Genomic DNA, 113,438 nt, shown 5'->3' on the forward strand with positions numbered 1-113,438 from the left:
AAGTTGTAGGATCCGGAACGTCTACTTCCGGTCGAAACCTGCCAGCCAACCCCTACCCCAGCACCCAGCTCCGCCGCGGATAGCCCTGCGCCCATAACAATGCCGTCAGGTCATGGTGCCGCACCACCGCCGCCGCGGCCTCGCCCGCCGCCGGGTGCGGATAATAGCCCACGCCCAGCCCGGCCGACGTGATCATCGGAATGTCGTTGGCGCCGTCGCCGACCGCCAGCGTCTCGGCCAGCGGCAGGCCGTGCTTCGCCGCCTCGGCCTTCAGCGTCTCCAGCTTCGCGGCGCTATCTACGATCGGCTCGATGACCCGCCCGGTCAACTTGCCGTCCTTAATCTCCAGCGCGTTCGCAACCACCTTGTCGAACCCGATCGCCTCGCCCACCGGCCCGGCAAAAGCGGTAAAGCCCCCCGAAACCAGCACCGAATACGCGCCATGCGCCTTCATCGTCTGCACCAATGTCCGCGCCCCGCGCGTCAGCTTCACCCGCTCCATCCGGCATTCGACCAAGGTGGCTTCGGGCATCCCGGCCAGCAACCCGACGCGCTCGATCAGCGCGGCGCGGAAATCGAGTTCGCCGCGCATCGCGCGCTCGGTAATCGCCGCGATCTGCGGCTTCAGCCCGGCATAATCGGCCAGTTCGTCGATGCACTCGACGGTGATCATCGTCGAATCCATATCGGCGATGATCAGCTTCTTCGTCCGGTCGCCCTGCGGCTGGACGATCGTGTCGAGCGCGCCATGGTCCATCAACGCCAGTTCGGCGCGCGCGCTGACCAGGCTGCCCTGAAAGACGATGTCGGCGGCATCACCGACATCCAGCCAGTGCGGCGCGCCGACATCGTGGCCTGTGGCGTCGAGCCGGTCGATCGCTTCGCGAACCACCTCGTCGGTCAGCTTCCCGGCTGCTATCAGCGTCGCGACGAACATGGCTACTCCTTTATCTTCTTTCGGCCCAAGGCCTCCTGTCGCACTTATCGCTGGCCCCACCGCCAGCGGCAAGAGTGCAATGGCAGTACATCTGGCAAAAGCCGTCGGGCGCGGCGTCGTGATCAATGCTGACGCCAGCCAGGTCTATGCCGACCTGCGGATCCTGTCGGCGCGCCCGAGCGACGAAGAAATGGCAGGCATCCCCCACCATCTGTTCGGTCATGTCAACGCCGCCGAGGCGCATAATGCCGCGCGCTGGGCGGATGACGCGCGCGTCGCGATCGCCGCCGCGCATGCCGCGAGCGAAATCCCGATCCTCGTCGGCGGCACCGGGCTGCATATCCGCACGCTGCTCGACGGCATTTCGCCGATACCCGACATCGACCCCGATGTTCGCGCCGCAGTCCGCGCGCTGCCTGTCGCCGAAGCCCACGCCGCGCTGACCCGCGAAGACCCCGCCACCGCCGCCCGCCTCAATTCCACCGACACCACCCGCATCGCCCGCGCGCTCGAAGTCGTCCGCTCGACCGGCCACCCGCTGGGTCATTGGCACGCCGCGCACACCGGCGGCATCGGCGACACGATCACACTCGCCCCGCTCATTCTCCTCCCGCCGCGCGAGTGGCTGCGCGATCGCTGCGACCAGCGGCTGGTCCAGATGTTCGACGGCGGCGCGGTTGCCGAAGTCGAAGCGCTGCTCGCCCGCAACCTCGACCCCGATCTTCCCGCCATGCGCGCGATCGGTGTCCCGCAGATTGCGCAATATCTGACCGGTACGATCGACCGCGACCAAGCGCTCACGCTGACGCAAGCCGCCACGCGCCAATATGCCAAACGCCAATATACCTGGTTCCGCAACCAGCCGCCCGCCGACTGGCCGCGCCACAGCGAGTCACTAAACAATGATTCTATTGATGAATTAGCAATTATATTACGTCAAAGCCTGTTGACAGGATAGAATCATATACCTATTGCCCGCAACCCTGTTGCAGCGCACAAGCGCGGCGATTTTGGTTCGGAAAGGAGTTTCGTCGTGACGGAAATGAGCGGTGCCGACATGGTGGTTCAGGCGCTGGTCGATCTTGGGGTCGATACAGTGTTCGGCTATCCGGGTGGCGCGGTGCTCCCGATTTACGACGCGCTGTTCAAGCACCCGACTATCAAACACATACTCGTCCGCCACGAACAGGCCGCGACCCACGCCGCCGAGGGCTATGCGCGCTCGACCGGCAAACCCGGCGTCGTGCTCGTAACCTCCGGTCCTGGCGCGACCAATGCCGTCACCGGAATCACCGACGCGCTGATGGACTCGATTCCGATGGTCGTCCTCACCGGCCAGGTGTCGACCGCCTTGATCGGCACCGACGCCTTTCAGGAATGTGACACCGTCGGCATCACCCGCCACTGCACCAAGCATAATTATCTGGTGATGGACCCCGAACGCCTCGGCCCGATCCTGCACGAGGCATTTTACATCGCGACTAACGGCCGCCCTGGCCCGGTGGTGATCGACATCCCCAAGAACGTGCAGGTCGCGACCGGAAATTATGTGATCCCCGAAAAGATCGCGCACAAAAGCTATCGCCCGCAGGCCGAACCCGACGCCGATGCGATTGCCCAGGCTGTCGCGATGATCGCCGCGGCGGAGCGCCCGATCTTCTACACTGGCGGCGGCGTCATCAACGCCGGACCCGACGCGAGCGCGGCGCTGCGCCAGCTTGTCGCGCTCACCGGCGCGCCGGTCACCTCGACCCTAATGGGCCTCGGCGCTTTCCCCGCCGACGATGACAAATGGCTCGGGATGCTCGGCATGCACGGCACGTTCGAGGCCAATATGGCGATGAACCGCGCCGACCTGATCATCGCCGTCGGGGCGCGCTTCGACGACCGCGTCACCGGCCGCCTCGACGCCTTCTCGCCCGATTCCAAAAAGATCCATATCGACATCGATCGCAGTTCGATCAACAAGATCGTTGCCGTCGATCTCGCCATCGTCGGCGATGCCGGGCGCGCGGTCGATGCGATCATCGCGGGCTGGCAGGACGCAGGACACCAAGCGCGCGACCTTGGCGAATGGTGGCGCCGCGTCGACGGCTGGCGCGCGACGCGCTGCCTCGACTTCCCCGAAAAGAAAGAAGACGGCGCCGAGATCATGCCGCAGCGCGCGGTCAAGGCGCTGTTCGACGCCACCCGCGGCATGGACCCGATCATCACCACCGAGGTCGGCCAGCACCAGATGTGGGCGGCGCAGCATTTCCATTTCGACAGCCCCAACCGCTGGCTGACCAGCGGCGGCCTCGGCACCATGGGTTACGGCTTCCCCGCCGCAGTCGGGGCCCAGATCGCGCACCCCGACCGCCTCGTCATCTGCATCGCGGGCGAAGCCAGCTTGCAGATGAACATCCAGGAGATGGGGACGGTCAGCCAGTACCGCCTGCCAGTGAAGATCTTCATCCTCAACAACCAGTGGATGGGCATGGTTCGCCAGTGGCAGGAACTGACCTATGAAAGCCGCTATTCGAACAGCTATTCGGACAGCCTGCCCGATTTCGTCAAACTCGCCGACGCCTATGACTGGACCGGCCTGCGCATCGACACCCTCGGCGAGCTTGCGGACGGCATCCAACAGATGATCGACACCCCCGGCCCGGTGATCGTCGACTGCCGGGTCGCCCAGCTCGCTAACTGCTTCCCGATGATCCCCTCGGGCGCGGCGCACACCGAAATGCTCCTCCAGCCAAGCGACGTCACCGGCACGATGGACGACGAAGCGAAAGCATTGGTCTAAAACCATGAAAATCAAAACCGAAGCGGGCGAGCGCCATGTGCTCGCCGTCACCGTCGATAACGAGGCGGGCATCCTGGCCAAGATCACCGGGCTGTTCTCCGCCCGCGGCTATAATATCGAAAGCCTGACCGTCGCCGACATCAGCGCCGATCATGCCCTGTCGCGGATCACCATCGTCACCAGCGGCCCGCCCGCGGTCATCGACCAGATCATCGCGCAGCTCGACCGGCTGGTTCCCGTCCACTCGGTCACCGACCTTGCCGACGGCGGCGCGCATGTCGAGCGCGAGATCGCGCTCGTGAAGGTCGCGGGCACCGGCGACAAACGGATTGAGGCGCTGCGTATGGCGGACGTGTTTCGCGCCAAGGTCGTCGACACGACGCTGACCAGCTTCATCTTCGAAATCACCGGGACGAGCGACAAGGTCGACCGCTTCATCGCGCTGATGCGCGAATGCGGGCTGGTCGAAGTCGGTCGCACCGGCGTCGTCGCCATCGGCCGCGGGGCGGAGGCGCTCTAGGGTTTACTACAGGAATTAGGGTCCAACCTTCGTCACCCCGGACTTGATCCGGGGTCCATGGATGCCGGATCAAGTCCGGCATGACGAAAAAACTACAGGGATAAAAATATGCAAGTCTATTACGATCGCGACGCCGACCAGGATCTGATCAAGGGCAAAAAGGTCGCCGTTGTCGGCTACGGCAGCCAAGGCCACGCCCACGCGCAGAACCTGCGCGACAGCGGCGTCACCGAGGTCGCAATCGCGCTGCGCGCCGGGTCGGCGACCGCCAAAAAGGCCGAAGCTGCGGGCTTCAAGGTGCTGTCGAACAAGGAAGCCGCGCAGTGGGCCGACGTCATCATGGTCGTCGCCCCTGACGAGCATCAGGCCAAAATCTACGCCGACGACCTGGCTGAAAACATGAAGCCCGGCGCCGCGCTCGCCTTCGCGCACGGCCTCAACATCCACTTCGGCCTGATCGAAGCCCGCCCCGACATCGACGTGTTCATGGTCGCCCCCAAAGGCCCGGGCCACACGGTGCGCAGCGAATATCAAAAGGGCGGCGGCGTTCCCTGCCTGATTGCGGTGGCGCAGGAAGCGAGCGGCAACAGCGGCAACGGCTATGCCAAAGCGCTCGCGCTCAGCTACGCCTCGGCCGTCGGCGGCGGCCGCAGCGGCGTCATCGAAACCACCTTTAAGGAAGAGTGCGAAACCGATCTGTTCGGCGAACAGGCGGTGCTGTGCGGCGGCATCACCCACTTAATCCAGGCCGGGTTCGAAACGCTGGTCGAGGCCGGCTATGCCCCCGAAATGGCCTATTTCGAATGCCTCCACGAAACCAAGCTGATCGTCGACCTGCTCTATGAAGGCGGCATCGCCAACATGCGCTATTCGATCAGCAACACCGCCGAATATGGCGACATCAAAACCGGCCCGCGCATCATCACCGACGAAACGAAGAAGGAAATGAAGCGTGTCCTCGCCGACATCCAGTCGGGCCGCTTCGTCAAGGACTTCGTGCTCGACAACCAGGCCGGCCAGCCCGAGCTGAAGGCCAGCCGCAAAGCCGCCGCCGCCCACCCGATCGAACAGGTCGGCGGCGAACTGCGCGCCATGATGCCGTGGATCGCCAAGAACCAGCTGGTGGATAAAGCCAAGAACTGAGCTACTGCTTGCGCCCCTCTTCAGCCGTTCGTGCTGAGGAGGGGCTGAGGTTGTCGAAGACTCGTCTCGAAGCACCGCAAGCCCAATCTCGCAAGTCCTTCGAGACGCCCCTTCGCCAGGCTCAGTGGCTCCTCAGGACGAACGGCTTTGAATAACCGCTCCCCCTTCGACACCCACCGCAGGGATCTGGATGCGCTCACCGCACAAAGCCGCCGCCGCGCCCTCGCGCCGCGCACCGGCCGCGATTTTGCTTCGAACGACTATCTTGGCCTCGCAAATTCCGACGCCCTGCGCGCCGCGCTGACCACGGGCATCGCACGCGGCCTGCCCGCCGGGTCAGGTGGTTCGCGCCTGCTCCGCGGTAATCACCCCGAACATGAAGCACTCGAAGCCCATGCGGCGCGCCATTATGGCAGCGAGGCCGCGCTGTTTTTCCCGACCGGCTTCGCCGCCAACACTGCGCTGTTCGCGACCCTGCCCCAGCGCGGTGACCTGATCGTCCATGACGAACTGATCCACGCCAGCGCCCATGACGGCATGAAGCTCGGCCGCGCCGGGGCGATCGCCGCCGCGCACAACGACGCTCAATCCTTCGACGACCTCATCACCCGCTGGCGCGCGGGGGGCGGCGGCGGGACACCGTGGATCGCGGTCGAAAGCCTCTACAGCATGGACGGCGACCGCGCGCCGCTCACCGCCCTCGCCGCGGTGGCGGACCGCCACGACGCCGTGCTGGTGGTCGACGAAGCGCACGCGACCGGCGTCTTCGGCCCGGGCGGCGCGGGCCTCGCGCACGCGCTGCCGCGCCGCGACAACCTGATCACCCTCCACACCTGCGGCAAGGCGCTCGGCTGCGAAGGCGCCCTGCTCTGCGCCCCCGCGATCGCCACCGACTTCATCGTCAACCGCGGCCGCCCCTTCATCTTCTCGACCGCCCCGTCGCCGCTCATGGCCTGGCTCGTCGGCCAGGCGATCGAGATCGTTGCTAACCAGCCCGAACGCCAGGCTCGCCTCCACGCGCTCGTCCGGCACGCCGCCGAACGCCTCGTCCCGCTCGGCATCCCGGCCAGCGGCACCCAGATCCTGCCGGTGATCATCGGCGACAACGACCGCACGATGCGGATCGCCGCGACGCTTCGCGATGCCGGTTTCGATGTCCGCGGCATCCGTCCGCCCACCGTGGCACAGGGCACCGCGCGGCTGCGTATCGCAATCACGCTCAATGTCGACGAGACCGACATCGACGCGCTGGCCGACACGCTGGCGCAGGCGATGGCCGCCGCATGACGCGCTTCGTCGTCACCGGCACCGATACTGGCATCGGCAAAACGGTCTTTTCGGCCGCGCTTGCGGGTGCGATCGGGGCGCCCTATTGGAAGCCGGTCCAGTCGGGGCTGGCGGACGAAACGGACAGCGAAGTCGTCGCGCGGCTCGCAGGTGTCCCGATCCTTCCCGAAGCCTACCGCCTGGAAACTCCCGCCTCACCCCATATCGCGGCCGAAATTGACGGCGTGACGATCGACCTCGACACCCTCAATCCGCCCCCCGGCGACCTGATCGTCGAAGGCGCGGGCGGCGCGCTCGTCCCGGTCACCCGCACCACCCTCTACGCCGACCTGTTCGCGCGCTGGCAGATCCCCGTCATTATCTGCGCGCGCACCACACTCGGCACGATCAACCACAGTCTGCTGACGATCGAGGCGCTGCGGTCGCGCGGGGTGCCGATCCACGGCCTCGCCTTTCTCGGCGATGCGGTGGCGGACAGCGAGGCGATCATCTGCGACATAGGCGGTGTGCGCCGCTTGGGACGGTTGCCGATCATCGAACCATTAACACGCGAAAATCTGGCCGCCGCGTTCGCGAAGCATTTCAGTCTTGCAGATTTTTCCCGTTCGTCCTGAGGAGGGACTGAGCCTCGGCGAAGGCCCGTCTCGAAGGATCCCGCGCGCTAAACTGTCTCTCGAGACGCCATTTCGACAAGCGCAATGGCTCCTCAGGACAAACGGTTGAAATTGACCATGCCTCAATCCCCGATCTGGCACCCCTTCACCCAGCACGGCCTTGGCGACCCGATCCCGCTGATCGCCCGCGGCGACGGCGCCCGCCTCTACGACGCGCAAAACAACCGCTGGATCGACGCGATCTCCAGCTGGTGGGTCACCACCCACGGCCACGCCCACCCGCGCATCATGGCCGCGATCCGCGCCCAGTCCGAACGGCTCGACCAGTTGATCTTCGCCGGCTGGACCCACGAACCCGCCGAGACGCTTGCCGCCGAGCTCATCCGCATCACCCCCGATCCGCTCACCCGCGTCTTTTTCTCGGACTCGGGCTCGACCAGCGTCGAGGTCGCGCTGAAAATGGCGCTCGGCTATTGGTATAACCTCGGCGAGCCGCGCCACCGCATCCTCGTCCTCGACCATAGCTATCACGGCGACACCATCGGCACGATGTCGGTCGGCGAACGCGGCGTCTATAACCGCGCCTGGCAGCCTTTGCTGTTCGACGTCGGCACCATCGCCTTCCCGCATGAAGGACTGGAGCAAGCCACGCTCGACGCGCTCGAAGCCGCCTGCGCCCAAAAGCCCGCCGCCTTCATCATCGAACCGCTCATCCTCGGCGCCGGCGGCATGCTGATCTACCCCGCGTGGGTGCTCGCCGAGATGCGCGCCATCTGCGCCCGCCACCATGTCCTGTTCATCGCCGATGAAGTGATGACCGGTTGGGGCCGCACCGGTACCCGCTTCGCCTGCGACCAGGCGGGGGTGATCCCCGACATCGTCTGTCTGTCGAAAGGCCTGACCGGCGGCGCGCTGCCGCTCGCGGTGACGCTCTGCATCGAACCGATCTTCGCGGCGCATCTCTCGACCGATCGCAGCAAGACCTTTTATCATTCGAGCAGCTACACCGCGAACCCGATCGCCTGCGCCGCGGCGGGCGCCAACCTCGCCATCTGGCGCGACGAGCCGGTGCAGCACCGCATCGATGCCCTCGCCGACGCCCAGGCCGCGCACCTCTCGCTGCTGTCTTACGACCCGCGGATCGCCAATCCTCGCCGCCTCGGCACCATCGCCGCGTTCGACATCATCGTTGCCGATCAGGGCTATCTCTCGAACCTCGCCCCGCGCTTGATCGCTTTTTACCGTGACCAGGGCGTGCTGCTACGCCCGCTCGGCAACACGGTGTATGTCATGCCGCCCTATTGCATCACCGCGGACGAGCTGGCGCAGGTGTGGGATACGATCGCGGCGTCGCTGGATATTGTCTAAAGCGACGTCAGCTAACGACCGATTGCGGACATTCGCCGTTTTTTCACTTCGTCATTCCCGCGAAAGCGGGAACCCAAGGCGTGCGTCCGCTGATCCCACCCTGGGTTCCCGCTTTCGCGGGAATGACGAGGGTCGCGAATATCCGCTCCCTACCCCAAATCCCACGCTCGCCATCACCCTCCGAATTTCGCATCCGCCGGCACCACCGCCCAATTCGTCTCCGCCGCCGCAATATATCCCGCGCGGTTCATATCCCACTTCGCCTTCACCTCCTGGTTGAAGTTCAGATACAGTTTCCCGTCGACAATCGCATAGGCCAGCGGGTCACCCGGCGCGAGGTAGCCGCGCGACATCGCCCACGCGCAATGGCCGCCATAGCGCGGCATAAATGCTTCGGGATTGGCCGCAAAACGCGCCGCATTGGCGCCGTTGGCGAAATGATAGACCGCATTGTCATGCGCGACCGCAAAATCGGCGTCGCCCTTCACCGGCACCCCGTCGCCGTCGAAATAACTCACCGCATCATAGCCGCTGACCGCGACATTGCCGCCTTCGACCCCGACATAAACCGGCGCGGCAGAGGCCTGCGGGGTCAAGGCTGCGAAGGGCAACGGCAGGGCCGCTGCCGCCAACAGGATGAACAGGACTTGGTTTTTCACGATCAATCTCCATCTGGACCGGATCGGCCCGTTGCCGATGCTCCATCCCCCCAATTCGGGGCCAGCGCGCAAAGGGTTACGCGGGCAGGTTCGGCTTAGGTTCATCTGGGCCCGCCATTCTGGCCGCGGGGACACGGGGTCTGGGAACGCGATCTGTAATGATGAAAAAAGCCATCCTCCTCCTCCCGCTGCTCGCCGCCTTCGCACTCGCCGCCCCTGCGACCGCGCAGGACGACAGCCTCGCCCAGTCGGGCCAGCCGCCGCAGCGCACGTCGGTCCTCTACACCTATGGCGACGAACCCTGCCCCGAACCGGTCGGCGACGAGATCATCGTCTGCGCCCAGCAACCCGAATCCGAACGCTACCGCGTCCCCAAGGAATTGCGCGAGGAACTCAAGGACGACGCCCCGGTCGGCGGCGGCAGCTGGGCGTCTACGGTCGAGGGCTATGACAATATCGCCCGCGCCACCCGCCCGAACAGCTGTTCGCCGGTCGGCAGTTACGGCTTCACCGGCTGCGCGTCGGCCGCGCTGCGCCAATGGTTCGAGGCGCGCCGCGCCCGCTGACGGAACCGCGGCGCGAAACATTGCGTTTCCTCTCGGTCGATTGACGCGCGCCCTTCCGCGCGCCTAGCCTGCACACCCCCAACAGGAGACCTTTTCATGCGCCGTATCGCTCCCCTCGCCGCTCTCGCCATCGCTGTCGTCGCCGTCCCCGTCGTCATCGCCCAGAACACGACGGGCACCCCCGGCGCCCCCGACAAGACGCGCGTCGCCGCGGGCACTTATGCCGCCGACGCTGGGCACACGATGGTGGTGTGGGAAGTCGATCATTTCGGCTTCAGCAAATATACCGGCATTTTCGGCGACGTCACCGGCACCCTCGTCATCGACCCAGCCAATCCCGCCGCGTCGAAAGTCGATGTCACGATCCCGGTCGCCAAGGTCACCACCGCCAGCAGCGGCCTGACCGGCCATCTGCTCCGCGCCGGCAAGGATGGCGGCAAGCCCGATTTCTTTGGCGCCGCGCCCGCCGACGCCAAATTCGTCTCGACAAGCGTCGTGCTCGACGACGACGGCGACGAGGCGACGGTCACCGGCAACCTGACCCTGAACGGCGTGACCAAGCCGGTCACACTCGACGTCGATTTCCACGGCGCCGGGACCAATCCCTATAACAAGAAAGCGACCGTCGGTTTCGAGGCCGAGGGCAAGATTCGCCGCAGCGATTTCGGCATCGCCTATGGCATCCCCGCGGTCAGCGACGAAGTCGAACTCGAAATCCACGCCGCTTTCGAAAAGCAATAGTCCCGCGCACCGCACCCCAATCTGTCACACGCGCCGCGTAAAAGCCGGGGCGGGGTCGTCATCGGCCCCGCCCCCTTTTGCGAGGAGTCCGGGTGATGAGCGAACTGGTACGCGAAATTGTCGATGTGAACGCCTTCATCGGCGGCGACGAGGACCATCCATTGCTGACCGTCGAGGTCGAGGGACTGACCCCCACCGCGGGCTGGGCCAATGTCCGGCTCGACCCGCACGTCTACATCACCCCGCCCGAGGACGGCATCCAGGACTTCGACCTCGTCGGGGACCGGGCCGCAGGCGGCGATACGGGCGACCTCACGATGGTCGAAGCTGCTTGGGAAGGCCCGCTCGCCGACGGGGTGAGCGCGGTGCGTGTCCACGCCATCGACAATATGATCGAGGACGAAATTTTCGAGCCGTGGGACGAGGACGACGCGGCGAGCGAAGCCGCCTGACCCGCTCGCGCAAACTCTACCGTCCCCTGCCTGCGCCGGATCGCGACCCCCTCGCGGTCCGGCGCCGTTTTGCGGTTCATCGCCGGTCCAGCAAGCCGCGCCTAGCCTCCCCTTAACCAAGGGAGGACCATCATGCGTATCCTGCTGCCCGTCGCCATGCTCACCGCCGCGCTCGCCGCCGCGCTCGCCGCCACCCCAACCTTCGCCCAAACCAACCCGCAAATCGACTATCCCGCCTTCGAGGCGCTGACCGCAAGCGTCGCGCCAGAGCGCGCCACCCGCCTGCTCGCCTTCGCCGCTTTCAAGGCCGAGGCGGCCAAGCCTGACGTGCTGCTGCTCGACGCGCGTTCAGCCAGCGCCTTCGCGCGCGGTCATATCAAGGGCGCGGTCAACCTGCCGCTCACCGATTTCACCGCCGACAGCCTCGCCGCGGTCATCGGCGCCAACCCCGACCGCCCCATCCTGATCTATTGCAACAATAATTTCCGCAACGACGCTGCCCCGGTGCGGATGAAGGCCGCGCCGCTCGCGCTCAATATCCAGACCTTCATCAATCTCGTCGGCTATGGCTATCCCAATGTCTACGAGCTCGCCGACGTCGTCGATTTCAACGATCCCAAGGTGGAGTGGGTAAAGGGAACGGGATAACGCAACAAAACTCGTCATTCCCGCGAAAGCGGGAACCCAGCCAGCCCATGTCAGCTCGCTGGGTTCCCGCTTTCGCGGGAATGACGAACGGCGGCACACGACGCAATTTTCCCACTCCCCCCTTGCCAAGCGCGACATTTTGCATCACTAGAGCCGCCATGCGCGGCAACGCCCTTCTTCTTCTGCGACTTACACGCCCTTGGGCGTGACACTGGCTGCGCGTTAGTCGCGGCCACCCGCTCAAGGGTCCGATCGACATATTCGCAACCGACCAGCAGAAGACCAAGATCATGACCATGCTCCGCGACCCTTCGGTCAAATACAGCGCCTTTCCGCAAGTTCCCTTGGCGAACCGCGAATGGCCCACCCGCGTCACCACCGCTGCCCCCATCTGGCTGTCCACCGACATGCGCGACGGCAATCAGGCGCTGATCGACCCGATGGATGCCGAGAAAAAGGCGCGCTTCTTCGACCTCCTCTGCCGCATCGGCCTCAAGGAAATCGAGGTCGGCTTCCCCAGCGCCGGCGCGACCGAGTTCGACTTCATCTCGGGCCTCGTCCGCGACGGCCGCATCCCCGACGACGTCACCCCGCAGGTGCTCACGCAAAGCCGCGCCGACCTCATCCGCACCAGCTTCGACAGCCTTGCCGGCGCCAAGACCGCGATCGTCCACGTCTATAACGCGGTCAGCCCCGCCTGGCGCCGCATCGTGTTCGGCATGGAAATGCCCGAAATCAAAGCGATCGCGATCGAGGGCGCGAAGCAGTTGCGCGACAACGCCGCGCGCCTCCCCGGCACCGACTGGCGCTTTCAGTACAGCCCCGAAACCTTCTCGACTGCCGAACTCGATTTCAGCATCGAATGCTGCGCCGCGGTGATGGACATTCTCCAGCCCACCACCGCCAAGCCGATCATCCTCAACCTGCCCGCCACGGTCGAGGCGTCGTCCGCGAACATCTACGCCGACCAGATCGAATATTTCTGCAAGAACCTCCCCGGCCGCGACCGCGCGATCATCTCGCTGCACACCCACAACGACCGCGGCACCGGCGTCGCCGCCGCCGAGCTCGGCCTGCTCGCAGGCGCCGACCGCGTCGAGGGCTGCCTGTTCGGCAATGGCGAGCGCACCGGCAACACCTGCCTCGTCACCATCGCGCTGAATATGTACACACAGGGCGTCGACCCTGGGCTCGACTTTTCGAACATCGACGAAGTCATCGCGACGGTCGAATATTGCAACCAGCTCCCCGTCCACCCGCGCCACCCTTATGGCGGCGAGCTGGTATACACTGCCTTCTCGGGCAGCCATCAGGACGCGATCAAGAAAGGCTTCGCTGCGCGCGAACGGCAGAATGACGAACGCTGGGAAGTCCCCTATCTGCCCATCGACCCTGCCGACCTCGGCCGCAGCTACGAAGCGGTGATCCGCGTCAACAGCCAGTCGGGCAAGGGCGGCGTCGCCTGGGTGCTCGAACAGGACAAGGGGCTGAAACTGCCCAAGAAAATGCAGGCCAGCTTCAGCCATGTCGTGCAGGCGCTGGCCGACGAATCCAGCCGCGAGCTGACCGCCGATGACATCTGGGGCGCGTTCGAAACCGCCTATCTCAAGGTCGAGGACAAGCGCTTCCAGCTCGTCGACTGGTCCGAAAGCCATGCCGGAACCGACCGCATCTTTGCCGGCAAGCTCACCATCGACGGCGCCCCGCGCAGCGTCAGCGGCCGCGGCAACGGCCTGATGAGCAGCGTCATCGCCGCGCTCGCCGAATCCGGCGGCCCGGTGATGGACATCGTCGATTACAGCGAGCACGCGATCGGCCAGGGCAGCACCGCGCAAGCCGCCGCCTATGTCGAATGCCGCACCCCGGACGGCAAAAGCGTCTTCGGCTGCGGCCTCGACACCGACGTCGCAACCGCCAGCGTGCGCGCGATCCTGAGCGCCGCCAACGGCGCCTGACCGCAAGTTGCCGCTAACCCACCGCCTCGCGCAGCCGTCGGATCTCGACGCGCTGCGCGCGGTGATGGCGCTCGCCATCGCCGAATTGCAAAAAGGCTTTCTCGACGACGCGCAGATCGCCGCCAGCGCTGCCGTCATGGGCCTCGACACCCAGCTGATTGCCGACGGCACCTATTTCGTCATCGCGGCGGAGGGTCAGATCGCGGGCTGCGGCGGCTGGTCGCACCGCGCAACGCTCTACGGCGGCGACCACGCCGCATTCCTGCGCGACCCCGCCCCGCTCAACCCCGCCACCGACGCCGCGCGCATCCGCGCGATGTACACCCACCCCGCCTTCGCCCGGCAGGGCGTCGGCCGCATGGTGATGGCCCTCTGCGAAGCCGCCGCGCAGCAAGCCGGCTTCGCCCGCACCGAGCTGATGGCCACCCTATCCGGCGAACCCCTCTACCGCGCCTGTGGCTACACCCCGATCGAGCACGTCGAAGCGCCGGGACCGAACGGCGCGAGCGTCCCCCTCATCCGCATGGGCAAACACCTGAGCCCCTAACAAATCCTCCCCGTGTCCGCAGGCCATGGGGCGCGGGACCGCTCGCGCAGCGAGGGGTGGAGCGGCCGCGACGTTTGTGCCATCGCCCCTCCGTCGGCGGTTACGCCGCTGCCACCTCCCCATCGCTGCGCGACAGCTAGGATCATTCGGCGGCAATTGCGGCGCGCTCGCGCCCGAGCCAGCCTTAATCGACTACCCAATAATCGGGGGCGCCGCCGGGTTCATGGCCGCGGCGGCACACCATGATGCCGTCGTGCAGCAATTCGGCCCACGCGCCGATCGGCTCGCGCGCCATCATCGCCAGCGCGGCGGCGATATCGGGTGCCTCGAACGCCACGCGCTTTTCCAGCCCGAACCAGGCATCTTGGTAACGCAGGACATAGGTGGTCAGCGGCGGACCGGCGGCGGCATCGGGTTCGACATCGGGTCTGGATTCGGGTTCGGCGCCCGGTTCGGACCGCGGCTCGCGATGACGGCCCGCATCATGGGCGCGATCGGGGCGGGGCGGCAGGCAATCGCAATCGCCGTCGGCGCGGTCATGCGGGGGTGGCAGGGAAATCGTCATGAATAAACCTTCGTTGGGGGGCGCGAAGGGGCAGTGCCGCTGGTCAGGTCGGCTCAGACCGCTGCCGGTGGGGGCGAAAAACTGGGGTCGGCGATGCGTCTCCTCACCACGCAAACGCCCGAACCGCGCCGGCCGTTGCAAAACGGGCCGCGGCGCCATCCGGGGGAGAATATGAAATTCACCGTCTTTTCATTGCCATAGACCCGCCGCGCGACGGGCCGCCATTCGACCAGCGCCCCCCGCCCCTCGACGAACGGCCCGCGCGGCGCGCCCCGGCGGCTGCGCGCCCGGCGGCCGACCGTCGTGGCGATGACGGTGGATTTACGCCACTTCGGCCAGCGATTGGGGGGTCGCGAACCGCTGGCGATATTCATGCGGCGACAGGCCGGTGATGCGGTGGAACAATTTGCGGAACGCCGCCGCATCCTCATATCCGACGCCCCAGGCGATCTGGTCGACAGTGCGGCGGGTAAATTCCAGCAGCTCGCGCGCCTTGCCGACGCGGACATGCTGGACATATTCGACCGGGGTCATCCCGGTGGCGGCCTTGAACCGCCGCTGGAACGTGCGTTCCTCCAGCCCCGCCTCGCTGGCCATGGCGGGGACCGCGACCGGCCCGGCTCCGCGCGCCTGCAACCAATGCTGGACCCGCAAGATCGCTTCATCGCCATGAGTCAGCTTTGGGGCAAAGCTCGCATAATTCTTCTGCTCCCGCCCGCTCGGGTCGATCAACAGGAAGCGCGCGGTCTCCATCATCACCGTCGGCCCCAGCAACCGCTCGACAATCCGCAGCCCCAGATCGGTCCACGCCATCAGCCCACCCGCGGTCACAATGTCGCCGTCGTCGATCACCATCCGGTCGGCCTCCAGCCGCACGTCGGGGAACCGCTCGCGAAACTGCTCGGCGAAAAACCAGTGCGTCGTCGCCGGTCGGCCCGCCAACAAGCCGGTCGCCGCCAGCGCAAACGACCCGCCGCAATTCGACGCCAGCACCGTGCCATGGGCATGGCGGTCGAGCAACCAGCGGGCATAGGGCTCAACCTCGCCGGGTTCGAGTAGCTTGTGCAAGCTGCCCGGTGCAATCAGCACCGCGGGCGAATTGGCGGCGGGTTGATTGGGGTGGCTATCGTAAATGCGGGCAAACCCCCCGCCATCCTGCAACCGCCAATGGCTGACGCGGATCGGCGCGCGGCCATGATCGACAGCAAAGCGCCCGGCGATGTCGAACAGGTCGGTGATGCCGTGCACCATCCCCATCTGGCAGTCGGGATAGATCATCATCCCGACCTCGATCAGCGGCACCGTCGCCACGTCGGGCACCTTCACCTTGGGCATATCGCCTCCTTTGTCGGATTTGAACCGCATAATGTCGTATCCGCCAATCGCGCGCAAGCCCGGATCGGCCTAAATCCATGTCATCGGGACGGACACCCCGCCCCCTCTACCGAAAGGAACCACGCCATGACCACGATCACCACCAAAGACAGCACCCACATCTTCTACAAGGACTGGGGTCCGAAAGACGGCCAGCCGATCATCTTCTCGCACGGCTGGCCGCTCAGCGCCGACGCCTGGGACGCCCAGCTGGTCTATTTCGCCAACCAGGGCTTCCGCACCATCGCCCACGACCGCCGCAGCCATGGCCGCTCGGATCAGGTGTGGGAAAACAACAATATGGATCAGTACGCCGACGACCTCGCCGAACTGATCGAACAGCTCGACCTGAAAGACATCATCCTTGTCGGCCACTCCACTGGCGGCGGCGAAGTCACCCGCTATATCGGCCGCCACGGCACGGCGCGGGTCGCCAAGATCGCACTGATCGGTGCGGTGCCGCCCCTGATGCTCAAGACCGAAGCCAACCCGGGCGGCCTGCCGATCGACGCCTTCGACGGCATCCGCAAAGGCACCTTCGACAACCGCCCGCAGTTCTTCAAGGATCTGACAATCCCCTTTTACGGCTATAACCGCGACGGTGCGGTGGTGTCCGAAGCACTACGCGACGATTTTGTCCGGCAGGGGATGATGGGCGGGCTCAAGGGCCAGCTCGACAGCATCCGCGCCTTTTCGGAAAGCGACTTCAATGACGATCTGAAGAAATTCGACGTCCCGACGCTCGTCCTCCACGGCGACGACGACCAGATCGTTCCCGTCGATGCCTCGGCGCGCGCCACGGTGAAGATCGTCAAACAGGCGGTGCTGAAAATCTATGAGGGCGCCGACCATGGCCTGACCGCCACCCACCAGGACCGGTTCAACGCCGATCTTCTGGATTTCATCAACAGCTGATAAGGTCGAGGCGTGGTCCCCTGAATCTCTAGGGACGGGACTGCGCCTCCTCCACTTAAAGGAGACGTCAGATGGCCAAACAAACTTTTCTCATCACCGGCGCATCGGACGGCATTGGCGCCGTCTATGCCGACCGCCTGGCCCACCGCGGCCACAATCTGATCCTCGTCGCGCGCCGCGCCGACAAACTCGTCGATCTTGCTGAACGGCTCCGCAGCGACACCGGCGTCACCGTCGATGTCATCGCCGCCGACCTGGCCAATCCCGATGATCTGGCCCGCGTCGAAGCGCGCCTGCGCGATGACGATGCCATCATCGGCCTGATCAACAACGCCGGGATCGCGGGCGAGACAAGTTTCGTCGAGGCGGACCCCGATTTTCTTGGCGGCATGATCGACCTGAACATCGTCGCGGTGACGCGGCTCTCGGCCGCCATAGCGCCGCGACTTGCCGCGAATGGCGCAGGTGCAATCGTCAACATCACCTCGGTTACCGCACTGATGCCCGACGGCTTCACCGCGGTCTATCCGGCCAGCAAAGCCTATGTTCTCGCCTTTACCGAAGCCCTGCAAGCCGAACTCGGCGCCAAGGGCGTGCGCATTCAGGCCGTTGTCCCCGGCATCACCCGCACCCCGATCTGGGACGAGGCGCAGCTGGCCAACATTCCCGCCGAAATGGTGATGGACGTGAACGACATGGTCGACGCCGCGCTTGCCGGTTTCGACCATGGCGAGACGGTCACCATCCCCGCCCTCCCCGACATGGCCGATTATGACGCCTATATCGCCGCCCGCGCGGCACTCCGCCCCAATCTCTCGCTGTCGCGGCCCGCGCCGCGCTATCTGTAAAGGAGACGTGCGATGATCCTCGGTCTGACCATTCCGCAATTTACCGCGCTCCATGTCGCGATCAGCCTGATCGCCATTGCCGCGGGCCTCATCGCCCTCCCCGCCTTTGCCCGCGGCGTCGTCCTGCCGCGTATCACCGGCATCTTCCTGTGGACGACGTTGCTGACCAGCCTGACGGGGTTTCTGTTCCCGATCGTCGCCTTCACCCCGGCGCTCGGCTTCGGCATCCTCTCGACGCTGATCCTCGTCGCCACCTTCTGGGCCTGGTACGCCCGCAAGCTCGCAGGGTGCGCCGCCACCATCTATGCGACCACTGCGACTCTCGCGCTCTACCTCAACCTGTTCGTGCTGGTGGTGCAGAGCTTCCTGAAAGTGCCCGCGCTCAACGCGCTGGCCCCGAATGGAACCGAACCGCCGTTCGCGGTCGTTCAAGGCGCGCTGTTGATCGCGATGACCGGTCTCGGCTACCTGACGTTCAAGGCCGCGCGGCGCCAAACCGCCGCCGCCTGATCGCAACCAAACCCAACAGCAAGGGCGGCTTCGGTCGCCCTTGTCGTTTGAACACCGCCAACCCCTCTTGCATGACCTTCCGTTTACGTTAAGGTCAGTTTCAACCTGCACCCGGAGAGTGATTCATGGCCCTGCCCCCGATTTTCGACCGCCTGCGCCTGCCCGTTATCGGCTCGCCGCTGTTCATCGTATCGGGGCCAGAGCTGGTCATCGCGCAGTGCAAGGCAGGTGTCGTCGGCAGCTTTCCGGCGCTCAACGCCCGACCGCAGACGTTGCTCGACGAATGGCTGCACCAGATTACCGAAGAACTCGCCGCGTGGGACCGCGCCAACCCCGACCGGCTGTCGGCGCCCTATGCGGTCAACCAGATCGTTCACAAATCGAACGACCGGTTGGAACAGGACATTGCGACCTGTGCCAAATGGAAAGTGCCGATCACCATCACCTCGCTCGGGGCGCGCGAAGAACTCAATCAGGCGGTGCATAGCTGGGGCGGCATCACGCTCCACGACGTCATCGACGATCGCTTTGCCCGCAAGGCAGTCGAAAAGGGCGCCGACGGCCTGATTCCCGTGGCCGCTGGCGCGGGCGGCCATGCCGGCCGCCAGTCGCCTTTTGCGCTGGTGCAGGAAATCCGCGAATGGTTCGACGGCCCCGTCGCGCTGTCGGGCGCCATCGGTCACGGGCGCTCGGTGCTCGCCGCGCAGGCGTGCGGCGCCGACCTCGCCTATATCGGCAGCGCCTTCATCGCCACCGCCGAAGCCAACGCCGATCAGGCGTATAAGGACGGCATTGTCGCGGGCCGTGCGGGCGACATCGTCTATTCGAACCTGTTCACCGGCGTCCACGGCAATTACCTGCGCCAATCGATCGTCGCCGCAGGAATGGACCCCGACAATCTGCCCGAAGGCGACCTCAAGACCATGAACTTCGGGTCGGGCGGCAATACCAAGGTCAAGGCGTGGAAAGACATCTGGGGATCGGGTCAGGGCATCGGTACGGTCAGCGCGGTGCGCCCTGTCGCCGACTTCGTCGCCGAACTGGAAACGCAATATCTGGCAGCGCGCCGCGAACTTGAGGCAAAGGTCAGACTGTAACCGCCTCGCCGAACAACCGCTCGATCGCATCGTCCAGATAGGGGCGATCGACGAACAACCGCATCGGATCGCGGCGGTTGAGCCAGAATCCGGCGCCGTGCCGGTCGGTGAGCGCGCGCCGCGTCGTGTCCTGCAACAACCGCAGCCGCATCACCGCGGTGCGCCGCGCCGCACGGACGTCGCCCGGCGCGTGCAACGCAAAATAGGCCCGGATCTGTTCGACCCGCGCCGCGACGACATCGCTATAGCCCTGGTGCGGTCCGCGGTGCAGCGCATGGCCCAACCGCAGCGCGGCCGGTTCGGATGCGGGCAACATCACGCCGTTGCGGCGGAAATGCTCCAGGGTGAAACCTTCGGTCTGCAACTGATCGAACATGGCGTTCATCTGCCCCCGGTGGAGCAGGGCGATCGGAATGAGGTGGTGACGCTGGAAACCAGGCTGCGACGGAGGCGCGCCCTGCCACCCCCGGCGCGGCATCAGCGATCAGTGCCGAACTCGACCACCACGGTCGATCGCCGGCCATCCGCTGCAGTTTCCGGCAACAGATCGATCCATTCACCCGCCTCCAACCCCCGCATCGTGCGTTCGTGGCGAACCGGGCCGTTCAGCATCATGTCGAGCGCCAGTCGCGACAATCGCCGGACCATTTCGGCGACCGTCCAACCGATCGGTATTCTCGCTTCCAGCTCCTGCCCCGCAAATACCGCCAACCCCCGCGTTTCCATGCTCGCCCCGGCGCGACCCTCGCGGCGCCGAAACGCAACCACATGCAGTACCGGCGGCATCCCACTGGCCAGCATCTCGGCGATCGAACTCCGAAATTGCTGGGCGTCCGACCACAGCCGCGCCGGTGACCAGAAAATATGGCTGGCATCGAACAGGTCGATCAGCAGCACCATCACCTTGAAAAATTCGCGCATTCGCGTCGGCGGCTCGGTTGATGTTGCCGGATCGGCATCGGGTTCGGGTTCGGGAACGAACATCCAGCACTGCCCACCCTGACGCCAGTCGCGCGGCAGGCTGGCCGCGAGCAGGCTGGTCGACGGGTGATCGGGATCGGCGGTGTCCAGCGCGGTGTCAGCAGCGGGACCCGCCAGGATCGACACCGCGCCGAATCGCAAGCGAAAACGCGGCGCGTCGATCAGCGCCGATGCCCCGGACGGATCATCCTCGACGCGTTCGGGAAGTAATCCCATATGACGCAGCGCCGTTTCCAAGGCATCATCCGAGCCACGCCGCAGCCCCCCCCGGACGATCAACGCAAAGGGTTCCGGCGGCACCGGCAGGATCAGCGCGTCGCTGTTGCCCACATCCATATCGCTCGCCGACCTCCATCGGTTCGCGCTTGCATCGCAAGACTGGCGATAATGTTCAAACGTTGAATCGAACATATCGGTAAGTTAATATTCGCGAGGCGATCAGATCGCGGGTCAGATTGCGACCTGACTGCCCAATTCTACCACGCGGTTGGTCGGCAGGCGGAAATATTCCATCGCGCTTTCCGAATTGCGCAGCATCCACGCGAACAGCTTTTCGCGCCAGATCGGCATCCCGGGCTTGCTCGCCGCGATCAACGTCTGGCGCGACAGGAAAAAGCTGGTTTCCAGCATCTTGAACTCGCCGCCACAACTCGTCACGCGCTTCAGCGCGTCGGGCACATCGACCGGCTGCATGAAGCCGTAATTCAGGATCAACCGGTGGAAACCCTGCCCCAGATCCTCGAGCGCGCAATGATTTTCCTCGCGCACGAACGGCACGTCGGCGACCTTGATCGTCAGCAGGATGATCCGCTGATGCAGCACCTTGTTATGTTTGAGATTATGGAGCAGCGCGTGCGGCACCCCGTCGCTGCTTGACGTCATGAACACCGCGGTCCCGGGCACCCGCGTCGCGCTGTTCGCCGCCGATTTGACGAACACCGGGATCGGCATCGCCCCCTCGGCCATTTCTTGCTGCATCAACTTGCGCCCGCGCGACCAGGTGGTGAGCATCGTAAAGATGATCAACCCGATCGCCAGCGGCACCCAACCGCCGTCGGGGACCTTGATCAGGTTGGCGCCGAAATAGGCGATATCGACGATGAAGAAAACCGCCAGCACCGGCAACGCCTTCCACGCCGGCCATTTCCACAGCGTAAACAGGACAACCGACAACAGGCAGGTGTCGATGAACATCGCGCCGGTCACCGCGATGCCATAAGCCGCGGCCAGATTGCTCGACGAACCGAAGAACAGCACCAGGATGATCACCATGATCATCAGGAACCAGTTGACCACCGGAATATAGATCTGCCCCGCCGCCGACGCGCTGGTGTGCTCGACCCGCAGCCGCGGAATGAAGCCCAGCTGGATCGCCTGCTGGGTCAGCGAAAAAGCGCCCGAAATCACCGCCTGGCTGGCGATGATCGTCGCGAGCAGCGCCAGAATCACGACCGGCACCTCGAGAAATTCGGGCATCATTTGAAAGAAGGGATCGGAAATCAGCTCGGCGCGCGGTCCCGCTTCGGCCGCCAACACCATCGCGCCCTGCCCCATATAATTCAGCATCAGCGCGGGCAGCACAAAGGCCAGCCAGCTCATCCCGATCGGGCCGCGCCCGAAATGCCCCATGTCGGCGTAAAGCGCCTCGGCGCCCGTCACCGCCAGCACCACTGCGCCCAGCGCAATGAACGCGGTAAATCCATCGACGTAAAAGAACCGCAGCGCATTCACCGGATTGATCGTCTCGGCAATGATCCAGGGATTATCGGCAATATGCATGATGCCAAGCCCGGCCAGCGTGACGAAGTAGAGCAGCATGATCGGCCCGAACAGCGCCCCGACCTTGGCCGTGCCATAGGACTGGATCGCGAACAGGCCGATCAGGATGGCGAGCGCGATCGGCACGATATACGGGGCAAAGCCCGGGTCGATGTAACGCAACCCCTCGGTGGCCGACAGCACCGACATTGCCGGGGTAATCATGCTGTCGCCATAGAAGAGCGCGGTGGCGAACACCCCGAGCAGGATGATCGGCCAGGTCCAGCGCTTTTCGCCCGACGAGCGGCTAATCAGCGCCAGCAACGCCAGGCTACCGCCCTCGCCCTTGTTGTCGGCCTTCATGATCGTCATCACATATTTGAATGTGACGACCAGCATCATCGACCAGAACACCAGGCTCAGCACGCCATAGATGTGCAGCCGGTCGGGCTCGATCGGATGATGCCCGGCAAAGGTTTCGCGAAACGCGTAAAGCGGGCTGGTGCCGATGTCGCCGAACACTACGCCGACCGCGCCGACAGCCAGCTTCAGCTTGCCGTCGCTGGCATGGTCATGGCCGTAATGGCCCGCGTTCGCGGCGCTTTCGGCAGCGCCTGCCGTGGGTTGCGACTCAGCAGTCATCGCGAGCCTTTAGACGAGCCGGCGAGGTTGGAATAGCGTCCATGTCAGCGCGCTTGTCCCGGCTCGGGAGGCAGCTGCGGCCCCAGCGCCTGCCGCAGCTGCGCCAGCCGCATTTCCAGGTCGGGGCGCCACGGCGCGTCCGCCGGACTGCGCGCCAGCAGCTCGCTCCATACCGCGTCCGCCCCTTTCAGGTCACCGCCTTGCGCCAGCGCCAGCCCAGCAAAAAACGGTGGTGCGGGGTGGGTCGGATCGCGGCGCGCCGCCTCGTCGAAGGCCAGCGCCGCAGCGGGCGACATCATCCCGCCGCCATGCGCCGCCAGCGCATTGCCGAGGCCGACCCACAGATCGACATTGTCGGGATATGTCTCGAGTCCCTTTTCCAGCGTCTGCGCCGCGAGTTCGGTCTTGCCGGTGCGCGCGAAGCCGTCGGACATGCCCAGCCATTGCGCCGCGGGACCGAAACGATCGGCCATGCCCTGCCGCTGATCGGTGAGCGCCTCGCCGAAACCCGCGGGCTCCTCGGGCGCCGCCACCGGCTTGCCGGGCAGGGACGGGCTGCCCTGAAGCGCATAGCCCGCGAGCCCCAGCATGACCGCGGCCCCTGCCAGCGGCCGCGCTGCGGCGGGCAGCTTGCCCAGCGCGAACATCCCGGCGATCGTCACCAGCGCCGCCAGCATGACCCACAGCCAGATCATGCGTCGTCCTCCGCATCGCGGTCGCCGCGCCGGAAGCGTCCGAACGCCAGCCAGCCGCCGAGCAGCAGGAACAGCAGCGGCCCCAGCCACAGAAATGCCGTCGCGGCATCGAACGGCGGGTCATAGCTGACCCAATTGCCATAGCGTGCCACCAGCCACGCCTTGATTTCGTCGGGGCTTTCGCCCGCGGCAATCTTGCTGCGCACCTCGTGGCGCATGTCGCCCGCCAGCGGCGCGTCCGAATCGGCGATCGACTGGCCCTGACAGACCAGACAGCGCAATTCCTCCATCAACGCCTTCGCCCGCGCCTCGCTCGCCGGATCGCGTAGCTGTTCATAGGCGTAGGGCGCGGGCGGCAGGCGGTCCTGCGCGGTAACTAAGGGAGCGAAGAAAACCAGCAACGCGGCCACGAATATCCCTGTTCCCCCGCGAACGCGGGGGTCCAGGGCAGCAAAGCGCGACGTTGGGGCAAGGCCGCCTTGGCGCCCCGCCTGCGCGGGGGAGCACGATGAGAGGGAGCGTTTTTCGCTCACTTCATCGCCTCCAGCTTGGCGACGATCTCCGGCACCTGCTCGGCCAAAATCACACCCTGGATCTGCTCACGAATGACGCCCTTGCCGTCGATCAGGAACGTTTCCGGCACCCCTGACGATCCCAGCGCGATCTGGACGCTGCTTTGCATGTCCGACCCGATGCGGTCGAACGGATTGCCATATTCGCGGAGGAACATTGCAACATCGTCGGGCGTGTCGCGGATCGCGATGCCGTCGATCGGCACCCCTGCGGCCTTCAACGCCTCCAGCTGCGGCGCCTCGGCGCGACACGGAATGCACCAGCTGGCGAACACATTGACCAGCCGCGGGCGGCCGTCGGCAAGCTGGCTGCTCTTCAGCCCCGCGACCCCGGCGGTCGCGGGCGGCAGGTCGAACAGCGGCATCGGCTTGTCGATCCACTGCGACTGGATCAGCGTCTCAGCGGGGGTCACCAGCCGATAGATGAAGGCGCCGAACAGCAAGCCCATGATCGCCAGCGGCACGAACAATACCCAGCGGTTGGTCATGGCGCGAAACGCTCCTCAGATTTCCGGCGGCGGCGCGCGCGCCAGATGCCCAGCAATTGCGCGCGGCCGAGCAAGGAAAGCGCCGCGCCCAGCGCGATCAAGCCGCCGCCCAGCCATATCCACCACACCAAAGGCTTCCACCACAGGCGGATCTGGTAGCGGTCGGCGCGGCCGTCATCGCTCGTTACGGGTTGTCCCAGCACCGCGTACAGCTGCCCGCCCGGCCGCGTTAGCAACGCTGCCTCGTTGGTTTCGGTCGGCGCGGTGCCCATCAGGCCGGGAAAGGTCCGCGCTTCGGGACGCATCGTGAACGAAGCACCCGCCGCCGTCGTCGCCACCAATGTGCCCTCGATGGCAGTATAGTTCGGCCCGGCAATCGGTTTGACGCCCACGAATTTCACCGCAAAACCGCCGACCTTGATGACATCTCCCGGCGCCGCAGCGACCAGCCGTTCCTTGATAAAGGCGCTTTCCGCGCCCATCCCGGCCAGGCACACGGCAACGCCGAAATGCGCCACGACCATGCCCCATGTCGGCAGCGGCGTGCGGCGCAGGTTACGACCCCACAACGGCGCCAGACTGGCAGCCGCGACGACCCCGGCGACGGTCATCCCGAGCAGCGGTAATATGCCAACGCTGCCACCAAAGACCACCAGCAGGACGAGCACCAGCGCCCCCGCGAACACCGCCAGCGGCAGCCGCGACCACAGTTTCTTGCCATCATCCCGGCGCCAGCCGAGCAGCGGCCCCGCGACCATCACCAGGCACAGGATCAGCGCGAGCGGCCCCGCGACGCGGTTGTAATAGGGCGGCCCGACCGAAATCTTCTCGCCCATCGCCTCGGCCACGATCGGATAGAGCGTGCCGAGCAAGACAAGCGCAAGGATCGTCGTTAGCAGCAGGTTGTTGATGACCAGCGCGCCTTCGCGGCTGAGCAGCGCGAATTTCTTACCCTCGGCGACCGCCCCCGCACGCAGCGCGAACAGGGTCAGCGCGCCGCCGATATAGATCGCCATCAACACGAGCAGGAATGTCCCACGCTCGGGATCGACCGCGAAGCTGTGGACGCTCGTCAGCAGGCCTGACCGCACAATGAAGGTGCCGACCATCGACATCGAAAAACCAATGACGGCCAACATCACCGTCCAGGCGCGCAGTGCATTGCGCGTCGCCGTCACCGCGACCGAATGCAGCAAGGCGGCGCCCGCCAGCCACGGGATCAGCGAAACATTCTCGACCGGATCCCAGAACCACCAGCCGCCCCAGCCCAGCTCATAATAAGCCCAATAGCTGCCCGCGGTGATCCCGATGGTCAGGAATATCCAGCTGAACAGCACCCATGGCCGCATTGCGCGGGCGAAAGCGGGTCCGATTTCGCGCGTGATCAGCGCCCCGACGGCAAAGCTGAACGCGACCGACAGTCCGACATAACCGACGTAAAGCGTCGGTGGGTGGAAGGCCAAGCCGATGTCTTGCAGCAGCGGGTTCAGCCCCTGCCCGTCGGGCGGCGCTACCGGCAGCCGGTTGAACGGGTTCGACGAAAAGATCAGGAAGGCAAAGAAACCAAGGCTCAGCGCCGCCTGCGCGCTCAAGGTCGCGATCAGCGTATCTTCGCGCAGCCGCTTTTCGAACAACGCAATCAGCGCCCCCGACAGCGACAGGATCGTCAGCCACAACAGCATCGACCCTTCGTGATTGCCCCACGTCCCGGCGACCTTGAAGATCATCGGCTTCAGGCTGTTGCTGTTGCGCGCAACCAGCTCGACCGACATGTCGGATCGCACGAACAAGGCGATCAGCAGGGCGAACGCGGTCGCGGTGAGCATCCCTTGTGCGACGCTCGCCGGGCGGACCAGCGCCGCCAGATCCTTTTGCCCGCCGCGCAGGAACAGCGTCCCTGCGACCAGCGACAGGCACGCCAGCGCGGCGGCGATCCAGAGCAAGGCGAGGCCGAGTTCGGCGATCATGTAGCGTCGCCCCAGCGAAAGCTGGGGCCGCTAGAAGCCTTGGCCGGCAACGCTGCGTAAACCGACAGCGATCCCAGCTTTCGCTGGGATGACAGAACAGGAAAGCCGATCACACTCCCACCGGCGCCTTCATATTCTTCGGCATGTCGCCCATCTGCGGCGGCATATAGCGTTCGTCATGCTTCGCCAGAATACGATCGGCGACGAATGTCCCGTCGGCGCGCATCCGGCCGTCGGCGACCATGCCGCTCTCTTCACCGAACAAATCGGGGACGATGCCGGTATATTCCACCGGTACCGACGCCTTGCCGTCGGTCGCGACGAAGCGGATCGTCAAGCCGTCGCTCTGCCGCGCGATGCTGCCCAACGCGACCATGCCGCCCAGCCGCATCGGTTCGCCAACGACCGCCTTGCCGTCCTTGATCTCGACCGGAGTGCGGAAATAGGCGGCTTCGTCTCGCAGCGCGCTGGCGCCCAGCACCCCCGCGCCCGCGATCCCCGCGACGGCGAACAGTGCCAGCACCAGCCGTTGATGTTTCGCCTTCACGTGCGGTCCCGCCTCAGCGCGTCGCTACGCCGCTCGGCTTTCGCCATCGCGCGCCAGCTCACCCACAGCACCGCGCCGGTAAGCAGCAGCGTCAGCCCATAAGCCGCCGCCACATAGGCCCATTGGCCGCTGCCGCTAATCACCCCCGTCACGCGTCAATCCTCCTCGTCGGCCAGCCGCCGCAGCCGCGCCGCAACGCGATTGTCGGCGATGATCCGCCGCATCCGCATCAGCACGATGGCTCCGAATAACAGCGAAAAACCCAACAAGGTCAAGCCCAAGGGCCACAGCAGCGCAGTGTCGATGCTCGATCCGCGCAGGGTGATGCTCGGCCCCTGGTGCAAGCTGTTCCACCACACGACGCTGCGGTTGATGATCGGGATATTTATCGCGCCGACCAGCGCATAAATCGCCGCGCCGCGCGACAACGCCCCGCCGCCGCGCCGTTCGCCGTCGCCGTTGGCCAGCGCGATAAAGCCTGCATAAAGGAACAGCAGCACGAGCATCGACGTCATCCGCCCGTCCCATTCCCACCACGTGCCCCAGGTTGGCTTGCCCCAGATCGACCCGGTGGCCAGGCACAGCGCGGTGAACAGCATCCCCGGCACCGCAATCGCGCGCGCCGCAATCCCCGATAGCGGATGCCGCCAGACCAGCTGGATCAGCCCCGCCAGCGCCAGCGACGTCCATCCGCCCATGCCCAGCCAGGCGGCGGGGACATGGACATAGAGGATTCGCGCGGTTTCGCCCTGCTTGTAATCGCCCGGCACCTGCGTCAGCCCGGCCCACGCACCCGCCAGCACGAGCAGCAAGCCAAGCCCGAGCAGCCACGGCGTCAGCGGCCTGGCAATCGCCAGAAAACGGGTCGGGTTCGCATAAGCGTGCATCGGTTCGCGTCCTTAGGGGAGCGTGGCGTGGGGGTCCAGTGATTTGCCCGAGGTGGTGGGGTGGCGGCTAGCGACCGATTGCGGACGTTCCGCATTTCTTGACTTCGTCATCCCCGCGAAAGCGGGGACCCAGAGCGTGCGTCGGCGGGCCTGTCCCTGGGTTCCCGCTTTCGCGGGAATGACGAGCGTGGAGAATATCCGCTCCCCACCCCAAAGCAGACCTAAGCAGGGCCAACCAACCTCACCCCTCCGGCCGCGTCCATATCCAGCTACCGCCGACCACCGCCGCGATGATCGGCGCCATCATCCATGGCCAGGGCGCAAAGACCAATGCCAGCACGATACTGAACGCGAACGCGATGCTGGCGGCGATCTTGCCCTTGCGGCTGATCGCGCCCTTTTCGCGCCACGCGATAATGTGCTGGCCAAAGGTCGGGTGATTCAGCAGCCACGCCTCAAGCCGCGGCGACGATCGCGCGAAGCAGAACGCTGCGAGGATGACGAACGGCACCGTCGGCAGCAGTGGCAGAAACGCCCCGATGGCGCCCAGCGCGAGCGACAGCCAGCCGCCGACCAAAAACAAATGCCGCTTCATTGCCGGTGGGCTTAGCGGAATTGACGGCGCGCGCCAGCCTTTGCCTATGGCACCCACCCCAAAACCGTTCGTGCTGAGCTTGTCGAAACACTGTCCTTTTTGGCAGCGCCAAAAGAAAGAGTGGCCCTTCGACAAGCTCAGGGCGAACGGCGTCTGGGAACCGCGCCTAAACCTACCCCCGCCCGATCAGCGTCTGCGCCATCCGGTCCGCCACCACCGACGCCGGGGTGCCGCTCGCCTTGCTCTCGGCCCAGATGTCGGCCAGCCGCCCGGGGATCAGGTGGATGCGGCTCTCCACTTCCTCGCGGCTGCCCTGCCCCAGATATTCCAGCGCCACATTGATGATGCCGCCGGCATTGATCACATAATCGGGGGCATAGGTGATGCCGCGGTCGTGGACGCGCTGACCGTCAGCGGCGGTCGCGAGCTGGTTGTTCGCGCCACCCGCGATGATCGGCACGCGCAGCTTTTCGATGCTGCGCTCGGTCAGGATCGCGCCCAGCGCATTGGGGCTCAGCACATCGGCCTCGACCTCCATGATCGCGGCCGAATCGGCCAAGTCAGCACCCAGTTCTTCGGCCAGTGCCTTGGCGCGCGCCAGATTGACGTCCGCCAGCGTCAGCTTTGCGCCCTCTGCGGCCAGTCGCCGCGCGACCCCGCCGCCGACGCTGCCGACGCCCTGAATCGCAACGCGCACGCCCTTGGCGCTGTCGGTGCCCAGTCCCTGCTGGATCGCCGCCTTGATGCCCAGATATACACCCAGCGCGGTGAATGGCCCGGGATCGCCACCCGCCGCCGCGCCGCTTGCCACGGGCAGACCGCTGACATGCTTGGTGTGCTTGGCAATCTCGACCATATCGGCATCGGTGATCCCGACATCTTCCGCGGTGACATAAGCGCCGCCCAGCGACTCGACCGAACGGCCGAACGCCGCGAGCAATTCGGGGGTCTTCGCCGCGCCCTCATCGGCCAAAATGACGCCTTTTCCGCCACCCATCGGCAGCCCGGCCATCGCATTTTTGTAGCTCATGCCGCGCGACAGGCGGAGCGCGTCGGTGATCGCCGCCGCACGCTGGGGATAGTGCCAGTATCGCACCCCGCCAGCGCCCGGGCCAAGGTGCGTCGAGTGAACCGCGATGACCGCCGTCAGCCCGCTGGCGCGATCGCGAAACATATGGATATGCTCATGATCGTCGAAATCGGCGAAATCCCAGACTGCGGACATGGACTCGATCCTTGCGTTAAAAAATTACGTCAATGCGTAATAATCAGACGCAAGCCCGAAGTCACGCCGAAACGCGGTCCAAGCGTTCATCGTCACCTGAGGGGCGAAAAATGGGGCGACCAACGGGGCTCGAACCCGCGACCTCCGGTACCACAAACCGGCGCTCTAACCAACTGAGCTATGGTCGCCACATATGCGAGGAGGGCGCCAAAAACGGCCTCAACAGCGCGCGGCGAATAGGCGCGCCTGCCCCCGTTCGTCAAGCATTGTTCGCGGGCGCTTCCCTGCTAAAACGCGCCACATGGCTGCAAATGAATTTGTCGACATGGCGACCTCGGGCGCCGACCGCACCGCAGCGCGGCTCGCCGCAGTTCCAGGCATCCGCCGCGCGCCGACGCCAAAGCTCGAACAGTTCATGCTGGCGGGATTTCTCGATGCCGAAACCTGCGCCGGGTTGATCGCGCAAATCGACCGCGACGTGCGGCCCTCGACGATCGCCGATCCTAATGGCGATACCGCCTTTCGGACCAGCACGACCTGCGACCTCGACCACCGCGATCCGCTGGTGATCGCGGTCAACAACCGCCTTCACGACCTCACCGGCATTCCGCTCGTATATGGCGAGCCGATGCAGGGCCAGCGTTATGATGTCGGACAGGAGTTCAAGGCGCACACCGACTATTTCGATCCGCACGGCGCCGATTGGGATACCTATTGCGCGGTGCCGGGACAGCGCAGCTGGACGCTGATGGTCTATTTGAACGAACCCGGCGCGGGCGGCGCCACCCGCTTTCTCGCGACCGGCAAGCTGCACCAGCCCGACCTCGGCAAGCTGCTCGCGTGGAACAATGTCCGCCCCGACGGCACCACCAACCCCGACACCCTCCACCACGGGATGAAGGTCCGCAAGGGGCGCAAGTACATCATCACCAAATGGTTCCGCGAACGGCCGTGGCCATGGGCGGAGGGGGAGTTGGGGTAGCTCATAAACAAAAAACCGTTCGCCCTGAGGAGGGGCTGAGCGAAGTCGAAGCCTGTCCTGAGCGCCTGCAAGGCAGTCGAAGGGACCGGTCTCGAAGGGCCGCGAGGTCGCAATCCTTCGAGACGCCATTTCGACAAGCTCAATGGCTCCTCAGGACGAACGGAGTAAGAGGTACCGAATGGCCTAATTCACCAACCGATACTGGAAATTCAGCGTCAGCGTGTTCGAAACGCGCCCCGGCTCAACCGGCGTCGCCTTGGCATCCATCGCCTGCATACGCACCATCGGCGGCGCCGGCGGCGGCGGCCCGCCAAAACTGCCGCCTTCGCTGATCGACACCAGCTCGGCGCCGCGGAAACCCGCCAGCCGCGCATAGTCCGCCGCTTTCGCTTCAGCGGCCTTGATCGCGCTGCCACGCGCGCCGACCAGCTGCGCGTCGGGATCCTTCATCCCGAACGAAGGCCCGTCGATATTGGTGCCGCCTGCCGCGACCAACGCGTCGAGCAGCGGCCCGATGTCGGCAATCTTCGACGTCGTCGCGCGCACGCTGTTCGACACTTGATAGCCCAGAAAACGCGGCGGCTGGCCATTGCCCTGGTTGTTATAATCATATTGCGGCGACAGGCTGATCCCGCTCGTCTGAATATCCTCGGCCTTAATCCCGCGCGCCTTGGCCGCGGCGATCAGCTTGTCCATCGCCGCCGCATTCAGCCGCATCGCCTCGACTGCGGTCGGCGCGGTGGTGGTCACCCCGGCGCCGACAGTCGCTTGGTCGGGACGCGAGCGCACCTCCTCGCTGACCGAAAAGGCCAGGATCGGTCCCTGCGTCGTGGCTGCGGTCACCGTCGAACCTCCCTGCTGCGCGAACGCAGGCGTTGCCGCCATCAGCGCCAGTCCGGTAGCCATAACGGCGAACAATTGCTTCGTCATTTCATTCTCCTGTCGGCCGAACCCCGGCCATTTCCGATTTCCAGCCCGTAACGCAGACGGACTGAACCCGTTCCGGCCTTTGCGCGGACGGCGCTTGCATGATGCTGAATGGATCGGTAGCGCGCCGTTCATCATGGCAGCTCCCATTCTTTCATACGAAGGCCTTGGCCTTGTGCAGGGCAGCGGCTGGCTGTTCCAGGATCTCGATATCTATGTCGGCGAGCGCGACCGGCTGGCGCTGATCGGCCGCAATGGTGCAGGCAAGACGACGCTGCTCAAGCTGCTTGCGGGCCAGATCGACGCCGACAAGGGCAAGCGGGTGATCGTGCCGGGGACGCACGTCGTGATGCTCGAACAGGAGCCCGATTTTTCGCGCTTTGCGACGCTGATGGACTTCGCCGTCGCTCCGCCCAGCGCGCCCGAGGCGTTTGAGGTTGCGGCAATCGCCGACCAGCTTGGCATCGACATGAGCCGCACCGCCGCCAGTGCCTCGGGCGGCGAGCGCCGCCGCGCCGCGCTCGCGCGCGCGCTGGCGCAAAACCCCGACGTGCTCCTGCTCGACGAACCGACCAACCACCTCGACCTCGCCGCGATCGACTGGCTCGAAAGCTGGCTGGCGCGTTACACGGGCGCCTTTGTCGCCATCAGCCACGACCGCACCTTCCTGACCCGCCTGACCCGCCAGACCTTGTGGCTCGACCGCGGCAGCATCCGCCGCAAGGAAATCGGTTTCGGCGGCTTCGAAGAGTGGAGCGACGCGATTGCCGCCGAGGAAGCGCGCGCGGCGCAGCGGCTCGATTCGAAACTGCGGCTCGAAGCGCATTGGCTCGAACGCGGCGTTACCGCGCGCCGCAAGCGCAACCAGGGCCGCCTCGAAAAGCTGAAAGAAATGCGCGCCACCCGCGCCGCGATGATCGGCGGTCCCGGGGTTGCCAAGCTCGGCCTCGCCAACGACGATGTGCGCTCGAAATCGGTGATCGTCGCCGAAGGCGTCTCGAAAAGTTTCGGCGACCGCGTCATCATCAAGAATTTCGATTTCCGTGTCCAGCGCGGCGACCGCATCGGCATCGTCGGCGCCAATGGCGCGGGCAAGTCGACCCTGCTCAAGCTGCTGACCGGCGAGGTCGCCCCCGACAGCGGCAAAATCACCCTCGCCCCGACCCTCGACGGCATCGTCATCGATCAGCAGCGCAGCCTGATGTCACCCGACAAGACCGTCCGCGACATTCTTTCCGACGGCGGCGACTGGATCGAAGTGCGCGGCGTCAAAAAGCACATCCAGGGCTATCTCAAGGAATTCCTCTTCGACCCCGGCGTCATCGAGGCCAGCGTCGGCGCGCTGTCGGGCGGCGAACGCTCGCGGCTGCTGCTGGCGCGAGAATTTGCCCGCGAATCGAACCTGCTCGTGCTCGATGAGCCGACCAACGACCTTGACCTCGAAACCCTCGACCTCTTGCAGGAAGTCATCGCGGACTATGCCGGCACCGTGCTGCTGGTCAGCCACGACCGCGACTTTCTCGACCGCACCGTCACCGTCACCCTCGGCCTCGACGGAACGGGCAAGGTCGACATCGTCGCCGGGGGCTATGCCGATTGGGAGGCCAAGCGCGTCAAGCCGAACAGCATCAAAGGCAAAGCATCGGTCGCCGCCGCCCCGCCTCCGCCAACCGCGCGCAAGAAGCTGAGCTATAAGGATCAGCGCGACTATGATCTGCTCCCAGCACGGATCGAGGCGATCGAGGCGGACATGGCGACGGCCGAAACCGAGCTCTCCGACGGCACGTTGTTCACCCGCGACCATGCCAAATTCACCGCGCTGACCGAGAGGCTGGACGCGCTACGCGCCGAAAAGGCGGTAGCCGAAGATCGCTGGCTGGAGTTGGCGGAAGCGGTCGAAGCACTCGGGTAGCGGCTAAAGCGCGCAACGTCAGCTTTGGGGTGGAGAGCTGCCATTCCCCACCCTCGTCATTCCCGCGAAAGCGGGAACCCAGGGTGGGGTCAGCCGACGCACGCCCTGGGTTCCCGCTTTCGCGGGAATGACGAAGTGAAAAAACGGCGAACGTCCGCAACCGGCCGCAAATTGCCGCCCACAAACAATATACTAGTTCCCTTGGCCGCTCGATTGACGGGCCATAGCCATGATAGCGTCGTCCTTCTGTTCCAAGGGCTTCCATCATGAAATCACCGATTAAAGCGGCCGTTGCCCATGAAATGGCGTGCGCGCGGTCGGCCGAGGCGGCGGGCGACCTGGCGCTGGCCAAACGCCACCTCGAACGCGCCCATATTCTGGGCCAACGCTGGTATTTGAGCCATATCCGGACCCATTATCGCATGTTGCGGCTCGCGCTTAAGCAGTCCGATAACAAAGAAATCCGCGGGCAACTCGTCCGGTTGATCGGCGCTGGCCCCTTTCATCTCGCGGGCTGGGTTCCGGTCGGCAACACCGGCGGGGCGAATGTGTCGGCGACGCTGCCGATGCCGATACCGTCTGACCTGCAATCCTATCTGGCCGGTCATTCGCTGCGGACCGGATTGATGTTGCGCGCTCTTCTGATTGCCGCACTGGTCGCCTTATACCTGCTTTTGGGACAATAAATCGGCGCTGATCGGGCGCGGCGGCACCTGCGCCTCAATTTCCCTCGGGCTGCGGCAATAGCAGTGCCAGCAAGATCGCACGGCACTCGCCGCAGATCGTGCCATCGATCAGTTCGGGGCGAAAGCGGCGCTGAAACGCTACCGTCGCCGCAAACCCGTCGGTCACGTCATAACCGAAGCGTTCCAGCGCGAGCAGGAATCCAGCGTCGGTCCACAGCGGGTCGGTCAGTTTTTTGCGCGGCCGCGGCAGCGCAAGGCGGCGGCGCGCGAGTTCGTCCCAGGGAAAAAGTTCGCCCGGATCCTGCTTGCGCGTCGGCGCAATGTCCGAATGACCCACGACATTGCCGCGGGTGATCGCGTGCCGGTCCTTGATGATGTGGACCAGGCGCACGACCGATGCGACCTGGGCATCTGGGAACGGGACATAGCCCCATTCATGCCCCGGGTTGACGATCTCGATCCCGACGCTCGCCGAATTGATGTCGCTGATCCCGCGCCAGTGCGACTTTCCGGCGTGCCACGCGCGCTTGTCCTCGGGCACCATATGGGTGATCTGGCCGTCTTCGCTGACGACATAATGCGCCGATACTTTCGAATCAGGATTGGCAAGCCAATCAATGGCTTCGTCGCCGCTCTTCATGCCGGTATAATGCAATACGATCATCGAGACAGGCAACGCGCGATCATCGAAATTGGGGGACCAGCGTTCGATAAAATCGCTCATGCGCTCGGGAGACCGTCCTGTGCTTGCCAAGCCGTCGCTTGCGCCAGTGGCGCGCAAAAAGCAAGGCAGTGCCTGACCCGCTAGGCTGCCGCCGCGCGCCGCACTTGCTGATCGGCGGGTTCGTAAAGGCCGCGCAGCCGCGGGCTGGCGACGAATTGGTCGGTTTGACCCAGTACCGTCTCGCCCGCCCCCAGCACCAGGAAACTTTGCGGCGCCGCCATCGCGCGTAGCCGGGCAAAGGCCTTCTCGCGCATCGGCGCCGAGAAATAGAGGAGCAGGTTGCGGCAGAAAATCAGGTCGGCCGGACTTGCCAGCGGCGGCCGGTCGGTGAGCATGTTCTGCACCGAAAAATCGATCCGGCGGCGCAGGTCCGCCTTGGCCAGCCAGCCGCCCTCGGTCTGGTCGAACCAGCGCACCATGCGCTGCACGGGCAGCCCGCGCTGGATTTCGAACTGGCTGTACAGGCCGATGCGGGCGCGACCGATCGCGTGATAGCTGACGTCGGTGCCGACGATATCGACCTGCCACCCCGCCCATTTGGCGCCTTGTTCGGCAATCAGCATGGCCAGCGAATAGGCTTCCTGTCCGGTCGATACCCCACAATGCCAGATCGTCAGACGGCGGCGCAGCCGGTTGATGTCGCGAATCTGTTCAAGCGCGGTGGCAGCAAGCTCATCGAACACGCTATATTCGCGGTAGAAAAATGTCTCGTTGTTGAGCATCGCATCGACCGTATCATCGAGCAGTTGGCGGCTGTTCGAGGTGACGAGCGCGGCGACGAGCGCGTCAAGATCACCGATTCCGTGCCGCTGCATCACCGGTTTCAGCGACATTTCGATGCGCCAGATGCGGCTGGGTGACAGGGTCTGCCCAGTCCGCGATTCGAGCACCCCCATCAGAACGCGATACGCCGATTCGCTGGCGCTGCCGCCCATCATGGCTGGCGCCGCCCGGGCAGGAAGCTGCCCAACATCAGCGCGATCGCATCGGGGTTCAGCGTCGCCGCCGCCAGCCCAGCCTTGGCCACTGCCCCCGGCATCCCCCAGATCACGCAGCTTTCGGGCGCCTGCGCAAAAATCGTCCCGCCTGCTTCTTTCAATCGGGCCGCGCCGATCGCGCCGTCGCGCCCCATCCCGCTGAGGATGACGGCGACGCCGTTCTTGCCATACACGTCGGCCACCGAATCGAGCATCGGATCGGCCGAGGGGCAGCAGCCATTGTCGACGACGCGACGGTCGAGCGCGATTTCGCGGCGGCGACCGTTGGCGACGACGATCAGATGGGCATCGCCGGGCGCTAGGTAGATATGGTCGCGTTCGACGACCATCCCGGCCTGCGCCACGCACACCCGGCGCGATGTCATCAGCGCGATCTGTTTGGCGTAATATTCCATGAAAGCATCGGGCAGATGCTGGGTCAGCAGGATCGGCGCCGTAACCCGCGGGTCGAGGTTGGCGAGGAAATTGGTAAAAGCCGGGATGCCGCCGGTCGATGCCGCCACCGCGATACAGTCGATCGCCTGATCGCTGTCGATCGCCAGCGCGACCGGGGCGGGCGGACGGCGGTCGGCAACCGGAACCGGAGCCGGGAATTCCTGCTGATGCCCCAGGGTCAGGATGCGATCGGTTAAGATTTCGGCAAAACGCCCCGAAAAGCTGCCGCGGCCGGGCTTGGTCAGCGTATCGCTGGCGCCGAGCGAAAGCGCCTCGATCGCCGCCGGGCCGCCTTCGACGCAATTCGACGACAGGATCAGCACGCGCGCCGTGGCGGCGCGCTTCAGGATGTGGGGGAGCGCGTCGATGCCGTTCATTCCGGGCATTTCGATGTCGAGGACAACCACATCGACCGGCTCGCGCGCCAGAAACGCGAGCGCGTCCTGTGCGGACGCAACCGACGCGCAAATCTGTAGCCCGGGGCGCTGATCGACAATGCGCTCGAGAATGCTGCGAACCACCAGGCTGTCGTCGACCAGCATGACCCGCACCGTCCGCGCCGACGGTTCGGGATCGGGGATCAGGGGTTGCGGACGCGCCATCGCCATCGCCTTACGCGATGCCGACGAGCTGCAATTTTCCTTCCAGCGTTTCACGATCGAACGGCTTCATCACATATTCGTCGGCGCCGGCTTCGATCGCGGCGCGGATATGGTCGATGCTGTTTTCGGTGGTGCAGAACACCACCCGCGGCCGCTCTTCATGGCCATAATCCAGGTCGTTGAATGCGCCCAGAAACTCCATCCCGCTCATCACCGGCATGTTCCAGTCGAGCAGGATCACGTCGGGGCGGTTGGCGCGGCAAAAGGTCAGCGCCTCCTGCCCGTCGGCCGCCTCTTCGACGGCGAAGGACATGCTTTCAAGGATATGGCGCGCGACCTTGCGAATGACTTTGCTGTCGTCGACGACCAGACAAGATTTCAACATTAATACCTCCGCAACCCCAGATTTCACGCCACGCTAATGTGAAGGAGTGTCCAGCCCGTTAATTCACGCTGCCTTGAGCGCGGGTAAAGTGATGAAATGCGACGGATCGACAACGAGCAGCGAGGCGCCCTCATGTTCGATCATCGCGTCGGCAACCCGGGCCCAGCCGGGCAGCAATTTTCCGGCGACCCGCGTTTCGGGTGCATTGATGAAACAGACATCCTCGATCGCGTCGGCGAGCAGCGCATAGCCATGATCGGCGACATCGACGACGATCACCCTTTGTCCCGGTGCAACCGGCACCGCGGGCAGGCCGATCACGACATGCGGGTCGATCAGGGTAAAGACGCGGCTGCGCAGCGCGAACAGGCCGGCTACATGCGGCGGCGCGCCGGGAACTTCGACCGGGATGCCGACGGTGACCACCGAATTGATCGCGCGGCTGCGCAGCGCGACGCGGGTGTCGGCGATGCGCGCGATCAGGTAGAGTTTTTCCATCATGCGCTGCCTCCCCCAACCCGGCGCGCCAAAGCGTCGAGCAACGCCTGCCGATCATAGCGATAGACGGTGTCGTCCTCGGGCCCCGATGCGGCGATCGATGCGCGCAGGCGGATCACCGGAACGTTGTCGTCGGCGTATCGGCACGCCGCACCCTCATCGGCAAGGCACAGCAGCACGTCCGCCGCCTCGTCCGCTGCGTCGCCATCGGAAACGACACGGTAGCCCGCGCTCCGCAGGATCGGCGCCAGGAAATTTTCGCCCCACCCGTCATGGTCGTCGGCGAGGCGGCACAGCGGCTGGTTCGCGACCGGCGTGTCGCCCAGCGCCGCATATTGCTGCATCAACCAAAAGGGATCGATCAGTTCGACCGGATCGCCGCCGACCAGCACGATGCCCGCAATCAACCCCGGCGCCGCCGATGGCTGGACCGCGTCGGGCAAGCGGACGATGTCGATGACTTCGGCGATCGGATAACAAAGCATGGCGTGCCCGTCGTGAAGGCGCAGCAGTTTTTGCGTCCCCTGGGCATCGGCCAGCCGCGCCGCGTGGACCGCGATAATATCGTCGCCGATCTGCGCCTGCACTCGGCCCGCGCTTTCGAACAGCGCCGTGGCGGGAATCTCTTCGACCCGTTCGATCACCGACAGCCGAACCCCACGGACGCGGCCGTTGGTGTCGCGGAACAACAAGAGCTGCACAGCGTTGCGCGCCGCAATGGCCTGCGCTTCGGCCTCTGCCATCTGGCCATGGCTGCGCCCCGCCTCGGACGCGTCGATCGCCGCGGCGGCGAGCAGCCCTTGCACGTCGAGCAGCAACACCGGGCGGCCGTTATCGGGCAGCGTCGTCCCGGCATAGAGGCCTGTCGCCATGATCATCGGCGCCGCGGGTTTGATCACCAGTTCCTCATGGTCGTGGATCGCCGCAACACTGAGGGCATAGCTTTGCCCCTGCCCCGGCCGCACGATCACCAGCGCGCGATCGTCGATGTCTTCGTCCTCGTCGCGCGGTCGGCCGAGCACCGTTTCGAGCCGCAGCAGCGGATATTGTTCGCCGCGTACGGTCGCCAGTTCGCCCCCGCCGACGCGGTCGATCCGGACGGAGTCGCCGTTTTCGAGCAGGATTTCGCGAACCGCACCGCGCGGAACGGCAAAATATTGCCCCGCCGCGCGCACCATCAATCCCGAAATGATGGTCAGGGTCATCGGCACGCGGAGCAGGATCGTCAGCCCTCGACCTTCATCGTTGCGCAGGTCGACGACGCCGCCGATCTTTTCGACATTCGCCTTGACGATGTCCATTCCGACCCCGCGCCCCGACACTGCGGTAATCTTTGCCGCGGTCGAAAAGCCGGGGCGAAAGATCAGCTCCAGCTTGTCCTTGGCCGACAGCGCGCGCGCTTCGGCAGCGGTAATCGCGCGCGACGCGATCGCCTTTGCGACCAGCGCGTCGGGCGACATGCCGCGGCCATCGTCGCTGATCTCGATTTCGATCTGGTTTCCCGACTGGCGCGCCGAGACCGCAATGGTGGCGGTGACGTCCTTGCCCGCGGCGACGCGGTCGTCGAGCGATTCGATGCCATGGTCGATCGCGTTCCGGACAATGTGGATCAACGGATCGCGGATATTTTCCATCATCTCGCGGTCGAGTTCGACTTCGCCGCCGTTGGTCTGGAACGCGATCTTCTTGCCGAGTTCCTGCGCCAGATCGCGGACGATCCGCGGCAGCGGCGCGAACAGCTTGTCGATGCGCTGCATCCGCATCTGGCTGACCGATTGCCGCATCCCGGCGATCGAATCCGACAGGCGATCGAACGACGCGATCACGGTCGGGCTGACGCCCGATTCGCGCAGCATGCGGGCAAATTCATTGCGCGCGAGGACAATGTCGGTGACCCCGGTCATCACGCTGTCGAGCAAGGGCAACGGCACCCGGATCGAGCGCCAGCTTTGCAGATCGGCCTGGAAATCATCGTCGCGGCGCAGCGGCACGCCCGCAACCGCATAGGCTCCATCGACGGACGTATCCTCCGCAGCGAGCGCGTCGATGACGTCGCGGTCGTCGCCCACTGGCTCCACCGCGTCGCGGCCCAGCGCCTCGCACAGCGTGTTCAGCCGGTCGAGGATAGCGAGAACCCCGGTAACCAGTGCGGCATTGGCCGGACGATTGCCGCGCCGGACCTGATCGAGCGCGTCTTCGGCCGCATGCGACAGCGCAGTGACCCGCGGCAAAGACAGAAAGCCGGAACTGCCCTTGATCGTATGGACAAGGCGGAAAATCGCATCAAGCTGCGCGCGGTCGGATGGGTCGGCCTCCCACGCGACAATGGCCCCACCCGCTTCGGCCAGGATTTCCGCCGTTTCGGCCAAAAAGTCGTTCAGCAGATCGTCTATCACGGTACCGGTGCGCCCCAGAAACTGAAGCTGCACCATGGCCGATAATGGTTAAGGGAGGCTTTACCCGCGCCCGCGCAGGACGGCGCCGACCAGCAGCGATGTCGGGGTTTCGCGCGCCAGCATCACCGTGCCGCCATTCTGCGCCGCGACGGCCTGCACCAGCACCGCGGGCGCGGTGCGGGAGGTCATCGCGGTGGCGCCTTCGCCATCGCGCAGGATCGTTTCGACATCGGCGTCGAGGAAGATGCGCTCGGCCTCGACATGCAGCGCGATTTCGATCGCTCCGTCCGGATTGGCCCCCTGCTTTTCGCAGCCGACATCGAGCCGCCCGCCGCGCACCAGCGCATCGACGAGCAACAGCGACAGGTTGAGGATGATCTTGACCGCGGGCTTGGGCAGCGGGTCGGCACCGATCATCCAGTTCAGGTCGATCGCACGGTCGCCGATGATCCCCTGGATCGCCGATTTGGCCTCGTCGGCCGGAACCAGCTCACCAAAGCCGCCCGCCGACCCGAAGGCCAGGCGAAAGAATTTCAGCTTGTTCGCCGACGTCCGCGCGCTTTGTTCGAGCAGTTCGAAACAGCGTTCGCGCATCGCCGGGTCTTTTTCATCGGCGAGCAGTTCAAGACCATTGGCGAAAGCGCCGACCGGGCTGAGCAAATCGTGGCACAGGCGCGAGGCCAGCATGGAGGCGAAATCGACGCGGTCGTCGGACATGGATTGGTTAACTCCCCGCAAGCCAGACGTTTCCGGCGCGCGGATGCTCCCTAGGACACGCACCAACCCAGAGGCAAGTAGCATCCCCAAACCCGTTCGCATCGTGCGAAGTCGAGATGCCTATCGTTCGCGCGCGTCCTCGGGGTGTCTCGACTTCGCTCGACACGGCCGGAACCGAAGGAGCGCACCTTGAAATTCCGCCGTCAATTTCCACATCGTGATCAATGCAGGGGGATGATGATATTTTGACCGTGGCGCTGGAGAACAGCGCGGCTGGACTGCGTCTGGACCGCGCGCTGGCGGAAGCGTTGCCCAGCCTGTCGCGCGAGCGCGTCAAGAGCCTGATCAAGGGCGGCCGCGTCGCCGATTCCGTCGGCACGGTGTTGTGGGATCCGTCGGCGAAAGCGCCGGCGCCGATCACTTTGGAAGTGCGCGTTCCGGCGGCGACCCAGGCGCATAATGTCGCGCAGGACATGGGACTGGTGATCGCGTTCGAGGACGACCACCTGATCGTCATCGACAAGCCCGCGGGGATGGTTGTCCATCCCGCCGCAGGCAACCTCGACGGGACGATGGTCAACGCGCTGCTCCATCATTGCGCGGGGCAATTGTCGGGGATCGGCGGCGTTGCGCGGCCGGGCATCGTCCACCGCATCGACAAGGACACCAGCGGGCTGATCGTTGCGGCCAAGCATGACCGCGCCCATGAAGGGCTGGCGAAGCAGTTCGCCGCGCACAGTATCGATCGCCGATACACCGCGGTCGCGACCGGGCGCCCGATGCCTGCAAACGGTACAGTGGACGCGGCGCTCGGCCGGTCCAACACCAACCGCAAGAAAATGGCGGTGGTCGCCGAAGATCGCGGCAAGCGCGCAGTGACGCATTACCGGATGATCGAGCCGCTGCGCCACGCCAGCTTGATCGAATGCCGCCTCGAAACCGGACGGACGCATCAGGTGCGCGTCCATATGGCCCATATCGGCCATCCGCTGGTCGGTGACCCGGTCTACGGACGCGCCAGAAAGCCACTGTCCGAGGTGCTGAAAGCGCGGAATTTCGTGCGGCAGGCATTGCACGCCGCCCATTTGGGCTTTATTCATCCGGTGACCGGTAACAACATCGCGCTCGACAGCGAAATCCCCCCAGACATGCGGGAACTGATCGACGAATTGCGCGTTTAGGTTTCGAATAAAAATCTATCTCGACCGCTGGCAACAACCGCGGCACATTGTGACTCAAGATTTCAAAGGGAAGACGCTCTCCAATGGCTAAAAGCAATGTTCCGGCCACGGTGCCAGCGCTCGGCGGCGAAGCCAGCCTGAATCGCTATCTGTCGGAAATCCGCAAATTCCCGCTGCTGACCCCCGAGCAGGAATATATGCTCGCGAAGCGGTTCCAGGAGCATGGCGACAATGAAGCTGCGGCGCAGCTCGTGACGTCGCACCTCCGCCTCGTGGCCAAGATCGCGATGGGCTACCGCGGCTATGGCCTGCCGGTCAGCGAGTTGATCAGCGAAGGCAATATCGGCTTGATGCAGGGGGTGAAGAAATTCGATCCCGAACGCGGCTTCCGCCTCGCGACCTATGCGATGTGGTGGATCCGCGCCTCGATCCAGGAGTTCATCCTGCGCTCGTGGAGCCTGGTCAAGATGGGCACCACCGCGGCGCAGAAAAAGCTGTTTTTCAACCTGCGCCGGATGAAGAACAATCTGGAAGCATTCGAGGACGGCGATTTGTCGCCCGAACATCTGACCAAGATTGCGACCGACCTGGGGGTGACCGAGGAAGAGGTCACCAGCATGAACCGCCGCATGGCGATGGGCGGCGACACCTCGCTCAACGTTCCGATGGGCGAGGATGGCGACAGCCAGTGGCAGGATCTGCTGGGCGACGAAGGGCCGCTCCAGGACGAACGCGTCGCCGAGGCGCAGGAGCGCGATGTGCGCCATTCGCTGCTCAGCGAGGCGCTGGAATCGCTTAACGAGCGCGAGCGGCACATCCTGACCGAACGCCGTCTGACCGACGATCCCAAAACGCTCGAAGATTTGAGCCAGGTGTATGACGTCAGCCGCGAACGCGTCCGCCAGATCGAGGTGCGTGCCTTCGAAAAGCTGCAAAAGGCGATGCTGAAACTCGCCGGCGACCGGCGTCTGATCAACGCCTGAGCGGCGGGCGCCTTTGGCGCATCCGATGTAGCGATTTGACTCGCAGCCGCAATTGACTAGCCTCTTCGCCGGGTTGAGCGAAGGGGGACATATCATGTGGAAATGGATCCGTATTCCCAAAGGCATCGCGCTACTGGCGTTTTTGTTGCCATGGATGACCGTTAGCTGTTCCGACCAGAAAATTGCCGAGGCGAGCGGCTTCGGCCTGGCCTTTGGCCGCATCTCGGCGATGGGCCAAGCGGCCGGTTCCGGTGACGGTGCAACGATGAATCTGTGGCTGATCCTGTCGCTGGTGGCGATCGCGGGCGGATTATTCCTGCTGTTCACGAAGGGTCGCGAAGCAGCGAAGCTGGTGCTCGGCACGTCGGTCGCCGCGCTGGTGCTGATTTTGGTAGGCACCTGGCGCTACAGCAAGGATGCGATCATGGCCGAAGCGGCCAAGAACGGCTCGAACGGCGGGATGGATCAGGCGGCACTGGCGATGATCCAGGTCAATTGGCATTTCGGTTACTGGCTCGCGCTGCTGTCGCTGATCGCCGCCGCGGTGATGGCGTGGCTGGTGATGAGCGGCAAGGAGGCCGAGGCCGAAGCGAAGATGCGCTCGCTCGCCGCCGACGCCACCGATGCGGCGAAGGTCGCGGCGGCGAAGGCGAGCGACGCCGCGAAGGACGCCGCCGCGAAAGCCAATGACGCGATCGACGCCGCCAAGGACAAGAAGGACGATGAGCCGCCCAAGGCTTGAATGTTGCGGAAATGAAGTGGGAACGGCAGGCTCGAGCGCCTGCCGTTCGACGAACGATCGGGGGATCCTATGAGCACCGAAAGTGGCACCGCCGCCGCGCCTGCGGCCGCACCGGCGCCGGCGCCTATCACGCCAGCGACGGACCTCAAGACCAAGGGCGGCGATAAGCTCGCCGCCTGGTCCGGCTTTTCGCTGATCCTCGGGCTCGCCGGCGACATGGCGACCCCGATCGGCAATTATTCGCTGTGGCTGATGGCGGCGGGCATCGTCGGCTTTGTCCTGTGCTTTTTATTGCGGCGCATGAGCTTTGCGCGGCGCGGCATGTTTCACACCGGCATCTTTGCGCTGATCATGGGCACGATCTGGGGCTTGCAGCAATTCGCGGTCCCCGAAGAAGCGGGCGTCGAGCGCGGCGCAACGGTCGCCTTCCTGCCGATCCTGGCGCCGATCCAAACCAAGATTCTGCCGCTGCCGCAAAGCCAGAAGCTGTTGCTGCAATTTCAGGACAGCATTGCGAAAGGCAGCGACAGCGAGCGCGTCGCGGCCGCGCGCGAACTCTATGCCGCAACCGGAGACGCCGCGCTGCACCGCGGGATGATCGAGACGATGATGGGATCGGGCAACCCCGCACTGCAACAGAGCGCGACGCTGCTCCGCCTGGCCGAACGCAAGCGCGATCGCCTGACATTGCTGCCGATAGATCGTGACACCAACGATCCGCTAGCGCGCCGCCTGCTGTCCTTTTCTTTTGAAGTCCGCGACGTCGATGTCGACAGCGGCGCGCTCGACCTGCGGTCCAGTTCCAGTCGATCTTTTGGCACCGTGACGCGCCAGGGCACGACGATGCAGTTGCCGATTATCGTCGCGGAAAACAGCGGCTGGCAGGATATGCTGGTCGATCTGAAACCCGGCAACGACATGCGACTGACCGGCAAGGCCCGGCTGGAGACGGGCGAAGTCGTCGCGGTCGAATTACCCTTGTTCTGACACCCTGAGGTCCGATACCAACCGGACGATGAAGACTGCCACCAAGAAGCGCGCCAAGCGACGCAAACTCCCCTGGTATCTGCGGCCGTTCAAATGGCTGTTGTGGTTCGTCGCAATTTCCGTGCTGTGGGTGCTGCTCTATGCGGTCGTGCCGCCACCGGTGACCTTTACGATGCTGGCCGACAGCAGCGGCATCACCAAGGACTGGACCAGCCTTTCGGCCATCGACCGCAACATGGTGCGCGCGGTGATCGCGGCCGAGGACGGCAAATTCTGCACCCACAACGGCTTTGACACCGAAGCGATCGAAGAAGCGATCGAGCGCAACGCCAAGGGCAAGCGGATGCGCGGCGGATCGACGGTGAGCCAGCAGACCGCGAAGAATGTGTTCCTGTGGCAGGGCAGCGGGTGGACGCGCTATGTCCGCAAGGTGCCCGAGGTGTGGTTCACCTTTCTGATCGAGAAGATCTGGGGCAAGCGGCGGATCATGGAGGTCTATCTGAACGTCGCCGAGACCGGCATCGGCACCTATGGCGTCGAGGCGGGCGCACAGCGCTATTTCAAGCATGACGCGGGCAAACTGACCCCGGCCGAAGCCGCGCGCATCGCGGCGATCCTGCCGCTGCCCAAAAAACGCGAGGCGGTGAGCCCATCCGGCTTCACCCGCCGCTACGGTAACACCATCCGCGCCCGCATCGGCCAAGTCCGGCGGGACGGGCTAGACGGATGTGTTTACAGATAGCCTAGAGACAAGAATGCGGTCGGTCCGTCCACCGTCAGCCAACTATTCACAGCATTTCGAATCTTCCAGAGCGTCTGCAAGCAGAACCCCGCCAACAACCGCAGCGGCTCCAACACCTATGGCGAGCCAGCCAAGCGTAGACACGCCTTGACGCCGCGACTTGTCCATTGGTCGGCCGTTGATCAGCAGCCGGTTATCGCGCTCCAGCGAAAAGCCGATCCGCGTTTCGTTAAGGGGGATGCCGCGGGTCGACAGCCGCGTGCCGTCGACGTTCACGACATCGCGGGTCAGGCGCAGTTCGACCCGCGGCGGCGCCTTTTGCCGGTTGCCACCGATCGGAATGGTGAGGCCGAGCCCGACGACACCATCGACGCGGGTCAGCCCGTTTTGATATGCCATGGGTTCGGCCATTGCCGACGTCGTCAACGCCGCGCCGATCAATAACCCGCCAATAATCCGCATGTCCGCCCCCTGATCCGATCAAAATCGATCGGTTTCGATAAGCCTCCCTCGCGGCGATCGGTCAATCTCGTCCGGGAACCAGTACACCGGCATCCGCGGACATCGACAATGCTATGCCGGTTTCCAGTTTTTGCGGTCTTCGGCCTGCTTCAGCACTTCGAACGCCGCCTGCCCTGCGGCAAAGCGTTTGGCGGCGTCCGCGTCGCCGGGTTTGACGTCGGGGTGGGTTTCCTTGGCGAGGGCGCGCCACGCCTTTTTGGTCGCTTCGAAATCGGCGTCGGGTTCCAGATCGAGGATTTCGAGGGCGCGCATTTCGTCGGCGCTGCGGCTGCCGTCGCCCGACCCGCCCCAGGCATAGTGCTGCGCCTTTGCATAAGCCCCCGCGTCGCGTGTTTCGTTGGCGGCGCGCGCGGCGGCGTCTTCGGCGCTCAATCCCTCGAAATAGTCCCAGCCGCGATTATATTCGGCGGCGTGGGTTTCGCAGAAATACCAGCGTTCGGGACTGTTCGGCGATTTGGGCGCCGGGCAGTTGCCAGGGTTGGTGCAGCCGTGCCGGTCGCATAGGCGCACCTTTTGCGCTTCATTGCCCGAGCCATAGGGGCGCCAGCGGGGAAAACCCCAATCATCGGATCTCTTGGCGCGGCTCATCACCCCCATGTAGCGAGCGGCGGTGATGATTGCTACCCGACCGGGCCGAAAAACCGAGGGTTCTGGCCCTAGCTTTGGGGCTTGTAGCCAAACGCCTTGCCCGCCAGTTTGACGACCGCGGGATCAAGATCGGGCGGCGTCATCGGCACCATCGCTTCCAACGCGTCGGCGATATGGGTCAGCGCCGCAATCCGCGCGGCTTTCTTGTTATTGCCGTCGATGACCTTCCACGGCGCCCAGCGCGTGTTGGTGTGCGCAAACATCTCGTCGATCGCGGCGAGATAATCGTTGCGCTTGGCGCGGTTACGATAATCTTCGCCGCCGGTTTTCCACCGCTTCCACGGGTCATCGAGGCGATCGGCAAACCGCTTGTCCTGCTCATCCTGGGTCAAGTGGACAAAGATTTTGACCAGATTGGTGCGACTGCCCGTCATCTGCGCCTCGAATTCATTGATCTCGTCATAGCCCTTGCGCCACTCGGCCTCGGTCGCAAAACCTTCGACCCGCTCGACCAGCACGCGGCCGTACCAGCTACGGTCAAAGATCGCGATTTCGCGGTTGCCGGGCAGGCGTTTCCAGAACCGCCACAGGAAATGGCGCGCCTTTTCCTCATCGGTCGGCGCTCCGATCGGCCAGACATCAAAATAGCGCGGGTCGAGCAGCGCGGTCATCCGTTTGATGATCCCGCCCTTGCCTGCCGCGTCCCACCCCTCGAACATGATGATGCTGCGCTGGCCGTGGGTGATGTGCGCGGCTTGCACGCGCTCCAGTCGCGCCTGCAAGGCTTCGAGGGCGTCGTTGTAGTCGCCATCATATTTGGCGCCGGATTCATGATCGGAAAGCGAAATGGTCATGTCGCTTCCCTAGCGCAATCCGCGCTGTCCTTCCAAGCGCGATGCGAGCTTGTCATTTTCTGATACAAAGGGTGCGGCCATTGCTACTCCTGCCCCATGACCGCTTTTCGCGCGATCCAGGCACCCAGCGCGCTTTTGTAGCGGTCGAGCCGCGCCAATCCTTCGGCAACGGCATTGCCGCGCACGCCCTGCCGCTGAGCCTCGCCATACCAGCCGGTGGCCGCGTCGAGATCGCCCTCCATCTCTTCACAAAGCCCCAGGTTGAACGCCAGCGCCGCGGTCGGCTCGACATCGCGCGTCAGCGCGGTCCACGCGGTGCAAGCGCCGACCTGATCGGTCTTGGTCAGCCGGATCGCCGCCTTGAACGCCGCTTGCGCCGGTTTCGTCAGCCCCTTGGTGCTTTCATCGACCCGGACGTCGACCGAATAGCTGCGCGGCGCCAGGTCATTGCGGATCGTCCGCACCTGACTGCGAAAGGTCGCGGCAAAATAATCCTCGATGCTCGGCGGCGCGCTGCGGTCGGGACAGACGGTCACTTGATCGCGCGCATTAAACGGCCGGGTGTGGCGGATCGATCCGTCGGCGATGGCGACCAAGCGGACGGTGGTGGCGACGGCCGCGGTGCGGCGGCGGCACCGAATGTCGACGTCGATTTCCTTCAGGCATTTCTTTTTGTCGGCGGGATCATATTCGGTGCAGCGGCGGCGCTTTTCGATGACCGGCACCTCGTCGACGCTGGCGCGCACCGTGCCGGTGATCAGCCCGTCGGTTGGCGCCCCCGATTCGGGTGCCACGACGCGATAGAAGGGATTGCCCTGAAACGTCGCCGCGGCGAGTTCGGCCTCCAGCGCCTGTGCAAACGCCGAACCATCCTCCCCCTCGAACCGCTCGACCGAAATGCGGAGCAGGTCGGTGACATCGACCGCGGCGGGATCGCCGCTGTTTATCGTCAACGTTTCGGCGGTCGCGGGCGCTGCGAGGCTCAGCAAAGCGGCGCCGACTATCCATCGCACATCGATCATCATTGCCCCCCAGATCGCCAATCCCACCGGGCTATCGCAGCAACCGGCGACTGTCAAAGTCGCCCGATGCACCGGGGTCAGAGTTCGCTGGCGATCAGATCGGCCAGCCGCTGCGGCGCTTCCATCGGAATGAAATGGCTAAGCTCGGCCCATTGCTCGTCGCGGACCGCACCGATCGTCACGCCCAGATCGGGCGCCGTCGGGCTGATCGAAAAGTCGAGCGGACCGTCGCGCTCGCCAGTGCGGGCGCGGATGACGCTGGTCGGCACGGTCAGCGTCGCCAGCCAGCCATAGGGATTGTTGCGCTGCGCGCCCTGATAGACCGATGCCTCCAGCGCCGGTGGGCAGGCCAGCTCATACTCCTCGCCCGACGGCGCGGGCAGCAGGCCGTGGCGGCAATAGTCGGCCAGTACGTCGGGCTGCCACGCCGAATAGGGCAGACGCTCGCCAAAGCGGGCGATCATCGCCTCTGCGTCATCCCACGCGTTGCGCCGCCGCGCGACCGGATGATCGGCGGGATCGGGCACCGGCTGGCCTGACGGCAGGTAAAGCGCGGGATCGAAGATCGTCGGATCGACCAGGATCAGATGGCGGAAGGCCGCGGGCCGCTGCGCCGCGAGCCAGCCGAGCATATAGCCGCCGCCGCTGTGTCCGCAGCCGACGATGGGCGTGCCGGCAAAGCGATCGACCAGCGGCAGCATCGCCGCCGCATTGGCGGTCCAGTCGACCAGCGACGCAGGCCGAAAGCTGCGCCCATGGCCGGGCTGATCGGGCGCGACGACATGCGTGCCGTCGGGAAGCGCCGCGACCACCTGATCCCACAACCGGCCGTGAAAGCCGGTGGCATGGATCAGAAGGACGGTCGGCGCATCGTCCGATCGCTGCCCCCATTCGAACCAGCAGATGTCGCCGCCAGGGGCAGCAATCCGATGTTCGCGCGGCGCTTCGTTCACCCTCAGCCTTTCGGCCCGTCGACGATGCGGATGCCGAGTTCCTTGAGCTGTTTGTCGCTGACCGGCGCCGGGGCGTTCATCATCAGATCCTCGGCCTTCTGGTTCATCGGAAAGACAACGACTTCACGGATATTCGGCTCGTCGGCGAGCAGCATCACGATGCGGTCGACGCCGGGAGCCGAACCGCCGTGCGGCGGCGCGCCGAATTTGAAGGCGTTGATCATGCCGCTGAAATTCGCGTCGACGTCAGCCTGCGAATAGCCCGCGATCTCAAACGCCTTGTACATGATGTCGGGGCGGTGGTTGCGGATCGCGCCCGACGACAGTTCGACGCCGTTGCAGACGATGTCATATTGCCACGCGAGGATGTCGAGCGGGTCTTTGGTTTCGAGCGCCTCGAGTTCCCCCTGCGGCATCGAGAAGGGGTTATGGCTGAAATCGATCTTGCCGGTGTCTTCGTCAGCCTCGAACATCGGAAAATCGACGATCCAGCACATTTCGAATTTGCTCGGGTCGATCAGGTCGAGCTGCTCGGCGACGCGGGTGCGGGCGAAACCGGCGAGCTTCGCGGCAGCCGCTTCCTTGCCGGCGGCGAAGAACAGCCCGTCGTCGGGGCCGATGCCAAGCTCGGCGGCGAGCGCGTCCATCTTCTCCGGTCCGTGGTTCTTGGCGATCGGGCCGCCCCACTCACCGCCCTTGCGCGTCGCATAGCCGAGCCCGGCAAAGCCCTCGCCCTGCGCCCAGCTGTTCATGTCGTCGAAGAATTTGCGGCTCTTTTCGGCGGTTGCAGGCGCCGGGATCGCGCGCACCACATCGCCCGCGGCCACGATGTCGGCAAAACGGCCGAAGCCCGAACCGGTGAAGTGCGACGACACGTCGGTGATGATCAGCGGGTTGCGCAGGTCGGGCTTGTCGTTGCCATATTTCAGCATCGATTCGCGATACGGGATGCGCGGGAATGAGCCCGCCGGGGTCACCGACTTGCCGTTCGCGAACTCTTCGAACACGCCCGCAAGCACGGGCTCGATCGCGTTGAACACATCGTCCTGCGTGACGAAGCTCATCTCGAAATCAAGCTGGTAGAATTCGCCCGGCGAGCGGTCGGCACGCGCGTCTTCGTCGCGGAAGCAGGGCGCGATCTGGAAATAGCGGTCGAAGCCCGCGACCATCAGCAGCTGCTTGAACATCTGCGGCGCCTGCGGCAGCGCATAAAATTTGCCGGGGTGAACGCGGCTCGGCACCAGATAGTCGCGCGCGCCCTCGGGCGACGAGGCGGTCAGGATCGGGGTCTGGAATTCGGTAAAACCCTGTTCCACCATGCGGCGGCGCAAGGACGCGATCACGTTCGAGCGCAGCATGATGTTGGCGTGCAGGCGATCGCGGCGCAGGTCGAGGAAGCGGTATTTCAGGCGGATATCCTCGGGATAATCCTGCTCGCCCGCGACCGGCATCGGCAGTTCGATCGCCGCCGACTGGACGGTGACGTCGCGCGCGCGCACTTCGATGGCGCCGGTCGGCAGGTTGGCGTTGACCGTTTCAGGGGAGCGCGCAACGACGTCGCCGGTGATCGTTACAACGCTTTCGGCGCGCAGGCCGTCGAGCGTCGCGAATACCGCATCGCTGCTGTCGGCGACGATCTGGGTGAGGCCATAATGGTCGCGCAGGTCGACGAACAGCAGCCCGCCATGATCGCGCTTGCGATGCACCCAGCCCGACACACGGACCGACTGGCCGACCTGTTCGGCGCGAAGCTGGCCGCAATTATGGGTGCGATAGGCGTGCATGGGATCGTCTTTCAATGTTCGGGAGCGCGCGGAAAAACGCGCCGATATGGCCGCGCCTAAGGCAGCGCGGGGAGCGATTTGTCAAGGTGGAAGGCCAAATCAGCACGTCAGACCCAGCCCGTCGAGCACGGCGCTGCCGAACAGCGCGCGGTGCGCGGGATCGGGGATCAGGCGATCGCGGGCGCACCGCCAGCGCCGGAAATCCTCACCATAATCGGCGGCGACCCGCGCCGCGTCGAGACGGCAGCTTTTCGCCCAATGCCGCGTGAACGCGATCCCTTCGGCATCGAGCCGTTCGACGACGCGGGCATAGGCATCGGCGGTGCGTGCGCTGCGCGGCCCGTCAAAGTCGATCACCGCATTGTGCGGGAAGCGCGCCGGGGCGAGCAGCCCCTCGGCACGCGCCATGAACCGTACGGTGACCACCGTCGATCCGCCGTGCCGCGCATAGACCGCGCAGATCAGCTCAAACGCGCGCGCCAGATCGGCCCGGTCGATGGTCACCGAGGCGTTGAACAGGTCGGCCAGCGGGCGATGCGTGTCGAGCCCCTCCCCCCAGCTGCCATAAACCGGCGGCGCATCGACATCGGGGCCGCTGGCATAGCCCTGCTTCATCGCAAACTGCAGCAGCGCGCCGCGCGCCCAGGGATAATCGTCGAGCAGCCGCCCGAGCAGGCTGAGCGCGTCATAACCTGCGCCCATCTGGCCCGGCGTGGCGCGTGGATAATCGTCGCGCCATGGCTCGCGATACAGGAACCGCAGCATCGCCGGGCGCTTGAACGGGTTGTACGGGTTGACGATCATCTGGACAAAATCGGGCGCCTGATCGAGCGCATAGGCGGTCGAGAAGCGACGAAAATCGCCCGCCGCCAGCCAGTCCAGCGCCGCGCGATCGACCTTGCGCAGATTCTGGATTGGACGGACGAGGAATTTCGGCACGCTATCGACGACCAGCGCGGTGATGATACCTAGCGCCCCGACCGGCAATTGCGCCGCGGCAAACACATCGTCATCGCGCAGCGGCACCGACCCCGTCGCTGCGATAAAGGCGTCGCCCATCACCCCGGCGGCGGGTTCGATCCAGTGAACGCCCGCGGGGGTCACGATCTGCACCGCGCGGATATGATCCTGAATGCCACCGCGGGCGATCATCGACCCGTGGGTGCCGGTCGCCGCGGCGCCCGCAAACGTCTGGCCATTGCCCGCGCCGCTCGTCCACAGCGAACGGTCCTGCGCCTCCAGCTTGTCCGACACCTCATCGACCAAGGCCCCCGCTTCGATCAGCATCAGCCCGCTAGCATCCACGCCCGACCGCACGTCGGCAGCATCGATGCGAAAGCAGCGATTGAAACGCCGAGTGTGAAGCAGCCAGCATTGCGAGGCGATATTGACGTTCGACGGCGACCAGCCCGCGCCGAGCGGGCGGACGCGGCGCTCCGCCGCCGCCGCCGCGACCAGCCAATCCTGCACCGACTTCGCCGCGATTGCGATCTCGTCACGACCGCGCGGCGCGTCGCCGCTGCGCAGCGCAAAGCGCGTCGCCGCCTCGCAGGTGCCGGTGCCGTGATAGTTGGTCCAGCGCCCTTCATCGCCAAGTTGGATCAGCGGCATCACGCGTCTCCCAGCGGCAGGATGCCGGCATGGGCGCGCCACGCGACGGTGATGGGACGCAGAAAGCCGAACGTCGCGATCGAGACCAATATCTGGCGCCGCGTCGCGAACACCCGGACGTCGGAAAGCCCGTGGTCGGACTCGGGGGTCACAAACGGCTGGGCAGCCTCGGCCGCAAACCCCCACCCCTTCAGCGTTAACACCATCGATTCTTCATCGAGCGGCCGCGGGTTGGCGATCGAGACGAAAATATCCGCCTGCCCCGCCAGATACTGGCCGAACAGCAGCACGAAACCGAGCGCGGCGAGCGCCCAACCAAGCCAGAACATGCCCCAAACCCCTTCGTTTTTCCCGCCGTTTTATTGGCTACCGGTATTCCGGTTCCGCGACCCGAAGAGTACGGACAATTTTTCCTGCCCGTTCTTTTCAACTAGCTGTATAGGCGCGCTATGCAAGTCCATCCGTTGATCGAAACCAACGCCGCGCTCGTCGAATTCTGCGCCCTTATCGGCCGCAGCGATTTCATCGCCGTCGATACCGAATTCATGCGCGAAAACACCTTCTGGCCAGAGCTTTGCCTGATCCAGGTCGCCGACCGCGAGCATGCCGCGGCGATCGATCCGCTGGCGCCCGGCATGGATCTGAAGCCGCTGCTCGACCTGCTCGTCGACAATGAGGATATGCTGAAGGTTTTTCACGCCGGCGGCCAGGACGTCGAAATCATCTTCAACCTGACCGGCAAGACCCCGCACCCGATTTTCGACACCCAGATCGGCCAGATGGCGATCGGCCAGGCCGAACAGGTCGGCTATTCCAATCTGGTCGAGGCGTGGATCGGCCTGCAACTCGACAAGGGCGCGCGCTTTACCGACTGGAGCCGCCGTCCGCTCGACAAGCGCCAGATCGACTATGCGGTCGGCGACGTCACCCATCTCGCCAAGATCTTCCCAATGATGCTCGACAAGCTGGTCAAGACCGGCCGCGGTCACTGGCTCGACGAGGAAATGGAAAAGCTGGCCGATCCGGCCAATTACAGCGTCGATCCCGACAAGGCGTGGCACCGGATCAAGATCCCTTCGCGCAAGCCCGACGTGCTGGGCCGCCTGCAATCGCTGGCGGCGTGGCGCGAGCGCGAAGCACGCACCAAAAACCTGCCGCGCGGACGCATCGTCAAGGACGAGACGCTCGCCGACATCGCCGCGCATCCGCCGAAGGATCAGGACGGGCTGGGCCGCGTCCGCGGGCTGTCGGCGACTTGGCGCAGCAACGACATCGGCGCGCGGTTGATGGACGCGATCGCCAACGCCAAACCGATGGACAAGGACGACATGCCCGATCGCGCCCCGCGCGGTCCGGGGCTGGGCAAGGAAGGCGTGTTGGTCGCCGACCTGTTGAAGCTGCTACTCAAGATCCGCGCTCGCGAATTGAATGTCGCATCGCGGCTGATCGCGCGCAGCGACGATCTGGAAGCGCTGGCCGCCGGTGGTCGCGAAGGGATCGCGATGCTGCAGGGCTGGCGTTATGACGTCTTCGGCCACGCCGCGCTCGATCTGGTCGAAGGCCGGATGGGCTTTGCGGTCAAGCATGGCAAGCTGGTGATGAGCGAAATCGACGCTGCGACGGCGAGCGAGGCTTAAGTGGACGTCGCCCCCGCGAAGGCGGGGGCCGCTGTCGGTTTACGCAGCAGCACGGGAAAAGGCCGACGGCGGCTCCCGCCTTCGCGGGGGCGACGGATCAGAGCATCACCAACTCGGCCTTGGCATCCAGCGCCTGCGCCAGCGACTTCAAGCGGCGTTCGACCGATTCGCCCGCCAGATGATGCCAGCCATGATCGAGACTGAGCCGCAGCTTGCCATCGACCAGCGCGATATGACTGGCCTTAAGCGGCGCTTCGACCCCCCCGGTCAACCGCTGCGCCAGCCGGATCGCCAGCCCCCATTGCCGCGCCCGTGCCAACCGCTCGGCGCTGACCAGCGGTCCCATGTCGGGGAAATCGCCGTCGGCGCCGCCGAACCCGGCGTGCAGCGCACGGGCGAGCAGGATGCGGCCCGGGATGTCAATGCCGCGCCAGTTGCCGTGCAGTCCGATTTCGGTCCCGCGTTCGGCGCGGAAATCGGGATTGGCCGACCAGGCAACGTCGCTGAGCAGGCTGGCGGCCAGCCGCACGCGGTTATCGGCGGGCGCCTCGCCGGTGAACAGCGGCGTGATCCATTCGGTGATCGCGCGGCCATGCGGGGCGAACCGGGCCAAGCGCCGCCCCTCGAATTCGGCTGCGACGATCAGCGGGTCCTGCGCGCGCGTTTCGGCGTCGAGCGCCTGATAGAGCAACCCTTCGCGCAGCCCCGACGACGACACCGTCATTTCGGGCACGTCGAGGATGTTGACCAGCGCCGCCAGCAATGCCGCCGCATCGGGCAATGCGGCGGCGCGGTTTGACGCCATGCCGGGAATCGCGCGCAATTCCTCAAACGTCAGCCGGTTGGTCGCGCGCACCAGGCGGCGCAGCGCGCTGCGGGGCAGGCTGTGCTGATCGAGCACCGCAAGCGGATCATGCGTCAGTTCCAGATCAAGGCGCGACAGCGCGCGCCACGATCCGCCGACCAGATAGAGTGGCAGGCCGGTCATCCCGTCGGGCCATCCAGCCGCGCGCAACATCTTGCGAACAGCGCGCTCGAACGGCTGTTGCCCCTGCTTGCGCAGCGCGGGCAGGCGCAGCACCCCGAGCGGGAAGGACGCGCGGCGCCCGACCTGTCCGTTCGCAACCTCGGCCAATTCCAGACTGCCGCCGCCCAGATCGACCGCGATGCCATGCGCGTCGGGAATCGCCGACACTACCCCATAACCCGCCGCCTCGGCCTCTTCCTCGCCCGACAGCAGACGAATTTTCAGCCCTGCCTCGGCAGCGCTCGCAATGAATTCCGGGCCATTTTCGGCGTCGCGGACCGCGGCGGTCGCGACGCATTGCAGATTCTGGACCTCCATATGCTTGGCGAGCAGGGCATAGCGCCGCAGCGCCATCAGCCCGCGCATCGCGTCTTCGCTCGCGATGCGGCCGTCGATCGCGAGCCCCCGGCCCAGCCCCGCCGCGACCTTTTCGTTAAAGATTACCGCAGGCGCGCGCGCCGGTCCTTCATACACAACCAGGCGGACCGAGTTCGAGCCGATGTCGATGACCGCCGAGCGATGGACCGCCGGTTTCGAGGAACGCAGCAATCCCAAATCGTCAGACCTCGCGCGTCGTGAAGGCGAGCGTCGGCACGTCCTGCCGCTTGTGCAGCGCCGTCCCGCGACCCGAAAGCGACGGATTGTTCATGAAATAATGATGCAGATTGAACGGCTTGTCATCGGTTGCTGTCCGCACATAAACGCCGTCGGGTTGCAACACCCAGCTTTGTTCATTGTCGATCAAATTTGCGACCAGCACCTGATCGAGGATCTGGTCATGGACGGTCGGGTTTTCGATCGGGATCATATATTCGACGCGGCGGTCGAAGTTGCGCGGCATCCAGTCGGCGCTGCTGATATACAGCTTGGCGCGCTGATGCGGCAGCGCCGCGCCATTTGCGAACGCCCACACCCGGCTGTGTTCGAGGAAGCGGCCGACCACCGATTTGACGCGGATCGTTTCAGAAAGCCCCGGCACCCCCGGCCGCAGGCAACAGATGCCGCGCACGATCAGTTCGACCGGTACCCCGGCCGCGCTGGCTTCGTAAAGTTTATCGATGATGTCGGGATCGACCAGGCTGTTCATCTTGGCCCAGACCCCCGACGGCTGTCCGCCGCTGGCCGCAGCGATTTCGGCGTCGATCAGCTCGCACAAATGGGCGCGCATGTTGAGGGGCGACATGGTGATCATGTCGAGCCGTTCGGGCTCGACATAGCCGGTGATATAGTTGAACAGCTGCGCCGCATCGCGCCCGGCGCGCGGATCGGCGGTAAAGAAGCTGAGATCGGTATAGATGCGCGCGGTCACCGGGTGGTAGTTGCCGGTGCCGAAGTGGCAATAGGTGCGATACCCCTGCCCTTCGCGGCGCACGACCATCGAAATCTTCGCGTGGGTCTTCCACTCGATGAAGCCGTAGACGACCTGCACCCCGGCGCGTTCGAGCTGGTTCGCCCACAGCAGATTCTGCTCCTCGTCGAAGCGCGCCTTCAACTCTACCACCGCGGTCACCGACTTGCCCGCCTCGGCCGCCTCGATCAGCGCGCGGATCACCGGCGACTGGTCACCGGCGCGGTAGAGCGTCTGCTTGATCGCTACGACATCGGGGTCCGCAGCGGCCTGGCGCAGGAACGCAAGAACGACCTCGAAACTTTCATACGGATGGTGGACCAATATGTCCTTGCTGCGAATCGCGGCGAAACAATCGCCACCATGTTCGCGGATGCGTTCGGGAAAACGCGCCGAATAAGCGGGGAATTTGAGGTCGGGACGATCAACATCGACGAGCGCCGAAAGCGCCGCGAGCCCGACGAAACCCCCGATCTTGGCGACAATCGCCTCATGCCCCTGAATATCGGCGTTGAGCACTTCGGCAATCTCGCCGGGCATGTCAGCCTCAAGTTCGAGCAGGATGACACGGCCGCGGCGGCGGCGGCGGATCGCGGTGCGGAACAGGCGCACCAGATCTTCGGCTTCTTCCTCCAGCTCGATGTCGCTGTCGCGGATGATGCGAAACACGCCGAGCGAGCGGATGGTGAAACCGGGGAACAGCAGGTCGCCGAAAATCTCGATCAGATATTCGATCGGCACAAAGGCGCGCGACTGACCCGGCACCGAAACGAAGCGCGGCAACGCCGCGGGGATCAGGACCAGTTCGCGCACCGTCTCGCCCGTCGCTTTGCGCTGCAAGTCGAAGATGATCCCCAGCCCGCGATTGGGAATGAAGGGAAAGGGATGCGCCGGATCGAGCACCTGCGGCGTCAGGATCGGGAAAATCTGGTCGATGAAATATTGACGCAGCGCCGCGCGCAGCGGTTCGCGGTCGGACCCGGTGCCGTGAACGATGATACCCTGTTCGCCGAGCAGTTTGTGGAGCCGCTGCCACTCGCTCTGCTGCTGATCGACGAGGCGATTCACCTCAGCCTCGATCTCGGCCAACTGTTGCCCCGGCGAGCGGCCGTCGGCCGACGGATCGTCGATCCCCTGCAACTGTTGCCCCTTCAGCCCCGCAACGCGGACCATGAAGAATTCGTCAAGATTGCTGCCCGAAATCGACAGGAAGCGCAGGCGTTCGAGCAGCGGATGCGCAGGATTGCGCGCTTCCTCCATCACCCGCCGATTGAACGCCAGCCAGCTGAGTTCTCGATTGAAAAAGCGTTCGGGTCCGAAGGACGGGAGCCCCGTATTGGCGTCATTGTCGGCGCGAAGAGGCCCACCGGCTATCGACATATCGTTCCATCCTGTCGTTCAAGGAGATCGGGATCGATCAGCCCCTGTGACAGTAATGTTTCACGCGTAAGACGGATGCCGACGCGTCGTCCCTGTTCGAGCGAAGCGGCATCGAGCGCCGCCACGATGCGGTGGACCATCGCATAGCTGCGCTCCATCCGCGGGACGATATAAGCGGCAACCTCGGGCGCCAGCGCGATCCCGCGCTGCGCGAACAGCGCCTCGATCAGGTCGCGCGCGAGGCAATCGTCAGGCTCGGCGATCGTCAGAACCGGCACCGCGCGCAGCCGCGAGGCGAGATCGGGCAGCACGATCCCCCAGTCGGCAGGCGGCGCATCGGCGATGATCAGCAGCGGGATGTTCGACGATTGCGCGGCGTTCCAGGCGTGGAAAATCGCTTCTTCGGCAACGCTGTCATGCCCATCGATCACCCGGCCGCCGGTATCCGCCGCGAACAACCGGCCGATCAGGCTGCGTCCCGATCCGCGCGGTCCGGTCAGCACCGCGGTCCGCACCGGCCACGTCGCGACATGGCGCAGATAGCGGATCGCGTCGGCGTTGCTTGTCCCGACGACCAGCGGCGCGTCGTTGCTGCCCCTGGCGCTCCAGTCGAGCGGCAGTGCGATCTGGCTGGTGGAACGCGCCATCAGCGGCTGATCCGCAGCGTGCTGCCGCCCTCCTGCACCTTGTAACCCCGCGCCGCGAGCGCCGCGCTGAGCGCCGCGATATCGCCGCGGAAGGTCACGCGCATCACCGATGTGCCGCCAAGCGCGAGGCTGGTCGTCGATGCCGACTGGACCCCCGCGATGCCGCCGACGGCGCGTTCAGTCGCGGTGACCGATTCGACGTCGGGCGAACTATATTGGACGGTGAAGCTCTGCACCCCCGCGGGCGCGGTGGTCGGCACGCTGCTGTCGGTTTCGCTGGGCAGCGCATCCTCGTCGGTGGCCACAATCTCTTCGGGCAGGTCCTCGCGCTCGACCGGCTTTTCGAGGACCAGATAGGTATCGGTCTTCAGCACGCCCGCCGCCAGCGCGTCGATGTAGATGCGGTCCATTCGCGCGACCGCTTTTTCCATCATGTCGGGCAGCGCCGCGGGGCTGGGGCCGGTCATTGTGAAGCTGGAGATCAGCTTGCTGTCGGGGCCGAAGCGCGCGGTGAAAGTGCCTTTGATCGGCCCGCCGGGATAGGAATACTCGACCCGCGCAATCGGGGTCAGCACGTCGGCGGCGCCATATTGATCCAGGATGACGCGCCACCACACGCGCCCGCGGCGCCCGGTCTGTCCCGCGTTGATCAGCAATGTGTCGGCACCGGTGCCCGCGGTGCGGACATAGTCGATCGCGCTCTGCCCAGTGTTATATTCGGCCCAGGCGCGCTGCCATGCACTGCGCTGTTCGAACACCTGCGGGATACCGTCGATCGAATAGACCGGGATGACGAGCAGCGGCGGCGAGCGGAGCGTCCGCCCGCTGACGCCCAATATCTGTCCGGCGCGAACGCGGTCGAACTGCACCCCCAGCCGCGCGACATAGCGGCGCGGGCCGATCTGTTCCTGTTCGACGACTATCGCGGTGACGATGCCGTCGAGCACCGAATCGCCGAGCGCGGGACCATCGCTGCCGTTGAGCTTGCGATAAAGCTGCGCCCAGCCCTTGCGCTGCGCCTCGCGCCAGCCCTTGGTGCGTGCGTCATCGGCGTTGTCGCCGGTGACATCGACCAGGATGCCGCTGGCGAGAAAGTCGCCGCTGCTGTTGATCGGCGTTATGCCGCGATCGCCGCGGCTGATCTGTCCCTCGACGACGCCGACGAGCAGGATCGCGAAGAACAGGCCGAAAAGCGCGAGCCAGCGTCCATCTCGCGGCAATGCAGCGTCTTTGAACCGGTGGGCGAACGGAGGGGGAGCGGTGGAAATCATCTCTTCTCTATGCTCTGCCCAAAAGCGCACGCGCGGACAAGGAAATCTGTCGGACCCCGACAAGGAAATCATGGCATTTGTCGGCTGGAACCGTTAGTCGCGCGTGCCATGGATTCCAAGCACAACCAGCCCGCCGCTTACACTTATGCCCAATCCGGGGTGTCGATCGACGCCGGCAATGCGCTGGTCCGTGCCATCGCCCCGCTCGCCCGAGCCACGCGACGTCCCGGTGCCGATGCCGACCTCGGTGGTTTCGGGGGCTTTTTCGATCTTAAGGCGGCGGGATTCAACGATCCGCTGCTCGTCGCGGCGAACGATGGCGTCGGCACCAAGTTGAAACTCGCGATCGAATCGGGGCGCCACGACGGGGTCGGCATCGATCTGGTCGCGATGTGCGTTAACGATTTGATCGTGCAGGGCGCCGAGCCGCTGTTTTTCCTCGATTATTACGCCACCGCCAAGCTCGACAACGACGTCGCCACACAAGTGGTCGCGAGCATTGCCGAGGGGTGCAAACAGGCTGGCTGCGCGCTGATAGGCGGCGAGACTGCCGAAATGCCGGGGATGTATAGCGAAGGCGATTACGACCTCGCCGGTTTCTGCGTCGGTGCCGTGGAGCGTGACCAGGTGCTAACCGCCGACAAGGTCGCCGCGGGCGACGTCATCCTCGGCCTCGCGTCCTCGGGCGTCCATTCGAACGGCTTTTCGCTGGTGCGCCGCCTCGCAGCCGACAAAGGTTGGAAACTCGATCGCCCTGCCCTGTTCGACCAGAATATCCTGCTGATCGACGCGCTGATGGCCCCGACGCGCATCTATGTGAAAAGCCTGTTGCCGCTGGTGAAGACCGGAAAGATTCATGCGCTGGCGCATATCACCGGCGGCGGCCTGCTCGAAAATATCCCGCGCATCCTGCCCGAAACCTTGCACGCGCATGTCGACGCCGATGCGTGGGACCAGCCGCGTTTGATGGCGTTCCTGCAGGCGCAGGGCAATATCGAGCCCGAGGAAATGGCGCGGACGTTCAATTGCGGCATCGGCATGGCGGTGGTGGTTGGCGAGGCCGATGTGGTCGATGTCACTGCGGCGCTCGAAGCCGCGGGTGAGACGGTGCTGCGGATCGGTCATATCGCCGAGGGCACCAAGGGCTGCACCGTGACCGGCAGCGCAGAGACGTGGAGCGCAATGGGTGCGTGGAGCGCAACGCACCACGGTTGATTTTTCCCGTCACCCTGAACTTGTTTCAGGGTCCATGGCCTGGTGTCGAAATCGACGCTGCGGTTGCGGAGAGAGCAGGCCATGGATGCTGAAACAAGTTCAGCATGACGAAGGTTGGGGAGCGATGATGACCAAAGCCAAAGTCGCCGTCCTGATCTCCGGCGCCGGCACCAACATGGCGGCGCTGCTCTACGCGGCTAAAGCCCCCGACTGCCCCTATAAACTGGTCCTCGTCGCCAGCAACAACCCCGAAGCGCCCGGCCTCGCGATCGCCGCCGCCGAAGGCATCGCGACGTGGAGCCTCTCGCATAAGGGCATGAACCGCGACGCTTTCGACGCGCTGGTCGATGCCGAACTCCGTGCGGCCAAGGCCGATTTCGTCGCACTGGCGGGCTATATGCGGATCCTGAGCGACGATTTCGTCGCGCGCTGGGCGGGCAAGATGCTCAACATCCACCCCAGCCTGCTGCCGCTCTACAAGGGGCTCGACACCCACCAACGCGCGATCGACGCGGGCGACAAATTTGGCGGGTGCAGCGTCCATATCGTCACCCCGGGAGTCGACGACGGCCCGGTGCTGGCGCAGACGCCGGTCGCGACCCTGCCCGGCGACACCGTCGAAACACTGGCGGAGCGTGTGCGCTTTGCCGAACATCAACTTTATCCGCAAACCCTCGCCGCTTATGTGTCGCGCGAACGCAGCCCAGACTATCTGCGCGCCCGCGTCCGTGATCTCGCGATGGCGCTGCCCGAGGCCGACGAAGTGACCTCGCACGGCATGCCGTGCTTCGGCATCGTGAAGGGCAAGAAGTTCGCCTATTTCACCGAGGATCATCACGGCGATGGAAAGATCGCGCTGCTGGTCAAGATCAGCGGCGCCGACGAGCAGGCGGCGCTGATCGAAATGGACGAAGACCGCTATTACCGCCCCGCCTATTTCGGCGACGGCTGGGTGGGTATCCGGCTCGATCTGGGCGACACCGACTGGGACGCGATTGGCGAATGGCTGCGCAAGAGCTGGCTGGCGGTAGCGCCGAAGAAACTGGCGGGGCTGATGGCGGTTGCAGAGGAATTTTAGGGTCAGGCCCCGGCAATCGAAATAGACGCACTGGTGCACAACCGCCGATTGATCGTTCCACGCGGCGCCCTAGGGTGAGCCTCCCGCCAACGGTTGGAGCGATCCGGACGATGCGCCACGCCTTTTTCCCGGTCGTCCTTGTCGCGGCGGTGCAAGCCTTCCCGGTGCATGCAGCCGAATGGGCGATGATTGACAGCGTCGAAACGAAGGGCGATCGGTCGATCTATTATGCCGACTATAGCGAAGTCACTTTGCGCAATGATGTCTCGCTGACCGGTGTTCCCGTGTCGGGGAAGCCGCCACAGCAGGACGATCTGCCGCCGGCGCCGTTCGAGAATACCGAAGTGGCCTTTGTCGAGGTGATGCAAGTATTCGAATCGGCCTTGAAACCGCGGTACAGCAATTATCGCGTCGCCGCCGATTGCGCGCGGCACCGGATGCAGATCGTGACAGTTGATTCAATTTTCCGCGACCATCGAAAGGAGTATTCTCGCCAGGGAACCGGCTGGTTTGACGTGCCACCGGACGGATGGCTGAGCCGCGTGAACACCATTGCCTGCGACCGCCAGGCAATCGTTGCCGCGACGGAAAAGGCCGCCCGCGACAAATCCTATGATCCGATGGTCGATCTCGGGCTGTTGCCCATCGGCAATTTCGCCTTGTCGTCACCGCTCGAAGAGCTGACCTGGTCGACCTTCTGGACGGACGCCACCCCACCGCCGCTCCGGCAGCAATCGGAGGAAGAAATACGCGCGGTGAAGCAGAGGGTCGACGAGATGCTCGTTAATCTGAGAAGCCAGCTCGACGGCTATATTGCGATGGGCGAATTGGCGCTGGCCGACCAGACCGACGAACGCAATTTCATGGCGCGCATCCTTCCGAATTTCAGGGGCAAGACGCGGTTGCAGCAAGCCATCTTCGGCAGCATGGCGGGCTGGACCGAGGCCGAAGTCATTAAATTCTGGGGCCGCCCGGCTGCGATGCGCCAGGTCGGCACAACCAAGGCGTTCGATTATGAATCGAGCTATGATACGCGCCAGTTGATCGTTCAGCAGCTGAGAACCGGCAACGTCGAATATGAGGTTGGCGATTTTGAATATTGCGCGCTGACGCTGTTCATGGCGCCGGGCGGGTCGAAACCCGGCCTACGTCTGGTCGATTTCGCGATCAGCGGCGACAATTGTCGGCGGGCGACGCTGAACCAGATCGGACGCTAGTTGCGAAAAAGGCCCGCGAAGCAATCCGCGGGCCTTTCGCTTTACGCGAGGCGTCGGGTGCTTAGCCGACGATTTCTTCGGGCTTGAAGAAATAAGCGATCTCGATCGCCGCGTTTTCGTCGCTGTCCGAGCCATGGACGGTGTTCGCTTCGATGCTTTCGGCCAGTTCCTTGCGGATCGTGCCAGGTTCGGCGTTGGCAGGGTTGGTGGCGCCCATGATGTCGCGGTTGCGCTGCATCGCGTTTTCGCCTTCCAGCACCTGGACGACGACCGGGCCGCTGATCATGAAATCGACGAGTTCGCCAAAGAAGGGGCGTTCCTTGTGGACCGCGTAAAAGCCTTCGGCCTGTTCACGGCTCATGTGGATGCGCTTCGACGCGACGACGCGCAGGCCGGCGTCTTCCAGCATTTTGGTGACCGCGCCGGTGATGTTGCGGCGCGTGGCGTCGGGCTTGATGATCGAAAAGGTGCGGGTAACCGCCATGGGGGAAGCTCCTAGGTTATTATGGTCTGCGATGCGCGCGCCTCTAGCCGCGCTTTTGCTGCATCGCAAGGATAGAGCGCGTCCTGACCTACGGCCCTTCCGACCAGCGCCCGTTTTCGTCCTGTTTCCAGAAGCGGTTATCGACATCAGCGCGCGCCGACAACGTGCGCCACGTCGCGCGGGCATCGTCGATGCGGCTGTTGTCGAAGAGCAGGAAGATACGATCGAAACCCAGCGCCTCGTCGCGCCATTCGCCGTCGGCGAGCGCCACCAGTCGGGCGTCATTGGGCGGCGGCGGGTCGAGCGTTCCCGCAATCAGGATCGGTTCGATCGCCTCGTCGGGCGATCCCGCGGCGCCATGCGGCAGGAAGCTGGCGGGGGTCAGCGTCCACAGCGCCTCGTCGATCGCCTGCCGCTGCATCGCCGGGGCGGCGACGATCAGCAACCGGTCGCCCGTGCCCAGGATGCGCCCGGCGATGACGGGGAGCACCCGTTCGACGGGATCGCGGGTCAGCCGGTAAAAATCGACGCGAGGCATGTCACTAAACCACCACCGTCATTGCGAGGAGCCGAAGGCGACGCGGCAATCCAGAGCGCGCGTAAACCGCCCTGGATTGCTTCGCTTCGCTCGCAATGACGAAGTGAAAGACATCAACCCTCGTGGTTTTCGGCGATATATCGGTCGAGCAGGCGGACGCCATAGCCCGTCGCGCCCTTGGCCCACACCGGACCATCCTTGTCGCCCCACGCCATGCCCGCGATGTCGAGATGCGCCCAGGCGACACCGTCGTCGACATAGCGTTTCAGGAACTGCGCCGCGGTGATCGAACCGCCTTCGCGCGGGCCGATATTCTTCATATCGGCGATCGGGCTGTCGATCAGCTTGTCGTAAGCCGCCGAGAGCGGGAAGCGCCACAGCTTGTTGTTGCTGGTCTCGCCCGCTGCAATCAGCTTGTCGGCAAGCGCATCATCATTGGCAAAGATGCCCGCATATTCATGCCCGAGCGAGATCACCATCGCGCCGGTCAGCGTCGCAAGATCGACAATGACCTTGGGCGAATACATCTTCTGCGCCCAGGTGATCGCATCGCACAGCACCAGCCGCCCTTCGGCATCGGTGTTGAGGACCTCGACCGTCTGACCCGACATGGTGGTGACAATATCGCCCGGTCGCATCGCGTTGCCATCGGGCATATTTTCGACCAGGCCGACGACGCCGACGACATTCGCCTTTGCCTTGCGCCCCGCGATCGCCTTCATCGCGCCCGCGACCGCGCCTGCGCCGCCCATGTCCCATTTCATCATGTCCATGCCGGGACCGGGTTTCAGGCTGATGCCGCCGGTGTCAAACGTGACCCCCTTGCCGATGAACACCACCGGCTTGTCACTGTCATTACCGCCGTTCCAGCGCATCGCCAGCAAGCGCGGCGGGCGGGTTGACCCCTGCGCCACCCCGAGCAGCGCCCCCATGCCGAGCGCCTTCATCTGGCGCTCGTCGAGCACTTCGATTTCGACGCCCAAGTCGGCGAGATGCTGGCAGCGTTCGACAAAACTTTCGGGGTAGAGGATGTTTGGCGGCTCGGCGACGAGCGTCTGGGTCAGCGCCACGCCGTCGGCGATCGCCTCATTCGCGGCCCAACGCGCCGTCAGGTCGTGGTGCGGCGACGCGATGGTCAGCGACTTGAGGCTGGGTCTCGCGTTGTCGGCCAAGCGGGTCCGATAGGTGTCGAGGCGCCAGTCGCGCAGCTTCGCGCCCATTGCGAACGCCAGCACATCCTCCTGGTCGACGACCCCAGCGCTCGCAAAATCGACATGGACCGCCGCGGCGCCGCTGGTCTGCAACCGCGCGGTCAGCGAGGCGCCCGCGCGCTCCAGATCATTCACGCTGCCTTCGCCGATGCCGACGAGCAGCAGGCGCAAGACGCGGCCGCCATCGACCGCCGCGGTTTCGGCGATGCCCCCCGCCGCGCCTTCAAAGCGTGCCTGTGCCGCAGCGCCGCCGAGCAGCGCGCCGTGCGGCTCGCCGAGCGCCTGGACAAAGGCGTTCAGCTCGCCCTTGCGGACCGGAAAAGCGACGACGTCGGCAGACGCATCGATTTGCGCGACAAAGTGAATGTCCATTCGGTAACTCTCTCATGCGATGATTGATTGCAGCGTGCGGGACCGATAGGGGTTTCGCTTGCGAGTTGCAAAAACAAAGCAGCCGGTCCAACCCGGGCGGACGCGATCGATAAGTGGGACAAAGTATTTCAATGAGCTGGGCTTTGTTCCGACAGACGCGCCGTAAGCCGCCGCTGTGGCTGGTGACCGCGAGCAGCATCGCACTGCTGTCCAGCCCGGTCGCCGCGCAGCAGACGGACGAATCATCCCCCGCGCAGGAAGTCACGGGTCAGCCCGACCTGCAAACCCCCGACATCGCGCCGGTCACCACCGATGCCCCCGCGGTTGCCGCCGAGGACCAGGTCGGCTTTGCCGCTGACAACCTCAATTACGACAGTGACACCGAAGTCGTCGTGGCCGAGGGTAATGTCGCGATGAACCGCGAGGCGATTTCGATGCGTGCCGACAAGGTGACGTGGAATCGCAAAACTGGGCAGGTGTTCGCCGAGGGCAATGTTGCGATCAAGAATCCCGAGGGCGATACCGCCTATGGCGACCGGATCGAGCTGACCGACAGTTTGCGCGACGGCGTCGTCGAAAACCTGCTCGTCGTCCTCGACAACGGCTCGCGCCTCGCCGCGATCAAGGGCACGCGGTTCGAAAATGGCAATATCGAGCTGGAGAACGCCGCCTACACCGCCTGCCAGGTCGAGGACGCCGAGGGTTGCCCCAAAAATCCGAGCTGGCAGATCCGCGCCGTCCGCGTCACCTATGACCGGGCAAAGAACAAGATCCGCTACAAGGGCGCCCGGGTGGAGATTTTCGGGCTGCCGCTGATCCCCTTGCCCGGCCTCAGTCACCCGGCGAACAGCGAGGCGGGCAGCGGCATATTGGTCCCCGAAATCCGCCTCGACCGTAGCAACGGCTTTGAAATCGCAGTGCCTTATTATCTGCGTCTCGCGCCCGACCGCGACATCACAATCACCCCGCATCTCTACACCGGCGCGGCGCCGATGCTGGAGGGTGAGTTCCGGGCGCTGACTGACATCGGATCGTTCCGGATCAACGGCTATGCAACCTACAGCTCGCTGGTCCCGCTGACCGGCGAAGACCCCGACAGCCGCAAACGCTTTCGCGGCTATCTGGAAAGCGCGGGCAAGTTCCAGTTCGATCCGCGCTGGAGCCTGACCTATTCGGGCCGCATCGCCACCGACCGTACCTTCATGCGCCGCTATGACATCAGTCGCGACGACCGGCTGCGCTCGACGTTCGAGCTGGAACGGATCGGCGGTAATTCCTACCTCTCGATCGCCGGCTGGGCGACGCAGACGTTGCGCGCCAACGACGAACAGGGGCAGCAGCCGATCGCGTTGCCGATCATCGATTATCGCCAGCGTTTCTCCGATCCGGTGCTCGGCGGGCAGGTCGAATTGCAGCTCAATACGCTGGCGATCGGGCGGACTTCGGGGCAGGACACCCAGCGCGCCTTTGCCGGCGCGCGCTGGGATCTGCGCGGCCTGACGCGGCTGGGGCAAGAGGTCACGCTGACCGCCCTGGTGCGCGGCGACGTCTATCACAGCGACGAAAATCTGCTCACCGCCATTCCCGGCTATCGCGGCAAATCGGGCTGGCAGGCGCGCGGCATTGCCGCCGTCGCCGCCGACATGCGCTGGCCGTTCGTCGGCGAATTTGCCGGCGGCACCCAGACGCTGACTCCGCGCGTCCAGATCGTCGCCACCCCGCCGATCGAAAATATCGACATTCCCAACGAAGACGCCCGCGCCTTTGATCTGGAAGACAGCAATCTCTTCGCGATCAACCGTTTCAATGGCTACGACCGGTTCGAGGACGGCGCCCGCATCACCTATGGCGTCGAATGGAACTACAGCCGCCCGGGGTTCAACATCAGCAGCAGCGTCGGGCAAAGCTATCGCCTGTCGGACAAGCCCAGCCTATTCGCCGACGGCACCGGGCTGACCGACCGCACGTCGGATGTCGTCGGGCGGACGACGATTGCCTATCGCGACTTCCTGCGCCTCACCCACCGCTACCGGCTCGACAAGGACAATCTGGCGATCCGCCGCAACGAATTTGACGCGACGATCGGCAGCCGCTCGACCTATGCCGTGCTGGGCTATTCGCGGCTCAACCGCGACATCCTGCTGCTCGGCGAGGATTTGCAGGACCGCGAAGAGGCGCGCGTCGGCGGCCGCGTTGCGATCGCCCAATATTGGTCGGTCTTTGGTTCGGCGATCGTCGATCTGACCCAGCAGAGCGACGACCCGCTCAGTTCCGCTGACGGGTTTGAGCCCATTCGCCATCGCCTTGGCATCGCCTATGACGACGACTGCCTGTCGATTGCGCTGACCTGGCGCCGCGACTATGCCGACACCGGCGATGCCCGACGCGGCAACAGCTTCTCGTTCCGCGTGGCCTTCCGCAATTTAGGGTTCTGACCGCTTCGCTCAGCCTAGGTTCAGCGTTCGCGCGCTATCTGCAGGTCCGAAACGGTCTATATGGCGGATTGCGCTGGACCATCGGGCGTATCCGCTGATACGGAGCGTGCCATTAATTCTCGAATAGGGTGAAGATGACCAAATTTTCGACCATGATCGGCCTGATCGCCGTGGCCGCCGTCGGCATCACGCCGGTGCTGGCGCAGACCGTCAGCGATGACGAAGTGCCGACGACCAGCCTCAACATTCCCGGCAATGTCCAGATTTTCGGCGATGCCAAGAGCAACGTCTACCGTCCGTCGGCAACCGTGAACGGCGAGATTATCACCGCCACCGACATCGAACAGCGCATGGCGCTGATCCGCATCGCCAACAACAATGTCGAGCTGCCCCCCGCCGAGGTGCAGCGGCTGCGTCAACAGGTGTTCAGCAACCTTATCGATGAAAAATTGCAGATTCAGGAAGCCAAGGCGGCCGACATCACGATCGACGAAAATGTCGTCAACGACCAGTTCGCCCGGCTTGCCACCCGTTTCAAACAAACCCCCGATCAATTCGCAACCTATCTGACCTCCAAAGGGTCGTCGGCGGCGGCGGTCAAACAGCAGATCCGCGGCGAATTCGCCTGGGACCGCCTGTTGTCGCGCAACATCCAGTCGACGACGAACGTGTCGACCGACGAGGTGACGTCGGTGGTTCAGCGGATGAACGATTCCAAGGGCCAGGACGAATTCCACCTGGGCGAGATTTATCTGTCGGCGCCGCCGGAAAATGTCGCGGCGGTGACTGAAAACGCCCAGAAGATCATCCAGGCTTTGCAGGCGGGCGGCAGCTTCGCCGCCTATGCCCGCCAGTTTTCTGAGGCATCGACCGCGGTCGTCGGCGGCGACCTCGGCTGGGTGAAACCCGGCCAGCTGCCGACATCGATGGCCGAGGCAGCGACCCAGATGCAGCCGGGCCAGCTGGTCGGACCGATCCAGGTTCCCGGCGGTGTGTCGATCATGTTGATGATCGACCGGCGCCAGGTGCTGACTGCCGATCCGCGCGACGCGATCCTCAGCCTGAAGCAAATCTCGCTCGATTTCGCGGCCGGCACGACGCAGGCCCGCGCGTCCGAGCTGGCTGGCCAGTTCGCGGAAGCGACGCGCGGCATCGCGGGCTGTGGTGCGGCCGATGCGGTGGCCGCGCAACTGGGCGCCACCGTCGTCTCGCGCGACAACATCGAAATGCGCGCGCTGCCCGCGCCGCTGCAAAACACGCTGATCAACCTGCAAGTCGGCCAGACAACTCAACCGTTCGGCGCCGCCAACGAGGGCGTCAGCGTTCTCGTGCTGTGCGGCCGCGACCTGCCGCAGACCGCCACGGCGCCGAACCTCGAGCAGATCGAAGCCCGGTTGCTGGAGGAAAAGGTCAACAAGCGGGCCCAGCGTTATCTGCGCGACCTGCGCCGGGATGCCGTGATCGAATATAGCTAATGCCGTATCCCGATCTTCGACAGCCGATCGCGGTCACCATGGGTGACCCGGCCGGCGTCGGACCCGAAGTCACCGCCCGCGCTTGGGCGGCGCGCCGCGAAAGTGATTTGCCGCCCTTTTTTGCGATTGGCGATGCGGCGACGATCACCGCCGTCTGGAACGGACCGATCGCCCGGGTGGGCGACATCGATCAGGTTCAGCGGACCTTCGACGACGCCTTGCCCGTCTGGCATCTCGAGGACAGCGGACCTCTGACCCCCGGCACCCCGACCGCGGCGGGCGCCGCCTGCGCGCTGCACGCGCTCGAAACCGGCATCGGACTGACCCGCAACCAGGCCAGTTCGGCACTGGTCACAGGATCAGTATCGAAATTTGCGCTGCACAGCATCGGCTATACCCATCCCGGCCAGACCGAATTCATTGCCGAACGCTGCGGCGTGACCGCCACCAATGCAGTCATGATGTTGGCCGGACCGGCATTGCGCGTCGTGCCGCTGACCGTCCATATTCCGCTGATCGAGGTGTCCGAACGGCTGACCGTCGAGTTGATCGTCGCCAAGGCGCGGATCGTCGTGCGCGGTCTGAAACGCGATTTCGGGATCGACAATCCGCGCCTCGCGCTCGCCGGGCTCAACCCTCATGCCGGTGAAAGCGGCCAGCTCGGCAGCGAAGAAGATCGCATCATGACACCCGCGGTAGCCCAGCTTGCCGACGAAGGCATCATCGTCGATGGCCCGCTCGCCGCCGACAGCCTGTTCGCGCCCGCCGTCCGCGCCCGTTATGACGCGCTGCTCTGTGCCTATCACGATCAGGCGCTAACCCCGTTCAAGGCGCTGCATTTCCACGATGGGGTCAATCTGACCCTCGGCCTGCCGATCATCCGCACCTCGCCCGACCATGGCACCGCGTTCAACATCGCCGGGACTGGTCTGGCCGACCCCGGCCCGACGATCGCAGCGATCGCCATGGCCGCCAAGCTGGCGACGGCGCGCGAGCGCAGCTGCGCCCCCGCCAAGTGAGCCCCCGCCCCGCACCCCAGCTGCCGCTGCTGCGCGAGACGGTGCGCACGCACGGGCTGCAGGCCAGCAAGGCGCTCGGCCAGAATTTCCTGTTCGACGAACAATTGCTCGATCGCATCGCCGCGATTCCCGGCGACCTCGATGGCGCCACGGTGTTCGAGGTTGGCCCCGGCCCCGGCGGGCTGACCCGCGCGTTGCTGCGCGCCGGTGCAAAAGTGATCGCGGTCGAGCGCGACGATCGCTGCCTGCCGCTGCTCGCCGAACTCGCCGAAGCCTTTCCCGGCCAGCTGACGGTGATCGCCGACGATGCGATGGCGGTCGACATCGACGCGCTGACCGGCGGCGCGCCTTATCATATCGTCGCCAACCTACCCTATAATGTCGGCACCGCGCTGTTCACGCGCTGGCTCGAACCCGCCGCATGGCCGCCGCGCTGGCAATCGCTGACCCTGATGTTCCAGCTGGAGGTCGCCGAACGCATTATCGCCCCGGTCGATACCAGCGCCTATGGCCGTCTCGCGGTGCTGGCGCAGTGGCGATCGACGGCGAAGATCGCGATGAAGGTCCACCGCTCGGCCTTCACCCCGCCGCCCAAGGTGATGTCGGCGATCGTTCACGTCGTGGCTGCGGATCAACCCGCGGGGATCAATCCGAAATTACTGTCCAAGCTGACCGAAAAGGGGTTCGGCCAGCGCCGCAAGATGCTGCGGCAAAGCCTGAAAGGTATCGAAGGCGCGGTCGCCGCGGCCGAGGCCCTAGGCATTGACCCAACCCGCCGCGCGGAGACGGTCAGCGTCGGCGAATGGGTGGCCTTGGCGCGCGCGCTCGGGGCGTAGAGCCGTTCGTGTAAAGGCAGAACGCCAGGATTTTGAATTAGAATGAATTATCGCCATTCCTTTCATGCCGGCAATAGCGCCGATGTCGTAAAGCACAGCCTGCTGATCGCCCTCGTGCGGGCGTTGCAGCAAAAGCCGGGCGCGCTGACCCTGATCGACACCCATGCGGGCTGCGGGCTCTATGATCTTGGCGGCGAGGAGGCCAGGCGCACCGGCGAGGCCACACAGGGCGTGCTGCGCGCCTTTGCCGACGCGAACCCCTTGCTGAACGACTACCGCGCCGCGGTGCAGGCGGTGAATGCCGGGGCCGAGCCGCGTCTCTACCCTGGATCGCCGCGATTTCTGGCACAGCTTCTGCGTCCGCAGGATTTTCTCATCCTGAACGAGAAACATCCCGACGACGCCTATGCCCTGCGCGTCGCGATGCGCGACACATCTGCCGCCGTGCATCAGCGCGACGCCTACGAGCTTTGGCTGGCGATGGTGCCGCCTCGCACGGCGCGCGGCGTCGTGGTGGTCGATCCGCCCTACGAGCAGACCGACGAACGCGCGCGCATCACCGCCACCCTCGCCGCTGCGCACCGCAAGTGGGCGCATGGCGTGACGGTGATCTGGTATCCGCTAAAGGACCGCGCCACGCATGTGCGATGGAAGCAGCAATTGCGGAAACTCGGCATCCCGAAGTTTCTGGTGGTCGAGCATTGGCTGTACGACAGCGATCAGCCCGACATTTATAACGGCGCGGGCCTTTTCATCGTCAACCCGCCCTACGCCTTCACGCAGACGCTGCCGCCTCTGCTGGAAGCCCTGCGCGCCGCGCTGGCGCCGGACGGGCATAGGGGAGAGATCAGGGCCGCCTGGTTGGGCGATCGCGCTTAGTCGCCGTTGGCATCAACCATGAAGACCGTCGGCTTGCCGCGAGAAGCCGGCTCCCATCCTGCCGACAATGCCGCTCGCACCCCTCGTAAGGCGATTGCGTCGTTGATGTGCGAACGCCCTTTCGGCAATCCTTTCAACAGGCGCTTTGGCGTCGGAAATTCCAGCACGGCTTCGCGCGGCATATCTCTCTGGCGTAAGGAGACCGTCATGCCCCTCCAGCCCTCGGACGAGGACAGTTGGGGCTCGCTCAGGAGTTCCCAGTCATATTTGACACCATCGAGTTCGACGGTGCCGCCGCGGCCGTGCATGTGAAGCATAGGGTGGCCCTTAGCACGTCAGGCGCGGCGCTCCAGTCGGTTCAGAGAGATGCCGGACCGTCTAGCCGCCAGGACAGCCGCTCCGCGGCGACGATTTCGACCGATAAACGACGTTCCGCGTCTTTTTACTTCGTCATTCCCGCGAAAGCGGGAACCCAGGGTGGGATCAGCCGACGCACGCCCTGGGTTCCCGCTTTCGCGGGAATGACGAGGGTGGGGTATGACAACTCCCCATCCCAATGCCGTCGCAAGCCTCGGCGAGATCCTAATTCTGATTGCTGCTGGCACCAACAGTCGCGACGACTGGTTTCGGCACCAGCACCTCGGCAGCGACCACGCGTTTCGACGCGCTCGACAAGATCGTCTTTTCCAGCGCCGCGACCTGCGGGCATTTGTCGCCGCACACGCGCTGCGCTTCGACCAGCTTCTCGCGCGCTAGTTCCAGCGCGCCCTTGTCGGCCAGGGCTTCGCCCTGCCCGGTCAGCGCCACGATGTCATTGGGGTCGAGGACCAGCGCCTCGCGATACAGGCTGATCGCTTTGCCGGGCAGCCCTTGCGCGCGCGCCACCTGCGCCATCGCGATGATCGCCGAACGGTTGCGCGGGTCGGCGGCGAGCGCCGATTCATAAAGATCGATCGCGAGGTTCAGATCGCCCGCTTCCTGGGCCTTCTGCCCTTCCTGCTGGAGCGCGATCGAGCGCGGGAAAATGTCGTTATCGGCGCGCTGGGCATCGGATGCCGTGGGCAAACTGGCGAGGACTATTCCCGCGGCAAGAGCCAGAAAACCGACGCGCATCGCATTCTCCCATCTTTTCATTGGGCGGATGCTAACATGGCGCCGTCAGTCGCGCGAGAAAAAATCCGTCGCAGCGGTCATGCCCTGGGGTGAGCAGAAAACCGGCCCCAGCGGCGCGGCCGACGCCATCCGGCAAATAGCCGGTGTCGGCGGTCCAGCCGCGATTGCGGGTCAGAAAATCAGCCACCTGGGCGCGCCCCTCGCGTGTGATGATCGAGCATACCGCATAGACGAGTTTGCCGCCCGGCGCCACGAGTGCCGCACCGATGTCCATCAGCTTCGCCTGGTCGGCGACGTGGCGATCGAGCCGCGCCGGGGTCGAGCGCCAGCGCAGTTCGGGGCTACGCCGCCAGGTGCCGCTGCCCGAACAGGGGGCATCGACGATCACGCGGTCGGCCTTGCCCATCCGCTCGGTCAGCATCGCGCGTTCCTGTCCGGGATTGAGCAGCAGCGTTTCGATTCCAGTCGCTCCAGCGCGGTGCGCGCGCGGCGCCAGTTGCTGAAGCCGCGCGCGGTTGGTGTCGCAGGCGAGGATCGCGGCTTCGTCATTTGTGTCCGAGGCGATGGCAAGCGACTTCCCGCCGGCGCCCGCGCACAGATCGATCACCGTCTGTCCGCCTTCGGCGTCCAGCGCAGCGGCGGCATATTGGCTCGCGGCGTCCTGCACCTCAAACTGCCCCTCGGAATAAGCCGGGTTCTGGACGGCGGCGGTTTCGCCCGGAAGTCGCCAGCCATCGGCGAGGCCGTTGATTGCTTCGCCGTCGGGAAAAATCATCGCCAGTTCGTCGCGGCTGGAGCGCAGGCGGTTGGCGCGCAGGTCGAGCGACGCGCGGGCGAGCATCGCGGCGTGATCCGCCTTGGTAACCAGCGGATCGAACAATTTGATCAGCGCGGGGGTCGCGAGCCCGGTCTCGGCGCGCGGTTCGCTGGCCGTGATCGCGGCGGGACCATAGGAGGCGTCATCGAACAGCGCCGCGAGTTCGGGAACGGCATCCGCCAGCGCGAGCATGGCGGCGCGGCCCGACGCGGGCGCCGAACGCACAGCGCGGATCGCGTCATAGACGAGGCTGCGGATCGCGCGGCGATCCTTTGACCCGGCATAACGGCGGGCGCGCATCGCTTCGGCAAAGATGGTGTCGGCGGGGGCGCCGCCGTCACGCGCGGATTGAGCGATGACGTCGAGGATTTCGATCGCGGTCTGGACGCGGGCAGCGGGGGTCATGATCTGTCTTTACCTTGTCATTGCTTCGCTCCGCTCGCAATGACGAAGCGAAAAATTCAGCCCGCCGGATAGTTCGGCGCTTCGCGCGTGATCGCCACGTCGTGGACATGGCTTTCCCGCAGGCCCGCATTGGTGATCCGCACAAATTTGGCGCGGTCGCGGAAATCCTGGAGCGTGCGGCTGCCGGTATAGCCCATTGCGGCTTTCACGCCGCCGACCATCTGATGGATGACGTCCTTCGCGGGCCCCTTGAACGGCACTTGGCCTTCGATGCCTTCGGGGACCAGCTTCATCTGGTCCTTGATGTCCTGCTGGAAATAGCGGTCGGCCGATCCGCGCGCCATCGCGCCGACGCTGCCCATGCCGCGATAGCTTTTATAGGTGCGGCCCTGATAAAGGAAGGTTTCGCCCGGCGCCTCGGCGGTTCCCGCCAGCATCGAGCCGACCATGACGCTCGACGCGCCCGCAGCCAGCGCCTTGGCGACGTCGCCCGAGGTGCGGAGGCCGCCATCGGCGATCACCGGCACGCCCAGCTTCGATGCGGCTTCAACGCTGTCGAGGATCGCGGTCAATTGCGGCACGCCGACGCCCGCGACGATACGGGTGGTGCAGATCGACCCTGGCCCGATGCCGACCTTCACCCCGTCGGCACCCGCATCGATCAGCGCCTTGGTCGCGTCGCCGGTCGCGACATTGCCCGCCAGGACCTGGACCCGGTTCGACAGCTTCTTGATCGACTCGACCGTCTGCGCGACCATCTTGCTGTGGCCGTGCGCGGTATCGACCACGATCAGGTCGCATTCGGCTTCGAGCAGTGCTTCGGCGCGCTCGATCCCCGTCGGGCCGGTGTTGGTTGCCGCGGCGACGCGCAGGCGGCCGCTGCCGTCCTTCGTCGCTTCGGGGAAATTGACCGCCTTTTCCATATCTTTGACTGTGATCAGGCCAATACAGCGATAGTCATCGTCGACGACGAGCAGCTTTTCGATGCGGCGCTGGTGGAGCAGCTTGCGCGCCTCGTCCTGCCCGACGCCGGGGCGCACAGTGGCGAGATTGTCTGCGGTCATCAGCTCGCGCACCGGCTGGCCCGGATTGTCGGCAAAACGCACATCGCGGTGGGTCAGGATGCCGACCAGCTTACCGCCGGTTTCGACGACCGGGATGCCCGAAATCTTGTGCTGGTCCATCAGCGCGGTGGCGTAAGACAAGGGCGCGTCGGGGGTGATGGTGATCGGATTGACGATCATGCCGCTTTCGAACCGCTTGACCTGCCGCACCGCGGCCGCCTGTTCCTCGACGGTCAGATTGCGGTGGAGGACGCCGATGCCGCCGATCTGCGCCATCAGGATCGCCATGTCGGCCTCGGTCACCGTGTCCATCGCCGACGACAGGATCGGGATGTTCAGGCTGATCTCGCTGGTCAGCTGGGTCGACAGATTGGCATCCGACGGCAGGATGTCCGACGGGCCGGGCACCAGCAGCACGTCGTCAAAGGTCAGACCGGTCGTGATTTCCATTGGGGCCACTTTCTGGTGCGGGCGGCGCCTGTCCCGGATTTCGGGGCGGCACGCGCGATTCGTTCGGTGGCGGCCCATGTAACCAGTCGCCCCCGCGCGCGCCAGTGGGCGGCGCAGGATTATTTCGCCCGGGCGCCACACCCTTTCCTGCCACATGTCGGGTCGACAACTGTCCCGGCCACCTGCCCGGTCCGATGTAACCGGTTGCATTGCCCCGGTCGTCCCGTTAGACTTTTGGCATAACATAAAATGGTGAGGAGGGCGAAGAAACACCCATGGCCGGACTGTCGATCCGAGACGCGCGCAAGAATTTCGGCGAGACCGAGGTGCTGAAAGGCGTATCGATCGACGTCGCCGACGGTGAGTTTACGGTGATCGTCGGGCCGTCCGGGTGCGGCAAATCGACCTTGCTGCGTGCGGTCGCCGGGCTTGAGGAGTTGAGCAGCGGGCGCATCGTCATCGGCGACCGCGATGTCACCGACCTGCCGCCGTCGGACCGCGGCATCGCCATGGTGTTCCAATCCTACGCGCTCTATCCGCACCTGACTGTCCGCGAGAATATGGCGTTCGGACTGAAGATCGCCAAGGCGTCCAAAGCCGCGATCGACGACGCGGTGCGCCGGGCCGCCGCGATCCTGCGCATCGAACCGCTGCTCGACCGCAAGCCGGCGGCGCTATCAGGCGGCCAGCGCCAGCGCGTCGCGATCGGCCGCGCGATCGTCCGTCAGCCGCAGATTTTCCTGTTCGACGAACCATTGTCGAACCTCGACGCCGACCTGCGGGTGCGGATGCGCTATGAATTCGCCAGCCTGCACCGCCAGCTTGGGACGACCACCCTCTATGTCACTCACGATCAGGTCGAGGCGATGACGCTCGCCGACCGGATCATCGTGCTGCGCGACGGCGTCATCGAACAGATCGGCAGCCCGCGGCAGCTTTACGAGCAGCCCGCCAATATTTTCGTCGCCCAATTTCTCGGCACGCCGCGCATGAACATTCTCGCGGCAACCGTCGCCGAAGGCGGACAGGCGCGGCTGGCCGACGGGCGCAGCATCGCCCTGCCCGCGCTCGTCGCGCCGCTCGTGGCGGGCACGCCGCTGTCGGTCGGCATCCGGCCCGAGGACATCACGATCGGCGCGGCACCGGGCGCGTTGCCCTTCTCGATCGGCTTTGTCGAACGGCTCGGCGGGTTGGCGACGGTACATTTGCAGCCCGCGGACGGTAGCGAACCGATCGCCTGTCAGTTGCGTGACGACGGCAGCCTTCGCGAAGGCGACACGGTCGCGGCGCTGCTGCCGCCCGACCGCTTGCACCTGTTCGATGCCGCCGGGCTGGCGCTGCCCAGCGAGACACGCAAATGACCTTGCACTTTGCCGTTGTAACCGGTTACCGTGTGAACGTTTCCGCGCCCTGCCGTCATGATGATTGCGAAGTCGTTCCGGCGGTGAGGTACTATCCGGCCATGAGGGGGCGAGCAGCATGACCACGTTGAGAGACGTCGCCCGCGAAGCGGGAGTTTCGGTCGCCACGGCATCGCGCGCGATCAATGGCCACAGCAATGTCACCGCCCCGACCAAGGCCGCGGTGCTGGCCGCGGTCAAGAAGCTGAATTTTGTCCCCCATAGCGGCGCGCGCAGCCTGACGCGGCGCAAGACCGATACCGTGGGCGTCATCCTGCCCGACCTGTTCGGCGAGTTCTTTTCCGAAATCATCCGCGGCATCGATCTGGTCGCGCATGAATCGGGGATGCACCTGCTCCTCGGCAACATGCATGGCAGCACCCATGAAACCGCCGCCGCGATCGCCGCGATGCGCGGGCGCGTCGACGGGTTGCTGGTGATGCCGCCCGACGTGAAGCCGGAGTTGCTCGCGGGCTATCTTGACCCGGCGCTGCCCACCGTCCTGCTCAACTATGATGCCGGGTCGCTCGACCTGCCCTTCGTCGCGGTTGATAATTATCATGGCGCTTATGCCATGACCGAAGCCTTGCTGGAACGCGGGGCGCGGCAAGTCGTTCACATCGCCGGGCCAAAGCACAACCGCGATGCACGCGACCGTCAGCGCGGCTTTGCCGACGCGATGGCCAAAATCGCCAAGGTGCAGAGCCCCGCGATCCTGCCCGGTGATTTTTCCGAAGAAAGCGGTGCGCAAGCGGCGCGGCTGCTGGTGCAGGGGCGGCTCCCCGCCGATGCGGTCTTTGCCGCTAACGACCAGATGGCGGTCGGGCTGATCGCCGAACTCGCCGGATCGGGCCTGTCGGTGCCCGGCGACATCATGGTCGCGGGGTTCGACGACATCCCCCTCGCCCGCCACCTCAACCCGTCGCTGTCCACGATGCAGGTCAATATCGACCGGCTGGGATCGACCGCGATGATGATGCTGCTGCGGATCCTGCGCGGCGAGACGCTGGGCGCGACAAGCGCGACGATCCTGACCCCGACGCTGATCGCTCGCGGGACGACGGGCGGTGCGTCGGGCCTTGCTGCCGCGGCGAACGCACCGGTGACCGGCGCGCGCCCATGACCGACGGCGGCGCCCGATGCCGATGACGCGGCGCCAGATGTCGGGTGCACTGGCCGCGTTGCCCCTGCTGCCGATGCTGGGCGCCTGCGGCCCGCGCGGCGGCGACGGGGTGACGATCTGGGCGATGGGCAACGAAGCGGCGAGCCTGCCCGCGTTGCTGGCCAGCTTGGACCGTCCGGCAGGCGCGCCCAAGGTGACCGTCCAGCCCTTACCATGGACCGCGGCGCACGAAAAATTGCTCACCGGGTTCGCTGGGAATTCGCTGCCCGCGATCGGCCAGGTCGGCAACAGCTGGATCGCCGAAATGGCCGCGATCGGCGCCATCGCGCCAGTCCCCGTTGCGGCCCAGAGTTTGCTCGACGACCAGTATTCCGCCGTCGTCGATACCAACCGCATCGCGGGCAAAACCTGGGCCGTCCCCTGGTATGTCGACACCCGGCTGCAATTTTACCGCAAGGACATGTTCGCGCGCGCCGGTTACGCCGCGCCGCCGCTCGACTGGGCGGGATGGAAAGCCGCGCTGCACAAGGTCAAGCAGGTCGCGGGCGACGGCAATTATGCCGTATTGCTGCCGGTCAACGAGTTCGAGCAGTTGCTGACCATCGCGCTGTCGGCGGGCGCCCGGTTGCTGCGCGACCAGGGCGGGCGCGGCGCCTTTGCCGACCCCGAATTCAGGGCGGCGCTGGCTTTCTATAAATCGCTGTTCGACGAAAAGCTGGCGCCGATCGCGTCGGCGACGCAGATTTCGAACATCTGGAACGAGTTCGCGCGCGGATTTTTCAGCATCTTCCTGTCGGGGCCGTGGACGATCGGCGACATGAAGAGTCGCCTGCCCGCCGCGATGCAGGCGCATTGGGGCACCGCTCCCAATCCCGGCCCGAACGGTATCGGATCGGCGGCGCCGGGCGGGTCGAGCCTGGTCGTGTTCGCCGGCACGGCAAATGCCGACGCGGCGTGGGACATTGTGGCGCGCCTGCTCGCGCCATCGGCACAGCTCAAATTTCACCAGCTGACCGGCGACCTGCCCGCACGGCGATCGGTGTGGCGCGGCGCCGGGCTGAGCAGCGACCCGGTGGTCGCCCCCTTCGCCACCCAGCTTGAGCGCGCCACCGCGCTGCCCAAGGTGCCCGAATGGGAACGCATCGTCACCGAAATGCAGGTCGTCGCCGAACGCATGGTGCGCGGCCAGTACAGCGTCGACGAAGCCGCAGCCGAGATCGACCGCCGCGCCGACCGCCTGCTCGAAAAGCGGCGCTGGATGCTCGACAAGGGGCTGGCCCTGTGAGCGCGCAGCGGCGAACTCGAAAAAATGTGAGCGCGCGGCGTGTCAGCGAGGCCCGTGCAGGCTGGGCGATGTCGTCCCCGGCGCTCGCCGCGATCACGCTGTTCTTTGTCGTCCCGGCGATCGCGTCCTTGTTTCTCAGCTTCACCGATTTCGACATCTATGCGCTCGCCAACCTCGACAATCTGCGTTTCGTCGGGTTCCAAAACTACGCCCGATTGATCGAAAATCCGCTGTTCTGGAAAGCGATGACGAACACCTTGCTGTTCGTGGCGCTGGGGGTGCCATTTATCGTTGCGCTGTCGCTGTTCGCGGCGATGCTGGTCAATTCGCGGTGGCTGGCGTGGCGCCCGGTGTGGCGCGTCGCGCTGTTCGCGCCTTATGTGACGACGCTGGTCGCGACCGCGGTCGTGTGGCGCTATCTGCTCCACACCCGCTACGGCCTGATCAATTATCTGCTTTCGCTGGTCGGCGTCGCGCCGATCGACTGGCTGGGCAGCCCCGATGCCTCGTTGCCCGCGATCCTGATCTTTGTCGGGTGGAAAACCTTCGGCTACAACATGATCATCTTCCTCGCCGCGCTCCAGACTGTCCCGCGCGAACTCGACGAGGCGGCGCGGATCGACGGCGCTGGCTGGTGGACGCGGCTGCGTCACGTCACCCTGCCCGCGATCGCGCCGACCGTTTTGCTGGTGTCGGTGCTGACCGTCGCGGGGATGTTCCAGCTGTTCGCCGAACCCTATGTGATGACCCAGGGCGGCCCCGCCCAGTCGACCGTCACCGTCCTCTTTTTCATGTATGAAGAGGGCTTCAAATGGTGGAACCTGGGGTCGGGCGCGGCGGTCGCCTTCCTGCTGTTCCTGTGCATCCTGGCGGTGACGCTGGTGCAATTGCGGCTGGCCAAGCGCGGGGGGGCGATATGAGCGCCCGCCGCTGGACGGTCACCCTGCTCGCAGCGTTCGTCGCGCTGCTCACCGTCGCACCCTTACTGTGGATGCTCTCGGTCAGTTTCATGGCGCCGGGCGAGGCCGCGCAATTTCCGCCGCCGTTATTGCCTGCCGATCCGACGATGGAAAATTATCGCACCCTGTTCGGCAGCTTCGGCATCGGACGCTTCCTGCTCAACAGCATATTGGTTTCGACCCTCGCCACGCTGCTGGCGCTGATCTTCACGATTCCGGCGGGCTATGCCTTTGCCAAACTGCGCTTCACGGGCCGCGATGCAACCTTTCGGCTGCTCGTCGCCGCGCTGGTCGTGCCGGGACAGATCGGGATGCTACCGCTGTTCCTTGAACTGAAAGCGATGGGCCTCGTCAACAGCTATGCGGGCGCGCTCGTGCCTTGGCTCGCGGGCATCTTTGGCATTTTCCTGGTTCGCCAATATTGCCTGTCGATCCCCGACGAGATGCTGGAGGCGGCGCGAATCGACGGCGCCAGCGAAGGCCAGATACTGCGCCGCATCGTGCTGCCGATCCTGACCCCAATCATCGTCACGTTGGCGCTGTTCGTGTTCCTCGGCAGCTGGAACGATTTCATGTGGCCGCTGATCATTCTGGCCGATCAGAATCTCTACACGCTGCCCGTGGCGCTCGCCGCTATGAGCCGCGAGCATGTCCAGGACAATGAATTGATGATGGCGGGCGCAGTCGTGACCACGCTTCCCGTCCTCATCCTCTTTCTCGCGCTCCAACGCTTCTATCTGAGCGGCCTGCTCACCGGGAGCGTCAAGGGATGACCCTATCAACCAAGGACAATCGCATGACATACTGGACCGCGGCGTTGCTGGGCCTTGCCCTCGCCGTCTCTCCCGCCATGGCAAAGACAAAGGGGCCGCCGATGATCGAGGGCCAGACGGCGCAGCAGGCAATCGAGCCCGGCAGCTATCCCTACCAATTGTTCGTGCCGAAGGGTTATCTGACCGACACCGGTAAACAATATCCGTTGCTGATCTTCCTGCACGGGTCGGGCGAACGCGGCGACGATGTCGCCAAGGTGAAGGTCCACGGCCCGCCCAAGATCGCCGATCGCGATCCGGATTTTCCGTTCCTCACCGTCTCGCCGCTGCTCGGCGCCGATCAGGATTGGGAAATCGACCGTCTCGACCGGCTGGTCGACCATATTGCCAAAACCTATCGCGTCGATCCGGCGCGCATCTATCTGACCGGGCTTAGCCGCGGCGGCCATGCCAGCTGGCGCTGGGCGATTGCCCAGCCGCGGCGCTTTGCCGCGGTGGCGCCAGTCGCTGGGCGTGGCGATCCGGGCGGCGCTTGCCGATTGATGGACCTGCCCGTCTGGGCCTTTCACGGCGACCGCGACGATGTCGTCATCCCGGAGGGCAGCTTTACCATGGCGCGCGCGATCCGCGCCTGCGGTGGCCGCAAGGTCCGCCTGACCATCTATCCCGACCTCGGCCACAACGCTTGGGATCCCGCCTATGACGACCCGGCGCTCTACGCCTGGCTGCTCGAACACCGCCTCCCCACCCCAATACCTACCAAGGACAAGAAATGACCCAGACTGTTTTCCCCGACAATTTCCTGTGGGGCGCGGCAACCGCCGCTTATCAGATCGAGGGATCGCCGCTCGCCGACGGTGCGGGCGCCAGCATCTGGCAACGGTTCAGCCACGATCCGCGCCTGATGGCGGTCAAGGGCGACACCGGCGATATTGCCTGCGACCATTATAACCGGATGCCCGCCGACGTTGCGCTGATGAAGGAACTGGGGCTGAAGGCCTATCGTTTCAGCGTCAACTGGGGCCGCGTGCTGCCCGAAGGCGTCGGCCGCGTGAACGAGCCTGGCCTCGATTTCTACGAACGGCTGGTCGACGAATTGCTGCGGCATGACATCGACCCATTGCTGACCCTTCACCATTGGGATTTGCCCGCCGCGCTCGACGACCGGGGCGGCTGGCTCAACCGCGACAGCGCCGACTGGTTCGCGGAATACGGCTCGGTGATGTACCGCCGCCTCGACGGGCGGGTGAAGAAATGGGTGACGCTCAACGAACCGTGGGTGATTACCGACGGCGGCTATCTCCACGGCGCGCTGGCACCCGGCCACCGCAACCTGTTCGAAACGCCGATCGCGAGCCACAATCTGATGCGCGCGCACGGCCGCGCGGTGCAGGCGTATCGCAGCGACGGCGCGCACGATATCGGCCTCGTCGTCAACATCGAGCCCAAATATCCGGCGAGCGACAGCGCCGAGGACGTCGCGGCGACCGCGCGCGCGCACGCCTACATGAACCGCCAATATCTCGACCCGGCGCTGAAGGGGTCATACCCGGAAGAACTCGCCGAGGTTTTCGGCGAAGCCTGGCAGGATTGGTCTGCCGAAGACCTGAAAGACATCTGCCAGCCGGTCGATTTCATCGGCATCAACTATTATACCCGCAACGTGGTGCGGGCCGACCCGAACCAGTGGCCAGTCGGCGCCTCGCCGGTCAAACAGGTCGCTACGCACACGACGACCGACTGGGAGGTTTATCCTCCCGCGCTGACCGACATGCTTGTCTGGTTTCGCGACACCTATGGCAATATCCCGGTCTATATCACCGAAAATGGCGCGGCCTTTTACGATCCGCCGACCGCCGGGCCCGACGGCGTCGACGATCCGCTGCGCTGCGATTACCTCCGCACCCACATCGCGGCGATTGGCGATGCGATCAAACAGGGCGTCGATGTGCGCGGTTATATGGCCTGGTCCCTGCTCGACAATCTCGAATGGTCGCTGGGCTTTTCGAAGCGGTTCGGCATCGTCCATGTCGACTATGAAACGCAGGTCCGCACCCCGAAACGCAGCGCGCGCTTTTACAGCAGCGTGATCGCGGCAAACGGCGGCAACCTGGGATGAGGTTGCTGCTGATCCTGCTGGCGGCGCTGTTCGCGCTGCCCGCGGCGGCGAAAGAGCGCGCCGACCGTTACAGCGCGATGACCTATAATATCCGGCTCGACATCGCGTCGGACGGCGACAATGCCTGGCCGCATCGGCGCACGGCGCTCACCGGTCTTGTCGCCTATTTTGCCCCCGATCTGGTTGGGATGCAGGAGGTGCTGCCGCATCAGAAACAGGCAGTCGAGGCCGATCTGCCCGCCTATCACTTCGTCGGGGTCGCGCGCGACGACGGCCGGGACAAGGGCGAATATTCACCGCTCGGCTTTCGCCGCGACCGTTTCGCGCTGATCGCGTCGGGCACCTTCTGGCTGTCGCCGACGCCCGAAGTCCCCGGCAAAGGCTGGGACGCCGCCTACCCGCGCATCGCCAGCTGGGCGCGATTGAAGGACAAGGCGGCCAAGCGCAGCCTGCTCATCGTCAACACGCATATGGATCATGTCGGAATGACCGCGCGGTTGGAAGGGGCGCGGCAAATCCGCCGCTGGATCGCCAGCCAGCGCAAGGCAGGCGAGACATTGGTGCTGATGGGCGATTTCAACAGCCCGACCAACAGTCCCGCTTATGCGGCGATCGTCGAACCTGGTGCAGGCGCGCTGCGCGACACCCTGACGATCAGCCGCACGCCGCATTTCGGCCCACTCGGCACCTTTACCGCGTTCAAGATCGCGCAGGTCGAACCGGCGCCGATCGACCATATCTTCGTCAGCGATGACGTAACGGTGCTGCGCCACGCAACCCTGACCCAGCAAATCGGCGGCAAGCTGCCGTCGGATCATTATCCAGTGCTGGCCGACCTGTGCGTCGGGAAAGGTTGCTGATTATTCAGCGGGTGTTTTGCCGAGCCAACCACCCGTAAAGCCGATCCGTTTCAGACCGCGGACGATATGCGGGTTTTTCCGCATCACCTTCCACACAAAGCCACTGCGGTGGTTTTCCATCATCGCCAGGATCGGCCCTTGGTCGATGCCCAGATAGTCGCCCGCAACCCAGCCCTGCGCCGGATCGACGGTGCCGGTGCGCGAAGCCGCCGGGTCGGCAAAGGTGAAGCTGGGGTTGAACGCGTCCTTGAAGCCATAACGCGTATAGAGCCGCGCGCCATATTGCGTCCGCATCGCCATCAGCGCCGGGATCGTCACCTCGGGTGCAAAGGGGATCGAGCCGCCCGCCGCGGTCGGCACGATCGTCCCGTCATCGACGACGCGGATCGCGCTGGCGCCGCGTGCCATATAGCCGTTGAAGTCCCGCGCCGCGCCGTTAACGCGATATTTGCCCTGCGAATATCCCGGCCCGTCCGACGCGGTCCACCCCCAGATGTCGGCGCTATAGCCCGTCCATTGGTTCGGATTGTCGGCACCATAGGCGCGCTGCGACAGCGTCGCGCGACGGCTGTTTTCGAAATAGTCGATGCCCTTGCCGCGCATGAAGGCGTCGCGGATGCCGCGGAAGTCGATCCACACATGGCTGTATTGGTGCCCGAACAGCGGTTCGAATTGCAGATGCTGCTGCCCGTAATAGGTGCCCCAATCCTTTTCCAGATCGGCCGCCCAGCCGTTGTCCCACGCGTCCTTGCCGACCGGGTGCGTCGGCGATCCGAGCGCGAGGACATAGACCAGCATACCCTCGTTATAGCCGATCCAGTCGTGCGTTTCGAACCCCTTCTCCGGCTTCCAGCCCATAGTGATGCCGTGCGAATCCGCCAGGTTGCGCGCCTGTGTCCCGGTCTTGTCGCGCTGGACAAAGGTCCAGTCGACGCGGGTATAGATCTTCTCGGCCAGGTCGCGGATTTCGGCCTCGACCGGATCGTCGCGGTCATAATAGCTTTGCGCGAACAGCGCGCCGCCCAAGAACAGGCTGGTGTCGACGGTCGACAGCTCGTTGGTCTTATACCGCGTACCGTCGTCATTCTTCAGGAAGTGATAGAAGAAGCCCTTGTAGCCCGTATTGCCCGCGGCCTCCGGTCCCTGCGGCGCATTCCAGTAAAAGCGCAGGCAATCGCGCGTCCGCAGCGCCGCCTCGGCGCGCGTGACATAGCCGCGCTCTGCGCCAATGCCATAAGCGGTGAGCGCAAACCCCGTCGCGGCGATCGACGAAAAGGGATTGCTGGGCCAGCGGTCGGGCGCCAGGCAGCGCTGGGTGTCCGTCGTGTCCCAGAAATAGCGGAAGGTCCGCTCGGTCAATTCTTCTGAAAACGCCGCTTCGCTGATCGGCGCCAATGCCGACGGCGGCGCCGCGGCGGGGGCGACGGGCGCGGGGGTGGCGGTGCAAGCGGCGGTCAGCGCCACCAACGGCAGGGCAAGCGCCCCGATCCGGAACGACATTCGATACTCCAAAAATCAGGCGCCCGGCCCACGGGAGGGGGGTGCGGGCCGGGCGCCTAGTTCAGCCGGTCAGAAAGAGAACCCGGCCGATACCTTTACCGTGCGCGGCGTATTGCCGCCAACCCCGATGCCCGAAATCTCCAGATAACGGGGCGAGCTGGGATCATTGTTGTAATCGACATAGTTGCGATCGTTGAACAGGTTCAGGATATCGACGCGCAGCCGCAGCCGCGATTCTTCGGTGAGGAACCCGAGCGGGATATATTTGGTGATCGCAATATCCATCTGGCGGAAACCCCAGCGATCGCCGTTGCCGTCGGCCTCGTTCGATACGATGTTACGGACCGGGGTGGCGCCGCCCTGGTTGATGAAGGCCTTCAGATAGGGCGGCGAGGCGATCTGGAACTTGCCCGACAGCGTCATCCCGATCGGCAGATCGACAGAGCCCGTGGCGACCAGGCGGTGCTTGCGCACGCCGCTCGACCGCGTGACCGGATAGTCGTCGATCGACGGGAAATCGAGGCTGAAGGTTTCGCCGAACTGCCGGTTTTCCTCGGCTTCGGTATAGGTATAGGTGGCCGAGAAGCTCCACGGCGAAGCCAGCGTGTAATTTTTTACCAGCTTCAGATAAGCGGTGTCGGCGCTCGTTTCGATCCCGTTGGTGCCGATGATGATCGACCCAAATCCCGGCGGCGCAAAACCGAATGGCGAGTTGGGTGCCGCCGGCGCAGGCGGGAAGAAGGTGCCGTCGGGGCGGCGGTTGCCAAGCAGATAGGCAAAGCCGTCCTTGCTCTCGACATGGCTATAACCAACCTCGGCTTCGAACAGCGGCGTCACGCGGGCGCGGAAACCGATGCTGGCCTGGTCCGAATAAGGGACTTTCAGGTCGTTATCGATAAAGCGCAGCTCGCGGCCACCGCCCGGCCCGGCGCCCGCCAGCAACTGCTGGCGACCGGCTTCGGTCAGGAAGATCGGATTGAATGCGACGCAGGTCGGCCCGGCAACGCAGGTGTTGTTCGGATCGCCGGTCTGGAAGTTGAAAGTCCGGGTCGTGTAGGATCCGACGCTGATTTCCTGTTGCAGGAAGTCGAACTGGTTGCGGTCATAGGAGCGGCCAATACCGCCGAACAGGACATAGCGCCCCTCATCGTCCAGCTCATAGCTGAACCCGATGCGCGGTTGCCAGGCACCCTTGAACGCCTTGCGCTCGCTACCTGTCGAGATGAAGTCGCTGATGTTATAGTCGGCGTTGACCAGGTTCGGATAATTGGCCGGCGACACCGCGTTGACCGCATCGGCGGGGTGGACGAAGTGCAGGAACGCCGGGGTCCGCTCATAATCCCAGCGCACGCCCAGGTTCAACGTTAACCGGTCGGTGACTTCCCAATCGTCCTGCACATAGATGCCGAACTGGAAATTCTTCGAATTGATGATCGGGCTGCCGTTGCCGGTCGAGGCGCCGAACTGGACGCGGTAGGGCACATCGTCGTTGAACGTCCCGCCACCAGGATTGAACGCGGGGTTATAGGTATAGACCGGGTTGAACGCATTGAGCTGGAGCGAATTGAGCTCGACCCATTTTGCCTTGGCACCGATCTTGATCGTGTGGCCCTCCAGCCCGGTCCAGGTGAAGTCGTTCTGGACGCCCCAGCCCTTCTGGCCCTTTTCCTGATAGTTGCTGCCGCCGCCGATACGCAGGATGTCGCCGCGCACCACGACGCCCGGCTGCGGGTTGGTCGGCGACGGCCCGGCATAGGCGAACAGGAACCCATTGCCGAATTCGAACGGGGTCGGCGCCCATTTCACGTCCTCATAGGTGACCTTGAAATCGTTGATCCAGTTGTCGGCGGTATGTTCCCAGCGCGCCGTGCCGCGCAGTTCCTCGACATCTTGCGAGCTGATGGTGCTGCGCGCGTTGATGCCGCTGCCCAGGAACTCGCCGGTTTCCTTGCGAAACTTGCCCGACAATTCGATCAGGTCGCTGTTCGACGGCTGAAAGCTCAATTTGCCGAAATACAGGTCTTCGTTGAACGTCGCGTTGGTCGGCCCGAATACGCCTTGATATTCGGACGGGAAATAGGTGACGGGCAAGCTGAGCCCCGGGGTCACGTCGACCGGATTCTGCTGGCGCTTGCCTTCATACGTTACGAAGAAGTGCAGCATGTCCTTGATGATCGGCCCGCCCAATGCACCGCCGAACTGGAAATCTTTGGTCTTGATCTTGGTCCCGAGCAGCTCGTTCGGCCGCGCGTCGCGGAAGCTCTGATCCGTATAATCGATGAAGGCTTCGCCGTGGAACTCGTTGGTGCCCGACTTGGTCACCGCGGTGATTGCCACCGAACTGACCTGATCGAATTCGGCCTTATAGTTGGACGAGATGACCCGATATTCGCCAACCGCAAGCTGCGGAAAGGGGTTGCCCTGAGTCGAATCCTGGCCGGTGATGCCGTTTTTCAGGACATAGTCCTTCTGCCCGACGCCATCGATGAAGATGTTGACGCTGCGGCTGTCCTGCGCGCCGCCTTGCAGACGCGACTGGCCGTTGCCGCCGGTCACGAACTGGACGCCCGGCGCCAGATCGGCAAAGGCCAGGAAGTTGCGGTTGTTCTGCGGCAGCACCTCGATCTGGCGCTGGGTGATGTTCGAGCCGACCTCGCCGCCCTCCATCGAACGGATGCGGGTGCCGGTGACGATGATCGCGTCGCCCGCACCTTCGGCGATGTCGGGCTGCGAAAAGTCGAAATCGAGTACGGCATTCTGGCCAACCGACAGGGTGAATTCGTCGGTGTTGCGTACCCCGCCCGGGGTCGTGATTTCGAGGCGATAGGTGCCGACCGGCAGCGACGCGATGTTGTAACCACCGCCTTCGCCGACCGCGACGCTGCGCGTCAGGCCGGTGTTCACGTTGATCGCGGTGACCTGCGACGCGCCGCCATCGGCCTTTACCGTGCCGCGCAGCGACGCGTTCGACACCTGGGCATAGGCGGGGGTGGCGAACGCCAGGGCCAGCACTGCACCCGCGCTGCTCCACGCCAGCGCCGCGGCAACCGCCTTGGCGCGCGACCGGCGCGCGGAATTAATCGAGATTTCACGCTGAAACTTCACGGCATCCTCCCTTTTAGTGCCCCCGACATTTCCCGCCTTCGCCTCATCTGCTGACCGGCCTTGCCACCGGGCAGCGACGAATCGCGAGAAATCGCGTCGTTGTTTTTTTGATTTGTAACCGGTTTCACGATCACTGTATAGGGGGAAGCGACACGGGATGATGCGATCGGGGACCAGCCGGTTTCGGCCAAATTTTGGCCGATCTGCGTGAAATTGTATAAACAGAATGACCTGGGAAGGACGAATCATGCCGCCGATTACGCGCAACCTGACACGGCTGACGCTCGCTACGTTATTGCTGGCCGCGCCGCTGTTGTCGGCCCCGCTGCTCGCAAAGTCCGCCACGGGCGCGACGCAGCAGGCCGCCGTCGATTCCGCAGGCTGGCTGCGCGCCGATCCCAAGATGGATCGTTTCATCGCTGACCTGATGGCGAAAATGACCCTCGACGAAAAGATCGGCCAGCTGACATTGCTGACCAGCAATTGGGAATCGACCGGTCCGACGATGCGCGACAGCTATAAGGAGGACATTCGCGCAGGCCGCGTCGGGGCGATCTTCAACGCCTATACCGCCAAATATACTCGCGAGTTGCAGGCGCTGGCGGTCGAGGGGACGCGGCTCAAGATTCCGCTGATCTTCGGCTATGACGTTATCCACGGTCACCGCACCATCTTTCCGATCTCGCTGGGCGAAGCGGCCAGCTGGGACCTGCAGGCGATTGAAAAGGCAGCCCGAATTTCGGCGATCGAGGCATCGGCCGAGGGGATTCACTGGACCTTTTCGCCGATGGTCGACATCGCGCGCGACCCGCGCTGGGGCCGCATTTCGGAGGGCGCCGGCGAGGATGTCTATCTGGGCAGCCTGATCGCCAAGGCGCGGGTGCGCGGTTACCAGGGCAATGATCTGGCGCGACCCGACACGATCCTCGCCACCGCCAAGCATTTCGCCGCCTATGGCGCGGCGCAGGCCGGGCGCGACTATCACACCGTCGACATTTCCGAACGCACCTTGCGCGACATCTATCTGCCGCCGTTCAAGGCCGCGGCCGACGCGGGCGCCGCAACCTTCATGACCTCGTTCAACGAAGTCGATGGCGTCCCGGCGTCGGGCAGCCGCTATCTGCTGACCGACATTCTGCGCGAAAAATGGGGCTTCAAGGGGTTTGTGGTAACCGATTACACGTCGATCAACGAAATGGTCCCGCACGGCTATTCGAAAGATCTGAAACAGGCGGGCGAGCAGGCGATGAGCGCCGGGGTCGATATGGACATGCAGGGCGCGGTCTATATGGAAAACCTTGCCAAATCGGTCGCCGAGGGCAAGGTCGATACCGCGCGCATCGACGCTGCGGTCAAGGCGATCCTCGAAATGAAATATCGCCTCGGCCTGTTCGAAGATCCGTATCGCTACGCCGACGACAAGCGCGAAAAGGCGACAATCTACAAAGCCGAGTTTCTCGATGCGGCGCGCGACGTCGCCCGCAAATCGATCGTGCTGCTCAAGAACAAGGACAACGCCCTTCCCCTCGCCGCCACCGCAAAATCGATCGCGGTGATCGGCCCGCTCGGCAACAGCAAGGAAGACATGATCGGCAGCTGGTCGGCCGCCGGGGACCGTAAGACGCGGCCCATTACCTTGCTTGAAGGGATGCAGACGCGCGCGCCAAAAGGGATCACCGTCACCTATGCCAAGGGCGCGAGCTATGCGTTCGAGGATGCGGGCAAGCGGGACGACTTTGCCGAGGCGCTGGCGCTGGCGGCGAAATCGGACGTCATCATTGCTGCGATGGGCGAAAGGTGGGACATGACCGGCGAAGCGGCGAGCCGCACCTCGCTTGACCTGCCGGGCAATCAGCAGGCGCTGCTCGAAGAACTGAAAAAGACCGGCAAGCCAATCATCCTCGTGCTGATGAGCGGGCGTCCGAACAGCATCGAATGGGCCGATGCGAACGTCGATGCAATCCTGGAGGCCTGGTACCCCGGCACCATGGGTGGCCATGCCATCGCCGACGTCCTTTATGGCGACTACAACCCCTCGGCGAAACTGCCGGTCACCTTCCCCCGCAATGTCGGGCAAGTGCCGATCCACTACGACATGAAGAACACCGGGCGGCCGATCGAACTGGGGGCCGCCGACGCAAAATATGTCTCGCGCTACCTCAACACGCCGAACACGCCGCTTTATCCTTTTGGTTTCGGCCTCAGCTACACCAGCTTCACTTACTCGCCGGTGACCCTCGACAAGGCAAAAATCCGCCCCGGCCAGCCGCTGACCGCCAGCGTCACGGTGACCAACAGCGGCGCCCGTGACGGCGAGGAGGTGGTGCAGCTGTACGTCCGCGATCTCGTCGGGTCGGTCACCCGGCCGGTGAAGGAGCTGAAGGGATTCGAGAAGATCAGTCTCAAGAAGGGCGAGAAGCGGACGATCCGCTTTACGCTGACCGACGCCGACTTGGCTTTTACGCGCCAAGATATGAGCTGGGGCAGCGAGCCGGGCCAGTATAAGCTGTGGGTTGGTCCATCGTCGGCGACCGGGTCGGAAGCGCCGTTCGAGCTGACCGAATAGGGTCGCGAGCGGCCTATGCGGTTTCCGGTGATGCCGCGGTGGTCGTCGCAATGGTGAACCGGCTGTTTTCGATTTGCAATTCGTCGCCGCAATGGCTGCACGCGATCACCATATGAAGATCATGGCCGCAGCTGCGGTGGGTGAGCAGAACCGGCGGCCCGCGTTCGTCCGAAAACCACTTGTCACCCCATTGCAGCAGCGCCAGCAGCACCGGGTACAGATCGCGGCCCTTTTCGGTCAGGCGATATTCGACGCGGTCGGCGTGCGCCGAATAGGGCACCGTCTTCAAAATCCCCTGCCGCACCAGTCGTTCGAGGCGCCCGGTCAGGATATTGGTCGCCATCAACGTATCGCGCTGGATCTCGTCGAAACGGTTGATGTGGGTGAACATCGCGCGGACGACCAGCGTCGCCCAGCGGTCGCCGAACAATTCGATCATCGTGTCGACAAGCGGTCGCCCGCCCGGCCGCCGGGAGCCGACGTCGCCGCTGAAACGGCGGCGTTCATAATGCGGGACGACCTGCGCCAGCCCCGGCCCCTCACGCCAATCGACATCGCGCGGATCGATCTCGCCGCAGCAATGCGCGCAGGTCGGCACCGGCTCGGTCGCATGACCGCAGCTCGCATGATGCAACCGGACCTGGAAATCGCGGCTCTCTGCTTCCCATTTGTGCTGCCAGCGCAGCATCATCAGGCCGTTGGGAAACTGGTCGCGCCCCTTTGGCGTGAGCATATAATGAAAGCCGCGGCCGCCCTTGCGCGGCACCTTGGCGAGGCAATCTTCCTCGACCAGTTTTTTCAGCCGCCCGTTGACCACCGACCGCGCGAGGCCGGTGCGCGCGACAAACTCGTCGAAACTGTGGATGCCGAGCAACGCCTGTTCCATCAACAGCAGCACCGGCACGTCGCCGACGACGTCGAGCGCGCGCCAGATCGAACAAGCCCTGATGGTGCGGTCGTGTTTCAAGCTCAAGCCATCCTGCTGTCCGTGTCGCCCCTAAAGCACGGCTGCGACCCCGACAAGGCTGGCAGGAGGGCAGTACACCGCCCTCCCCCCGGTTTAGAAACGCCCCGTCAATTGCACCGCAATCGTCCGCGGCCGATCAACGATGCCGTTATACGCATTGCCGGCATTGCGCGTGATCGTCGTCGCCAGCGGCATCGAACTGGCCGTCTGCAATATGCGTTGGTTGGTCAGGTTGCGCCCGATCAGCGCGACTTCCCAACGATTGTCGATCTGCCCCAGCGCGAGGCGCGCGCCGAGCTTCACATAACCGTCCTGATGCGTCCGCGGGTCGAGGTTCGCTGACGCGATATAGGAGGACGAGAAGTCGGCGTTGATGTTGAATGCCACCTTCATGTCGCTGCTGACCGGGGTCGTGTAATCGAGGTTGAGGTTGCCCGACCATTTCGGCGACAGCGCGTTCCGCAGCCCGGTATAGTCGCAGAACCCGCCCGGCCCCGGCACCTGCAGATAATAGCATTGGCCCGAGGTGAAGTTGGTGAATTTGAAGTCGAGATAGGCGACCGCGCCGCTGATCGTCAGCCCGTCGGCAATCGCGGCGCGGAAGTCGGCCTCGACCCCCTGCGTGCGGGCGCCCGCGGCGTTGGCGACGTTGAAGTTCAGCGTGCCGTCGAAGATATTGACCTGCAGATCCTTGTAGGTGGTGCGATAGAGCGACAGGTTGAACGCGACATTGCGCCCCTTGTACTTCAGACCCGCCTCGAAGTTATCGGCGCTTTCATCCTCGAACTCGAAAGCGCCGGGCTTGGCGACCGTGGTCGATCCCGGCAGCGAGTTGGAGCGGATATCGAAGCCGCCCGCCTTGGTGCCGCGCGCGAATGACGCATAGAGCATCAGGTCGTCGGTGGCGTCGAACTGGAGATTGACCATCGGGTTGAAGCTGTCTTCGCTGAGCTTGCCCGAAATGCTGTGCGCTTCGATATTGAGCGCGCGGAAGGTTCCGGCGACCACGAGCGGATTGAAAGTGTTGAGCGGCCCGCGCACGATCGCCAGCGTACGGCTGCCGCTCTTTTTCTCATGATTGAAGCGCGCGCCCGCGGTGATGCGGAACCGGTCGCTCAGCGCCAGCTCGCCCTGTGCAAACACCGAAATCAGGTCCGATTTCTGCGAATAAACGCGGTCGTTGCGGGTGTCGCCGATCGCGTTAAACGGCGGCCCTAGCGCGAGGAAGGTCGAGTTGAACAGCACCTGATCGTCGACGTTCAGCTTGGCATTCTGGTAATAGACGCCCGCGATATAGTTGAACGCCTCGCCGCCAGGCGACGCCAGCCGCAGCTCTTGCGAATATTGCCGGTAGTCTTCCTGCAGATTGGTGCCGTCGAGGAAGCTGATCCCCGAAAAATCGACGTCGACGACCTCGCGCGTCTTGTAATCGAGCAGCGAGGAGACCGAGGTCAGCGTATGTTCGCCAATTTCCAGGTCGGCATTGAGCGTTGCGCCGAACACCTTGTTGCGGCTTTCATAGCCATTGTCCTCGCGGACATAATCGGGGTTGGTGCTGACGAAGAACGGTCCTTGGAAGACGGTGTTGTAATTTCCGACCGCGCCGAACACGTCGCGCGGCTGGCCCTTCATTTCAAAGTCGGCATATTCGAGCTTCAGCTCCGCCGCAAAAGGCCCGCCGCGATCGAATTCCAGCTTGCCGCGAAAATATTTCTCATCGACGTTCGGCTCGTCGCGGTCGAGCTTCGCGTTGTAGAAATAGCCGTCCATCTTGCGGTAATAGCCAACGACGCGCGCCTCGACGCCTTCGCTCAGCGGACCGGACAGCACCCCGGTCAGCTGCAATTCCTTGTGGTTGAATTCATAAAGGCCGCTCACCGACCCTTCGAATTCATCCGCAGGACTGCGCGTCGTGATGTTGACCGCACCCGCAATCGCATTTTTGCCGAACAGCGTCGGCTGCGGCCCCCGCAGCACCTCGACGCGCTCCATGTCGACCAGCGGCAGGCGCGACAGCTGGTCGCGGCCATAATAGACGCCGTCGACGAACATCGCGACCGACTGTTCGAACCCCTTGTTGTCGCCCGACGCGATGCCGCGGATCGCTATGCGGTTGGCGATTGCGGTCTGGGTAATCTTCAGGTTCGGGACCGACGAGCTGATTTGTTCGAGGTTGGTCTGGCCGTAATTTTCGACCTGCTTGCCGCTGATCGCCGAGATCGAGATCGGCACGTCGGACAGGCCTTCGGCGCGTTTTTGCGCGGTGACGATGATCTCTTCGAGCCCGCCCTGATCGTCGGTGGATTCGGGGGCGGGCGCCGCGTCCTGGGCGAAAGCCATACCGGGGCTGGCGAGCGCCGATGCAGCGAGCAGCGCAACAAAATAGCTCTTCATAAGGATCCTCCCACGCACCATCGTCTTGGCGACCACCGCCCGCGATGTTTTTCTTGCCTTGCGAGTCATAACGGCTTTAAGTATCGTTATGCAAGTCAGATAATTTGAGAGGATAATTGGTGCCGCAGAACGGCCTTCCCCCCGCGCTCACACGCAATCTGCGCCTGCCCGCGATAGCCGCGCCGATGTTCCTGGTTTCGGGACCGGACATGGTGATCGCCGCGTCGCGCGCGGGCATGATCGGCAGCTTCCCTGCCCCCAACGCGCGCACCTCCGACGATCTGGAGGATTGGGTCAGCCGCATCGATGCGGCGCTGTCGAACGATCCCGATGCCGCGGCTTGGGCGGTCAATCTGGTGGTCCATCCGTCGAACAGCCGCTTGCCCGAAGACCTTGCCTGCGTCGTGCGCCACAAGGTGCCACTGGTAATCACCGCGCTCGGCAGCCCGGCGCGGGTGGTCGAGGAAATTCACAGCTATGGCGGACTGGTGTTCGCGGATGTCAATTCTGTGAGCTTTGCGCGCAAGGCGGCCGCCGCTGGAGTCGACGGCCTCGTCCTGGTTGCCGCGGGCGCGGGCGGCCATACCGGCGCGACCGCGGGTTTCGCTTTCGTAGAGGAGGTACGGCAGTTCTGGGACGGCCCGTTGGTACTCGGCGGGGCGATCTCGACCGGCCATGCCGTGCGCGCGGCCGAGATTTTGGGCGCCGATCTCGCGTATCTCGGCACCGCGCTCATCGCCTGCGCCGAAAGCATGGCGGTGCCGGGCTACAAGGACATGATCGTCGCCGCAGGCGCCGAGGACATCGTGCCGTCGAAGGGCATTACCGGGGTCACAGCGAACTGGCTGAAACCCAGCCTGATCGCCGCCGGATACGACCCCGCCAACATGCCCGAAGACAAGCGTCCGAACTTCTCGGACGCGCAAGACGATGCCAAGGCGTGGAAGAATGTCTGGTCCGCCGGTCAGGGCGTCGGCGCGGTTCGCCGTGTTGAACCCGTCGCTGTGATCGTCGATCGCCTCGTGTCCGAATATGATGCGGCCGCCACGCGCCCGCGCTTTGCCCCCATCGAAGGAGTCCCCGCATGACCGCCCAGCTTGTCGAGACGATCGAGACCACGATTCAGCCTAACGACCATCCTTATATGAAAGGCGCTTGGCGACCCACGTACAATGAATGGAACGCGATCTTCGCCAATGGCGATGCCGAGGTGATCGGTAACATTCCGACCGACATCGACGGGGTGTATGTCCGCACCGGCGAGAACCAGATCCACGAGCCAATCGGCCGCTACCACCCCTTCGACGGCGACGGCTTCATCCACGCGATTTCGTTCAAGGACGGCCGCGCCAGCTATCGGAGCCGCTTCGTCCGCACCAAGGGGTTTGAGGCCGAGAAGGAAGCCGGTCGCTCGCTATGGGCGGGGCTGATGGAACCGCCGCACAAATCGACCCGGCACGGCTGGGGCGCGCAGGAGTGGCTCAAGGATAGCAGCTCGACCGACGTCGCAATCCATGCGGGCAAGATCATTTCGACCTTCTACCAGTGCGGCGAAGCCTACCGCCTCGACCCGTTCACGCTCGAACAGTTCGGCACCGAAAGCTGGGTGCCGCTCGACGGCATTTCGGCGCATTGCAAGGTCGATCTCGCGACCGGCGAGCTCATGTTCTTCAATTACTCGAAACACGCGCCCTATATGCATTATGGCGTCGTCGGCGCCGACAACAAGCTAAAGCATTATATCCCGGTGCCGCTGCCCGGACCGCGTCTGCCGCACGACATGGCGTTCACCGAGAATTACACGATCCTCAACGACATGCCGCTCTATTGGAACGAGGAGCTGCTCGAAAAGCGGCTGCATGTCGTGCAGTTTCATCCCGACCAGAAGACGCGCTTTGCGATCATCCCGCGCCACGGCCAGCCGGAAGACATCCGCTGGTTCGAGGCCGAGCCGACTTACACGCTCCACTGGCTGAACGCGTGGGAGGAAGGCGACGAGATCATCCTCGACGGCTATTATCAGGAAGAGCCGATGCCCAAATCCTATCCGAACGCGCCCGATGGGCTGGAACGAATGATGGCCTATCTCGACCAGGGGCTGCTCAAGCCACGCCTCCACCGTTGGCGCTTCAATCTCGTGACCGGCGAGACCACTGAACAGCGGCTCGACGACCGTGATCTCGAATTCGGCATGTTCAACCATCGTTATGCCGGCAAGCCCTATCGCTATGCCTATAGTGCGATCCCCGAGCCGGGCTGGTTCCTGTTCCGCGGGCTCGTGAAGCACGACCTCAACGCGCGGACGAGCGAGGAGTATGAGTTCGGCCCGGGCCGCTTCGGCAGCGAGGCGCCCTTTGCGCCGCGGATCAATGCGAAGGACGAGGATGATGGCTATCTCGTGTCGTTCATCGCGGACCTGGAGACCGACAAATCCGAATGCGTGCTGATCGACGCAAAGAATATTGCGGCTGGCCCGGTGTGCCGGATCATCCTGCCCGAGCGCATCTGTTCGGGAACGCACACAGTCTGGGCGAGCGGCGGCGACATTGGCATGGGTCCGAACAGCGTCTTGGCCGCCTGACATGATCGTCGCGGGAGAGGAAAAACGGCGGCAATATCGGGAAAGCGGCTGGTGGGGCGACCAGACCTTCGCCGACCTGTTCGCGGCCAATGCAGCAGCGCATTCCGATCGGCTCGCACTGGTCGATGCGCCGAACCGCGCAGACTTCGCATTCGGCGAGCCACAGCGAATGACCTATGCCGAACTGGCGGCGGAGATCGACCGGCTCGCGGGTGCGCTTGTCACCGCTGGGATCGGCAAGGACGATGTGCTGCTCGTCCAGCTACCCAACATCAGCGAATTCGTTGCGCTCTATTTCGCGGCGGCGAAGATCGGTGCGATCGTCAGCCCGGCGGCGGTGCAATATCGCAGCCACGAATTGAAGGGCATGATCGGCGTTGTTGCGCCCAAAGCCTTCGTCTGCGCGACGCAGGTCAAAGGTTGCGACCATTTTGGCGTGGCGGCGCCGCTGCTGGGTGGCATCGCGCTGATGACCTTCGGCCCCCATGCTCCTGCCAATGCGCTCGATCTCTCGGCCGCCGAAGGCAATGCCGACGCCCTCGCCGTCCACGTCGCCGCCAACCCGGTCGATGCCGACGACATCTTCACCATCTGCTGGACCTCGGGCACCACCGGCGTTCCCAAGGGCGTGCCGCGCAGCCACAATCATTGGATCGCCGTCGCGGGCGCGGGTTACGAGGCCATGAAGGTCGGGCCGGGCGACGTCCTGCTCAACCCCTTCCCGCTGATCAACATGGCGAGCATCGGCGGGATCACCATGTGCTGGCTGACCAGCGCCGGGACGATGGTGCTGCACCATCCCTTCGATCCCGGCGTCTATCTGAAACAGATCGCGACCGAACGGCCTAGCCTGACGATTGCCCCGCCCGCGGTGCTCAACATGCTGCTCCAGAACGAGGCGCTGCTCGCCTCGGTCGATCTGTCGAGCCTGCGCGTGATCGCATCGGGTTCGGCGCCGCTCGCGCCCGCAATGGTGCGCGGATTCCAGGAAAAGCTTGGCATCATCATCGTCAACGTGTTCGGGTCGAACGAGGGGATGAGCTTCATCACCGGCGAGGGCGACATGCCTGACCCCGACAAGCGCGCGAGCCTGTTTCCGCGGCGCGGCACCTATCAGCGCCCCTATGGCGAAGGCCGCGCCCCCAATATCGAAAGCCGCCTCGTCTCGCCCGGCGGCGGCGAGCCGATCGAGGCGGACGGCGTGTCGGGCGAACTCCAGATTCGGGGACCGACATTGTTCGAGGGCTATCACAACGCCCCGGAGCGAACCGCCGAAGCCTTCACCGACGACGGCTGGTTCCGCACCGGCGACCTGTTCGAGATCGCCGGGGGCGGCGACTTCTACCGCTTCGTTGGGCGCTGCAAGGATCTGATCATCCGCGGCGGGGTGAATATTTCACCCGAGGAAATCGACCAGCTGCTCGGCGGGCATCCTTTGCTCGCCGAGGCCTGCGTTTTCTCGCTGCCCGATCCGACGATGGGCGAGCGCATCGGCCTGGCCTATGTGCCACGCGGCGCCGACGATGTCGGGATCGGCGAAGTCACCGACTATCTGCGCAGACACGACCTCGCAGTTTTCAAACTGCCCGAACGCCTGTTCCGCTTCGCCGCCTTGCCGCGCAACGTCACCAACAAGGTGATGCGCAGTGAAGTGCGCGAGCAGGCGATCGCCACATTGGAAAAGGAAGCCTGACATGGCGAAAGACGTCTTCATCCTCGGCGGCGCGCAGACCGACTTTGCCCGCAACATGGAACGCGAGGGTGGCGGGTTGTTCGAGCTGTTCCGCGACGTTGCGGAAGCCGCCTTTGTGGCGACTGGCATCGAGCCCAAGCAAGTCGAGACCGCCCACGTTGGCAATTTCGTCGGTGAGCTTTTCGCGGGCCAGGGCCAGCTCGGCGGCTTCTTCGGCCATGTCCACCCCGATCTCGCGGGCATCCCCGCGTCGCGGCATGAAGCCGCCTGCGCGTCGGGCAGCATCGCGATCCTCGCCGCCGCCGCCGAGATCGAGGCCGAACGCTATGGCCTCGCCCTCGTGCTCGGGATTGAACTGATGCGCAACGTCCCCGGCCAGCGCGCCGCCGAATATCTCGGCGCCGCCGCGTGGGCGGGCCGTGAGGCGCAGGAAGCGCGCTACCTGTGGCCGTGGATGTTCGCGCGCGTTGCCGAGGAATATGAGGAACGCTTCGGTCTCGATCGCGCGCATCTGCGCGGCATTTCGGCGAACAATTTCGCCAATGCCAAGAAGAACCCGAACTCGCAGACGCGCGGCTGGGCGGTCACCGACGACCATCTGGGCGAGAATGACGAGGTCAATCCGCTGATCGAGGGATCGCTTCGCAAGTCCGATTGCGGGCAGGTCACCGATGGCGCCGCCGCGATCTTCCTCGCCTCGCGCGAGGTCGCCGAAGCCTATGCGAAGCGCCGCGGCATTCCAATCGAAAGTATCCCGCGCATCAAGGGCTGGGGCCATGCCACCGCGCCGCTGCTTTATTCCACCAAGGTCGCGGACAGCCGCGGCGGCGATTATGTTTTCCCCAGCGTCCACAAAACGATGATGGACGCGCTCCGCCGCGCCGAGATGCCCGACATCTATGCTTGCGACGGGGTCGAGGTGCATGATTGCTTCTCGATCACCGAATATATGGCGATCGACCATTTCGGCATCACCAAACCCGGCGAAAGCTGGCGCGCGGTCGAGGACGGCACGATCGCGCTCGGCGGCAAGCTGCCGGTCAACCCGTCAGGCGGGCTGATCGGGCTGGGGCATCCCGTCGGTGCCACCGGCGTCCGCATGCTGCTCGACGGCTGGCGGCAGGTCACCGGCAACGCGGGCGATTATCAGGTCGGGGGCGCGCGCAATTTTGCGACCTTCAACGTCGGCGGCAGCGCGACGACCGCGGTCAGTTTCGTCGTCGGCGTCTGATCGGTTGGACGTCTTTCTCTACGACGCCGTGCGAACCCCGCGCGGCAAGGCGCGCCCCGATGGCGGGCTAGCCGGACTGACCCCGCAGGAACTGGTCCGCCAGCAGGCGGCGGCGCTCGCCGCACGCTGCGGCGATTTTGTGCCCGAGGCGCTGATCCTCGGCTGCGTGACGCAGAGCGGCGCGCAAGGCGGGCACATCGCGATGCTCGCGAAGCTCCACGCGGGCCTGCCCGACACGACCGCCGCTCACAGCATCAACAATTATTGCGCATCGGGCCTGTCGGCGATCGGCCAGGCGGTCGCGAAAGTCGCGAGCGGCGAAGCCAATTGCATCCTCGCGGGCGGCGTCGAGTCGATGAGCGCGACGCCATTCCTGAGCGACGGCGCCGCTTTCTACACCGACGACAGCTTGCCGCCGCGGGCGCGCTTTGTGCCGCCCGTCCTCGCCGCCGACCGGCTCGCGAACGCCGAGGGCATCACCCGCCCCGACCTTGATGCCGTGGCCCTCGCCTCGCAACAAAAAGCCGGTCAGACCGACACCGACCCCGCACTCCAATACTCCCGCATCGCCACCGGCCCGCTGACCGGCGAGGAGTGCATCCGCCCGCAAACCACCGCGGAATCGCTCGCCGCCGCGCCGCCTGCCTTTGGCAAATTGCAGCAGCAATATTCCGACGCGCTTGCGGGCGAGACGTTCGAGCCGCTCCACAGCATCGCGCACGCGCCGCCGATCTGCGACGGCGCAGCCCTCGCGCTGATCGGCAGCGCTGGGCTTGGCACCGCGCCGCGCGCGCGCGTCGTCGCCTTTGCCGAAAGCGGCGGCGACCCCGCCGCGTCGCTGACTGCGGGTTTCATCGCGATGGACAAGGTGCTCGCAAGCGCCGGTTTGACCCTCGCCGATATGGACCGGATCGAATTCATGGAGGCCTTTGCCGTCACGATCGCCAAATTCCTGCGCGACCGCGACGCCGACCCGGTGCGGGTCAATGTGAGCGGCGGGCATCTGGCCAAGGGGCATCCGATGGGCGCGAGCGGCGCGATCCTGACCTCGACCCTGCTCGACGCACTCGATGCGTGCGGCGGCAAATATGGCCTGGTCGTGCTGACCGGCGCGATGGGCGTCGGCGCCGCGATGATCGTCCAGCGCCAATAAAGCCGATTGCGCCCGCCCGCCATTCCGCTATGGGCGGCGCGTGCGGGGTTCGCCCCGCACAGATCGCGCCGGTGCCCGAAAGGGCTTAAAATGGGAACGCGGTGATGGGGTTCTTGCCGAACCCCCGAAGCCGAGGCTGTCCCTGCAACTGTAAGCGGCGAGCGCGATGCACCGTCCGGATCTGATCCGGACAGCCACTGGGGTGACCTGGGAAGGCGTGCATCAAGCCCTGACCCGCGAGCCAGGAGACCTGCCGGCGTGGGTCGCTCACTGCCAAGGCCCAGGGAAAGGCCGCGGCACGGACACTTCCGTCGAGCGACGACCAAGCGGCTGGAGCCGCTTCGGTGCCGGGGTTGCAGGCATAAACGCCACTTGCGACGCCAGCATGGGTCGATCGCGCGCGCGTTTCGGCAGGCTCCGCCTTCGTTGCCGGCGTGCGGGGGTTTCCCATGTTCAAATTTGCGACCATTTCCTTGTTGGCATTTGCTGTAGCGACGCCGGCTTTTGCCCAAACCGCCGACGATATCGTCGTCACCGCGTCGGGCATCGAACAACCGCGCGACGAGGTCGGGCAGGCGATCACCATCATCGATGCCGATACGATCGAACGGCGCCAGTCGGTCGATGTCGTCGATCTGCTCGCCACCACCCCCGGCGTCCGCTTCAACCGCACCGGCGGCGCCGGATCGGTGGCGGGCATCTCGCTGCGCGGCGCCGAAACGACCCAGACATTGGTGCTGATCGACGGCGTGAAGGTCAACGACCCCAGCGGCATCGGCGACGGTTATGATTTCGGCCATCTGCTGACTGGCAACATCGACCGGATCGAGGTGCTGCGCGGTTCGAACTCGGTCGTGCATGGCAGCCAGGCGATCGGCGGCGTGGTCAGCCTGATGACCGCGACACCCGCCGAGGGTTTTGCCGCGAACGCTTCGGCCGACTATGGCTATAGCGACACCCTCACTGCCAAGGCCGATGTATCGGGCACCGCCGGGCGCGTGTCTGGCGGCATCGGCGGCGCCTATTTCCGCACTGACGGCATCTCGTCGGCCGCGGTCGGCACCGAGAAGGATGGGTACAAGAATTTCGCCGGCAACGCGCGGCTGAAGGTCGCGTTCAGCGACGCACTCAGCCTCGACCTGCGCGGCTATTACATCACTGCCGACCTCGCTTATGATAGCTTCTTCGGCGCGCCCGCCGATAGCGCCGATGTCGCCAAGCTCGACCAATATGTCGGCTATGCGGGGCTGAACCTCGCCCTGTTCGACGGCCGCTTTACCAGCCGCGCGGCGGTGACCTGGTTACGCAACGACCGCGATTATTATTTTGTCCGCGGAACCGCCCCCGATTACGGCTATTCGGGCACCAACCTGCGCTTCGAATATCAGGGTGTCGTTGCCCCGAGCGACAGTGCGAAGCTGATCTTCGGCTATGAGCATGAGCGCCCCGATTATGATTTCTTCGGCTTTGGTTCGACCGACAGCCAGCGCGCCAATATCGACAGCGTCTATGCGCTGGGCATCGTCCAGCCGTTTACCGGTCTGTCGCTGACCGGCGGGGTGCGCCACGACGACCACAACCAGTTCGGCGGTGCCACGACGCTGGGCGCCAACGCCAACTACACGCCCAACGATGGCGCGACCAATGTCCGGCTGAGCTATGGCGAAGGCTTCAAGGCGCCCTCACTCTATCAGCTTTACGATGCGTTCAGCGGCAATGCCGCGCTGCGCCCCGAACGGTCGAAAAGCTATGACATCGGCATCGATCAGAACCTCGCCGATGGCCGCGCGCTGGTGTCGCTCACCGCCTTCCTGCGCAACACCACCGACCAGATCAATTTCGACAATGCGACCTTCACCTATGGCAATATCGACCGCACTCGCGCCAAAGGTATCGAGGCGACGCTGGCGCTGCGGCCGGTCGACGCGGTCAATGTCACCGCATCCTACAGCTATATCGATGCCCGCGACCGCTCGGGACGCCCGGCGTTCGACGGCAAGCGCCTGCCCCGCCGCGCCGCGCACGCGATCAGCGTGTCGGCGGATTATGACTGGTCGTTCGGCCTGTCGACCGGCGCGACGATCACGATGGTCGGCGACAGTTTCGACAATGCGGCGAACAGCGTGCGGCTCGATGGCTATGCCCTTGCGGGCGTGCGCGCGTCCCTTGCGGTCACCGATCGGATCGAGCTTTATGGCCGCGTCGATAATCTGTTCGACGCCGATTATGCCACCGCGTCGGGCTATGGCACCTACGGCCGCGCGGCCTATGGCGGCGTGCGGGCGCGATTCTGATGAAGCCGCGCACCGACGCCGAGCATAATGCCAGGATGAAGAAGATCCAGGCGGCGCAGAACAAGAAGGTCGCGGCGAAGACGGTCGAAAAAGGATTGGTTATCGTCCATAACGGCCCCGGCAAGGGCAAGACATCGGCGGCGCTGGGCATGGCGATCCGCGCTATCGGTCACGATATGAAGGTCGGCGTGGTGCAATTCGTCAAAGGGGCGATGACGACGGGCGAGAAAGCGGTGTTCGACCGCTTTCCCGACCTGATCGAATTCAAACCGATGGGCGAAGGCTTTACCTGGGACACGCAGGACCGCGCGCGCGACATCACGGTCACCCGCGCCGCGTGGGACGAGGTCAAACGGATGATCGCCGATCCGTCCTATGCGATGGTGATCGCCGACGAGCTCAATATCGTGCTGCGCTACGACTATCTTCCGGTGGACGAGGTGCTGGCGACGCTCGCGGTCAAACCCCATATGACGCATGTCATCATCACCGGCCGCAACGCCCCACAATCGCTGATCGACGCCGCCGATCTGGTCACCGAAATGACGCAGGTGAAGCATCCGTTCCGCGAGCAGAATGTGAAGGCGCAGCGAGGGATCGAGTTTTGATGCAGCGGCGCGGCCTCTTGGCGGCGACAGGCCTGCTGGGCGGCGCGGCGCTGCTCTGGGCCGCTTCCCCTGCCCCGGCGGCAAAGGCACCCGCAGTGCCGCAGCGCATTGTGTCGATCAACCTGTGCGCTGACCAATTGGTGCTCGCGCTCGCCGACCGCGGCCAGATTGCCGGGCTGACCAAAAATGCCACTGACCGCGAAATGTCGGGCGAGGCGGCGGCCGCGACGGGGCTGCCGCTGCTCAGCAATTCCGCCGAGCAGATATTGGCGATCGAACCCGACCTGATCATCGGCATGCCCGCCAGCCGCAGCGCGGCGCTGGCCGCCTTGCCGCAGCCCGATTATCCGCTGCTCGACCTCGATACCGCGAACAGCCTCGACGAAATCTACACCTCGATCCGGCAGACCGCCGTCGCCGTCGGCCATCCGGCGCGCGGCGACGCGCTGATCGCCCGGATGCAGCGCGAACTGGTCGGGCTGCCCAAACCGGGCAAGGGCCGCGTCGCAGCCTATTATCAGCGGCGCGGCTATATGACCGGCACCGGCACGCTGATCGACGAGTTGATGACGCGCGTCGGGCTGGTGAATCTTGCCGGCAAGCTCGGCAAGCCGCCGTTGTCGCAACTGAGCATCGAAGAGATGGCCGCCGCGCAGCCTGATTTCCTGATCGTCGAAAGCGCGACCGACACAGTGATCGATCAGGGGAGCGAAATGCTGCACCACCCCGCGTTGAAAAACATTCCGCGGATCAGCGTGCCGCAGGCGTGGACGGTGTGCGGTAGCCCCGCCTATACGCAAGCCGCGCGCAGCCTGACGGCGCAAATCGCGAAGCTGGACGGCAACGGCGCATGACCCGCTTCGCCCTCCCCCGCTGGACGTTGATCGCTGCGCTGACGGCGCTGACCCTCGTCGCGGCGATCGCGTCGCTGCTGTTCGGCGCGGTCGACCTGTCGGTAGCGCGTCTGATCGCCGCTGCCACCGGCGACGGCGACAAGGTGGCGTCGATCATCCTGTTCGACCTCCGCCTCCCGCGCACCCTGCTTGCGCTCGCGGTCGGCGCGATGCTCGGGCTCGCGGGAGCCGCTTTGCAGGGCTACCTCCGCAATCCGCTGGCCGAACCGTCGGTGCTCGGCACGTCGAACGCCGCGGCGCTCGGCGGTGTCGCCGCGATCTATTTCGGGCTAGCCGAAATCCATCCCGTGGTCCTGCCCCTGCTGGCAACCGGCGGTGCGTTGCTATCGCTCGCCCTGCTGGTCGTGCTGGCGGGCAAGGCCGAAAGCCCGCTGACCCTGATCCTTGCCGGGATCGCGGTCGGGACGCTGGCGGTGGCGGGGACCAGCCTCGCGCTCAACCTGTCACCCAATCCGTTCGCGGCGATGGAGATCATGACCTGGCTGCTCGGCAGCCTGGAGAACCGCTCGTTCGACCATGTCTGGATCGCGCTGCCCTGCATCGCCATCGGCACCGCCATGCTGCTGTGGAACGGCCGCGCGCTTGACGCGCTGACGCTCGGCGAGGATGCGGCGCAGGCGCTGGGCACCGACCTCAAACGCACCCGCCTGCGGCTGCTCGTCGGCACCGCGATCGGGGTCGGCGGCGCGGTAGCCGTGGCCGGCGCCATCGGTTTCGTCGGCCTGATCGTCCCGCACCTCATTCGCCCGCTGACCGATCGCAGCCCGTCGGCGATCCTGCTGCCATCGGCGATCGGCGGCGCGGCGCTGCTGACCCTCGCCGACCTGGGCGTTCGCATCATCCCGACGACGAACGAACTGAAACTCGGCGTCGTCACCGCCTTCCTCGGCGTGCCGGTCTTCCTGCTCCATTTGATGCGGGAGCGGCGGCTATGGTGAGCATCGTTCTCAACCAGGTCGGCGTCACGCTCGGCCGCCGCCGGGTCGTCCACGACGTCAGCGCGGCGTTCGGCCCCGGCACGCTGACGGGTATCGTCGGGCCGAATGGCGCGGGTAAATCAACGTTGGCGCGTGCGATGCTCGCACTGGTTCCGGCAACCGGACGCATTCTGATCGATGGCACCGATGCGGCCGCAGTGCCGCGCCCCGATCTGGCGCGGCGCATCGCCTATGTGCCGCAGGCGCAGCTGCTGCACTGGCCGCTGACTGTCGAGCGGCTCGTCGGCCTTGGCCGCCTGCCCCACCTCGCGCCGATGTCGAGGATCGGCGCCGCTGACACTGCCGCGATCGAACGCGCGATGGAACGCGCCGACGTGCTGGACCTGCGCGACCGGATCGCGACCGAATTGTCGGGCGGCGAACGCGCCCGCGTCTTGTTCGCCCGCGCGCTGGCGGTCGAGGCGGCGGCGCTGATCGCCGACGAGCCGCTCGCCAGCCTCGATCCCGGGCATCAGATTGACGTTATGGACATGCTGCGCGCCGAAGCGGCGGGCGGCGCGCTGGTGATCGCGGTGCTCCACGACCTCACGCTCGCAGCGCGCTATTGCGACCGCCTGTTGCTGATCGATGCCGGGCGGATCGTTGCCGACGGCACCCCTGCCGAAGTGCTGACCACCGAACGGCTGCGCGCCGTTTACGGCATCGACGCGCAGGTCGAAACCGGCGGTGACTGGCCGACGATCACGACGTTCGGACGATCAGCCCGGTGACGATATTTTCATCAGCACCAACCCGCTGACGATCAGCAACGCGGCGATGATCCGCATCGCACTTGCCTGTTCGCCCAGCACCGCGATGCCGACGACGAACGCGCCGACGGCGCCGATGCCGGTCCAGATCGTGTAAGCCGTGCCGAGCGGCAGCGATTTCATCGACAGCGCGAGCAGCGCAAAACTGGCGAACGCGGCGACGAGCGTGACCAGCGAAGGGCCAAGCCGGGTAAAGCCGTCCGATTGTTTCATCGAAAACGCCCAGACGATTTCGAGGGCGCCAGCAATTGCGAGATAGATCCAGGCCATGACAGCCTCCTTTTCAAGGCTGCCGGGCCGTCCCGGACTTGAAGCCCGCGCGCTGCGCGGAGCGGACGTTGCCGCGCGCCTGCACTAGCGCCCGACAGATAAATTGGCAATCCACGGCAAAGACCGATGGGGCGCGATAGGGCGCCGCTACCCCCCCAGCGCCAGCCATAGCAGCAGCCGGGCGCGCCGCGCCTCACCGACCGCCGTCGCCGCACGTTCCCCCGCACCATCGGCCTGACGCCGCACCTCGAGCACGGTCGCCAGATCGGCCAGCCCGGCGCGAAATCGGCTTGCGGTCAAAGCGTCGCTTCGCGCCAATAGGGCGGCTTCCTGCGTCGCAGCCGCGGCGCGCGCGTCGGCGGCGGCGATCAGCCGGTATCCCGACTCCGCATCGCCCAGCGCGTCGAACACCGCCGATCGATATTGGTGAAACGCCAGCGTCTTGTCCGCCGCGGCGCCGTCGATTTCGGCCGAGATGCGACCAAAGTCAAAGAGCGGGCCAGCAATCGCGGCGGCGAGCGAACCGATGACCGAATCGCTATCGAACAGCTGACCGGGACTGAACGCCAGCAGGCCCAGGCTGCCGGACAGCGTAAGCCGCGGAAACCGCCGCGCTGCGGTCGCGGCAAGATCGGCGTCGGTCGCGGCAAGTCGCGCCGCAGCGGCAACGACATCGGGGCGGCGAACGAGCAAGTCGGACGGCAGGGCGGCAGGCGCCGACGGCAATGGCTGCGCCATGCCGGGCATGACCAGCAGGGCTTCGACCCAGGCGGCATCGCGTGCCGTCAGGCTCACCAATTGCCCAATGATCGTCGCCCGTTCGCTACCGAGCGCCGCGAGGCGGCTCCGCGACGCACTCGCGACGCTTTCGGCACGCACCCGGTCGGCGCCGGGCGCCAGCCCGGCCGTCGCCCTGGCCGCGGCCAGCGTCACCAATCGCTCGGCCGCCGCCAGATCGCTCTGCAACGACGCCGCGCGCGCATCCAGGCTGCGCCAATCGACGACCAGCGACGCGAGCTCGGCAATCAGGGCGATGCGGACCGCGTCGGCGTCGGCGGTGGCGGCGTCGAGCCGCAACGACGCGGCGCGCTGTTCGGACCGCAAACGACCAAAGATGTCGGGATCCCAGCGCGCACTGACCGACGCGCCATAGGTCGTCTGGTCAGGGTCGATCGATATGCCGGGCGGCAGGCTGGCGCCGATGCTGCCGGGATTGCTGCGGCTCGTCTCGACCGAGCCCGACGCGTCAAATTGCGGCGCGCGTTCGGCGCGGGCGCGTCGGGCGGCAGCGCGGGCACGCTCGATCCGCGCCGCCGCCTCGCCGAGCGACGGCGCATCGGCAATAGCGGCCGTTTGAAGGGCGACGAACGCGGGGTCTTCACTCGGCAGCAAGGCCGCCAGCGACCCCGCCTGCGCCGCATCCGGCACATAGGCGAAGGTTGCGGGCAGGATCGGCGGCGGAGTGTCGACCTGCGGCGCCGGACCGGCAGCGCACCCGGCCAAAAGCATCGCCGCAAGAAACAAAGGCGGCCTGCGCATCACCGCTTCGCCTCCGCGGGTGCCTTGGCGGGAATGAACGCGTCGACCTGCTGCCCGGGACGGAACAGGTCGGTTCCGCCCGGCAAGGCATAGATGACCTGCATCACGCGCACATCGACGCGCTCGGCGGCGCTGTTGGTCAGCGAGCGTTTGGGAACCACCAACGGTTCGGCCCGGACAAAGGTCGCCGCCACCTGGCGTTCGGCGGCGCCGCGCGGCGACACGACCGCATTGGCCCCCAGCGCGACATCGGCGACCTGGTCCTCGTCGATGTCGATGCGGACGTGCAGCGGGCGCGTTTCGCCCATCCGGATATAGGGCTCGGCGCTGCTGCCCTGCGGCGCACCCGCCTGAACATATTCGCCCGGCCGGATGTTGACCGCCAGAATCTCGCCCGCAATCGGCGCGCGCACGGCTAGCCGCGCCAATTCGGTGCGCGCGCTGCCCGCCGCCGCCGTCGCAGCATTGAGCCGCGCCCGCGCCAGCGCCAGACGGCTGCCCGCCGCTGCCGCGTCACCCTCGGCGCGCACCACTTCGGTGCGGCTGACCGCCTCGGCATCATCGACCTGGCGATAGAGCGCCAACTGGCGGTGCGCGGTCACACGCGCCGCTTCGGCTTCGCCAATCGCGGCACGCGCTTCGCCGATCGCGGCCTCGGCCTCGCGCAACCGGGCCCGCACCGCGCGGTCGTCGACGGTGAACAGCAGATCGCCCTTTGCAACATAGACGCCGGGCTGAACATTCAACGCCATCACCAGCCCCGACAGCGCGGTGCCGACATCGACGATCTCGCTCGACGGTTCGACCACTCCGGCGCCCGCCACCCGCGCGCTGTTGGCCAGCGCCCCGGTCGCGCGCGGCGGCGTCTGCTGCGGCGGTTCAAGCTCGCGGTCGGGAAGCCCGGTCGCGATAAAGATCACCGCGATCACCAACCCGAGCAAAGCAAGGGCGGGCAGGATCTGGCGCGAGACATTAAGGTTGGCAAAGCGTCGGGTCATGGCGTCAATGGTCCTTGGGCATATCGCGGCCGTCGTGGGTGATCCGGCCGTCCTCGAGCACGAGGATGCGGTCGGCGAGGTCGAAAATGCGGTTGTCGTGGGTGACGATGATCACCGACCGATCGTCGGCGAGCGCGACCTCGCGCAGCAAATCCATCACGCGGCGGCCCGACCGGGCGTCGAGCGCCGCCGTCGGCTCGTCACAAACCACCAGTCGCGGTTGGTGGACCAGCGCGCGCGCGATGGCGACGCGCTGCTGTTGCCCACCCGACAACTGGCTGGGCAGTTTGTCCGCCTGGTCGGCGATGTTGAGCGCGGCGAGCAATTCGATCGCGCGGGCGCGCGCCTCGCCGCGATCCATCCCCTGCGCGATCAGCGGCACCGCGGCGTTGGACGCCGCATCGATCGCCGGGATCAGATTATATTGCTGGAAAATGAAACCGACGTTGCGAAGGCGAAAATCCACCAGGTCGCGGTCGCTGAGATTATAGATGTCGGTGCCGAACAACCGCACCTCACCCTCGGTCGGCCACAGGATGCCGCACATGATCGAAATCAGCGTCGTCTTTCCCGACCCCGATTCCCCGACCAGATAGGTCAGCTCACCGGCGCGGACATCGAGGTCGATGCCATGCAGCACCCGGATCGTCTGCTGCCCGGCGGTAAAGTCGCGCGCTACCCCGCGCGTCGAAATCGCCGTAACAGCGGTGGCTTTTTTGGCTTCGACCGCGCCGATCATCGAAACACCGCTGCAGGTTCGGTCTTCAGCACCCGGCGCAGCGCGACCCATCCGGTCAGCGCCAGGATCAGCGTCACCGCGACCAGGCTGATCAGCGGCACCTGCCACGGAATGTAAAAGCCCTTGAAGGTCGGATTGCTGGAAAAGCCCCAGATAAACAGCACCGTGCCCAGCACCCCCAAGCCATAGCCGATCAGGCCGACCATCGCCGCCTGCGCCGCCACCATGCGCCGGATCTTGGCATTGTTGACGCCAATCGCCTTCAACGCGCCGAACTGTTTGATATTGTCGCGGATGAACAGGCTGAAAGTCAGGCCGACGATCGCCACGCCGACAACAAAGCCAAGCAGCACGGTGATCCCGAAGTTAAGCGGGATGCCGGTGTTTTCGATGATGAAATCGACCCCGTCGCGGGCAAACTCGTCGCGGGTGCGGGCGCGCAACCCGGTGTCCTGCGTAATCCGCGTCGCCAGCGTTTTGGCATCCACGCCCGGCGCGGCGCCGACGAGGACAAAGCTCAGCCGGTTGCGCGTCCCGGGCACAAAATTGAGCGCGCGGCTGTAGCGGGTGTAAAGCGTGACCTGGCTCGTAAAGCTGGGGATCGCGTCGGCGACCCCCATGATCACGGCGCGCTGATCGTTCAGCTCCAGCCGTTCGCCGACCGGATCATAGCCGACCGGAAAAAAGCGCACCGTCCCCACATCGTCGATCACCACCGCGTCGGGCCGTTCGAGCACATCGGTCGCACCCAACGCCATCCGGCGCGGCAGGCCGATCAAAGTCGCATCATCGACGCCGATGACCGACACGCCTTCCAGATCGCCTTCCTTGGTGCGTACCGACGCCGCGGCGCGCAAATGCGGGACCGCCCATTCCACGCCCGCCACCGACCGGACCCGGTCCAGCGCGGTCGAGGGCATCGGCAGATGGACGTCGGTCGTCCGGCTGACCGGATCCATCACCCACACGTCGGCCGACGGGACGTTATAGACGCCGCTGGCGCCGCGTTCGATCAGGTTGACAAAGATCGTCAGCTGCTGGGTGATCAACAGGGTGGAAAAGGCAATGCCGAACAACAGACCATAAAATTTGGTCGCGTCGCCGGTCAGCATTCGTATCGCGATCCAGACCATCGGGGGGAGAGCCCTTTATTCGGCGAGTCTTGCAACCGTTGCTGTTTTCGAACATTATTGAACGGTGCCGTATAAATGAACGGAAGCGTATAGTTTGTCAATCGCGCCGAAAAAAAATCTTGGTCGGCCTGCCGATCTTGCCAAGCGCGAAGCGATTTTGGCGGCGGCGACCAACGCCTTTTTCGAACAGGGCTATGGCGCGGCGGCGATTGAACAGATCGCCGCGGCGGCGGGCGTGTCGAAAGTCACCATCTACAATCATTTTTCCGACAAGCAGGGCTTGTTCACCGCCGCGATCGAACGGGAATGCGAGCGGATGCGGAGCCATTTTTCGATCGACGGGGACGGGTCGACATCGCTGCGCGATCGGCTGCTCGATATCGGCCATGCCATGGTGGCGTTCCTGTCGCGGCCCGAGATGGTGCAGTTCGAGCGCCGCATCGCCGC

General features: G+C 64.9%; 106 protein-coding genes, 1 tRNA gene and 1 riboswitch (1 of these 108 running past the window's edge). Of the genes, 54 read left to right on the forward strand and 53 right to left on the reverse strand.

Annotated elements, in window-relative coordinates; genetic code table 11:
- Positions 1–52 precede the first annotated feature (52 nt).
- On the reverse strand, positions 53–937 hold the full coding sequence (gene serB, locus J2X44_RS12565) for a phosphoserine phosphatase SerB (protein ID WP_310084536.1): 885 nt from the start codon (positions 935–937) through the stop codon (positions 53–55).
- On the opposite strand from serB, the gene miaA reads away from it, so the two are divergent.
- The 7 genes from miaA to J2X44_RS12600 all read left to right on the forward strand — a co-directional run bounded on the left by miaA (position 936) and on the right by J2X44_RS12600 (position 8,657).
- Positions 936–1,895, forward strand: a complete 960-nt coding sequence (gene miaA, locus J2X44_RS12570) for a tRNA (adenosine(37)-N6)-dimethylallyltransferase MiaA (protein ID WP_405053372.1) — start codon at positions 936–938, stop codon at positions 1,893–1,895. The two genes, serB and miaA, sit on opposite strands and share 2 nt — an antisense overlap.
- A gap of 75 nt (positions 1,896–1,970) precedes the next feature.
- Complete coding sequence (ilvB, locus tag J2X44_RS12575) at positions 1,971–3,725, forward strand: biosynthetic-type acetolactate synthase large subunit (protein ID WP_310084541.1); 1,755 nt, start codon at positions 1,971–1,973, stop codon at positions 3,723–3,725.
- Positions 3,726–3,729: 4 nt separating this feature from the next.
- A complete protein-coding gene (gene ilvN, locus J2X44_RS12580) occupies positions 3,730–4,245 on the forward strand; it encodes an acetolactate synthase small subunit (RefSeq protein WP_310084544.1) in 516 nt (171 codons plus the stop codon).
- A gap of 108 nt (positions 4,246–4,353) precedes the next feature.
- Positions 4,354–5,388 carry a ketol-acid reductoisomerase gene (gene ilvC / locus J2X44_RS12585; protein ID WP_310084546.1) on the forward strand — a complete coding sequence of 345 codons (1,035 nt, stop codon included), beginning with the start codon at positions 4,354–4,356 and terminating at the stop codon, positions 5,386–5,388.
- 147 nt (positions 5,389–5,535) lie between these two features.
- Entirely contained in the window at positions 5,536–6,675 is a 1,140-nt protein-coding gene (locus tag J2X44_RS12590) for an 8-amino-7-oxononanoate synthase (RefSeq protein ID WP_310084549.1), read from the forward strand.
- Positions 6,672–7,289, forward strand: coding sequence for a dethiobiotin synthase (gene bioD, locus J2X44_RS12595; RefSeq protein ID WP_310084552.1), 618 nt, complete (start codon positions 6,672–6,674; stop codon positions 7,287–7,289). The genes J2X44_RS12590 and bioD overlap by 4 nt, the downstream gene beginning before the upstream one ends.
- 117 nt (positions 7,290–7,406) lie before the next feature.
- On the forward strand, positions 7,407–8,657 hold the full coding sequence (locus tag J2X44_RS12600) for an adenosylmethionine--8-amino-7-oxononanoate transaminase (protein ID WP_310084555.1): 1,251 nt from the start codon (positions 7,407–7,409) through the stop codon (positions 8,655–8,657).
- A 173-nt stretch (positions 8,658–8,830) separates the two neighbouring features.
- On the opposite strand, the gene J2X44_RS12605 is transcribed toward J2X44_RS12600, so the two are convergent.
- Positions 8,831–9,316, reverse strand: coding sequence for a YHS domain-containing (seleno)protein (locus tag J2X44_RS12605; protein ID WP_310084557.1), 486 nt, complete (start codon positions 9,314–9,316; stop codon positions 8,831–8,833).
- 158 nt (positions 9,317–9,474) lie between these two features.
- On the opposite strand from J2X44_RS12605, the gene J2X44_RS12610 reads away from it, so the two are divergent.
- The 6 genes from J2X44_RS12610 to J2X44_RS12635 all read left to right on the forward strand — a co-directional run bounded on the left by J2X44_RS12610 (position 9,475) and on the right by J2X44_RS12635 (position 14,225).
- Positions 9,475–9,882, forward strand: a complete 408-nt coding sequence (locus tag J2X44_RS12610; RefSeq protein WP_310084560.1) for a hypothetical protein — start codon at positions 9,475–9,477, stop codon at positions 9,880–9,882.
- 96 nt (positions 9,883–9,978) lie between these two features.
- The gene (locus J2X44_RS12615; RefSeq protein ID WP_310084562.1) at positions 9,979–10,623 is read left to right on the forward strand and encodes a YceI family protein; all 645 of its coding nucleotides are present in this window, start codon (positions 9,979–9,981) and stop codon (positions 10,621–10,623) included.
- A gap of 95 nt (positions 10,624–10,718) precedes the next feature.
- Positions 10,719–11,075, forward strand: coding sequence for a hypothetical protein (locus J2X44_RS12620; protein ID WP_310084563.1), 357 nt, complete (start codon positions 10,719–10,721; stop codon positions 11,073–11,075).
- A 132-nt stretch (positions 11,076–11,207) separates the two neighbouring features.
- On the forward strand, positions 11,208–11,723 hold the full coding sequence (locus tag J2X44_RS12625; RefSeq protein ID WP_310084566.1) for a rhodanese-like domain-containing protein: 516 nt from the start codon (positions 11,208–11,210) through the stop codon (positions 11,721–11,723).
- 290 nt (positions 11,724–12,013) lie between these two features.
- On the forward strand, positions 12,014–13,678 hold the full coding sequence (gene leuA, locus J2X44_RS12630) for a 2-isopropylmalate synthase (protein ID WP_310084569.1): 1,665 nt from the start codon (positions 12,014–12,016) through the stop codon (positions 13,676–13,678).
- A 7-nt stretch (positions 13,679–13,685) separates the two neighbouring features.
- The gene (locus tag J2X44_RS12635) at positions 13,686–14,225 is read left to right on the forward strand and encodes a GNAT family N-acetyltransferase (protein ID WP_405053373.1); all 540 of its coding nucleotides are present in this window, start codon (positions 13,686–13,688) and stop codon (positions 14,223–14,225) included.
- Positions 14,226–14,409: 184 nt separating this feature from the next.
- Here the strand turns inward: J2X44_RS12635 and J2X44_RS12640 are convergent, their stop codons facing one another.
- Both J2X44_RS12640 and J2X44_RS12645 read right to left on the reverse strand, forming a co-directional pair.
- Positions 14,410–14,790: a hypothetical protein gene (locus J2X44_RS12640; RefSeq protein WP_310084574.1), complete on the reverse strand. Its 381-nt coding sequence runs from the start codon at positions 14,788–14,790 to the stop codon at positions 14,410–14,412.
- A gap of 321 nt (positions 14,791–15,111) precedes the next feature.
- The gene (locus J2X44_RS12645) at positions 15,112–16,125 is read right to left on the reverse strand and encodes a GlxA family transcriptional regulator (protein ID WP_310084575.1); all 1,014 of its coding nucleotides are present in this window, start codon (positions 16,123–16,125) and stop codon (positions 15,112–15,114) included.
- Positions 16,126–16,251: 126 nt separating this feature from the next.
- Between J2X44_RS12645 and J2X44_RS12650 the strand changes: the two genes are divergently transcribed.
- The 4 genes from J2X44_RS12650 (at position 16,252) to J2X44_RS12665 (ending at position 19,534) form a co-directional block, all read left to right on the forward strand.
- Positions 16,252–17,079, forward strand: a complete 828-nt coding sequence (locus J2X44_RS12650) for an alpha/beta hydrolase (protein ID WP_310084577.1) — start codon at positions 16,252–16,254, stop codon at positions 17,077–17,079.
- 71 nt (positions 17,080–17,150) lie between these two features.
- A complete protein-coding gene (locus tag J2X44_RS12655; RefSeq protein WP_310084580.1) occupies positions 17,151–17,927 on the forward strand; it encodes an SDR family oxidoreductase in 777 nt (258 codons plus the stop codon).
- Positions 17,928–17,939: 12 nt separating this feature from the next.
- On the forward strand, positions 17,940–18,437 hold the full coding sequence (locus tag J2X44_RS12660) for a hypothetical protein (RefSeq protein ID WP_310084583.1): 498 nt from the start codon (positions 17,940–17,942) through the stop codon (positions 18,435–18,437).
- Positions 18,438–18,562: 125 nt separating this feature from the next.
- Complete coding sequence (locus J2X44_RS12665) at positions 18,563–19,534, forward strand: nitronate monooxygenase family protein (protein ID WP_310084585.1); 972 nt, start codon at positions 18,563–18,565, stop codon at positions 19,532–19,534.
- Here J2X44_RS12665 and J2X44_RS12670 read toward each other — a convergent pair.
- The 13 genes from J2X44_RS12670 to J2X44_RS12730 form a co-directional block, all read right to left on the reverse strand.
- On the reverse strand, positions 19,524–20,012 hold the full coding sequence (locus J2X44_RS12670; RefSeq protein WP_310084587.1) for an AHH domain-containing protein: 489 nt from the start codon (positions 20,010–20,012) through the stop codon (positions 19,524–19,526). The two genes, J2X44_RS12665 and J2X44_RS12670, sit on opposite strands and share 11 nt — an antisense overlap.
- On the reverse strand, positions 20,012–20,851 hold the full coding sequence (locus J2X44_RS12675; protein WP_310084589.1) for a hypothetical protein: 840 nt from the start codon (positions 20,849–20,851) through the stop codon (positions 20,012–20,014). The genes J2X44_RS12670 and J2X44_RS12675 overlap by 1 nt, the downstream gene beginning before the upstream one ends.
- 114 nt (positions 20,852–20,965) lie before the next feature.
- Positions 20,966–22,915 carry a potassium transporter Kup gene (locus J2X44_RS12680; RefSeq protein WP_310084592.1) on the reverse strand — a complete coding sequence of 650 codons (1,950 nt, stop codon included), beginning with the start codon at positions 22,913–22,915 and terminating at the stop codon, positions 20,966–20,968.
- 44 nt (positions 22,916–22,959) lie between these two features.
- Positions 22,960–23,610 (reverse strand): cytochrome c biogenesis factor, encoded by a 651-nt coding sequence (locus tag J2X44_RS12685; protein WP_310084595.1) that lies wholly within the window; start codon positions 23,608–23,610, stop codon positions 22,960–22,962.
- Positions 23,607–24,026, reverse strand: coding sequence for a cytochrome c-type biogenesis protein (locus J2X44_RS12690; protein ID WP_310087040.1), 420 nt, complete (start codon positions 24,024–24,026; stop codon positions 23,607–23,609). The genes J2X44_RS12685 and J2X44_RS12690 overlap by 4 nt, the downstream gene beginning before the upstream one ends.
- Positions 24,027–24,139: 113 nt before the next feature.
- Positions 24,140–24,670 (reverse strand): DsbE family thiol:disulfide interchange protein, encoded by a 531-nt coding sequence (locus J2X44_RS12695; RefSeq protein WP_310084598.1) that lies wholly within the window; start codon positions 24,668–24,670, stop codon positions 24,140–24,142.
- A complete protein-coding gene (locus tag J2X44_RS12700) occupies positions 24,667–26,637 on the reverse strand; it encodes a heme lyase CcmF/NrfE family subunit (protein WP_310084600.1) in 1,971 nt (656 codons plus the stop codon). The genes J2X44_RS12695 and J2X44_RS12700 overlap by 4 nt, the downstream gene beginning before the upstream one ends.
- A gap of 109 nt (positions 26,638–26,746) precedes the next feature.
- A complete protein-coding gene (ccmE, locus tag J2X44_RS12705; RefSeq protein WP_310084601.1) occupies positions 26,747–27,184 on the reverse strand; it encodes a cytochrome c maturation protein CcmE in 438 nt (145 codons plus the stop codon).
- Complete coding sequence (locus tag J2X44_RS12710; RefSeq protein ID WP_310084603.1) at positions 27,181–27,336, reverse strand: hypothetical protein; 156 nt, start codon at positions 27,334–27,336, stop codon at positions 27,181–27,183. Before J2X44_RS12710 ends, ccmE begins: the two co-directional genes overlap by 4 nt.
- Before the next feature lie 3 nt (positions 27,337–27,339).
- The gene (ccmC, locus tag J2X44_RS12715; RefSeq protein ID WP_310084605.1) at positions 27,340–28,071 is read right to left on the reverse strand and encodes a heme ABC transporter permease CcmC; all 732 of its coding nucleotides are present in this window, start codon (positions 28,069–28,071) and stop codon (positions 27,340–27,342) included.
- 241 nt (positions 28,072–28,312) lie between these two features.
- On the reverse strand, positions 28,313–28,666 hold the full coding sequence (locus J2X44_RS12720) for a YbaN family protein (protein ID WP_310084607.1): 354 nt from the start codon (positions 28,664–28,666) through the stop codon (positions 28,313–28,315).
- A 172-nt stretch (positions 28,667–28,838) separates the two neighbouring features.
- Positions 28,839–29,891, reverse strand: a complete 1,053-nt coding sequence (locus J2X44_RS12725; protein WP_310084610.1) for a Glu/Leu/Phe/Val dehydrogenase dimerization domain-containing protein — start codon at positions 29,889–29,891, stop codon at positions 28,839–28,841.
- Between the two features lie 111 nt (positions 29,892–30,002).
- Positions 30,003–30,079 (reverse strand) — tRNA-His (locus J2X44_RS12730).
- 113 nt (positions 30,080–30,192) lie between these two features.
- On the opposite strand from J2X44_RS12730, the gene J2X44_RS12735 reads away from it, so the two are divergent.
- Positions 30,193–30,873 (forward strand): 2OG-Fe(II) oxygenase, encoded by a 681-nt coding sequence (locus J2X44_RS12735; RefSeq protein WP_310084614.1) that lies wholly within the window; start codon positions 30,193–30,195, stop codon positions 30,871–30,873.
- A gap of 183 nt (positions 30,874–31,056) precedes the next feature.
- On the opposite strand, the gene J2X44_RS12740 is transcribed toward J2X44_RS12735, so the two are convergent.
- Positions 31,057–31,803 carry an SIMPL domain-containing protein gene (locus tag J2X44_RS12740; protein ID WP_310084616.1) on the reverse strand — a complete coding sequence of 249 codons (747 nt, stop codon included), beginning with the start codon at positions 31,801–31,803 and terminating at the stop codon, positions 31,057–31,059.
- Positions 31,804–31,936: 133 nt separating this feature from the next.
- On the opposite strand from J2X44_RS12740, the gene J2X44_RS12745 reads away from it, so the two are divergent.
- On the forward strand, positions 31,937–33,712 hold the full coding sequence (locus J2X44_RS12745) for an ATP-binding cassette domain-containing protein (RefSeq protein ID WP_310084620.1): 1,776 nt from the start codon (positions 31,937–31,939) through the stop codon (positions 33,710–33,712).
- A 266-nt stretch (positions 33,713–33,978) separates the two neighbouring features.
- Positions 33,979–34,398 carry a DUF3703 domain-containing protein gene (locus J2X44_RS12750; protein ID WP_310084623.1) on the forward strand — a complete coding sequence of 140 codons (420 nt, stop codon included), beginning with the start codon at positions 33,979–33,981 and terminating at the stop codon, positions 34,396–34,398.
- Positions 34,399–34,432: 34 nt separating this feature from the next.
- Here the strand turns inward: J2X44_RS12750 and J2X44_RS12755 are convergent, their stop codons facing one another.
- The 7 genes from J2X44_RS12755 to J2X44_RS12785 all read right to left on the reverse strand — a co-directional run bounded on the left by J2X44_RS12755 (position 34,433) and on the right by J2X44_RS12785 (position 41,153).
- Positions 34,433–35,122, reverse strand: coding sequence for an N-acetylmuramoyl-L-alanine amidase (locus tag J2X44_RS12755; RefSeq protein WP_310084626.1), 690 nt, complete (start codon positions 35,120–35,122; stop codon positions 34,433–34,435).
- An 80-nt stretch (positions 35,123–35,202) separates the two neighbouring features.
- A complete protein-coding gene (locus J2X44_RS12760) occupies positions 35,203–36,060 on the reverse strand; it encodes a protein-glutamate O-methyltransferase CheR (protein WP_310084629.1) in 858 nt (285 codons plus the stop codon).
- Positions 36,057–37,157, reverse strand: a complete 1,101-nt coding sequence (gene cheB, locus J2X44_RS12765) for a chemotaxis-specific protein-glutamate methyltransferase CheB (RefSeq protein WP_310084631.1) — start codon at positions 37,155–37,157, stop codon at positions 36,057–36,059. The genes J2X44_RS12760 and cheB overlap by 4 nt, the downstream gene beginning before the upstream one ends.
- Positions 37,158–37,167: 10 nt before the next feature.
- Positions 37,168–37,539 carry a response regulator gene (locus J2X44_RS12770; protein WP_137753329.1) on the reverse strand — a complete coding sequence of 124 codons (372 nt, stop codon included), beginning with the start codon at positions 37,537–37,539 and terminating at the stop codon, positions 37,168–37,170.
- A gap of 66 nt (positions 37,540–37,605) precedes the next feature.
- Positions 37,606–38,043: a chemotaxis protein CheW gene (locus tag J2X44_RS12775; RefSeq protein WP_310084633.1), complete on the reverse strand. Its 438-nt coding sequence runs from the start codon at positions 38,041–38,043 to the stop codon at positions 37,606–37,608.
- Positions 38,040–40,472, reverse strand: coding sequence for a chemotaxis protein CheW (locus tag J2X44_RS12780; RefSeq protein ID WP_310084634.1), 2,433 nt, complete (start codon positions 40,470–40,472; stop codon positions 38,040–38,042). Before J2X44_RS12780 ends, J2X44_RS12775 begins: the two co-directional genes overlap by 4 nt.
- A 24-nt stretch (positions 40,473–40,496) precedes the next feature.
- Positions 40,497–41,153, reverse strand: a complete 657-nt coding sequence (locus J2X44_RS12785) for a histidine phosphotransferase family protein (RefSeq protein ID WP_310084636.1) — start codon at positions 41,151–41,153, stop codon at positions 40,497–40,499.
- A 224-nt stretch (positions 41,154–41,377) separates the two neighbouring features.
- Here J2X44_RS12785 and J2X44_RS12790 point away from each other — a divergent pair, with 224 nt between their 5' ends.
- The 5 genes from J2X44_RS12790 to mtgA all read left to right on the forward strand — a co-directional run bounded on the left by J2X44_RS12790 (position 41,378) and on the right by mtgA (position 45,788).
- Entirely contained in the window at positions 41,378–42,334 is a 957-nt protein-coding gene (locus tag J2X44_RS12790) for an RluA family pseudouridine synthase (RefSeq protein ID WP_310084637.1), read from the forward strand.
- 83 nt (positions 42,335–42,417) lie between these two features.
- Entirely contained in the window at positions 42,418–43,317 is a 900-nt protein-coding gene (rpoH, locus tag J2X44_RS12795; RefSeq protein WP_310084640.1) for an RNA polymerase sigma factor RpoH, read from the forward strand.
- Between the two features lie 94 nt (positions 43,318–43,411).
- Positions 43,412–44,059 (forward strand): hypothetical protein, encoded by a 648-nt coding sequence (locus tag J2X44_RS12800; RefSeq protein ID WP_310084642.1) that lies wholly within the window; start codon positions 43,412–43,414, stop codon positions 44,057–44,059.
- Between the two features lie 69 nt (positions 44,060–44,128).
- Positions 44,129–45,046 (forward strand): hypothetical protein, encoded by a 918-nt coding sequence (locus J2X44_RS12805; RefSeq protein WP_310084645.1) that lies wholly within the window; start codon positions 44,129–44,131, stop codon positions 45,044–45,046.
- Positions 45,047–45,074: 28 nt separating this feature from the next.
- Positions 45,075–45,788: a monofunctional biosynthetic peptidoglycan transglycosylase gene (gene mtgA / locus J2X44_RS12810; RefSeq protein WP_310084648.1), complete on the forward strand. Its 714-nt coding sequence runs from the start codon at positions 45,075–45,077 to the stop codon at positions 45,786–45,788.
- 42 nt (positions 45,789–45,830) lie between these two features.
- Here mtgA and J2X44_RS12815 read toward each other — a convergent pair whose 3' ends face one another.
- The 8 genes from J2X44_RS12815 to J2X44_RS12850 form a co-directional block, all read right to left on the reverse strand.
- Complete coding sequence (locus tag J2X44_RS12815) at positions 45,831–46,187, reverse strand: hypothetical protein (RefSeq protein ID WP_310084650.1); 357 nt, start codon at positions 46,185–46,187, stop codon at positions 45,831–45,833.
- Positions 46,188–46,361: 174 nt separating this feature from the next.
- Positions 46,362–46,898 (reverse strand): J domain-containing protein, encoded by a 537-nt coding sequence (locus tag J2X44_RS12820; protein WP_310084652.1) that lies wholly within the window; start codon positions 46,896–46,898, stop codon positions 46,362–46,364.
- Between the two features lie 68 nt (positions 46,899–46,966).
- Positions 46,967–47,752 carry a polyphosphate kinase gene (locus tag J2X44_RS12825; protein ID WP_310084655.1) on the reverse strand — a complete coding sequence of 262 codons (786 nt, stop codon included), beginning with the start codon at positions 47,750–47,752 and terminating at the stop codon, positions 46,967–46,969.
- A gap of 83 nt (positions 47,753–47,835) precedes the next feature.
- Positions 47,836–48,795: a hypothetical protein gene (locus J2X44_RS12830; protein ID WP_310084657.1), complete on the reverse strand. Its 960-nt coding sequence runs from the start codon at positions 48,793–48,795 to the stop codon at positions 47,836–47,838.
- Positions 48,796–48,851: 56 nt separating this feature from the next.
- On the reverse strand, positions 48,852–49,727 hold the full coding sequence (locus J2X44_RS12835; protein ID WP_310084660.1) for an alpha/beta hydrolase: 876 nt from the start codon (positions 49,725–49,727) through the stop codon (positions 48,852–48,854).
- A 2-nt stretch (positions 49,728–49,729) separates the two neighbouring features.
- Positions 49,730–51,511 (reverse strand): aspartate--tRNA ligase, encoded by a 1,782-nt coding sequence (gene aspS / locus J2X44_RS12840; RefSeq protein ID WP_310084663.1) that lies wholly within the window; start codon positions 51,509–51,511, stop codon positions 49,730–49,732.
- Positions 51,512–51,610: 99 nt separating this feature from the next.
- On the reverse strand, positions 51,611–53,122 hold the full coding sequence (locus J2X44_RS12845) for an FAD-binding protein (protein ID WP_310084666.1): 1,512 nt from the start codon (positions 53,120–53,122) through the stop codon (positions 51,611–51,613).
- On the reverse strand, positions 53,122–53,451 hold the full coding sequence (locus J2X44_RS12850; RefSeq protein WP_310084668.1) for a hypothetical protein: 330 nt from the start codon (positions 53,449–53,451) through the stop codon (positions 53,122–53,124). The genes J2X44_RS12845 and J2X44_RS12850 overlap by 1 nt, the downstream gene beginning before the upstream one ends.
- Before the next feature lie 120 nt (positions 53,452–53,571).
- Between J2X44_RS12850 and rnd the strand changes: the two genes are divergently transcribed.
- Positions 53,572–54,759 (forward strand): ribonuclease D, encoded by a 1,188-nt coding sequence (rnd, locus tag J2X44_RS12855; RefSeq protein ID WP_310084670.1) that lies wholly within the window; start codon positions 53,572–53,574, stop codon positions 54,757–54,759.
- 97 nt (positions 54,760–54,856) lie between these two features.
- On the opposite strand, the gene J2X44_RS12860 is transcribed toward rnd, so the two are convergent.
- The 4 genes from J2X44_RS12860 to J2X44_RS12875 are packed head-to-tail and all read right to left on the reverse strand — an operon-like array spanning position 54,857 to position 60,381.
- Entirely contained in the window at positions 54,857–56,335 is a 1,479-nt protein-coding gene (locus J2X44_RS12860; RefSeq protein ID WP_310084671.1) for a Ppx/GppA family phosphatase, read from the reverse strand.
- A 10-nt stretch (positions 56,336–56,345) separates the two neighbouring features.
- On the reverse strand, positions 56,346–58,514 hold the full coding sequence (locus J2X44_RS12865; protein WP_310084675.1) for an RNA degradosome polyphosphate kinase: 2,169 nt from the start codon (positions 58,512–58,514) through the stop codon (positions 56,346–56,348).
- Complete coding sequence (locus tag J2X44_RS12870; protein WP_310084678.1) at positions 58,505–59,161, reverse strand: HdaA/DnaA family protein; 657 nt, start codon at positions 59,159–59,161, stop codon at positions 58,505–58,507. Before J2X44_RS12870 ends, J2X44_RS12865 begins: the two co-directional genes overlap by 10 nt.
- Positions 59,161–60,381: a heavy-metal-associated domain-containing protein gene (locus J2X44_RS12875; RefSeq protein WP_310084680.1), complete on the reverse strand. Its 1,221-nt coding sequence runs from the start codon at positions 60,379–60,381 to the stop codon at positions 59,161–59,163. The genes J2X44_RS12870 and J2X44_RS12875 overlap by 1 nt, the downstream gene beginning before the upstream one ends.
- A gap of 159 nt (positions 60,382–60,540) precedes the next feature.
- Between J2X44_RS12875 and purM the strand changes: the two genes are divergently transcribed.
- The 3 genes from purM to J2X44_RS12890 all read left to right on the forward strand — a co-directional run bounded on the left by purM (position 60,541) and on the right by J2X44_RS12890 (position 63,942).
- The gene (gene purM, locus J2X44_RS12880; RefSeq protein WP_310084681.1) at positions 60,541–61,647 is read left to right on the forward strand and encodes a phosphoribosylformylglycinamidine cyclo-ligase; all 1,107 of its coding nucleotides are present in this window, start codon (positions 60,541–60,543) and stop codon (positions 61,645–61,647) included.
- 127 nt (positions 61,648–61,774) lie between these two features.
- Entirely contained in the window at positions 61,775–62,725 is a 951-nt protein-coding gene (gene purN, locus J2X44_RS12885) for a phosphoribosylglycinamide formyltransferase (RefSeq protein ID WP_310084683.1), read from the forward strand.
- Positions 62,726–62,799: 74 nt separating this feature from the next.
- Positions 62,800–63,942: a hypothetical protein gene (locus J2X44_RS12890; RefSeq protein ID WP_310084685.1), complete on the forward strand. Its 1,143-nt coding sequence runs from the start codon at positions 62,800–62,802 to the stop codon at positions 63,940–63,942.
- A 61-nt stretch (positions 63,943–64,003) separates the two neighbouring features.
- On the opposite strand, the gene ndk is transcribed toward J2X44_RS12890, so the two are convergent.
- The 3 genes from ndk to J2X44_RS12905 form a co-directional block, all read right to left on the reverse strand.
- Entirely contained in the window at positions 64,004–64,426 is a 423-nt protein-coding gene (gene ndk / locus J2X44_RS12895) for a nucleoside-diphosphate kinase (RefSeq protein ID WP_293843015.1), read from the reverse strand.
- A gap of 88 nt (positions 64,427–64,514) precedes the next feature.
- Positions 64,515–64,964, reverse strand: a complete 450-nt coding sequence (locus J2X44_RS12900; RefSeq protein WP_310084688.1) for a DNA polymerase III subunit chi — start codon at positions 64,962–64,964, stop codon at positions 64,515–64,517.
- Positions 64,965–65,077: 113 nt separating this feature from the next.
- Positions 65,078–66,547, reverse strand: coding sequence for a leucyl aminopeptidase (locus J2X44_RS12905; protein ID WP_310084690.1), 1,470 nt, complete (start codon positions 66,545–66,547; stop codon positions 65,078–65,080).
- Between the two features lie 131 nt (positions 66,548–66,678).
- Between J2X44_RS12905 and J2X44_RS12910 the strand changes: the two genes are divergently transcribed.
- From J2X44_RS12910 to J2X44_RS12930, 5 genes are all read left to right on the forward strand, one after another.
- Complete coding sequence (locus tag J2X44_RS12910; RefSeq protein ID WP_310084693.1) at positions 66,679–68,982, forward strand: LPS assembly protein LptD; 2,304 nt, start codon at positions 66,679–66,681, stop codon at positions 68,980–68,982.
- A gap of 134 nt (positions 68,983–69,116) precedes the next feature.
- Entirely contained in the window at positions 69,117–70,457 is a 1,341-nt protein-coding gene (locus J2X44_RS12915) for a peptidylprolyl isomerase (RefSeq protein WP_310249303.1), read from the forward strand.
- Positions 70,457–71,476 carry a 4-hydroxythreonine-4-phosphate dehydrogenase PdxA gene (pdxA, locus tag J2X44_RS12920; RefSeq protein ID WP_310084697.1) on the forward strand — a complete coding sequence of 340 codons (1,020 nt, stop codon included), beginning with the start codon at positions 70,457–70,459 and terminating at the stop codon, positions 71,474–71,476. The genes J2X44_RS12915 and pdxA overlap by 1 nt, the downstream gene beginning before the upstream one ends.
- A gap of 20 nt (positions 71,477–71,496) precedes the next feature.
- Entirely contained in the window at positions 71,497–72,312 is an 816-nt protein-coding gene (gene rsmA / locus J2X44_RS12925) for a 16S rRNA (adenine(1518)-N(6)/adenine(1519)-N(6))-dimethyltransferase RsmA (RefSeq protein ID WP_405053404.1), read from the forward strand.
- A gap of 42 nt (positions 72,313–72,354) precedes the next feature.
- A complete protein-coding gene (locus J2X44_RS12930) occupies positions 72,355–73,191 on the forward strand; it encodes a 23S rRNA (adenine(2030)-N(6))-methyltransferase RlmJ (protein WP_310084703.1) in 837 nt (278 codons plus the stop codon).
- On the opposite strand, the gene J2X44_RS12935 is transcribed toward J2X44_RS12930, so the two are convergent.
- From J2X44_RS12935 to guaB, 4 genes are all read right to left on the reverse strand, one after another.
- Positions 73,188–73,508 carry a hypothetical protein gene (locus tag J2X44_RS12935; protein ID WP_310084704.1) on the reverse strand — a complete coding sequence of 107 codons (321 nt, stop codon included), beginning with the start codon at positions 73,506–73,508 and terminating at the stop codon, positions 73,188–73,190. The two genes, J2X44_RS12930 and J2X44_RS12935, sit on opposite strands and share 4 nt — an antisense overlap.
- Positions 73,509–73,773: 265 nt before the next feature.
- Positions 73,774–74,304 (reverse strand): tetratricopeptide repeat protein, encoded by a 531-nt coding sequence (locus J2X44_RS12940; RefSeq protein WP_310084708.1) that lies wholly within the window; start codon positions 74,302–74,304, stop codon positions 73,774–73,776.
- 31 nt (positions 74,305–74,335) lie between these two features.
- On the reverse strand, positions 74,336–75,526 hold the full coding sequence (locus tag J2X44_RS12945) for an RsmB/NOP family class I SAM-dependent RNA methyltransferase (protein WP_310084710.1): 1,191 nt from the start codon (positions 75,524–75,526) through the stop codon (positions 74,336–74,338).
- Positions 75,527–75,582: 56 nt separating this feature from the next.
- Positions 75,583–77,040: an IMP dehydrogenase gene (gene guaB / locus J2X44_RS12950; RefSeq protein ID WP_310084713.1), complete on the reverse strand. Its 1,458-nt coding sequence runs from the start codon at positions 77,038–77,040 to the stop codon at positions 75,583–75,585.
- 275 nt (positions 77,041–77,315) lie between these two features.
- On the opposite strand from guaB, the gene J2X44_RS12955 reads away from it, so the two are divergent.
- From J2X44_RS12955 to J2X44_RS12990, 8 genes are all read left to right on the forward strand, one after another.
- On the forward strand, positions 77,316–78,401 hold the full coding sequence (locus J2X44_RS12955) for a sn-glycerol-3-phosphate ABC transporter ATP-binding protein UgpC (protein ID WP_310084716.1): 1,086 nt from the start codon (positions 77,316–77,318) through the stop codon (positions 78,399–78,401).
- 118 nt (positions 78,402–78,519) lie between these two features.
- Positions 78,520–79,563 (forward strand): LacI family DNA-binding transcriptional regulator, encoded by a 1,044-nt coding sequence (locus tag J2X44_RS12960; RefSeq protein WP_310084717.1) that lies wholly within the window; start codon positions 78,520–78,522, stop codon positions 79,561–79,563.
- A 16-nt stretch (positions 79,564–79,579) separates the two neighbouring features.
- The gene (locus J2X44_RS12965; RefSeq protein ID WP_310084719.1) at positions 79,580–80,848 is read left to right on the forward strand and encodes an extracellular solute-binding protein; all 1,269 of its coding nucleotides are present in this window, start codon (positions 79,580–79,582) and stop codon (positions 80,846–80,848) included.
- Positions 80,849–80,874: 26 nt separating this feature from the next.
- The gene (locus tag J2X44_RS12970) at positions 80,875–81,768 is read left to right on the forward strand and encodes a sugar ABC transporter permease (RefSeq protein ID WP_310084722.1); all 894 of its coding nucleotides are present in this window, start codon (positions 80,875–80,877) and stop codon (positions 81,766–81,768) included.
- Positions 81,765–82,580, forward strand: a complete 816-nt coding sequence (locus J2X44_RS12975) for a carbohydrate ABC transporter permease (protein ID WP_310084725.1) — start codon at positions 81,765–81,767, stop codon at positions 82,578–82,580. Before J2X44_RS12970 ends, J2X44_RS12975 begins: the two co-directional genes overlap by 4 nt.
- Entirely contained in the window at positions 82,577–83,356 is a 780-nt protein-coding gene (locus J2X44_RS12980) for an alpha/beta hydrolase-fold protein (RefSeq protein WP_310084727.1), read from the forward strand. The genes J2X44_RS12975 and J2X44_RS12980 overlap by 4 nt, the downstream gene beginning before the upstream one ends.
- Entirely contained in the window at positions 83,353–84,699 is a 1,347-nt protein-coding gene (locus J2X44_RS12985) for a GH1 family beta-glucosidase (protein ID WP_310084730.1), read from the forward strand. The genes J2X44_RS12980 and J2X44_RS12985 overlap by 4 nt, the downstream gene beginning before the upstream one ends.
- Positions 84,696–85,559, forward strand: coding sequence for an endonuclease/exonuclease/phosphatase family protein (locus J2X44_RS12990; protein WP_310084732.1), 864 nt, complete (start codon positions 84,696–84,698; stop codon positions 85,557–85,559). The genes J2X44_RS12985 and J2X44_RS12990 overlap by 4 nt, the downstream gene beginning before the upstream one ends.
- Here J2X44_RS12990 and J2X44_RS12995 read toward each other — a convergent pair whose 3' ends face one another.
- Both J2X44_RS12995 and J2X44_RS13000 read right to left on the reverse strand, forming a co-directional pair.
- Positions 85,560–87,059 (reverse strand): glucoamylase family protein, encoded by a 1,500-nt coding sequence (locus tag J2X44_RS12995; protein WP_310084735.1) that lies wholly within the window; start codon positions 87,057–87,059, stop codon positions 85,560–85,562.
- Between the two features lie 69 nt (positions 87,060–87,128).
- Positions 87,129–90,164 carry a TonB-dependent receptor gene (locus J2X44_RS13000; RefSeq protein WP_310084737.1) on the reverse strand — a complete coding sequence of 1,012 codons (3,036 nt, stop codon included), beginning with the start codon at positions 90,162–90,164 and terminating at the stop codon, positions 87,129–87,131.
- Positions 90,165–90,411: 247 nt separating this feature from the next.
- On the opposite strand from J2X44_RS13000, the gene bglX reads away from it, so the two are divergent.
- A complete protein-coding gene (gene bglX, locus J2X44_RS13005; RefSeq protein WP_310084739.1) occupies positions 90,412–92,730 on the forward strand; it encodes a beta-glucosidase BglX in 2,319 nt (772 codons plus the stop codon).
- Between the two features lie 13 nt (positions 92,731–92,743).
- Here the strand turns inward: bglX and J2X44_RS13010 are convergent, their stop codons facing one another.
- Together J2X44_RS13010 and J2X44_RS13015 are read right to left on the reverse strand one after the other, a co-directional pair.
- Positions 92,744–93,697 (reverse strand): winged helix-turn-helix transcriptional regulator, encoded by a 954-nt coding sequence (locus J2X44_RS13010; protein WP_310084740.1) that lies wholly within the window; start codon positions 93,695–93,697, stop codon positions 92,744–92,746.
- A 93-nt stretch (positions 93,698–93,790) separates the two neighbouring features.
- Positions 93,791–96,091, reverse strand: coding sequence for a TonB-dependent receptor (locus J2X44_RS13015; protein ID WP_310084742.1), 2,301 nt, complete (start codon positions 96,089–96,091; stop codon positions 93,791–93,793).
- 119 nt (positions 96,092–96,210) lie between these two features.
- Between J2X44_RS13015 and J2X44_RS13020 the strand changes: the two genes are divergently transcribed.
- From J2X44_RS13020 to J2X44_RS13065, 10 genes are all read left to right on the forward strand, one after another.
- Positions 96,211–97,179 carry a nitronate monooxygenase gene (locus J2X44_RS13020; protein ID WP_310084745.1) on the forward strand — a complete coding sequence of 323 codons (969 nt, stop codon included), beginning with the start codon at positions 96,211–96,213 and terminating at the stop codon, positions 97,177–97,179.
- A complete protein-coding gene (locus J2X44_RS13025; RefSeq protein ID WP_310084748.1) occupies positions 97,176–98,672 on the forward strand; it encodes a carotenoid oxygenase family protein in 1,497 nt (498 codons plus the stop codon). Before J2X44_RS13020 ends, J2X44_RS13025 begins: the two co-directional genes overlap by 4 nt.
- A 1-nt stretch (position 98,673) precedes the next feature.
- Complete coding sequence (locus J2X44_RS13030; RefSeq protein WP_310084751.1) at positions 98,674–100,365, forward strand: class I adenylate-forming enzyme family protein; 1,692 nt, start codon at positions 98,674–98,676, stop codon at positions 100,363–100,365.
- Position 100,366: 1 nt separating this feature from the next.
- Entirely contained in the window at positions 100,367–101,596 is a 1,230-nt protein-coding gene (locus J2X44_RS13035) for an acetyl-CoA acetyltransferase (protein WP_310084753.1), read from the forward strand.
- Positions 101,597–101,600: 4 nt separating this feature from the next.
- Entirely contained in the window at positions 101,601–102,749 is a 1,149-nt protein-coding gene (locus J2X44_RS13040) for an acetyl-CoA C-acyltransferase (protein ID WP_310084755.1), read from the forward strand.
- A gap of 52 nt (positions 102,750–102,801) precedes the next feature.
- Positions 102,802–103,022: riboswitch (cobalamin riboswitch) on the forward strand.
- 176 nt (positions 103,023–103,198) lie between these two features.
- Complete coding sequence (locus tag J2X44_RS13045) at positions 103,199–105,043, forward strand: TonB-dependent receptor domain-containing protein (RefSeq protein WP_310084759.1); 1,845 nt, start codon at positions 103,199–103,201, stop codon at positions 105,041–105,043.
- Complete coding sequence (gene cobO / locus J2X44_RS13050) at positions 105,043–105,651, forward strand: cob(I)yrinic acid a,c-diamide adenosyltransferase (protein ID WP_310084761.1); 609 nt, start codon at positions 105,043–105,045, stop codon at positions 105,649–105,651. Before J2X44_RS13045 ends, cobO begins: the two co-directional genes overlap by 1 nt.
- Complete coding sequence (locus J2X44_RS13055) at positions 105,651–106,505, forward strand: ABC transporter substrate-binding protein (protein WP_310084763.1); 855 nt, start codon at positions 105,651–105,653, stop codon at positions 106,503–106,505. Before cobO ends, J2X44_RS13055 begins: the two co-directional genes overlap by 1 nt.
- On the forward strand, positions 106,502–107,503 hold the full coding sequence (locus J2X44_RS13060) for an iron ABC transporter permease (protein WP_310084765.1): 1,002 nt from the start codon (positions 106,502–106,504) through the stop codon (positions 107,501–107,503). The genes J2X44_RS13055 and J2X44_RS13060 overlap by 4 nt, the downstream gene beginning before the upstream one ends.
- A complete protein-coding gene (locus J2X44_RS13065; RefSeq protein ID WP_310084768.1) occupies positions 107,497–108,273 on the forward strand; it encodes an ABC transporter ATP-binding protein in 777 nt (258 codons plus the stop codon). The genes J2X44_RS13060 and J2X44_RS13065 overlap by 7 nt, the downstream gene beginning before the upstream one ends.
- On the opposite strand, the gene J2X44_RS13070 is transcribed toward J2X44_RS13065, so the two are convergent.
- The 5 genes from J2X44_RS13070 to J2X44_RS13090 all read right to left on the reverse strand — a co-directional run bounded on the left by J2X44_RS13070 (position 108,262) and on the right by J2X44_RS13090 (position 112,991).
- Positions 108,262–108,582, reverse strand: coding sequence for a multidrug efflux SMR transporter (locus tag J2X44_RS13070; protein ID WP_310084769.1), 321 nt, complete (start codon positions 108,580–108,582; stop codon positions 108,262–108,264). The genes J2X44_RS13065 and J2X44_RS13070 overlap by 12 nt on opposite strands.
- Before the next feature lie 147 nt (positions 108,583–108,729).
- A complete protein-coding gene (locus tag J2X44_RS13075; RefSeq protein ID WP_310084773.1) occupies positions 108,730–110,121 on the reverse strand; it encodes an efflux transporter outer membrane subunit in 1,392 nt (463 codons plus the stop codon).
- A complete protein-coding gene (locus tag J2X44_RS13080; protein WP_310084775.1) occupies positions 110,121–111,119 on the reverse strand; it encodes a biotin/lipoyl-binding protein in 999 nt (332 codons plus the stop codon). The genes J2X44_RS13075 and J2X44_RS13080 overlap by 1 nt, the downstream gene beginning before the upstream one ends.
- A 4-nt stretch (positions 111,120–111,123) precedes the next feature.
- A complete protein-coding gene (locus tag J2X44_RS13085; RefSeq protein WP_310084778.1) occupies positions 111,124–111,858 on the reverse strand; it encodes an ABC transporter ATP-binding protein in 735 nt (244 codons plus the stop codon).
- Complete coding sequence (locus J2X44_RS13090) at positions 111,855–112,991, reverse strand: ABC transporter permease (protein ID WP_310084780.1); 1,137 nt, start codon at positions 112,989–112,991, stop codon at positions 111,855–111,857. Before J2X44_RS13090 ends, J2X44_RS13085 begins: the two co-directional genes overlap by 4 nt.
- Before the next feature lie 94 nt (positions 112,992–113,085).
- On the opposite strand from J2X44_RS13090, the gene J2X44_RS13095 reads away from it, so the two are divergent.
- Positions 113,086–113,438 carry the 5' portion of a TetR/AcrR family transcriptional regulator gene (locus J2X44_RS13095; RefSeq protein ID WP_310084782.1) on the forward strand. It continues 277 nt past the right edge of the window, so the window shows 353 of its 630 coding nt (coding positions 1–353); the start codon lies at positions 113,086–113,088; its stop codon lies off the right edge, out of view.

This window comes from Sphingopyxis sp. BE259, assembly GCF_031457495.1.
Taxonomy (GTDB): domain Bacteria; phylum Pseudomonadota; class Alphaproteobacteria; order Sphingomonadales; family Sphingomonadaceae; genus Sphingopyxis.

What these genes read in the sequence shown, in the direction of transcription:
- miaA (WP_405053372.1), top strand. Translation starts at nt 936, where the DNA reads ATGGCTACTCCTTTATCTTCTTTCGGCCCAAGGCCTCCTGTCGCACTT.
- serB (WP_310084536.1), bottom strand. Translation starts at nt 937, where the DNA reads ATGTTCGTCGCGACGCTGATAGCAGCCGGGAAGCTGACCGACGAGGTG.
- ilvN (WP_310084544.1), top strand. Translation starts at nt 3,730, where the DNA reads ATGAAAATCAAAACCGAAGCGGGCGAGCGCCATGTGCTCGCCGTCACC.
- ilvC (WP_310084546.1), top strand. Translation starts at nt 4,354, where the DNA reads ATGCAAGTCTATTACGATCGCGACGCCGACCAGGATCTGATCAAGGGC.
- bioD (WP_310084552.1), top strand. Translation starts at nt 6,672, where the DNA reads ATGACGCGCTTCGTCGTCACCGGCACCGATACTGGCATCGGCAAAACG.
- J2X44_RS12600 (WP_310084555.1), top strand. Translation starts at nt 7,407, where the DNA reads ATGCCTCAATCCCCGATCTGGCACCCCTTCACCCAGCACGGCCTTGGC.
- J2X44_RS12610 (WP_310084560.1), top strand. Translation starts at nt 9,475, where the DNA reads ATGATGAAAAAAGCCATCCTCCTCCTCCCGCTGCTCGCCGCCTTCGCA.
- J2X44_RS12615 (WP_310084562.1), top strand. Translation starts at nt 9,979, where the DNA reads ATGCGCCGTATCGCTCCCCTCGCCGCTCTCGCCATCGCTGTCGTCGCC.
- J2X44_RS12620 (WP_310084563.1), top strand. Translation starts at nt 10,719, where the DNA reads ATGAGCGAACTGGTACGCGAAATTGTCGATGTGAACGCCTTCATCGGC.
- J2X44_RS12625 (WP_310084566.1), top strand. Translation starts at nt 11,208, where the DNA reads ATGCGTATCCTGCTGCCCGTCGCCATGCTCACCGCCGCGCTCGCCGCC.
- leuA (WP_310084569.1), top strand. Translation starts at nt 12,014, where the DNA reads ATGACCATGCTCCGCGACCCTTCGGTCAAATACAGCGCCTTTCCGCAA.
- J2X44_RS12640 (WP_310084574.1), bottom strand. Translation starts at nt 14,790, where the DNA reads ATGACGATTTCCCTGCCACCCCCGCATGACCGCGCCGACGGCGATTGC.
- J2X44_RS12645 (WP_310084575.1), bottom strand. Translation starts at nt 16,125, where the DNA reads ATGCCCAAGGTGAAGGTGCCCGACGTGGCGACGGTGCCGCTGATCGAG.
- J2X44_RS12650 (WP_310084577.1), top strand. Translation starts at nt 16,252, where the DNA reads ATGACCACGATCACCACCAAAGACAGCACCCACATCTTCTACAAGGAC.
- J2X44_RS12655 (WP_310084580.1), top strand. Translation starts at nt 17,151, where the DNA reads ATGGCCAAACAAACTTTTCTCATCACCGGCGCATCGGACGGCATTGGC.
- J2X44_RS12660 (WP_310084583.1), top strand. Translation starts at nt 17,940, where the DNA reads ATGATCCTCGGTCTGACCATTCCGCAATTTACCGCGCTCCATGTCGCG.
- J2X44_RS12665 (WP_310084585.1), top strand. Translation starts at nt 18,563, where the DNA reads ATGGCCCTGCCCCCGATTTTCGACCGCCTGCGCCTGCCCGTTATCGGC.
- J2X44_RS12670 (WP_310084587.1), bottom strand. Translation starts at nt 20,012, where the DNA reads ATGCCGCGCCGGGGGTGGCAGGGCGCGCCTCCGTCGCAGCCTGGTTTC.
- J2X44_RS12675 (WP_310084589.1), bottom strand. Translation starts at nt 20,851, where the DNA reads ATGGATGTGGGCAACAGCGACGCGCTGATCCTGCCGGTGCCGCCGGAA.
- J2X44_RS12680 (WP_310084592.1), bottom strand. Translation starts at nt 22,915, where the DNA reads ATGACTGCTGAGTCGCAACCCACGGCAGGCGCTGCCGAAAGCGCCGCG.
- J2X44_RS12685 (WP_310084595.1), bottom strand. Translation starts at nt 23,610, where the DNA reads ATGATCTGGCTGTGGGTCATGCTGGCGGCGCTGGTGACGATCGCCGGG.
- J2X44_RS12695 (WP_310084598.1), bottom strand. Translation starts at nt 24,670, where the DNA reads ATGACCAACCGCTGGGTATTGTTCGTGCCGCTGGCGATCATGGGCTTG.
- J2X44_RS12700 (WP_310084600.1), bottom strand. Translation starts at nt 26,637, where the DNA reads ATGATCGCCGAACTCGGCCTCGCCTTGCTCTGGATCGCCGCCGCGCTG.
- ccmC (WP_310084605.1), bottom strand. Translation starts at nt 28,071, where the DNA reads ATGCACGCTTATGCGAACCCGACCCGTTTTCTGGCGATTGCCAGGCCG.
- J2X44_RS12720 (WP_310084607.1), bottom strand. Translation starts at nt 28,666, where the DNA reads ATGAAGCGGCATTTGTTTTTGGTCGGCGGCTGGCTGTCGCTCGCGCTG.
- J2X44_RS12725 (WP_310084610.1), bottom strand. Translation starts at nt 29,891, where the DNA reads ATGTCCGCAGTCTGGGATTTCGCCGATTTCGACGATCATGAGCATATC.
- J2X44_RS12735 (WP_310084614.1), top strand. Translation starts at nt 30,193, where the DNA reads ATGGCTGCAAATGAATTTGTCGACATGGCGACCTCGGGCGCCGACCGC.
- J2X44_RS12740 (WP_310084616.1), bottom strand. Translation starts at nt 31,803, where the DNA reads ATGACGAAGCAATTGTTCGCCGTTATGGCTACCGGACTGGCGCTGATG.
- J2X44_RS12745 (WP_310084620.1), top strand. Translation starts at nt 31,937, where the DNA reads ATGGCAGCTCCCATTCTTTCATACGAAGGCCTTGGCCTTGTGCAGGGC.
- J2X44_RS12750 (WP_310084623.1), top strand. Translation starts at nt 33,979, where the DNA reads ATGAAATCACCGATTAAAGCGGCCGTTGCCCATGAAATGGCGTGCGCG.
- J2X44_RS12755 (WP_310084626.1), bottom strand. Translation starts at nt 35,122, where the DNA reads ATGAGCGATTTTATCGAACGCTGGTCCCCCAATTTCGATGATCGCGCG.
- J2X44_RS12760 (WP_310084629.1), bottom strand. Translation starts at nt 36,060, where the DNA reads ATGATGGGCGGCAGCGCCAGCGAATCGGCGTATCGCGTTCTGATGGGG.
- cheB (WP_310084631.1), bottom strand. Translation starts at nt 37,157, where the DNA reads ATGGCGCGTCCGCAACCCCTGATCCCCGATCCCGAACCGTCGGCGCGG.
- J2X44_RS12775 (WP_310084633.1), bottom strand. Translation starts at nt 38,043, where the DNA reads ATGATGGAAAAACTCTACCTGATCGCGCGCATCGCCGACACCCGCGTC.
- J2X44_RS12780 (WP_310084634.1), bottom strand. Translation starts at nt 40,472, where the DNA reads ATGGTGCAGCTTCAGTTTCTGGGGCGCACCGGTACCGTGATAGACGAT.
- J2X44_RS12785 (WP_310084636.1), bottom strand. Translation starts at nt 41,153, where the DNA reads ATGTCCGACGACCGCGTCGATTTCGCCTCCATGCTGGCCTCGCGCCTG.
- J2X44_RS12790 (WP_310084637.1), top strand. Translation starts at nt 41,378, where the DNA reads ATGCAGGGGGATGATGATATTTTGACCGTGGCGCTGGAGAACAGCGCG.
- rpoH (WP_310084640.1), top strand. Translation starts at nt 42,418, where the DNA reads ATGGCTAAAAGCAATGTTCCGGCCACGGTGCCAGCGCTCGGCGGCGAA.
- J2X44_RS12800 (WP_310084642.1), top strand. Translation starts at nt 43,412, where the DNA reads ATGTGGAAATGGATCCGTATTCCCAAAGGCATCGCGCTACTGGCGTTT.
- J2X44_RS12805 (WP_310084645.1), top strand. Translation starts at nt 44,129, where the DNA reads ATGAGCACCGAAAGTGGCACCGCCGCCGCGCCTGCGGCCGCACCGGCG.
- mtgA (WP_310084648.1), top strand. Translation starts at nt 45,075, where the DNA reads ATGAAGACTGCCACCAAGAAGCGCGCCAAGCGACGCAAACTCCCCTGG.
- J2X44_RS12815 (WP_310084650.1), bottom strand. Translation starts at nt 46,187, where the DNA reads ATGGCATATCAAAACGGGCTGACCCGCGTCGATGGTGTCGTCGGGCTC.
- J2X44_RS12820 (WP_310084652.1), bottom strand. Translation starts at nt 46,898, where the DNA reads ATGAGCCGCGCCAAGAGATCCGATGATTGGGGTTTTCCCCGCTGGCGC.
- J2X44_RS12825 (WP_310084655.1), bottom strand. Translation starts at nt 47,752, where the DNA reads ATGACCATTTCGCTTTCCGATCATGAATCCGGCGCCAAATATGATGGC.
- aspS (WP_310084663.1), bottom strand. Translation starts at nt 51,511, where the DNA reads ATGCACGCCTATCGCACCCATAATTGCGGCCAGCTTCGCGCCGAACAG.
- J2X44_RS12845 (WP_310084666.1), bottom strand. Translation starts at nt 53,122, where the DNA reads ATGCCGCTGATCCAACTTGGCGATGAAGGGCGCTGGACCAACTATCAC.
- J2X44_RS12850 (WP_310084668.1), bottom strand. Translation starts at nt 53,451, where the DNA reads ATGTTCTGGCTTGGTTGGGCGCTCGCCGCGCTCGGTTTCGTGCTGCTG.
- rnd (WP_310084670.1), top strand. Translation starts at nt 53,572, where the DNA reads ATGCAAGTCCATCCGTTGATCGAAACCAACGCCGCGCTCGTCGAATTC.
- J2X44_RS12865 (WP_310084675.1), bottom strand. Translation starts at nt 58,514, where the DNA reads ATGTCGATAGCCGGTGGGCCTCTTCGCGCCGACAATGACGCCAATACG.
- J2X44_RS12870 (WP_310084678.1), bottom strand. Translation starts at nt 59,161, where the DNA reads ATGGCGCGTTCCACCAGCCAGATCGCACTGCCGCTCGACTGGAGCGCC.
- purM (WP_310084681.1), top strand. Translation starts at nt 60,541, where the DNA reads ATGGATTCCAAGCACAACCAGCCCGCCGCTTACACTTATGCCCAATCC.
- purN (WP_310084683.1), top strand. Translation starts at nt 61,775, where the DNA reads ATGACCAAAGCCAAAGTCGCCGTCCTGATCTCCGGCGCCGGCACCAAC.
- ndk (WP_293843015.1), bottom strand. Translation starts at nt 64,426, where the DNA reads ATGGCGGTTACCCGCACCTTTTCGATCATCAAGCCCGACGCCACGCGC.
- J2X44_RS12900 (WP_310084688.1), bottom strand. Translation starts at nt 64,964, where the DNA reads ATGCCTCGCGTCGATTTTTACCGGCTGACCCGCGATCCCGTCGAACGG.
- J2X44_RS12905 (WP_310084690.1), bottom strand. Translation starts at nt 66,547, where the DNA reads ATGGACATTCACTTTGTCGCGCAAATCGATGCGTCTGCCGACGTCGTC.
- J2X44_RS12910 (WP_310084693.1), top strand. Translation starts at nt 66,679, where the DNA reads ATGAGCTGGGCTTTGTTCCGACAGACGCGCCGTAAGCCGCCGCTGTGG.
- J2X44_RS12915 (WP_310249303.1), top strand. Translation starts at nt 69,117, where the DNA reads ATGACCAAATTTTCGACCATGATCGGCCTGATCGCCGTGGCCGCCGTC.
- pdxA (WP_310084697.1), top strand. Translation starts at nt 70,457, where the DNA reads ATGCCGTATCCCGATCTTCGACAGCCGATCGCGGTCACCATGGGTGAC.
- J2X44_RS12930 (WP_310084703.1), top strand. Translation starts at nt 72,355, where the DNA reads ATGAATTATCGCCATTCCTTTCATGCCGGCAATAGCGCCGATGTCGTA.
- J2X44_RS12935 (WP_310084704.1), bottom strand. Translation starts at nt 73,508, where the DNA reads ATGCTTCACATGCACGGCCGCGGCGGCACCGTCGAACTCGATGGTGTC.
- J2X44_RS12940 (WP_310084708.1), bottom strand. Translation starts at nt 74,304, where the DNA reads ATGCGCGTCGGTTTTCTGGCTCTTGCCGCGGGAATAGTCCTCGCCAGT.
- J2X44_RS12945 (WP_310084710.1), bottom strand. Translation starts at nt 75,526, where the DNA reads ATGACCCCCGCTGCCCGCGTCCAGACCGCGATCGAAATCCTCGACGTC.
- guaB (WP_310084713.1), bottom strand. Translation starts at nt 77,040, where the DNA reads ATGGAAATCACGACCGGTCTGACCTTTGACGACGTGCTGCTGGTGCCC.
- J2X44_RS12955 (WP_310084716.1), top strand. Translation starts at nt 77,316, where the DNA reads ATGGCCGGACTGTCGATCCGAGACGCGCGCAAGAATTTCGGCGAGACC.
- J2X44_RS12960 (WP_310084717.1), top strand. Translation starts at nt 78,520, where the DNA reads ATGACCACGTTGAGAGACGTCGCCCGCGAAGCGGGAGTTTCGGTCGCC.
- J2X44_RS12965 (WP_310084719.1), top strand. Translation starts at nt 79,580, where the DNA reads ATGCCGATGACGCGGCGCCAGATGTCGGGTGCACTGGCCGCGTTGCCC.
- J2X44_RS12975 (WP_310084725.1), top strand. Translation starts at nt 81,765, where the DNA reads ATGAGCGCCCGCCGCTGGACGGTCACCCTGCTCGCAGCGTTCGTCGCG.
- J2X44_RS12980 (WP_310084727.1), top strand. Translation starts at nt 82,577, where the DNA reads ATGACCCTATCAACCAAGGACAATCGCATGACATACTGGACCGCGGCG.
- J2X44_RS12985 (WP_310084730.1), top strand. Translation starts at nt 83,353, where the DNA reads ATGACCCAGACTGTTTTCCCCGACAATTTCCTGTGGGGCGCGGCAACC.
- J2X44_RS12990 (WP_310084732.1), top strand. Translation starts at nt 84,696, where the DNA reads ATGAGGTTGCTGCTGATCCTGCTGGCGGCGCTGTTCGCGCTGCCCGCG.
- J2X44_RS12995 (WP_310084735.1), bottom strand. Translation starts at nt 87,059, where the DNA reads ATGTCGTTCCGGATCGGGGCGCTTGCCCTGCCGTTGGTGGCGCTGACC.
- bglX (WP_310084739.1), top strand. Translation starts at nt 90,412, where the DNA reads ATGCCGCCGATTACGCGCAACCTGACACGGCTGACGCTCGCTACGTTA.
- J2X44_RS13015 (WP_310084742.1), bottom strand. Translation starts at nt 96,091, where the DNA reads ATGAAGAGCTATTTTGTTGCGCTGCTCGCTGCATCGGCGCTCGCCAGC.
- J2X44_RS13025 (WP_310084748.1), top strand. Translation starts at nt 97,176, where the DNA reads ATGACCGCCCAGCTTGTCGAGACGATCGAGACCACGATTCAGCCTAAC.
- J2X44_RS13030 (WP_310084751.1), top strand. Translation starts at nt 98,674, where the DNA reads ATGATCGTCGCGGGAGAGGAAAAACGGCGGCAATATCGGGAAAGCGGC.
- J2X44_RS13035 (WP_310084753.1), top strand. Translation starts at nt 100,367, where the DNA reads ATGGCGAAAGACGTCTTCATCCTCGGCGGCGCGCAGACCGACTTTGCC.
- J2X44_RS13045 (WP_310084759.1), top strand. Translation starts at nt 103,199, where the DNA reads ATGTTCAAATTTGCGACCATTTCCTTGTTGGCATTTGCTGTAGCGACG.
- cobO (WP_310084761.1), top strand. Translation starts at nt 105,043, where the DNA reads ATGAAGCCGCGCACCGACGCCGAGCATAATGCCAGGATGAAGAAGATC.
- J2X44_RS13055 (WP_310084763.1), top strand. Translation starts at nt 105,651, where the DNA reads ATGCAGCGGCGCGGCCTCTTGGCGGCGACAGGCCTGCTGGGCGGCGCG.
- J2X44_RS13060 (WP_310084765.1), top strand. Translation starts at nt 106,502, where the DNA reads ATGACCCGCTTCGCCCTCCCCCGCTGGACGTTGATCGCTGCGCTGACG.
- J2X44_RS13065 (WP_310084768.1), top strand. Translation starts at nt 107,497, where the DNA reads ATGGTGAGCATCGTTCTCAACCAGGTCGGCGTCACGCTCGGCCGCCGC.
- J2X44_RS13070 (WP_310084769.1), bottom strand. Translation starts at nt 108,582, where the DNA reads ATGGCCTGGATCTATCTCGCAATTGCTGGCGCCCTCGAAATCGTCTGG.
- J2X44_RS13075 (WP_310084773.1), bottom strand. Translation starts at nt 110,121, where the DNA reads ATGCGCAGGCCGCCTTTGTTTCTTGCGGCGATGCTTTTGGCCGGGTGC.
- J2X44_RS13080 (WP_310084775.1), bottom strand. Translation starts at nt 111,119, where the DNA reads ATGACCCGACGCTTTGCCAACCTTAATGTCTCGCGCCAGATCCTGCCC.
- J2X44_RS13085 (WP_310084778.1), bottom strand. Translation starts at nt 111,858, where the DNA reads ATGATCGGCGCGGTCGAAGCCAAAAAAGCCACCGCTGTTACGGCGATT.
- J2X44_RS13090 (WP_310084780.1), bottom strand. Translation starts at nt 112,991, where the DNA reads ATGGTCTGGATCGCGATACGAATGCTGACCGGCGACGCGACCAAATTT.